Origin of the sequence: Streptomyces sp. NPDC087440 (assembly GCF_044744005.1) — a bacterium.
Classification (GTDB): Bacteria; Actinomycetota; Actinomycetes; order Streptomycetales; family Streptomycetaceae; genus Streptomyces.
On record NZ_JBIUXN010000003.1, the window covers coordinates 472655 to 587997 of the forward strand.

Below are 115343 nucleotides of genomic sequence, written 5' to 3' on the forward strand. Positions count from 1 at the left end.
GAGCACACCAGCGGTTCCGCCCCCATCGAGCTGGTGGTGGAGCTGCTGCCGACGGGCTGCCAGGTCGAGGTGCACGACGGGGACCCCGGCCCGCCCGGCAACCTGGAGTCCTCCGAGGCCGACCAGTGCCCGGACCCCTGGCAGGAGCACGGCCGTGGGCTCCTGTTGATCCGTACGCTCAGCTCGGACTGCGGACACCGGCGTACGGATTCGGGCAAGGCGGTGTGGTTCCGCCTTCCCGCACCGCACTGATCCCCGGACCCACCCCCGCCGCGTCAGGCCTCCCGCTGGGCCGACTCCCCCACCGGCGCCTTGCCCTCCGCCGCCCCGAGCCGCGAGTTCCGGCGGCCGTAGAGCGCGTACACCAGTGCTCCGACAACGAGGAACGCGCCGAACTGGAGCCACGTCCGCCAGCCCGTTCCGTAGATCAGGTAGAGGCAGAACAGCACTCCCAGCACCGGCAGGACGGGGAAGAGCGGCACCCGGAAGGACCGCTGGAGGTCCGGGTTGCGGCGGCGCAGCGCGATGACCGCGATGTTGACGACGGCCATGATGGCGAGGGTGCCGATGGTCGTGAGGTTCATGACGACGTCGAGCGGTACGACCGCCGCCGGGATCGCGAACACGGCGGCGACGATCCACGTGTTGGCGACCGGCGTGGAGGTCTTCGGCGAGATGCGTTCGAAGATCCGCGGGATGAGGCCGTCGCGGGACATCGACATCAGGATGCGGGTCTGTCCGTACATCACGGCGAGGACCACCGACGCGATGGCGACGACCGCGCCGAAGGCAATGATGCCGCCGCCGAGGGCGGAGTCGGTGACCTTGTTGACGATCAGGGAGAGCGCGGCGGGCTTGGAGGCGACCTCGTCGGCGGACATGGCGCCGATGGCGGCGATCGCGACCAGGCAGTAGAGCAGGGTGACCACGCCGATGCAGATCATGATCGCGAGGGGGATGTTCTTGCGCGGGTTCTTGACCTCTTCACCGGCGGTGGTGATCGCGTCGAAGCCGATGTACGAGAAGAACGCGACGGAGGCCCCGGACGTGACGCCCATCAGGCCGTGCGCGGCGAAGGGTGAGAGGTTCTCGGAGTTGAACGCGGTGAAGGCGATCGCGCAGAACAGGATGAGCACGGCGATCTTCACGACGGCCATCACGGCGGTGGCGCGGGCGCTCTCGCGGATGCCGCGCACCAGCAGCAGCGCGGCGAGCAGCATCACGACGACGGCCGGGATGTTGACGACGCCGCCGTCGCCGGGCGGACTGGAGAGCGCGGCGGGCAGTTGCCAGCCGACGAGGCTGTTCAGCAGTTCGTTCAGGTACTGGCCCCAGCCGACGGCGACGGCCGACACCGAGATGCCGTACTCCAGGAGCAGGCACCAGCCCACCAGGAACGCGATGCGCTCGCCGAGGGTGGCGTACGCGAAGGAGTAGGAGCTGCCGGAGACCGGGATCGCGCCGCCCAGCTCGGCGAACGAGAACGCGGTGAAGATGCAGGTGATCGCGGCCAGCACGAATGACACGACGACGGCGGGTCCGGCTTCGGCGACGCTGTCGGAGAGGCCGACGAAGATGCCGGTGCCGACGATGGCGCCGACGCCGAAGCACACGAGCTGGAAGAGCCCCATGGTGCGCTTCAGGCCGTGCCCCTCCAGGTCAGCGCCGGATTCGGCGACGAGGAGGTCGGGTGACTTGATGCGTTGCATGGGGGTGGTTCTCATCTCTGGTGCCTGCGTGAACAGCAGAAAGGGGTCCGGGCATGTATGCCCGAACCCCATCAAGCACCGCAATGGTAACCATCGCACCGCATATTCACCCAATCGGGCGTATTGCTATTCAGTGCGCCCCGGGGTCGCGACGTCGGCCATCGTCGCGACCAGGACCGCCTTGATGGTGTGCAGCCGGTTCTCGGCCTCGTCGAAGACGACGGAGTGCGCGGATTCGAAGACCTCGTCGGTGACTTCCAGGGAGGTCAGGCCGTACTGCTCGTGGATCTCGCGGCCGACCTTGGTGCCGAGGTCGTGGAAGGCGGGCAGGCAGTGCAGGAACTTCACGTCCGGGTTGCCGGTGGCGCGCAGGACGTCCATGGTCACGGCGTAGGGGGTAAGGGATGCGATGCGCTCGGCCCAGACCTCCTTGGGCTCCCCCATGGACACCCAGACGTCGGTGGCGACGTAGTCGGCACCGCGCACGCCCTCCTCCACCTCCTCGGTGAGGGTGATGCGGGCCCCGCTCTCCTCGGCCAGCTTGCGGGCCTGCGTGACGATCCCCTCGGCGGGCCAGTAGGCGCGCGGGGCGACGATCCGTACGTCCATGCCGAGGAGGGCACCGGTGACCAGGTAGGAGTTGCCCATGTTGAAGCGGGCGTCGCCGAGGTAGGCGAAGGCGATGCGCTCCAGCGGCTTGTCGCTGTGCTCGGTCATGGTGAGCACGTCGGCGAGCATCTGGGTGGGGTGCCAGTCGTCCGTGAGGCCGTTGAAGACCGGCACTCCGGCGTACGCGGCGAGTTCCTCGACCGTCGTCTGGGCGTCGCCGCGGTACTCGATGCCGTCGAACATCCGGCCGAGCACGCGGGCGGTGTCCTTGGCCGACTCCTTGTGCCCGATCTGCGAGCCCGCAGGGTCGAGGTACGTGGTCGACGCGCCCTGGTCGGCGGCGGCGACCTCGAAGGCGCAGCGGGTGCGGGTGGACGTCTTCTCGAAGATCAGCGCGATGTTGCGACCGCGCAGCCACTGCACTTCGGTGCCGTTCTTCCGGGCCGCCTTGAGTTCGGCGGCGAGGTCGATCAGCCCGCGGAACTCCGCGGCGCTGAAGTCGACCTCCTTGAGGAAGTGACGGCCCTTCAGGGAGTGGCGGCCTTCGAGAAATGACGTCATGGGGACGCTCCAGGGGGCGACGGGCGGACCGCGCGGGCAGGATCGACCGCACGAACACTGAAACTATATACGTTGAAGCGCATCACTATACGGCCTCACGTTCGATCGGACAGCTCATGCAGCGCGGTCCGCCACGTCCCCTGCCCAGCTCGCTGCCCCGGATCTCGATCACTTCGATGCCCTGTTTCCGCAGGTGGGTATTGGTGGTCACATTCCTTTCGTACGCGACGACCACACCCGGCTCCACCGCGAGGACGTTGCAGCCGTCGTCCCACTGTTCGCGCTCGGCCGCATGCACATCCTGGGTGGCGGTCAGCACGCGGACGGAGTCCAGGCCGAGGGCGGCGGCGATCGCCCGGTGCATGTGCTCCGGCGGGTGATCGGTGACCTTGAGTTCACGCTCGCCGACGCCGGGTTCGATCGTGTACGAGCGGAGCATGCCGAGCCCCGCGTACTGGGTGAAGGTGTCGCCGTCGACCATGGTCATGACGGTGTCGAGGTGCATGAAGGCCCGGCGCTTGGGCATGTCGAGCGCCACGATCGTCTGCGCCGACCCGGCCGCGAACAGCCCCCTGGCCAGCATTTCCACGGCCTGCGGAGTGGTCCGCTCGCTCATCCCGATCAGGACGGCCCCGTTGCCGATGACCAGGACGTCGCCGCCCTCGATGGTGGAGGGGTAGTCGCTCTGCCCCTGCGACCAGGTGTGGAAGCCGCCCGCCTCGGGACCGGTGAACAGGGGATGGTGCTTGTAGATCGCCTCGAAGTGCACGGTCTCGCGCTGCCGGGCGGGCCAGCGCATCGCGTTGATGGACACCCCGTCGTAGATCCAGGCGGAGGTGTCACGGGTGAAGAGGTGGTTGGGCAGCGGGCCGAGGAGGAAGTCGTCCAGGTCCATGACGTGGAAGCGCACCGAGGTCGGCTCCGGGTGCCGTTCCAGGTATTCCCGCTTGGTCATCCCGCCGACCAGCGCCTCGCAGAGTTCGGCGGCGGGCAGTTCGTCGAACGCGGCCCGCAGGTGGTCGGTGGCGAGCGGCCCGTACTCCTTCTCGTCGAAGACCCGGTCCAGTACGAGTCGTCTCGCCTCCGGCAGTTCCAGGGCGTCGGTGAGGAGGTCGCCGAAGAGGTGCACCTCCACTCCCCGGTCGCGCAGCACGTCCGCGAACCCGTCGTGCTCCTGCCGCGCCCGGCGCACCCAGAGCACGTCGTCGAAGAGGAGTGCGTCCTTGTTGCTGGGGGTGAGGCGCTTCAGTTCGAGGTCGGGGCGGTGGAGGATGACGCGGCGCAGCCGCCCGGTCTCGGAGTCGACGTGGAATCCCATGGCTCAATCCTGACCGCCCGGGCCCCGCTTCACCCGTCGAACACCGCCTCGTCGTCGAACACGTCACGCTCCCGCCCGTCACGCCTCCGGGACCCGCGCCGGTATGCGCAGGCTCCGCTGCCACACCTCGCAGGCGATCACCGAGGTCAGCGCCCCGGTGAACCGCTGGCGGCACCAGGTGTCGGTCAGTCCGGGCAGGTGCTCGACGGTCAGGGAGTCGAGCAGTTCCGCCAGGCGCGGCTCGTCCAGCTTGAGGTAGCGCCCCTGGCGCTGTGCCGGTTTCTTGTCGAAGTCCGAGGCGCACAGCGCCCGCAGTTCGTCCCCGACCGAGGCCAGCAGCTTCCCGGCCCGCTCGGCGGTGAGCTCCCGCACGGGACACGGCTCCGCCGCGGCCGCCGATGTCTCCGGAACCGGTGCGTCGTCCGCTTCCCGTTGTGCCGTGTGCGTGTCCCGCTGTGCCGTGTGCGTGGTGTCCGCACACCGGGTGGCGACGGTCTGCGCCAGCACGTCCGCCAGGTCGGCGTCCAGGGCGGTACGCACCGCTGCCGCGAACGTCTCCCCCACTCCGGCCAGGACGAACGGCTCCACGTGCTGCATCAGTTCCTGGAACGCCAGGAGCGTGTCCGCGCCGCCCTCCCGGAGCCGCCGTGCCTGTTCCCCCATCAGGTCCTCGGCCCATTCCCTCAGCGGCGCGCTCTCCACCAGCCGGGCGGCCGCCTCCGGGAACGCCGTCAGCTCGTGCCGACCGCCCGCGAAGCGGAGTTCCGAACGGGCCGGCAGCGTCAGTTCGTGCAGGATCCGCTCGCGGAAGACGGGGGCGTCGAGGAGCGCGACGACGTCGTCCGTGCCGTGCTCGGCCATCCACGCCACCAGGTGCATGCGGCGCCATCCGGTCCCTTCCGGCTCGGCGAGCGGCATGCCGGCCCTGACCAACGCGACGGCCAGGTCCAGCCGCAGGCCCAGGTGCCCCGGGGTCGTGTACCGCTGTTTGGTCCCCAGCCACGGGTCGCGCGTCTCGCCCGCCGCGCGGGTCCGGTCGGCGATCGCGGCGAGGACGGGTTCCAGTCCGGTCACGGGCAGGCTCATGCCCTCGTAGCCGGTCAGGAAGCGGGTCAGCCAGCGGTGTGTGTCGGTGAGGGGCAGCAGGTCGCCCTGGTCACCCGGCTCCCCGGCGCCTCCGTCGCCGGTCAGCCGGCGCAGGACGCCCAGGTCTGCGAGGTAGGTCAGCCAGGAGGCGGCCGTATCGGCGATCTTCGCTGCGGTCCGGGCGCGCGGCGCGGACACGGTCCGCAGCAGTACGGGCACCACCGCGTCCGGGTCCTCGGCCAGCAGTCGGCGCAGTACCGGCTGCCAGGCGTTCCACACCGCCGGGGCGCAGGTGTCCATGGCTCCGCCGCCCAGCAGGGTGGCGAGGATCTCGGTGTGCGTGTCGTCGGCGGGCAGTTTCCTTCCCGCGCCCCGGGTCAGCTCGGCGGCGAACGTGTCCGGGATCTCGCGGCTGCTGCGGCACCAGGTGTGCACCAGGCTGCGGTAGCTGTCCGCGCCCTGTTCGGCGGAGGTGCGGGCCGCGACCTCTTTGCGGTGCGTGGTCAGTTCCTTGACGGTGACGGCGCCGAGTCCCACGAACTCGTCGAACAGGGCGTGGCGTGCCTCCTCGTCCACCGGTCCGCCCAGCTTCCGCTCGGCCGCCCGTGCCGCGGTGAACAGCGGCCGGGCCATCGCCGAGCTGCCCGCCCCGGCGACCACGCGGGCGGCTTCGTCCAGTGCGTACGGCAGGAGTGCGGGGCAGTGCGCGGTGGCCCTGGCCGCCGTCTTGGCGAACTGGTCGGCGGCACGGCCCGGTTTGGCAGGGGCCAGTTCGGCGCACTTCCGCAGCGGAGTGAGCAGGACCATCGCCTCGCGTGCCAGCTCGGGGTGCGCGGTGCACACCCGGGGGAGGAAGCCGAGCGGCTCCGTGCGCACCCGGCCCACGGTGGTCCCGTCGCCGCCTTCGGGGGTCAGCCCGAGGGCGGCCGCGACGACGTCTTCCGCGGCTCCCGCTCGGGCGGGGACGAGGCGTACGAGGCGGTGTCCGGCGTCGAACGGGCCGGCGTCGTAGTGGCGTGCCGTCAACGGCTCCTGGGAGCCTGCGCTCACGGGCTCCTGGGAACCTGCGCTCACGTCTCCGGCGAGGACCGCGCCTTGCTGGAGCAGGCGCCCGTCGGCGGCGGGTTCCCCAGGTGGGGTGGGCGGGACGGGCGGTTCGGCGGGAGCCGGTCCGGTGGCCGCGTACTCGGCACAGGCCACCAGGAACTCCTGGTAGGCGGCGGTGGAGTCGGCGGGCCGCGGGGTGGGGGCCGGCGGGCTGTCGAAGGGGTTGTCGGCCCTGTCGTGGACCTCGGCGAGGACCCGCATGCCCTCGGACCACGCGACGCGCGGCACCGGGTCGTACGCGCCGAGGCCCGTGCGTCCGTCGATGCCGTCCCAGAAAAAGGAGTTGAGGGAGACGGGTGACTCGGGGCCCTGGTAGCGCAGGTCGAGTTGCATGCCGTAGCGGTGTCCGGCGACGAGGACCGAGAAGTGGGCGGTCTCGCCGTTGATGCGTCCGCCGTGCGGGGTGATGACCCGTTCGAAGTGGGCGCCGCTGGAGTAGTCGCCGTCACGGAAGGGCCGGATGCCGTACCGCTTGGGTTCCTTCGGTCCCGGGGTGGCGTCGGGGCGCACCCACACGGTGCGGTGCAGTTGCTCGATGTGCTGCTTGCCGCCGAAGGTGTCGAGCAGGTCGAGCCAGGCGTCCAGGCGGCCGGTGCCGCGCGGGTCGAGCAGTACGGGGTGCGGGACGGCCAGCACCTCGTCGGTGAGGGTGAACTCGCCCTCGGGTGACGTCACATGGAGACAGCGGTCGGGCCCGAGGCCGGTGAGCAGGCCCGCACGCGTGAGGTCGGGCCCGGTGCCGTACGGGGCCACGACCGCGTAGCGCAGGGCGCGCCGCCAGTACGGGTCGCTCCACACCGCACGGATCAGCGCGGCGGGGACGGGCAGGGAGCGGGCCATCCAGGTCTCGACCCGGGTGCGGGCGTCGGCGGCGTGGTCGGCCAGCCAGTCGCCCAGCGCGGCCAGTTCGAGGACCGCGTCCTGTTTCTTCAGCGCGGGCGGCAGCTTCTTCAGCTCGCGCCCCGCGGCGTTGCGGCAGCGGATCTGCGGGGCGGGTTCCGCGTACACGTCGAGCGTGACCTCGTAACCGCCGACCGCCGTCCAGCCCTCCCGCTCCCCCACGACGTGCTCCCCCGCGACGTGCTCCCCCACGACCTGCTTCCCCATGACGTGCACCCCCGTGCGTCGTTGTGCTGCCCCGGGCGGTCCCGCACGGAACCAAACGAGGTGTGACCACCCGCCCGGTTCGAGCGAGTGATCACACCTTACGAGTCAGCACTGACAACGCCCCGCCCACAGCCTGTTTCCGCAGGTGGGGGCGGCTCATGGGGCAGGTCTCACAGACGCGGGTCCACCGGTTCCGACTCCAGCGCCAGCACCGCGAACACCGCCTCGTGGACCCGCCACAGCGGCTCGCCCTCGGCCAGCCTCTCCAGCGCCTCCAGGCCGAGCGCGTACTCGCGCAGGGCCAGCGACCGCTTGTGCCCGAGGAACCGTTCCCGCAGCTTGGCGAGCTGCTCGGGCCGCGTGTACTCGGGACCGTAGATGATCCGCAGGTACTCGCGTCCGCGCACCTTGATGCCCGGCTGCACGAGCCGCCCCTTGCCGTCGCGCACCAGCGCGTCGAGCGGCTTGACGACCATGCCCTCGCCGCCCCGCCCGGTCATCTCCAGCCACCAGTCGATTCCGGCCCGCACGGACGCCTCGTCGCCGGTCTCGACGACGAGCCGACGGGTGGTGTGCAGCAGCCCGGTCGGGTCGTGCTCCACCAGCCTGTCCAGCCACGCCAGTTGACGGTCGTGCGGTACGCCCGCCAGCGAGCGGCCCTGCACGGCCAGCAGCTGGAACGGAGCGAGTCGCACCCCGTCCAGACCCTGCGTCGGCCAGCAGTACCGCCGGTACGCCTCGGTGAACAGCCCGGCGTCGGCGGCCCGTTCCCGCTGCTTGGCCAGCAGTTCGTCCGCCCCCTCGACCCCGCGTGCCGCGGCGGCCTCCAGGGCGGCGACCGCACCGGGGAACACCGCGCCGGACGCGGCGCCCACGGCGGCGTACTGCTGGCGCAGCAGCCCGGACGCCTTCAGCGACCACGGCATCAGCTCGGCGTCCAGCAGCAGCCAGTCGGTGTCGAGCTCCTCCCACAGGCCCGCCTCGTCGACGGCGGTCCGCAGCCTGGCCAGGACCAGTTCGCCGACCGTCTGGTCGTCGAAGAACGGCCGCCCGGTGCGGGTGTGCACGACCCCCGTGGGGCCGTCCGTACCGAATCGCTCCCTGGCCACGTCCGCGTCGCGGCACACCAGGACCACGGCCCGCGAGCCCATGTGCTTCTCCTCGCACACGACCTTCTGGACGCCGTCCGCCTTGTACTGCGCGAACGCCTCCGCGGGGTGTTCCAGATAGCCGTCGACCTTCGACGTGCCCGTCGGGGCCATCGTCGGCGGCAGGTAGACCAGCAGCTGCGGGTCCACGGCGAACCGGCTCATGACTTCGAGTGCCGCCGCCGCGTTCTCCTCGCGGACCGCGACCCGGGCGTGCTCGCGGGTTTCCACGACCCGGCGTCCCGCGACGTCGGCGAGGTCCAGCGGACGTCCGTCGTGCCCGCCGGGTGCCTCGGTGAGCAGCGGCTTGACCGGCTCGTACCAGACCTTCTCGGCCGGTACGTCGACCAGTTCGCGCTCCGGCCAGCGCAGCGCGGTCATCTTGCCGCCGAACACCGCGCCGGTGTCCAGGCAGATGGTGTTGTTGATCCAGGAGGTGTTCGGGACGGGCGTGTGCCCGTACACGACGGCCGCGCGGCCCCGGTAGTCCTCGGCCCACGGGTAGCGCACCGGCAGCCCGAACTCGTCGGTCTCACCGGTGGTGTCCCCGTACAGCGCGTGGGAGCGCACGCGCCCCGAGGTGCGCCCGTGGTACTTCTCGGGCAGCCCGGCGTGGCAGACGACGAGGTTGCCGCCGTCCAGGACGTAGTGGCTGACGAGGCCGTCGATGAAGTCCCTGACCTGTCCCTTGAAGCTGTCGTCCTCCTTCTCCAACTGCTCGATGGTTTCGGCGAGTCCGTGGGTGTGCTGGACGTTCCTCCCCTTGAGCCAACGTCCGAGCTTGTTCTCGTGGTTCCCGGGGACGCACAGCGCGTTTCCGGAAGCCACCATTCCCATGACGCGGCGCAGCACGCCGGGGCTGTCGGGGCCGCGGTCGACGAGGTCGCCGACGAAGACGGCGGTGCGCCCCTCGGGGTGCGCCCCGTCCTCGTACCCCAGCTTCTCCAGCAGGGTCTCCAGCTCGGAGCGGCAGCCGTGGATGTCGCCGATGATGTCGAAGGGGCCGGTGAGGTGGGTGAGGTCGTTGTAGCGCTTCTCCAGGACGATCTCGGCGGCGTCGACCTCTTCGACGCTGCGCAGGATGTGCACCTTGCGGAAGCCCTCGCGTTCCAGTCCGCGCAGCGAGCGGCGCAGTTCGCGTTTGTGCCGCTGGATGACGTGGCGGGGCATTCCGGCCCGGTCGGGGCGCTCGGCGTTGCGGGCCGCGCAGACCTCTTCGGGCAGGTCGAGGACGATGGCGATGGGCAGCACGTCGTACTTCCTGGCCAGCTGCACCAACTGCTTGCGGCTCTCGGACTGCACGCTGGTGGCGTCGACGACGGTCAGCCGTCCGGCCTCCAGGCGCTTGCCCGCGATGTAGTGCAGGACGTCGAAGGCGTCGCGGCTGGCGCTCTGGTCGTTCTCGTCGTCGGCGACCAGGCCCCGGCAGAAGTCGGAGGAGATGACCTCGGTCGGCTTGAAGTGCTTGCGCGCGAAGGTCGACTTGCCGGAACCGGTGGCTCCGACGAGGACGACGAGCGACAGGTCGGTGACCGGCAGCCTGCGCGGTGCGGTGGTGCTCGGTGCTGCTTCGGCGGCGGTGCTCATGCGACCTTCGCCTCCTTCACGTTCTCGGTGTTCTTCTCTTCCGGTGCGACCATCGTGAAGACGGCCATCTGGGTGGGCGGCCCCACCTCCGGGTCGTCCGGTCCGACGGGCTCGAACTCGACGCCGTATCCGTGCCGTTCGGCGACCTTGGCCGCCCAGTCGCGGAACTGCTCCCGCGTCCACTCGAAGCGGTGGTCGCCGTGCCGCACGTGGCCGGCGGGCAGCGTCTCCCAGCGGACGTTGTACTCGACGTTCGGCGTCGTCACGATCACCGTGCGCGGCCGCGCGGACCCGAACACCGCGTACTCCAGCGCGGGCAGCCTCGGCAGGTCGAGGTGCTCGATGACCTCACTGAGCACGGCCGCGTCGTAACCGGTCAGCCGCTTGTCGGTGTACGTCAGCGAGCCCTGCAGCAGCGAGACGCGCTCGGCCTGCCGCTCGCCCATCCGGTCCAGCTTGAGCCGCCGGGAGGCGATGGTGAGCGCGCGCACGGACACGTCGACGCCGACGATCTCGGTGAACTTCGCGTCCTTGAGCAGCGCCTGCACCAACTGCCCCTGCCCGCAGCCGAGGTCGAGCACCCGTCCGGCCCCGGCCGCCCGCAGCGCGCCGAGGATCGCCTCGCGGCGCTGTTCGGCGAGCGGCGTCGGCCGTTCCTCCGTCTCGGTCTCCTGCGCGACCGCGTTGTCGATCTCCTCGACGGCGATGTCGTCGGCGTCGGCGAGCCGCGCCAGGTTGTGAAGGGACACGGCCAGCCGCTCGGTCGCCTGCCGGGTGAGTCCCCAACGGCGCGACAGATAGCGGGTGGTGATCAGCTTCTGCCCGGGGTGCGCCGCCAGCCAGCCCTCACCGGCCCGCAGCAGCTTGTCGACCTCGTCGGGCGAGACCCAGTAGTGCTTGGAGTCGTCGAGCACCGGCAGCAGTACGTACAGGTGCCGCAGCGCGTCGGACAGCCGCAGCTCTCCCTCCAGCGTCAGCTGTACGTAGCGGGAGTCGCCCCATTCCGGGAACTGTGCGTCCAGCGGTACGGGCACCGCTTCGACGGTGCTCCAGCCCAGCGGGGCGAACAGCTCGCGCACCAGTTCCGCTCCGCCGCGCGCGGGCAGCGCGGGCACCTCGATGCGCAGCGGCATCGGCTGCTCGGCGCGCTCCGGGCGGGCGTTGCACACTCCGTGCAGGGCGCTCTTGAACACGGTGCTCAGCGCCACCGCGAGCAAGGAGGAGGCGGCATAGGGGCGGTCGTTGACGTACTGCGCGAGCGCCAGGTCGGGCGAGCCGCCGCGGCCCTTGCCCTTGCCGCGCCGCACCAGCGCCACCGGATCGACCTCCAGGAGCAGCGCGGCCGTGCAGCGCTCGGCGCTCGCCTCGGGGTAGAGGACGTGCGCCGTGCCGTGGGAGGTGGAGAACGACTGCTTCCGGTCGGGATGCTTGTGCAGCAGAAAACCGAGGTCGGTTGCCGGGCGTTCCTGGGTTCCGGTGGTACTGATCGTCATGAACACGCGTCCGAGTATCGCCCGGTTCGCCTGCTCCGACCACGGGTTTTACGAGACGGCGGATGCTGCGGGCAGCACTCCCCCTCCGTCGGTCCCGTACGTCATTCCCGCACGCCCACGTCCGCCGCCAGCCCGGCGATCTGCTCGGGCCCGACCCGGCAGCAGCCGCCGACCAGGCGCGCCCCGCGCGCCTGCCAGCCCCGCACCCGGGCTGCGTCGAAGGTGCCGTCGCCGCGCCAGCCGCGCGCGGTGGCGTCCCACTCCTCGCCGCTGTTGGGGTAGACGACGACCGGCTTGCCGGTCTGCCGGGCGGCGACCTCCACCGCCCGGTCGACGTCCTCGGGCCGACAGCAGTTCACGCCGACCGCGACGACCTGGTCGTTCCCCGCCGCCAGGGCGAACGCCTCGGCCAGTGACTGGCCGGCCCGGGTCCGCTCCCCCTCGATGCTGTACGACAGCCACACCGGCACCCCGCACCCGTCGACCGCGCGCAGCAGTGTCCGGGCCTCGTCGGTGTCCGGCACCGTCTCCAGCGCCAGGACGTCGGGCTCCGCTGCGGCCAGCGTCTCGATCCTCGGCCGGTGGAACCGCTCCAGCTCCGCGACCGACAGCCCGTACCGCCCGCGGTACTCGCTGCCGTCCGCGAGCATCGCCCCGTACGGCCCGACGGAGGCGGCCACCCACACGGGGTGTTCCGTGCCCTGCGCCGCCGCACGGGCCAGGTCGACGCTGCGTCGCAGCAGCCCGGACGCTTCCTCGCGGCCGATGCCCCGCTGGGCGAATCCCTCGTAGGTCGCCTGGTAGCTGGAGGTGATCAGCACCCGGGCGCCCGCCCGCACATAGGCCGCGTGCGCCGCCTCGACCTGCTCGGGGGCGTCCGCGAGCAGCCGGGCCGACCAGAGCGCGTCGGAGAGGTCGCAGCCCTGGTCCCGCAGCTGGTTGGACAGCCCTCCGTCGAGGACGAGGGTCTCCTCGGCGAGCGCGGCGGCGAGGGGGCGGGTGGGCTTCACGGTGACTCCTGGGCGTGGTGCGCGGGACCGGCGGCGGGCGGACGACCGCCCGCCGGGCGTCAGTTCAACTGGGACAGCACCTGCGAGGAGATCAGATCCAGGTGGTCGAGGTCGTCCAGGTCCAGCATCTGGAGGTACACCCGCGACGAGCCGATCTCCGCGAACCGTCCGATGCGGTCCACCACTTCGGCGGGCGAGCCCGCGAGTCCGTTGGCCTTGAGTTCGTCCACCTCCCGTCCGATGGCCGCCGCCCGGCGCGCCACCTCGGCGTCGTCCTTGCCCACGCACGCCACCAGCGCGTTGGAGTACACCAGGTCGCCCGACTTCCGTCCGGCCTGCTCGGCCGCCGCCCTGACCCGGCCGAACTGCCGGGCGGTGTCGTCGAGCGAGGCGAAGGGGATGTTGAACTCGTCGGCATACTGCGCGGCCAGCCGGGGCGTGCGCACCGCCCCGTGTCCCCCGATCAGGACCGGCACCTTGGCCTGGGCGGGCTTGGGCAGCGCGGGCGAGTCGGTGAGCTGGTAGTAGGTCCCGTCGTAGGTGAAGGTCCTGCCCACCTCCGTCTCCCACAGTCCCGTCACGATGGCCAGTTGTTCCTCCAGCCTGGCGAACTTCTCCTTGGGGAAGGGAATCCCGTACGCCTTGTGCTCCTCCTCGAACCAGCCGGCGCCCAGCCCCAGTTCGATGCGGCCGCCCGACATCTGGTCGACCTGCGCGACCTGGATGGCCAGCACTCCCGGAAGCCGGAACGTGCCCGCGGTCATGAGGGTCCCGAGCCGAATCCGCCGGGTCTCCCGCGCCAGCCCGGCCAGCGTGATCCAGGCGTCGGTGGGTCCGGGGAGTCCGTCCGCGGAGCCCATGGCCAGATAGTGGTCGGAGCGGAAGAAGGCGTCGAACCCGAGGTCCTCGGTGGCCTTGGCGACCGTCAGCAGTTTCTCGTAGCTCGCCCCCTGCTGGGGCTCGGTGAAGATGCGAAGATCCATGACTTCATCCTGCACCTTCGAACTGCCGTCAACCCCGTTGGCCCCATCTGTCCCCCATCTGCCCGGTCGAGTGAAAATTCGCCCTCGTGGGGGTCCTCGCACTGCCGTGTCAGTGACCGGTGATCCCCGTACTCGTTTGCTCGGGCGGAGCCGGACAGCCCGGCCCGCGCGCCGACGACCGTTGCCGGGGCGTTGATAGCAACACCGCCCTCCCCGCGTGGGAGGGCCTGGGCCGAGGAGGCCGCCATGTCCCAGGAAGCCGTGCCCGAACAGGCCGCGTCCGCGAATCCGGTACCGCAGTCCGTACCGGGCCAGCAGGCCGCCCCGAAGGGCCTGTTGCAGCAGATGGAGGAACTGATGGCGGCGCTCACCGCCGACCTCTCGCAGCTCGACGCCGATCTGCAGACCACGGGCGACCGCCCGTCGACCACCGGTTCCTCCGCCGAGAGCCACCGGGAGGAACGCAACGTGGGCCGCCACGACGAGGGCCGGTACGGCGAAAGCCAGCACGGAGACAGCCAGTACGGGAACAGTCAGTACGAGAGCGAGCAGTACGGAAGCGGCCAGTACGTGAGCGACCGCCCCGTGGAAGGCCGCTACGGCGAGCGTCGCCCCGGCGACCTCGGCCGGTCCTACTGACCGAACCAGGGTCATGACGGCCCCGCCGCCGAGTCATGGGCCGCGCCCTGCAGTCTGCCGTTCTCCCACACCGTGAGCCGGCGCAGCAGTCCGCGCACCCGGTCGTTCGACTCGTCGGCGGCGTCGATCGCCTCGATCGTCTGCCAGTAGAACCCGCCCTCGTCGGTGGCGCAGGCGACCCCGACCAGTGCGATGCCCACCTCTCCCAGCAGCCCACCGAGCTCGTCCAACGCGCCCCGCGCGTCGGGGACTTCGGTGAGGCGCGCGGCCCTCGGCCCGGGATCGGGGGGTTGCCCGACGACTAAACCGAACCTCTCCTGGCCACCGGTGCTCAGCGTCGGCCAGTCGATCGTCCCGCACCCACGGCCGCCCGCCTCGCTGAGGCCCTGCGCCTCCCCCCGAAGCTCCGGCGGACCCTTGACGGCCAGCATCCCGCCGATCGCCTGGGTCAGCGCCTGCGCCTGCCACGCCTCCATCAGGATCTCCAGCGACGCCCGGCTCTGCGCCAGCGCGTGTCTGCTGACCCTGACGAGTCTCACCGCATCCATCACAGCCACCCCCGTTGCCGTCCCGCTATCGTCCGACTCACTCCTCAGTTCACTACCCAGAGTGAGGGGAAAGGGCCCGGAAAGCCAGGGCTATGCGGAAATCTGTGGACACTCAAGGGGTTGTGGACATCGTCGTCACTCCGAAGAGTGACGAACTCCGCTTTCCGGGACGGGAAACCGCGTCTCGTTCCGCTCGATCTTGGCGGCGAGCGCCGCCAGCGGATCGATCCCCAGCACGTCGCAGAACTGCAGCAGATAGGCCAGCACGTCCGCCACCTCGTCGGCGACCCGGTGCGCGGACTCCGGCCGTTCCATCACGCGGGCGGACTGCTCGGGCGTCAACCACTGGAAGATCTCGACGAGTTCCGAAGCCTCCACGCTCAGGGCGGCGGCCAGGTTCTTGGGCGTGTGGTAAGGCCCCCAGTCGCGTGCCGCGGCGAACGCGGCGAGCCGCTGCTGCAAAACGGCCACATCGGGCACCGCCCCGAAGGCCGCCTCGCCCGCCTCGCCCGCAACACTCATCGCGCCCGCAACACCCGTCGCACCCGACTCACCGCGCACGCCCGACTCACCGTCCGTGCGCGCCTCACCGTCCACGCCCGCCCCGCCGTTCACGCCCGCCATCGTCCTCGCCTCGTCGTTCACACCCCCAGGTCTACCACCGCCGCCCCGTCCACCCCGCGCACACCCGCCCCGTCCGACACCGTGCCGATGAGCCTGATGTGCCCCCGCGCACACATCCTCCCGGCCAGCTCCCCGAGCGCCCGCGCCTGCCGGGCGTCCAGCCCCCGGTCGAAGCCGTCCGCCAGCACCGCCAGCGCCTGGAAGGCGTCCGGCACCTCGGCCACGTACGCCATGTCCAGCACCTCGGGCCCGGTCAGCAGGACGAGCGCGAGCGCCAGGTACCGCAGTTCGCCGTCGCCGAGCCGCCCCACGGGTGTCACCCCCCGGGCGCCCCGGTCCAGCACCGCACGCACCGTCCGCCCCACCGCGTCCTCCGTGGTCAGGCCCTCGACCCGGCCCGCGCATCCCTCCTTGGCGGCCGCGACGAGCAGCCCGTACCGGATCGGGCACTCCTTGCCGGTACGTCGCAGGACCGCGGCCAGGTTGTCGCAACCCCGGCGCAGCAGGGCCTCCTCCACCGGCACCGGTGCCCGCATCCGCTGGGGCTGCGGGTCGCACACGTACACCGAGCGCAGTGCCACGAGCACCTGCTCGGCGGCGGCCAGCACCTGTCGTTCGCCCTCGGTGCGTCCGGCCACCCGCAGGGGCAGGAGCGCCGTCGCCAGCCGGTCGTCGGGCAGCGGCGCGCGCGTCACGGACACCGCGCCCGCCGTGTGCCAGGCCGCCTGGACCGTGCGTTGCCGCGGGTCGCGCAGCACAGTCGTCAGGAATTCCTTCCCCTCGCACGTCAAACGTTCGCTGACGATGCGGAGTTCCGGCTCCGCCTGAACGGCCAGATCGAGCCGTACGGGTCCGGCCGGGCCGTCCACGGTGCAGCCGATCCGGAAGCCGCGTCTGCCCTGTTCGTCGGGGAGCGCGGTCTCCGGGACGCGGGCGGACGGGTCGGGGAACACCTCGTCGAGGACGTCGCCCGCGCCGAGGCGGGCCAGTGCGTCGTACATCTCCAGGACGGTCGTCTTGCCGCTCCCGCTCGGCCCCGCGAAGAAGGTGAGCGGGCCGAGGGCGAAGACCGCGCCCCGGTGCGGGCCGAAGGCGGAGAGCCGGAGTTCGGTGACCGTGGGGCGGTGCGGACGGACGGGAACGGGCGGGCGTAAGGACAAAGGCGCAGTCATGATGCGGACGCTATGCATCCGTATCCCTGCCGAACCGTTACGCCTGCCCCGCCTTCCTACGAACGGGGGACCCTCCGCACGGGGAACCCGCGCGCGGAGGGACCCTCCGCACCGGAACCCGCGCAGGGAAGGAACCTACGCACGGGGGACGGCGGCGGCCTCGACGCCCTCGACCTCCATGCCCACGGGCGCCAGCAGGAACACGTTCCGGTCCACCCGGTGCATGCCGCTGCCGAGCCCGAAGACCACACCACTGCTGAAGTCCAGAATCCGCTTGGCCACATCGGTCTCCGCGCTCGTCAGGTCGAGGAGTACCGGAATCTGCGCGATCAGGTACTCGGCGACCTCCCGGGCGTCCGAGAACACCTGCACGCGCAGCACGACCATGCGCCGCTGCTCGACCTCCTCGTACCCCTGGGGCACCGTGCGGTGGTCGGTTCTGGACGGCCATTCGTTGCGGCTGCGCAGCGGTACGACCTGGGCGAGCCCTTCCCACTGCTCGTCGGTGACGTCATACCTGCTCACCGGACCACCCCACCCGCGCGCTGTATCTGCATCCGGCAATTCTGACGCCCCTCACCCGTACGGCCTACCAGCGACACGGTACGGAAAGGGATCTGTCGCACCTTCCCGCGGGCGACCGACAGCACAGTGGCCCGGCACCGTGACGCTCGGTGCCGGACCACTGTGGTGTACGCCTCCAGGAAGCCCCGGAGGCTGTCATACGCGCTGCCACAAGGCGGGCACGTTCGGGGGCTCCCACCCCGACTGCGCCTGGTGCCCCTGGAGGCAGCGGTACGTGGCTCCGCCGTACGTCACCTGTGCACCGGTGGCGTAGACGGTGCCCGCGGCCCAGGTCCCACCGGGCTCACCCGGGCCCGGGCCGGGACCTGGACCGGGGTCCGTGGTGGTCTTGAGGGTCAGACCGTACCCCTGGAGCAGGGGGTTGATCGGCTGGTAGAAGGTGGTGCCGCCGCTGCTGCAGTTGCCGGAGCCGCCGGAGGTGACGCCCTGCGCCTGACTGCCGGAGATGAAGGAGCCGCCGGAGTCACCGGGTTCCGCACACACTGTCGTACGCGTGACACCACTGATGGTGCCTTCGGGGTACGTCACGCTGGTGTTGTGCTGCTGGATGGTGCCGCAGTGCCACCCGGTGGTGGAACCGGACCGGCAGACGGAGGCGCCGACGGCGGCCTGCGTGGAGCCCGCGACCTGCACGCTGCTGCCCGCCACGTTCGGCGTCGCGGTCCAGTTGGCGTTGGTGGCGACCCACGCGGTGTCGCGCCCGGGGAAGGTGGAGGCCTGGAAGGAGCCCTGGGCGGCCTGGTTGTAGCCGGTGGTGGTGGTTCCGGCCTGGCCGCAGTGGCCCGCCGTGGCGAAGCCCTGTTGCGTACCCCTGGTGATGGCGAAGCCGACGGAGCAGCGTCCGCTGCCGTTCATGTAGTACGCGTCGCCGCCGCGTATGTCGTACAGCGGACGCGGCTGTTGCGCGGACTTCTCGATCCGTACGGCGGACGCGTCCACACCCGCTGCGGTCACCAGTGCCTGCGCGTCGCCCTGTCGTACCGCCTGAAGCGTGACCTTGTTCGCCCTGACGTCGACGAAACGTACGGGTACGGCGATCGCGGTCTTCCCGACAGCGGCCTTGTCGATCTTCGCAAGGGTGGCATCGAGCTGCTTCAGGGTGTGCGGTACGACGAGGGCACGAGCCCCTTGGGCCCGGATGCCGGGGACGTCGGCGGCGTCGGTGGTCGCGACGGTCAGCGTCCCGGAGTCGGCACCCTGCACCCAGGCGCCGGCGAAGTCCCGGCCGAGCGCGTTCTGCAGGCGGCCCGCGACGGCACCGGCCTCGGCCTCGTTGACGAGCCGCGCCGTGGCCTGCCCCGCGGTGACACCGAGGTCGCGCTGCATGGCGCGAAGCAGTTCGGGGGACGCCTTCCCGACGCCCAGGGTGTCCGCCGCCGAGGCGGGAGCGGCGTTCGCGGAACCCGGCAGTCCGGCCAGCACGAGCGCACCGACCGCGGCGAAGGCGGCACAGGCCGCCTTGGCGTGTCTGTGGAGCATGGGGGATCTCCTCGGTCTCGGGTGGGTACGGAGACCATAGGACTAGACAACTTCGCTGCGGGAGCTGCCAGTTGCCCCCTCGGTCGGTGTTATGGGGCGGGAATGCGCCACGTGTTCAAGCCCTCGTACCCCCGCAGGCCCTCGCACCCCCACAGGCACCGCAAGTGCGCCCGCGGGGACGCACAGCGGCCGCCGGCAGCCCCTGCTCCCGGAGCTTCGCGTGCCGCCCGCCTTCCCGACCGCCCCTCGACGGGCCCACCCCCCTCGCGACGGGCGCGAGGGGGTGGTGGGGTACCTGGGGTACCAACTGCCGTACTGCCGAGGCTCGGGGAATCAGACGGACACGGGGGTGCCGAGCATCGCGGAAGCCTGCTGGAAGGTCTGGAGCGGGCCGAGAGGGCCTGCGGGCATCGGCGCGGGCACCGTGCGGCAGGTGAAGCCGAGTTGGGCCATGGCCCGGAGGACCTCGGCGGCGCTGAAGTCCCGGCGGTCCTGGCGGGTGACGACCTGGCCGACCTGCTTGGCCGGGTAGTGACGGCGGCCGATGATCACGGACTCGCCGGCGCACGGCTCGGGCTTGACGCCCTTCATGGACTCCAGCACGCCGTTCTTGGTGAGCTCGAAGGGGAAGCGGGCGATGACGCAGCGCATGAGACCTCACAGGGAGAGGGACGAGAGCGGTCCCGCCGGGGGCGGCGGCCCGTAATCCTGATGACGGTGTTGCTAGGCCGCCGCCCCCGAGGCGGGAACGGTCCGGCTCCCCGGTGTGCGCCGCGTCGTCGACGAGGGCCTGCGGCGGCCCCGCGTGGAGGGGCCGCGCCGGGGCCGTTCGGCCTCCGGGGCGGTGATGACGACCGGGATGCCGGACGGCGCCTGGGCCCCGGTGATCCGGTTCAGCGCCTCGTCGCCCGAGCGCACCTGGGTGGTCTGCGGCCGGATCCCGGCGTCCGCCATGAGGCGGTCCATGCCGCGCCGCTGGCCGGGCGTGACGAGGGTGACGACACGGCCGGACTCTCCGGCGCGGGCGGTGCGGCCGCCGCGGTGGAGGTAGTCCTTGTGGTCGGTCGGCGGGTCGACGTTGACGACGAGGTCGAGGTTGTCGACGTGGATGCCGCGTGCCGCGACGTTGGTCGCCACCAGCACGCTGACGTGCCCGGTCTTGAACTGGGCGAGGGTGCGGGTGCGTTGCGGCTGCGACTTGCCGCCGTGCAGGGCGGCCGCCCTCACCCCGTTGTCGAGCAGGGTCTGGGTGAGTCGGTCGACGGCGTGCTTGGTGTCCAAGAACATGATCACGCGCCCGTCGCGGGCCGCGATCCGCGTCGTGGCGGCGTGCTTGTCGGCACCGTGGACGTGCAGCACGTGGTGCTCCATCGTCGTGACCGCCCCGGCCGACGGGTCGACCGAGTGCACGACGGGGTCGGTGAGGTAACGGCGCACCAGCAGGTCGACATTGCGGTCCAGCGTGGCGGAGAACAGCATCCGCTGCCCCTCCGGGCGCACCTGGTCGAGCAGGGCGGTGACCTGCGGCATGAAGCCCATGTCGGCCATCTGGTCGGCCTCGTCCAGCACGCAGACGCCCACCTGGTTCAGCCGGCAGTCGCCCCGGTCGATGAGGTCCTTGAGCCGCCCGGGGGTCGCGACGACGATCTCGACGCCGCCGCGCAGCGCTCCGGCCTGCTTGCCGATCGACATGCCGCCCACCACCGTGGCCAGCCGCAGCTTCAGGGAACGGGCGTACGGAGCGAGCGCGTCGGTGACCTGCTGCGCGAGTTCCCGCGTCGGTACGAGGACCAGCCCCAGCGGCTGGCGGGGCTCGGCCCGCTGTCCGACGGTACGGGCGAGCAGCGCGAGCCCGAAGGCGAGGGTCTTGCCGGAGCCGGTGCGCCCGCGGCCCAGGACGTCCCGGCCGGCCAGGGAGTTCGGCAGCGTCGCCCCCTGGATCGGGAACGGCACCGTCACCCCCTGCCTGCCGAGCTCCGCCAGCAACTGCTCGGGCATGTCGAGCGCGGCGAAGGTCTCGACGGCGGGCAGCGCGGGAGTGATCGTCTCCGGGAGCGCGAACTCCCCCTGCACCGCGGCGGGCCGACGCCCGTATCCCCCGGAACGAACCGGTCCCCCGGAACGGCGCGGCGGCTGCGCGCCGAAGCGGTTGCCGCCGCTGCGCCCGGTGTCACCACCGCTCCGCCCGGCAGCAGCGAATCGGTCGTTCGTACGGCCACGACTCATACGTGTGCGGTTCATGCGGAACCCTCCTTGATGCGGCGCATATCAAGGAATTCCCGCAGTCGATTACCGCGCCGGGAATTACGAGTATGGACCGTTGAAAAAGCGAATCCGGCCGGTCGAAATTCACACGGCCACGGACACTGAAAACACGGGACGCCAAGGGAACGGAATCCCGAACCCGAGCACCTCGCGGAAATTGATCCGGAATACGCATGCAGCTGGGGCCCGCACCCCGAAGGATGCGGGCCCCAGCTGCGAAAAACGTGTCAGCGTCAGGCGGGAACGATGTTCTCGGCCGTCGGGCCCTTCTGGCCCTGCGCGATGTCGAAGGTGACCTTCTGGCCCTCCTGCAGCTCGCGGAAACCCTGGGCGGCAATGTTCGAGTAGTGGGCGAAGACGTCGGGGCCGCCGCCGTCCTGCTCGATGAAGCCGAAGCCCTTTTCCGCGTTGAACCACTTCACGGTACCAGCAGCCATGTCAATCTCCTTTGGGGCAGTACAACGGAACCCGCACTGTGCGGATTCCGTGTCGCCGCGATGATGCCCCACCCGGAAATGACCGGAAATACACAAGCACGCGCACCGGCCGAAACCAGTTGGCGGAAACTTGACGTTTTGGGAACCACAACTGCAACTGAAAATGACAGTAGCACGGCGCGACACCCGACGGAGGATCGAAAAAATCTTCCCGCGATTTCCGGTGGAAATCCTGCCCGCGCGATTCGCCAAACTCTCACGCGGCCGGAACAGATATGAGCGGGCGGAGGCTGATGATACGAATGCCGTCAGCACGGGCAGCGGGTCCGGCCGGACCGTACGCCTGCCACCGCCAGAGCAGGCGCCTGCTCAGCGCCTGCTCTACCTATGCGCGGCACGACCAGGTGTCCACTAGGGCAATTCACACCTGCGACGGGGCCTCGACTCCGACCAAGACGACCCGGCAAACAACGACGACACTCGGACACCCGCCAACCAGGACCAGAGCCGCGGTGTCGCTCGATGGGTACGGAGCGGCACCACGGCGATGGCTGCGCGTGCGGCCTGGCGGGTCGAGCCACGGAAGCCCTCGGCAGCTACGCCCCGGCACCCAAGTTCATGATCACACCACGATTTCTCCAGAAACCCAGCCCGCCGTGAAAGGCGTCGATCACGGCGTCGGGTGCCTGTGAGGTGAGCGCGCCCCCGAAGCCCGGGGCGTGCGGAGGCGCGGGACTCTTCGACACCCCGGACGAACAGCAGGCAGGCAACTACTGCCCCGCAGAACCGCCCCGACCTGTCGCCGCTTCGCGGACACAAGAGGCCGAAAGTCCCGCCCCATTCGGGACCTTCGCAGGAAACCAGTCACACATTCCCTACATACGCTTTGCCCGTCCTTTGACATCCCTTTACCGACATCGGCATGTTCATGCTGGCTACGAAATAAGGCCCATGACGGAATTCATTCCGCCCAGACCTGTCCGTACGTTCCACCACCGAGGCCGCATCGCCCTCGGACTGGCCGGCGCCCTCCCCCTGGAGGCAGACTGTCGCGGGGCTCGCCTCCGCACCCCGACCGGAGGGAAAGCCCACCCCGAAGCAGGAAACCGCGGCGGCAGGATGCAGCAGCGCAAGGGCGGCCGTACGGATCCGTCCCGTTGGTTCCAGAACAAGATCGGCCCGAAGCGCTTCGACAGCTTCACCTGGGCGGGTGCCAACAACCTGCGCGACCACCTCAAGGCCCACCGGAGCGGCCGGGAGATCTCCCGGTACGACGTCCGTCCGGGTAAGCGCTCATGAGGCTCGCGCGGCGCGGCGGAGGCTGGCTGGTCGGCGGGGGCACCGTGGCGGCGCTGCTGGTCGCCTGGGTCCTGGCGTTCTCGGTGTTCGACGTCTTCGACACGGACAGGACTCCGTCCCGGTTCACGGACGGCACCGGGGACCTGGATCTCTCTGTCACCGGCCGCCCCTCGCCCGGAACGCTGTCCACCGCCGAGCACGTCATCGCCCGGCTGAAGGCACGGGACGCGGACGGGCTGGCAGCCCTGGCCCTGCCCGGTGACGGGACGAAGGCCGACGCCGAACGATGGGTGAAGAAGTGGGGGAAGGCTGCCCAGCAGCCGGTGACCCTCGAATTCCTCGAAGGCGGGGCCAAGCAGTACGTGGTCACAGCCCGGTTCCGCGGGGTGGCCGAAGAGCTGGACCTGATCCTGGAGTGGGACACGGAGGTGCACGAGGACACCTACGGAATCCTCCTCCTGAAGGTGGACTAGCCGCACGCCGGCACCTCAATGCACGCGGGCCGCACGGGAGTTCTCCCCTCCCGTGCGGCCCGCGCCGCCGTACTCCTCACCACCGTGAGCGCGGGCAAGTGTCCTCACCTCCGCCGCGGCGGTCGCGGACGAGTCACTGCCCGGCCCCAACAGCCCGCAGGCGCAGCCACGCGGCAACGGCATGAAGAACCTCCCCATCCACCCGCGCGGCCACGGACCCGCCGACAAGGGGGGATGCCCAGGCCGCTCCGCCGGCGGTCGGTGAACACCCCGGCGTCCCCGCCACCGCGCTCGATGGCAGAACTTCGCACTGATGCGCGACACGGACAAGGGCCGCTGTGACGGCGACACCGAATACGACCGGGCCATCGGCCCCATGCAGTTCATTGCCTCGACCTGGGCCCAGTGGAAGGCCGCGCCTGGTGCACATGATGCACATCGGGTAAAACCGCAGGTCAGTCGTCCTTCTTCACCGGCTCCAGGATCGCCACGCACTCCACGTGATGCGTCATCGGGAAGAGGTCGAAGACGCGCAGCGTGCGGACCTTGTAGCCGCCCTCGGCGAAGTAGGCCAGGTCGCGGGCCAGGGCCGCCGGGTCGCAGGCGACGTAGGCGATGCGGCGGGCGCCCAGGGTGGAGAGGTGCTTCACGGTCTGCTTGCCCGCGCCCGCGCGGGGCGGGTCCAGGACGATCAGGTCGGTCTCGGTGATGCCCGTGCGCGGGAGGACGGATTCGACCTTGCCCTGTTCGATGCGGACGTTGGGCATGGAGGCGAGGTTGTGGCGGGCGTCCTCCACCGCGCGCTTGCCGGACTCGATGCCCAGGACCGCGCCCTGGTCGCCGACGCGTTCGGCGACGGAGCCCGCGAAGAGGCCGACGCCGCAGTAGAGGTCGAGGGCGGTTTCGCCCTTGCGGGGCATCAGGCCCTGCATGACCGCGCGCATCAGGGTGTCGGCGGCCTGCGGGTGGATCTGCCAGAAGCCGCCCATGCCGACGCGGTAGGTGCGGCCGTCGGCGCGCTCGCGGACGAAGGCGCGGCCGTGGACCTTGTGGACGCTGCCGTCCTTCTCGTGGACGCGCAGGACGGAGGTCGGCCTGTCGAGTTCGACGAGCGGGAGGCGGCCGCCGGGGGTCGGGGTGAGGATGACCTGGCGGTCGCTGGAGCCGGTGGCGGCGATGGCTTCGACGGAGGCCATGCCGGGCCACTCGCGCTTCTCGATGCCGAGTTCGGAGACGCCGGGGGACGCGATCATGCAGTGGTCGACGGGCTGGATGTCGTGGGAGCGGTGCTTGCGCAGGCCGACGGTTCCCTCGGCGTCGATCGCGTACTGGACGCGCGTGCGCCACTGCGGGACCTCGCCGGCCGGGAGCTTGTCGCCCTCGGCGGGCATGACGGTGCCGTCCCAGCCCGCGTCCTCGGGGGTGAGGCCCGCGAGGCGCAGCAGCTGCTCCGCGACGACGTCGCCCTTGAGGCGGCGCTGGGCGCCGGGCTTGGCGTGCTGCCAGTCGCAGCCGCCGCACTTGCCGGGGCCGGAGAAGGGGCAGGGGGCCTCGATGCGGTCCTTGGAGGGGTCCAGGATCGTCACCGCGTCGGCGCGCAGGAAGCGGGCACCCACTTCGCCGTCGGTGACGCGGGCGATCACCTTCTCGCCGGGGAGGGTGTGGCGTACGAAGAGGACCTGGCCCTCGGAGGTGCGGGCGATGCAGTGGCCGCCGTGGGCGACCGGGCCGACCTCGACCTCGTACTCGGTACCGACGAGGGAGGCACGGGGAGCGTCGGCCGGAGCGTTGGTCGGGGCGTTCGTCGGAGCGTCGGCCGGGGCGTTGGTCGGGCCGTTGGTGCCCTTTGATGCCTTGGATTCGGACTGCATGGTGGGGTGGCTCCAGGGGATCAAAGGGGTGGGACGGGTCCGGAAGACAAAACGGCCGGACAACAGCCCACCAGTCTACGTGGGTGTCGTCCGGCCGCACGACCAAGGCAAGCCTCAGTGGGTCAGGGCCTCAGCTCTTGGAGGACTCTCTCGGCCGCCGGTCCACCGGGCCCCGCCGCACCGCTCCCGGTGCGTTCCAGTCGGCCCGCTTCTTGGCGCGCTTCTTGGCCGCCTCGGAGGATTCGAGCTGGTAGGGGACGGAGGTCACCATCACGCCGGGGGTGAAGAGCAGGCGGCCCTTCAGGCGCAGGGCGGACTGGTTGTGGAGCAGGTGCTCGTACCAGTGGCCGACGACGTACTCCGGGATGTAGATGGAGACCACGTCGCGCGGGCTCTCGCGGCGCAGGCCCTTCACGTACTCGATGATCGGGCGGGTGATCTCGCGGTACGGGGAGTCGAGGATCTTGAGGGGGACGTTGATGCCGCGGCGTTCCCACTCGTCGCGCAGGGCCTTGGTCTCGGCGGGGTCCACGCTGATGGAGAGGGCCTCCAGGCGGTCGCTGCGCATCAGCTTGGCGTAGGCCAGGGCGCGGAGCGTGGGCTTGTGGACCTTGGAGACCAGGACGATGGAGTGGACGCGGGAGGGGCGCAGGCTGTCGTCGGAGGGGCCCTCGGCGGCGGCGATCTCCTCCGCGACCCGGTCGTAGTGCTTGCGGATCGCGGTCATCGTTCCGTAGAAGATCACCATGCCCAGGAGGGCCACCCAGGCGCCGTGGGTGAACTTGGTGGCGAGGACGACGACCAGGACCAGGCCGGTGAAGGACGCGCCGAAGGCGTTGATCGCGCGGGAGCGGATCATGCGGCGGCGCTCGGCGGGCTTGCGCTCGGTCTTCAGGTGCCGGTTCCAGTGCCGGACCATGCCGATCTGGCTCAGCGTGAAGGACACGAAGACGCCGACGATGTAGAGCTGGATCAGCTTGGTGGAGTCGGCCCCGTAGAGGACGACCAGCAGGATCGCGGCGCCCGCGAGGAGCACGATGCCGTTGGAGAACGCGAGGCGGTCGCCCCGGGTGTGCAGCTGGCGGGGCAGCCAGCGGTCCTGGGCGAGGATCGAGCCGAGGAGCGGGAAGCCGTTGTACGCCGTGTTGGCGGCCAGGAAGAGGACCAGCGCGGTGGCGGCGGCCAGCAGGATGAAGAAGAAGGTGCCCTCGCCGAAGACGGCGGCGGCGACCTGGGAGATCACCGGGTTCTGGACGTAGGAGTCGCCGACCGGGACGCCGTCGCGGACCAGGTCGTGGGCCGGGTTCTCGGCCATGCGCACGCCGGTGTTCATGGCGAGCGCGATGATGCCGCAGAACATGACGACGGCCAGGCCGCCCATCAGGGCGAGCGTGGTGGCGGCGTTCTTCGACTTCGGCTTGCGGAAGGCGGGGACGCCGTTGGAGATCGCCTCGACGCCGGTGAGGGCGGCGCAGCCGGAGGAGAAGGCGCGGAGCAGCAGGAACACGAGCGCGAAGCCGGCCAGGCCCGGGTGTTCGGGCTTGATCTGGAGGTCGGCGGTGGGGGCGGACATGTCGTCGCCGGTGAGGGCGCGGTAGGCGCCCCAGGCCAGCATGATGAAGACGCCGACCACGAAGACGTAGGTGGGGATCGCGAAGAGCTTCCCGGATTCCTTCATGCCGCGCAGGTTGAGCACGGTCAGCAGGACGATGACCGCGACCGCGCAGAGCACCTTGTGCTCGACGACGAACGGGATGGCCGAGCCCAGGTTCTCGATGCCCGAGGAGATCGACACCGCGACGGTCAGGACGTAGTCGACCAGCAGGGCGCTGGCGACGGTGAGACCGGCCTTGGGACCGAGGTTGGTGTTGGCGACCTCGTAGTCGCCGCCGCCGCTCGGGTACGCGTGGACGTTCTGCCGGTAGGAGGCGACGACCGTGAACATCAGGACGACGACCGCGAGTGCGATCCACGGGCTGAAGTGGTACGCCGAGACACCCGCGATGGAGAGCACGAGCAGGACTTCGCCGGGCGCGTAGGCCACGGAGGAGAGGGGGTCTGAGGCGAAGACGGGAAGTGCGATGCGCTTGGGGAGGAGCGTTTCTCCCAGCTTGTCGCTGCGCAGGGCCCGGCCGATCAGGATCCGTTTGGGCACGTCGGTCAGTTTGGACACGTCGAGGATCGTAAGCGGTCGAACGGGCGTGGCCCACCCGCCCCCGCCGGGCTCCACGGATTCTCCGAAAGCTCCTTTGCCGGCCCTTGAACTTCTTCGACCGGCCTCTGACCGGGGGTCCCCGCGGCACACCGCGCGTGTGTAGCTTTGGCGGCGGTCTGCGACTCTTGTGAGCCGGACGAAAAACACACGAAACAATTGATGGACTCTTAACGGGCGGAAGGACGGACGTGCACGTCGTCATCATGGGCTGCGGGCGAGTGGGAGCCGCTCTCGCGCAGACTCTGGAGCAGCAGGGGCACACGGTCGCCGTGATCGACCAGGACCCCACGGCCTTCCGCCGTCTGGGTTCCGGGTTCGGCGGCCGCAGGGTCACCGGGGTCGGTTTCGACCAGGACACCCTCCGCGAGGCGGGCATCGAGGACGCCGGTGCGTTCGCCGCCGTCAGCAGCGGCGACAACTCGAACATCATCGCGGCCCGGGTGGCCCGCGAGATGTTCGGCATCGAGAACGTCGCGGCGCGCATCTACGACCCGCGCCGGGCGGAGGTCTACCAGCGCCTGGGCATCCCCACGGTCGCCACGGTCCGCTGGACCGCCGACCAGATGCTGCGGCGGCTGCTGCCCTCGGGCGCGGAGCCGCTGTGGCGGGACCCGAGCGGCGGTGTGCAGCTCGCGGAGGTGCACACCTCGCCGGCCTGGATCGGGCACAAGATCAGCAAGTTGCAGGAGGAGACCGGCGTGCGTGTCGCGTTCCTCACCCGACTGGGCGAAGCGGTGCTGCCGACCTCCCAGACGGTGCTGCAGGAGGGCGACCTCGTGCACGTGATGATGCGCACGGACGAGATCGAGAAGGTCGAGGCGGCCTGCTCGCTCGGCCCCGAGGAAGGTCACTGATGAGGGTCGCGATTGCCGGGGCCGGTGCGGTGGGGCGTTCCATCGCGGGCGAGCTGCTGGAGAACGGGCACGAGGTGCTCCTGATCGACAAGGCGCCGACCGCCATCTCGGTGGAGCGGGTGCCGATGGCGGAGTGGCTGCTGGCCGACGCCTGTGAGATCACCTCGCTGGACGAGGCGGCGCTCCAGCGCTGCAACGTCGTGATCGCCGCGACCGGCGACGACAAGGTCAACCTGGTCGTCTCCCTGCTCGCCAAGACCGAGTACGGGGTGCCGCGCGTGGTGGCCCGGGTGAACAACCCCAAGAACGAGTGGCTGTTCAACGAGTCCTGGGGTGTCGATGTCGCCGTGTCCACGCCGCGTCTGATGTCGGCGCTGGTCGAGGAGGCGGTGAGCGTCGGCGATCTCGTCCGCCTCATGCGCTTCAGCCACGGCGACGCCAACCTGGTCGAGCTGACGCTGCCGCCGGAGTCGGCGATCGCGGGCACGCAGATCTCCGAGGTGGAGTGGCCGATCGACACCTCGCTGGTGACGATCATCCGTGGCACGCGGGTGCTCACGCCGACGCCGGAGGAGACGCTGGAGCCGGGCGACGAGCTTTTGTTCGTGGCGGCCCAGGCGCGCGAGGAGCAGTTGGAGGACCTGCTGTCGGTGCGCCGGGAGGATGCGCCGAAGGGCTGAGGTCCGGTCGTACGGGAGGTTCTTCCGGTACGTGAAAGGGGGCGCCCCGCACTGATCAGTGCGGGGCGCCCCCTTCGCGCGGTGGTCCTCGGGCCCCTTCACGCGGTGGTCCTCGGGCCCCTTCACGCGGTGGTCCTCGGGCCCCTTCACGCGGTGGTCCTCGGGCCCCTTCACGCGGTGGTGCTCGGGCCCCTTCGCGCGGTGGTGCTCAGGCCTCGCGGCGCTGGGCCGCGGCGGCGGCCTTGCGGGCCTCCTCGGCCTTCTCCTCCGCCTCCATCTCGGCGAACACGTCGATGGGCGCGGGAGCCTTCGCCAGGAAGACCCAGGTCAGCCAGACCGCCAGCAGGAACGGCGGGATCTTGAGCGCGATGGCCACCCAGCCGAACTTGGTGGTGTCGGCCCACCAGTACAGCGGGAAGAGGATCGCGCACTTGGTGAGCAGGATCAGGCCCCAGGCGTAACTGGACTTCGTGTACGCCTTCTTGCGGCCGGGGTTGCGGGTGCGCCAGGAGAGGTTCTCCTTGAACACCGGGCCCAGCATCACGCCGATCAGCGGGAAGCCCACGGCCGCCGAGATCAGGTACGCGAGCGAGAGGCCCAGCGTGTAGAGCATGCCGGGCAGCATGAAGTCCTTGGCGTTGCCCGTGATCAGCGCGAAGGCGATGCCGAAGGCGACCCCGAAGACGCCGCTGAAGGCGTGCTTCACGGTGTCCTTGCGGATCAGCCGGACGGCGACCAGCAGCAGCGACACCGCGGCGGCCGCGATCGCCGAGACCTGGAGATTCTTGTTGATCGTGAAGATGGTCACGAAGAGCAGGCCCGGCAGGACCGTCTCCACCATGCCGCGCACGCCGCCGAAGGCGTCGAAGAGGGCCGCCTCGGTGACGGCCTTGTCCGCGGCGTTCTGCGGGGGCGCGTCCTCGGGGACCACGTACGGCTGTGCGGGGTCGGCGGGATGGTGGGGTGTGGTCGGCTTGTCGAAAGACGTCACCGGCTACTCCTGTCCGAGCGGTCGGAGTTCGTATTTGGGGTTGAAGAGCACCCGGCGGCCGTGGCTCATGGAGATCCGGCCGGAGGCGATGAGCTTGCGGCCGGGCTCTATGCCCACGATGGAGCGGCGGCCCAGCCAGACGACGTCCAGGGGCGCGGTGCCGTCGAACAGCTCGGCCTCCAGGGCGGGCACACCGGCGCGCGGGCGCAGGGTGACCGTGCGCAACGTACCGGTCACCTTGACGATCTGGCGGTCGTCGCAGGCCGATATGGGGGTGCAGCCGACGGCGTGGGTGTCCTCCTGGAGCTCCGTGCAGTGCAGGTCCTCCTGGGAGCTGGACAGTCGGTCGAGCATCCTGCGGAACCGCCCGGTCGGCTTCTCGGGGCGAGGTACGGCACTCATACCGGAAGCGTACCGGGGAGTGGACCGGTGGGGTCACCCGCCGTAGTCACGATCTTCCGCGACCGGCCCCGGGAGGGATCACCGCTCGAAGCGGTACCCCATCCCCGGCTCCGTGATGCTGTGTCCCCCGGGGGCAACCCCCGGACCCCCGGCCGCGTGCCTACCGCTCGAAGCGGTACCCCATCCCCGGCTCCGTGATGAAGTGCCGAGGGTGTGCCGGGTCCGCCTCCAGCTTGCGGCGGAGCTGGGCCATGTAGACCCGCAGGTAGTTGGTCTCGGTGCCGTACGAGGGGCCCCAGACCTCCTGGAGGAGCTGCTTCTGGCTGACCAGGCGGCCGGTGTTGCGCACCAGCACCTCCAGCAGGTGCCACTCGGTGGGGGTGAGGCGTACGTCGCGGCCCTCCCGGTGCACCTTCTTCGCGGCGAGGTCGACGGCGAAGCCCTCGGTCTCGATGAGTACGTCGCCCTCCTCGGCGGTGCCGACGGGTTCCGCCCTGCGGACGGCGGCGCGCAGGCGGGCCAGGAGTTCGTCCATGCCGAAGGGCTTGGTGACGTAGTCGTCGGCGCCCGCGTCGAGCGCCTCGACCTTCTCGTCGGAGGTGTGCCGGGCGGAGAGCACCAGGATCGGCACCCGGGTCCAGCCGCGCAGGCCCTTGATGACCTCGACGCCGTCCATGTCGGGCAGGCCGAGGTCGAGCACCACCACGTCGGGGTGGCGGGCGGCGGCCAGCTGGAGGGCGGTGGCGCCGTCGGGGGCGGCGTCCACCTCGTACTTGCGCGCCTTCAGGTTGATCACGAGCGCGCGGACGATCTGCGGCTCGTCGTCGACCACGAGCACCCGGGTCATGGGGGTCTTCCTCACTGCTGTCGGGGCATTCGAAGAGTTCGTGCGTACGGTCATGACAGGACCTGCGCCGGGAAGTCGGGCTGGACCGGGGCCTGGCCGGGGGCGACCTTGAGGGTGAGCACCATGGTCATGCCGCCGCCGGGGGTGTCCTCGGCGGTGAGGGTGCCGCCCATGGCCTCCACGAAGCCCCGGGCGACCGCGAGGCCGAGGCCGACTCCGGCGCCGCGGGGGGCGTCCCCGTACCGCTGGAAGGGTTCGAAGATGCGGCCCTTGCTGTCGTCGGGGACGCCGGGGCCGCGGTCGGTGACGCGGACCTCGACGCGGTCGCCGAGCGCACTGGCGGCCACCGCGACGGGGATGCCCGGCGGGCTGTATTTGACGGCGTTCTCCACGATGTTCGCGGCGGCCCGCTCCAGGAGGCCGCGGTCGACGTCGACCATGGGGAGGGTTTCGGGGATGTCGAGCTGCACGCTGTCGTCGGGGACGCCGACGAGCGCCATGGGGATGACCTCGTCCAGGTCGGTGACCCGGATGAGGGGGGTGACGGTGCCGGTCTGGAGGCGGGACATGTCCAGGAGGTTGCCGACGAGGTGGTCGAGGCGGTCGGCGCCCTCCTCGATACCGGCGAGGAGTTCCGCCTCGTCGGCCTCGGACCAGGAGACGTCGTCGCTGCGCAGGGAGGTGACGGCGGCCTTGATGGAGGCGAGCGGGGTGCGCAGGTCGTGGCTGACGGCGGCGAGCAGCGCGGTGCGTATCCGGTTGCCCTCGGCGAGGCGGCGGGCCTCCTCGGCCTCGCCGACCAGGCGCTGGCGGTCCAGTACGACGGCGGCCTGGGCGGCGAACGCGGCCAGCACGCGGCGGTCCTCGGCGGGCAGCGGGCGGCCGGACAGGGCGAGCGCCATGTGGTCGCCGACGGGCATGTCGACGTCGGCGTCCTCGGGTCGTTCGGCCGGGTTGGGGCCGAGGCTGCCCGCGCAGGTCCACGGCTCGACGTCGTTGGCCCGCTCCAGCAGGGCCACGGACTCCATGGAGAAGGTCTCGCGGACCCGTTCCAGGAGGGCGTCGAGGGTGGTCTCGCCGCGCAGGACGCTGCCCGCGAGGAAGGACAGGATCTCGGACTCGGCGCGCAGCCTGGCGGCCTGGTGGGTGCGGCGGGCGGCGAGGTCCACGACGGAGGCCACCGAGACGCCGACCGCGAAGAAGATCGCGATGGCGACGATGTTCTTCGGGTCGTCGATGGTGAGGGTGCGGGTGGGCGGGGTGAAGAAGTAGTTGAGCAGCAGCGAGCCCGCGGCGGCGGCGGCCAGGGCGGGCAGCAGCCCGCCGAGGAGGGCGGCGACGACGGTGAGGAAGAGGTAGAGCAGGACGTCGTTGGCGAGACCGGGGCCGTTGTTGATGCTGGTCAGCAGCAGGGTCATCAGGACCGGGCCGAGGACGCCGACCAGCCAGCCCGCGAGGATGCGGGTGGCGCCGAGCCGGGCGCCCCGGGCGACGGGCAGTCCGCGCCCCTTGGCGACCTCCTCGTGGGTGACGATGTGGACGTCGAGGTCGGGGCCGGAGTCGCGGGCGACGGTCTGGCCGACGCCGGGGCCCAGGATGTACTGCCAGGTCTTGCGGCGGCTGGAGCCCAGCACGATCTGGGTGGCGTTGACGCCCCGGGCGAACTCCAGCAGGGAGCTGGGTACGTCGTCCCCTATGACGTGGTGGAAGCTGCCGCCCAGGTCCTCGACCAGGGTGCGCTGGACGGCCAGCTCCTTGGGGGAGGCGGCGGTGAGGCCGTCGCTGCGGGCGACGTAGACGGCGAGGATCTCGCTGCCGGAGCCCTTGGCGGCCATGCGCGAGGCGCGGCGTATGAGGGTGCGGCCCTCGGGGCCGCCGGTGAGGCCGATGACGATGCGTTCGCGGGCCTGCCAGGTGGAGCGGATGTTGTGCTCGCCCCGGTACTGCTGGAGGTACTCGTCGACCCGGTCGGCGACCCACAGCAGGGCCAGCTCGCGCAGGGCGGTGAGGTTGCCGGGGCGGAAGTAGTTGGAGAGGGAGGCGTCGATCTTGTCGGGCTGGTAGATGTTGCCGTGCGCCATGCGGCGGCGCAGCGCCTGGGGCGACATGTCGACCAGTTCGATCTGGTCGGCCCTGCGGACCACCTCGTCGGGGACGGTCTCGCGCTGGCGCACGCCGGTTATCGACTCGACCACGTCGCCCAGCGATTCCAGGTGCTGGATGTTGACCGTGGAGATGACGTCGATGCCCGCCTGGAGGAGGGCTTCGACGTCCTGCCAGCGCTTGGCGTGGCGGGAGCCGGGGACGTTGGTGTGGGGCAGTTCGTCGACGAGGGCGACGGCGGGGGCCCGCTCCAGGACGGCGTCGACGTCCATCTCGGTGAAGGTGGCGCCCCGGTATTCGAGGGTGCGCCGGGGCACCTCTTCGAGGCCGTGCAGCATGACCTCGGTGCGCGGGCGGCCGTGGTGCTCCACGAAGGCGACGACGCAGTCGGTGCCGCGCTCCACCCGTCGGTGGGCCTCGGAGAGCATGGCGTAGGTCTTGCCGACGCCCGGTGCCGCACCGAGGTAGATCCGGAGTGTCCCGCGTCCCATGGCCCCATTGTCTTTCGAAAGCAGCAGCGTGCACTGCTGTCGACCTTAAGGCCAGCGAAGGGGACGTTTCGGACAGGGTGCAGGCGGGAGGGGTGCCTTGACGCGATTCTGATGCGTCCGTACGCGGCGGGGGTGCGGCCCCTCGCCGGGGCCGCACGTCCCTCCCGTACGGCTGGCGCCCCGGTCCTCCCGCAGGTCGGGCGCCCCGGTCAGTCGGCGTCGACGATGTGCCCGTCGCGCAGTTCCATGACCCGGTCCGCGAGGCCCAGCAGCTGGGCGTCGTGCGTGGCGACCAGCGCCGTCACGTTCTCGCTGCGGACCACCGCGCGGAGCAGTTCCATGACCGCGAGGCCGGTCTCCGCGTCGAGCTGTCCGGTGGGCTCGTCGGCGATCAGCAGGGAGGGCCGGTTGGCGAGCGCGCGGGCGATGGCGACGCGCTGCTGCTGGCCGCCGGAGAGCTCGGTGGGGCGCTGGGCGGCGTGGTCGGCGAGGCCGACCAGGGAGAGCAGCAGGGCGACCCGCTCCTCGCGCTCCTTGGGGTCGGTCTTGCGCAGCCGCAGCGGCACCCCGACGTTCTCGGCGGCGCTGAGGATGGGGATCAGGCCGAAGGACTGGAAGACGAAGCCGATGCGGTCGCGGCGCATTTCCAGCAGGCCGTTCTCGCCGAGGGCGCCCACGTCGGTGCCGTCGACGACGATGCTGCCGCCGTCCGCCTTGTCGAGGCCGCCGACGAGGTTGAGCAGGGTGGTCTTGCCGGAGCCCGAGCGGCCCTTGAGGGCGACCAGTTCACCGCGCGGCACGTCGAAGGAGACACCGCGCAGGGCGTGCACGGCGGCAGCTCCGGAGCCGAAGGAGCGGTGCAGGTCCCGGACGCGGACCATGGGGTCCTCCGCCAGTGCCGTGCCCGTGCCCGTGCCGGTGGTGGTCTCCGTGCTGTCGGTCATCGCCCGCTCCCCCGCTCGTACCGCTGACGTTCGTACTGCTGTCCGTGCGCTCATTGTTGCCCATGGGTCCGACATTCGGCCCGCCGCCGGTCAATCTCCTTGATCGGGTGCGGGATTCGGCCCCTCTCCGGGATCCGCCGGGCGCCGCGTCCCGTCCGCCCACACGCCGACGTGGTCGCTCTCGGCGCTCAGGCGGACCCGGCCGCGCAGCCCGTACCGCTCGATGTGCTCGCGCGGCAGTTGCAGCCGCCCCACCCGGTCGAGCACGGCGAACTCCTCGCCTGCCGCCGCCCCGTGGGCCCGCAGCGTCTCGGTGGCGGTCCGGCCGTCCCGGATCCGCACGGTGCGCCGGACCTGGTCGGAGACCAGGGGGTCGTGGGTGACCACCAGGACGGTCATGCCGAGTTCCTCGTTGGCGCGGCGCAGCGCGGCGAAGACCTCCTCGCCGCTGGCGGTGTCGAGTTCGCCGGTGGGTTCGTCGGCGAACAGCACCCGCGGGCTGTTGGCGCTCGCCACGGCGACGGCGACGCGCTGCTGTTCGCCGCCGGACATCTGCTGCGGGCGGCGGTCGCGGCAGTATCCGACGCCGAGCGCGTCCAGCAGTTCCTGTGCCTGCGGGGCGCGCTTGCGGCGCGGCACGCGCGCGTACTTCATCGGCAGGGTGACGTTCTCCAGGGCGGTGAGGTACGGCAGCAGGTTGCGGCCGGTCTGCTGCCAGACGAAGCCGACGGTGCTGCGCCGGTAGCCGAGGCGCTCGGTGCGGCCCATGGACAGCAGGTCGTGGCCGGCCACCCGGGCACGTCCGGCGGTGGGCAGGTCGAGGCCGGAGAGGATCGACAGGAGCGTGGACTTGCCGGAGCCGGACGCGCCGACCAGGGCCACGCACTCGCCGTCGTCGACGACGAGGTCGAGGCCCTGGAGGGCCTGCACTTCGACGTCCTCGGTGCGGTAGACCCGGACGACGTTGTCGCAGACGATCAGTCCTTCGTCGGTGACGGGTTCCGCACCCGAGCGGGCGCGCTCCTCCAGGGCGCTCAGGTCGGCCACGGTGCCGGTCATGTCTGTTCTCCCAGTCGCAGTACGGTGCCCAGCCTGCGGCGTCTGGCCAGGGCGGTCTCCACGGCCACGGCCGCCGCCACCAGCAGCAGGAACCCGCCGCCCAGGACGGCGAAGGCCGCGTAGTCGGTGCGCGGTACGGGGTCGAGCGGGCCGCCGGTGAAGCCGCGCAGGTCCAGGGCGTCGCCCAGCAGTCCGGGCAGCAGGAGCCCCAGCGCGCTGCCGCCGAGCGCGGCGGCGGCCACCACCGGCAGCAGTTGCACCAGGTTGAGCGCCCCGGTGGCGCGGTCGCCGAGCCCCATGGTGCGCAGCCGGGCGGCGGTGCGCCCGCGTTCGGGTGCGGACAGCAGCAGGTCGAGGACGAGCGCGACCAGTGCGAGGAGCACTGTGAGTACGGTGCACAGCCGGTACGCCGTCGTCAGCGCGGCCAGCACCTGGTCGTCGGCGATCGCGGCCTGTTCGTCGGCGAGGATGCTCAGGGTGCCGACGTTGGAGCTCTTCCCGCCGCGCGGCACCAGGGTGCGCAGTGCCGCGGCGTCGATGTCGGTCCCGTACAGCAGCAGCGCCGACCTGGTCACGGTGGACGGGTCGAGGTTCTGGACGGCGGAGGCGTCCGCCAGCACCACGGGGGTGTCCGAGGTGCTGTGCAGCGGGCCCAGGACGTCGTCGCGGGCGACGTCGTCCGGCAGGGGGCCGACCACCTTGACCCGGGTGTCGGTGCCGCGCACCTGTGCCTGGTAGACGCCGCCCTGGCGCAGCGGCGGGGCGGCCAGCACCGGTATCTCCTTGCCCGGTCCCGGCCGGACGCCCGTCAGTGCGCGGGCGACGGCGGAGTGCGGGGCGGCCCTGCGCAGGGCGGCGGCGTCCAGGGACTGCAGGGCGACGTTGCCGACGGTGGTGCCGTTGCGGCCGTCCCGCAGGTCGGCCGAGCGCTGGGTGATGACGATGTGGTGCCGCACTCCGGGTGCGGTCGAGAGGCTGCGGACGGCTCCCGGGTCGAGGGTGTCGACGACGTAGGAGGCGTCCGCCCCGGTCTGCCACCGGACGGCGTCGCGGCGCCCCTCGGCGAGGGTCTGCGCGACGAGGCCGCCGAAGACGGCGGTGCCCAGGGTGGTGACCAGGACCAGCAGTGCCAGGGCGCGCGAGGGGGCGTCCTGGGCGGCCCTCGACAGTGCGAGCATCGGCACGGTGCCCCTGCGGCGGGCCGACCAGCGGGCCGCCGCGCGCACCGGGGCCGGATAGCAGCGCACCAGCACGATGACCGCGGCGACGCCCAGCAGTGCGGGGACGACGGCGAGCTGGAGGTCGGGTTCGGCGGCGGGGGTGCGCGAGCGCAGGAGGAACACACCGGTGCCGGTGAGCAGCAGCAGCCCGCCCTCCAGCGTGAGGCGGCGCAGGGCGGCGCTGCGGGTGCGCCGGGACCGGGTGCGGATCGGGGCGTGCAGGGCGCCGTCGCGCAGGGCGTGCCAGGTGAGCAGGGGCAGCAGCAGCCAGACGGCGACGGCGAGGTACAGCGGGGTCGCGATGCCGGGGGGCGGCGCCCCGGCGGGGGCGTACCGGTGCGCGAGCAGCACTCCCGCCGCACAGCCGGCCAGCACCAGGGGTGCGGTGCCCGCCCCGGCGGCGCACGCGAGGCGCAGCGCGGAGGCGCCGCGGGCCCGGCGCAGCCGCAGTTCGGGCAGGCGGCGCCGGAGCGCGAGCAGGCTGGCGACGGCGCAGGCGGCGAGGCCCACGCAGAACAGCGAGGCGGGGGCGAAGGCGATGAGCACCCGGACGCGGGCCCAGTCCTTCTCGAAGGTGTCGACGGCCTTCAGGAGCGGGCCGACGCTCAGCAGCCTGGTGCTGCCGTGCCGGCCCAGCGCGCATTCGTAGCCGCCGGACCCGAAGCTGGGCTCGCCGCAGAACTGTGTCGCCGCGTTGTCCGTGTACGCCGTGAAGCTCTGCCGCAGGCTGATGAGTCCCTGCTGGGTCGCCAGGGGGGTGGCGTCGGCGGCGTCGAGGTTCAGCCGCAGCCGCCAGACGGCCATCAGGTCGAAGCCCTGCTCCTCCTGGATGCGCTCGGCGCCCGAGACGCCGATGATCGCGTACGTCTGCCAGGCCGGGGCCGCGTTGGGGGCGGAGGTCCGCAACGGGGTGGCCAGCGGCGGCACTTCGCGCTGGAGCCTGGTGTCCTTCGGGGTGAAGAACCCGACGACGCGCACGGGACCGCCCGCCTGTTTGAACAGGGGGCGGGGCGTCATGACCAGTCGCTGGCCGAGGCGCAGTTTGAGCGTGTCGCGCGCACGGGTGGAGACCGCGACCTCCAGTTCCCTGCCGGTGGAGACGGGGGCGGGAGGGCGGCCTTCGGCGTACGTCTGTGCGCTCGGCGCGTCGTCGGGCAGGACCAGTGTGAAGCCGGTCTCGCCCCCGGGCGTCGGGGTGTAGCCGCCGCGGATCTCGATGCGGGTGGAGTCGTGGACCACCTTGCCGGCCAGCTGTCGGGGCACCGATCCGGTGATCAGGTTGCGGGTCGCCTCCAGGTCGCCCGCCATCGCCCCGGTGGGCGTCTCCTTCGTGCCGAGCGGGGCGAAGACGGTGAAGAACTCCAGCCCGGGCGCGGCGCGTTGGGCCTCGGTCAGCCGGCCGGCCAGTGCCTTCCCGGCGAGGCTGTCGACGACGCCGGGGCCCGCCGAGGCGACGAGCGCGAGCAGCGCGGTGAGCAGGGTGAGGCACAGCAGCAGCGGCGCCTGCGCGCGGGCCCGGCGCAGACCGGAGTGCCGCAGCAGCCGGCCGACGCCACCCGGCCGCGCCCCGCCGGACGCCCCGCTGACCGCACCGCCGGACGCCCCGGACCTCTTCCTCGCCGCGCCGGAATCCGTACCGGACCCGTCCGATGTCGTACGCGTACGGTCCTCGGGCCCGCGGCCCTCGTCCGGGCCGTCCGGTGTCCTGCGGTCGCCGCTCATCGGTCCTCCCCCGCGCGCAGCACCCGGGCCAGGTCGGTGCGCGCCAGGAAGCGCGCCGCCAGGGTGACCACCCCGCAGATCAGGGCGGTGGTCGCCCCGACGGTCAGCCCGACCTTCCCCCAGGGGATCTCGGTGCGCAGCCACGGGAAGACGGGGCTGCCTCCCGCGTCGACGGTGACCAGCGGCATGATCGCCGAGGCGAGCACCGTACCGAGGCAGGTGCCGAGCACCGCCGCGACGGCGGCGATGACCAGCTGCTCGGTCCACAGGTAGGCGGCGAGCTGTCCGCGCCGCACCCCCAGCGCCCGCAGCAGCGCGAACTCCCGCTGCCTGGCCCGCGCGGAGAGCGCGGTGTGCAGGGTGAAGGCGACGACCGCGAAGGCCGGGGCGAGCATCAGGCACAGGGTGAGCGCACCGCGGGACCCTTCCCGCAGCGGGTCGTCGGCCAGTGCGCGCTGCACCTGCGGCACGTCGACGACGGTGCCGTACTGCTTCTGCCGGGCGGTGCGCAGGGCGGCCGCCGAGTCGCCGTCGCGCACCGACACCCACCACGTCCGCTCGTCCTCGCTCAGCCCACCGGCCAGGACGAGTTGGGCGGTGAAGGCCCGGGAGTCGGCCAGCAGCCGTGGCTCGGCGCGTTCGGTGCCCGGGACGGCGGCGATCCGGCCGACGATCCGAAAACGCAGCAGGCGCCCGGAGACGGTGGCCTTGAGGACGCTGCCCTCGCGGAGGTTCTGGGAGTCGAACAGGGCGTCGGTGGCGAGCGCGGGCATCGGCGCGGCCGCCTCCTGCGCGGGGGTCGGCACCAGGGAGACGCCCCACTTGGGGAATTCGGCGGGCAGCACGGGCCCCCGTACCACCGAGTCCAGCAGCGTTCCCGGTTTCCCGGTGTCGGTGCACAGCACCGGGCCGGACGGTGTCGGCGATCCGGGCAGCGGCGGCCCGGCGCCGGGGCAGCCCGCCGCCGCGCGCGGAACGCGGTTCCCCAGCTCGTAGTCCAGCCACAGCGGGCGCTCGCCGAGCCCCGGCAGCCCGTCGACCGTCAGCCGGTAGGTGCGCTGCACCGTCTCGCCCTGCATGCTCAGGGCCACCCGGACGATGCGTACGGGCGCGGTGTCGTCGGCGTGGACGGGCAGCGGCAGCCGTACGGTCCGGGCTCGTCCCGCGTCGACCGGCAGGAGGACCGCGCTCTGGCTGACGAGGCCGTCGCCGTCCGCGAAGTCCACGGCGAGCCGTACGGGCGCCGGCTTGCCGGGTCCGTCCGCCGACAGACGCACCCGCAGCGGCAGCCGGTCCCGGCCGCCCCGGTGGGCCTGCGGGCCCAGGACGATGCCGTGGTCGGGGATGTTCTTGCCCAGCGGGGCGAGCAGTTCGGCCACCGGCCGCCGCACGAGGTCGGGGCGGACGGCGGGGGCAGGACCGGTGCTGGTGTTCAGGGCGGTGATCCCCACCGACGCCTGGTCCAGGGTGCCCCGGGTGTCGAAGACGGGCGTGACGGAGCGCACGCCGGGCAGCGCCTGGAAGGCGGCGCGCCGCTCCCCCGACGGCACTCCCCCGGTGGGGCTGGGGCTGATCGTCAGATCGGCGCCGACCTGGAACACCGCCTGGTCGTGGTCGCCCCGGTCGAGCATGGCCAGCGAGGTGCTGCTCAGCGCCCCGACCGCGAGGGCGAGCGCCACCACCAGGGTGGGGCCCGCGTGCCCGGTGGCCCGGCGGCCGACCTGCCAGCCGCCCAGCGGCAGGACGAGCCCGCGGCCGCGTCCGGCGAGGGGTTCGGTGATCCGGGCGACGAGCGGCAGCAGCCGCAGGACGAGCAGCGCGGACGCGCAGGTCATGGTGACGGGCGCGAGGACGAGGACGGGGTCGACGCCCGCGTCGCCGACCGGGGTGCGGTACTGCTGGAGCTGGAGCCAGCCCAGGACGGCGACGACGGCCAGCGCCAGGTCGGTGCCCGCCCGCTGCGCACCCGCCCAACGCCCCATCCGGCGGCGGAGTTTGGCGACGGCCTCCCCGTCGCCCGCGGCGCGGACGGCGGGCGCGAGCATCGCCGCCCCGTGCACCAGCACGGCCAGCAGCGCCATCGCCCAGCCGACGGCGAGCAGCGCCGACTGCGGTACGTCGCCGGGGAGGAACCCGGCCCGGCCGAGCACCCCGAGCAGCGGCCCCGCCAGGAAGGGCGCGGCGAGTCCGGCGGGCACCGCGACGGCGATCCAGTGTGCGACGGCCGACCCGGCGATGCGGGGCGTGCCCGCTCCGCGCGCGGCGAGCAGGGCGAGTTCGGGTCTGCGGTGTTCGGCGAGCTGGCGGGCGGTGAGGACGAGCGCTGCGGCGGCCAGGGCGGCCAGCAGGCTGGCCGGGATGTAGAGACCGGCCCGGCTGACGGCGATGGGCGTGGTGAGCTGGTCGAGGGCGGAGGCCAGCGATCCGTCCACGGTGATCTTCGGCCCGGGGGGCGGTTCGGCGCCCCGGAAGACGGAGAGGTTGGTGTCGCTCCCGGTGAATCCGAGGAGCCGGTCGCGGAGCGGTTCGATGTCGCCGAGCCGTATCCGCTCGGCCCGGGGCAGACCGACCCACAGGTCCCGGGTGTCGCGGACCAACCGGGGTTCGGCGACGAACGCCTCGTGCGCCACGAGGACCAGGCTCGTGCTGACGCCGAAGGAACCGGCCGCCGCACGCCACAGCGCCGGGTTGCCGCCGCCGGTGTCGAAGCTGCCGGTCATCCGGGCCCGTACCCGGCTTCCGTCGGCCAGCACGACGGTGAAGGCGTCACCGGGGCGCAGCGCCAGCCGGGCGGCGAGCGCCACGGGCAGTGCGGCCTCCATCCGTCCTCCGGCCGCGCCCGCACGCGGCCACGCGCCCGCGACCAGCCGGGCGTCCTGGTCCTTGGCCGGTCGTGCGGCGGCCCCCGGGCCGCCGACGGCGACCACGCTGACGGTGAGGTCGTCCAGTTCGCGCCCGCCCGTGTCGGTCACGCCGAACCCGCCGGCGAACGACGACGGCGACCGCAGGACCGGCACGGTGCGGTGCGGGACGTCGCCGAAGGCCCGGGTGAACGCGGCCCGCACCCCGGCGTCCGTACGGGCGTAGTCGGCGGCGACGGCACTGCCCTTGGGGTGGTCGCCCAGGACCCGCAGCGACGCGGCCTGGTCGGCGGCCAGGCGGCGCTGGATGCCTCCCTCGACGGCCTTCTCGGTGAGGGCGGCGAGCGCGGCGAGCACGGTCGCGGCCAGCAGCACGGCGAGCGCCGCCGCACAGAGCACCAGGGCGTGGTGCCGCCCCCAGCGCAGCAGAACGGGCGTCCTGGCGCGCCCGGTCCGCGGCTTCTTGTCCCCCACAGCCGCATTCCTCCCCCGTGTGACCGCCACAGTATGAGAGGCCCACCGGGCGGCGGGCAATGCTTCCGACACCCCAACTGCCGCTCTCGGAAAAGGAGTTGCGGTGAAACGGCCGGTGGCCCGCACCCCTTGCGGGAGTGCGGGCCACCGGCCGTACGAACGAAAGCGGGCTCAGCCGAGCCGGGCGATCCCCTCCGTGGGGACTCAGCGCACCTCGGTGATCTCCGGGCCGCGCTGCAACTGCCCCATGCCGCCGGAGAAGCGGGACTCCGCCTGCTCCTCCTGCTGGACGCCCTCGGCGACCATCTGCGCGTCGTCGGGCAGCTTCAGGACGATCGGGTCGCGGGGAGCCATCGGCCCCTCGCCCCGGACGACCACGGTGTCCAGGAAGATCTGCTCCAGCACGCCCGCGGCCTCGGGCTGCACCGCGCCCTGCCCGGAGATCACTCCGCGCAGGAACCAGCGGGGGCCGTCGACACCGACGAAACGCACCAGCTGCACACCGCTGTTGCCGTCCGGCAGCTGTACGGGGACCTGCGCGCGCAGCTCCCAGCCGAGCGGGCCCTCGACCTCGTCGATGTGGCCGCCCTGGGAGGTGATGCCGGTGGCGATCTCCTCGCGGACCTCGCCCCAGATGCCCTCCTTCTTGGGCGCGGCGAAGGCCTGCAACTGCACCGCGCTGTCGCGCAGGACGACCGTCGCGGCCACGATCGCGTCGCCCGCGACCTCCACGCGCAGCTCCATGCCCTCGACCCCGGGCACGAAGATGCCGCCCAGGTCGACCCGGCCCTCGCCGGGCGAGGAGACCTCGGAGACGTCCCACGGGCCGTCGGGGCGGGGGGCCGGCGGCAGGTTGACCCGCTGCCCCTCGCCGTCCCCGGCCTCGACCTCTTCGGCGACCTGCTCGGTCACGCCCGCCTCGTCCTCGGCGGATTCGCTCTTCTTGCGACGTCCGAACACGTCACTTTCCTTCCCGGTCGGCAACGACCGAAGCGTAGGAGTTCCGACCCACTGAATCACTCGTGTCGTCCGCCGGGCCACCCTCCGGTGCACCCACCGCGGCGTGGCCGCCGGTGGACCCGAAGCCCCCTTCGGCCCGCGCCGAGCCGGGGAGTTCCGCGACCTCGTGGAAGCGGACCTTCTCGACCTGCTGGACGACCAGTTGGGCAATCCGGTCGAAACGCTCGAACCGCACGCTCTCGCGCGGGTCCAGGTTGACCACGATCACCTTGATCTCCCCACGGTACCCGGCGTCCACCGTCCCCGGGGCATTCACGAGCGCCAGACCGCAGCGGGCGGCGAGCCCGGAGCGCGGGTGCACGAACGCGGCGTACCCGTCGGGCAGCGCGATGGAGATGCCGGTGGGCAGCACGGTCCGCTCGCCGGGGGCCAGTTCGCAGGCCTCGGTGGTGACCAGGTCGGCCCCGGCGTCCCCGGGGTGTCCGTACGACGGAAGCGGTACGTCCGGGTCCACGCGCCGAATCAGCACATCTACAGGGTTACGGCTCATGGGTTCACCTCGAAGGCGCGGGCGCGCCTGACCTGATCGGGGTCGGCCATGGCCGCCTGGATCTCCTCCGGGCGGCCGTTGTCGATGAAGTGGTCGACCTTGACTTCGATGAAGAGGGCGTCCGCGCGGACCGCGACGGGCCCGGTGGGGCCGCCGATCCGTCCGGTCGCCGTGGAGTAGATCTTGCGGCCGTGCACGGCGGTCACCTCGGCGTCGAGGTGCAGCACCGTGCCGACGGGCACGGGACGGACAAAATCCGTCTCCAGCCGTCCCGTCACCGCGATGACCCGCAGCAGCCACTGCAACGACCCGAGCGTCTCGTCCAGCGCGGTGGCCAGGACGCCGCCGTGCGCGAGGCCGGGGGCACCCTGGTGGGCGGGCTTGACGGTGAACTCCGCGCTGACCCGCACGCCGGGCCCCTCGCCCGCCCGCGCCGCCAGGTGCAGCCCGTGCGGCTGTCCCTCGCCGCACCCGAAACAGTGCTCGTAGTGCGCGCCGAGCAGCTCCCCGGGGGCCGGGGCTTCGGGGTGCCGGAGGGGGGCTATGGCGTCGGCCGGGGGCGTCAGGGCCGCGGACGCGGCCGGGCGTCCGGGAGTGGCCTCCCGGGGGTTGTCAGTACTCACAGGCGCAGACCTTACCCGCGTACGGATACGCAGGTCGCGCCGTGCCAAGCTAAGCGGTATGCAGTCCTACGAAGAACGCCTGACCGCGCCCCGCTCCTGGTGGCTCATCACCGTGGGGGTGGGCATCGCGTGCGGGTTGATGCTGCTGCCGCTGGGCACGCTGCCGATGCTGGGCGCGGTGGTCGTCGGCATCCTGCTGACGGGTGCGCTGGTCAGCAGTTACGGATCGGTGCGGATCAGGGTGGTCGCGGACTCGCTGGTCGCCGGTGACGCCCGGATTCCGGTGTCCGCGCTGGGCGACGTCGAGGTGCTGGACGCCGAGGAGGCGCGCGCCTGGCGCACGTACAAGGCGGATCTGCGCGCCTTCATGCTGCTGCGCAGCTACATCCCGACGGCGGTCCGCATTCCGGTCACGGACCCGGACGACCCGACTCCGTACGTCTACCTCTCCACGAGGCACCCCCAGGCCCTGGCCGACTTCCTGAAGTCCGTACGGGCGGCGGGCTAGCCCTCCGACTCCTTGCCGCCCGCCTCCAGCTCCCTGAGCTCGCGGGCGTGGTCCAGGGGCGGCAGCTCGGGGAGCGCGTCCCAGGGGACCTGCCGGGTGCGCAGGTCACGGCGGATGTGTTCGGCGAGCTTCTGGGTGTCGCGGCGGTTCATGACCGCGCCCACGGCCGCGCCGACCATGAACGGCATCAGGTTCGGCAGGTTGCGGACCATGCGCTTCATGATCTGCTGGCGCAGCTCGCGCTTCATCTGTCCGCCGAGCGCCGCGTTCAGCGTGGTGGGCTTGGTGATGTCGACGCCGCGTTCCTCGGCCCAGGAGCCCAGGTAGGCGATGGTGCGCTGCTTGAGGTTGCCGGGCGGGCGCTGACCGTAGACCTCGTGGAGTTCCGCGATGAGCTTGAGCTCGATCGCGGCGACGCCGGTGATCTCGGCGGCCAGCTCGGCCGGCATGGCGGGCGGTACGGGCATCATGGCGGCCGCGCCGATGCCCGCGCCCACGGTGGAGGTGCCGTTGGCGGCGCCCGCGACCAGCTTGTCGGCGAGCTCCTCGGGGGTGAGCCCGGGGAACTGCTTGCGCAGGGTCGCCAGGTCGCGCACGGGCACGCGGGGGGCGTTGTCGATGACGCGGTCGGTGAGGTGGGCGAGGGCGGCCTTCGCTCCTTCGCCGCCCTTGCGGACGCCCTGCCGGAGGGCGGGGACGCTGTTCTTGAGGGCGGGAACGCCCTTCTTGAGGGCGGGGACGCCCTTTTTGAGAGCCGCCAGGCGCCGGGTCCCGGTCACGGACCCCTTCGAACCGTCGGACGGGACCGCGAGGTCCTGCCCGCCGCTCTGTACGCCGGCGGCTTCTCCGGGTGTGCCGTCCGCGTCGGGAGATTCCCCGGCGGAGGACGGCACGAGGGCGGAGGACTCGGCGGACGCCTCCGTGGCGTCCGTCGGGCCGTTCCCGCCCGGTTGTTGTGCCTCCGACGCGTTCTTGCGCCGGAAAGGCCGCTTCCTGAACGGTGTCGCGCCAGTCACGGCCGACCCCGTCCTAGTCGCAGTCGCGGCAGATCGGCTGGCCGTTCTTCTCGCGGGCCAGCTGGCTGCGGTGGTGGACCAGGAAGCAGCTCATGCAGGTGAACTCGTCGGCCTGACGGGGCAGCACGCGGACGGACAGTTCCTCGTTGGAAAGGTCCGCGCCGGGCAGCTCCAGGCCTTCAGCCTGCTCGAACTCGTCGACGTCGACGGTCGTGTTCGACTTGTCGTTCCGCCGTGCCTTGAGTTCTTCGATGCTGTCCTCGTTGAGGTCGTCATCGGTCTTACGTGGGGTGTCGTAATCCGTTGCCATGTCGCTCTCCCCCTCTGGGTGGTTGCGGTGTCTCCAGCGCAGTAACGCGTGAGAGGCCGGACTTGTGCCCGACCTGAGGCGGAGATTTTGCCTCACATCAAGGTCTGTTACTCAATCGACACCTCAGACGCACTCCGCGGAGTGATCGTCTTGGATGGCGATCGGGACCGTACACGGTCCGAATGTCGCACCGCCCGTGCACCACCCCGTGTACTTCCCGTGATCCCACCCCCCGGAAACCCGGACTTTTCCGGGTTTTGAGGAGGGTTGGTGATCACGGAGAGTAGGTGGCCGGGAAATGCGACCTGTGATCGATCACACACGGAGCTCCCGGGTTTCCGTCCCGAAAATTCCGCTTAAAGCGAACACATTGACGGCTTCACCAGACGTCACACTGCCGTGTCCGAAGGAACTCAGACCGGAAGCATCACGCGCATGACGAGGCCGCCGCCCTCGCGAGGCTCCGCGATGATACGGCCTCCGTGAGCCCTCGCGACGCTGCGCGCGATGGACAGCCCCAGGCCTACGCCCTTGTCGCTGCCCGTTCGCTCCGTACGCAGCCGTCTGAACGGCTCGAAGAGGTTGTCGATCTCGTACGCGGGAACCACTGGACCCGTGTTCGAAACCACCAGCACCGCCTGTCCGTGCTGGATCTCGGTGGTGACCTCGACCCAGCCATTGTCGGCCACGTTGTACCGGACCGCGTTCTGAACGAGGTTCAGCGCGATCCGCTCCAGCAGCACGCCGTTGCCCTGGACCACCGCGGGCTTCTGCTCCCCGCGCAGCTCCACGCCCTTGTCCTGGGCCTCGCCACGGGCCTGGTCGAGGGCCCGGGTGGCGACCTCGGCGATGTCGACGGGCTTGCGCTCGACGATCTGGTTGTCGCTGCGGGCCAGCAGCAGCAGACCCTCCACCAGCTGCTCGCTGCGCTCGTTGGTGGCCAGCAGGGTCTTGCCGAGCTGCTGGAGCTCCACCGGGGCCCCGGGATCGGAGAGGTGGACCTCCAGGAGGGTCCGGTTGATCGCGAGCGGCGTGCGCAGCTCGTGGGAGGCGTTGGCGACGAAGCGCTGCTGGGCGGTGAAGGCACGCTCCAGCCGGTCCAGCATCTCGTCGAAGGTGTCCGCCAGCTCCTTCAGCTCGTCGTCCGGGCCGTCCATCTCGATGCGCCGGGTCAGGTCCGTACCGGCGACGCGTCGGGCGGTGCGGGTGATCCGGCCCAGCGGCGACAGGACGCGGCCCGCCATCGCGTACCCGAAGGCGAAGGCGATGACGCTGAGGCCGACCAGGGCGAGCAGGGAGCGGTTCAGCAGGTCGTTGAGGGCGTCCTGCCGCTGGCCGCTCATGCACTCGCGCAGCATCGTGTTCAGCTGGCCGTTGTTCTGCGCGTCGACGATGGAGGGACAGCTGTGGCTGGAGAGCCTGGCCGGGCCCGAGATCTGGAAGTCGGGGTAGGCCGTGCCGTCCCGCAGCGCCTGCGCGGTCAGCAGGTAGATGATCGACAGCAGCAGGATGCCCGCGATCAGGAACATGCCGCCGTAGAGCAGGGTGAGCCGTATCCGGATCGTGGAGCGGATCCAGGGGAAGGCCGGTTCCGGCTGGCGGGGGTCCCAGGAGGGCTTGGGCGGTGTTGCTGGTGGGGCGGGGGCCGTCTTCACCGCCGCCTCAGATCCGGTAGCCCGAGCCGGGCACCGTGACGATGACGGGCGGCTCGCCCAGCTTGCGGCGCAGGGTCATGACGGTCACCCGTACGACGTTGGTGAAGGGGTCGGTGTTCTCGTCCCACGCCTTCTCCAGGAGCTGTTCCGCCGACACCACGGCGCCCTCGCTGCGCATCAGCACCTCCAGCACCGCGAACTCCTTCGGCGCGAGCTGGATCTCCCGGCCGTCGCGGAAGACCTCGCGCCGGTTGGGGTCGAGCTTGATGCCGGAGCGCTCCAGTACGGGCGGCAGCGCGACGGTGGTGCGACGGCCCAGCGCACGCACGCGGGCGGTCAGCTCGGTGAACGCGAAGGGCTTGGGCAGGTAGTCGTCCGCGCCGATCTCCAGGCCCTCCACGCGGTCGCTGACGTCGCCGGAGGCGGTGAGCATCAGGACCCGGGTGGGCATGCCCAGCTCGACGATCTTGCGGCAGACGTCGTCGCCGTGCACGAGCGGGAGGTCGCGGTCCAGGACCACGACGTCGTAGTCGTTGACGCCGATCCGTTCCAGGGCGGCGGCGCCGTCGTACACGACGTCGACGGCCATGGCCTCCCGGCGCAGTCCGGTGGCCACCGCATCGGCGAGCAGCTGCTCGTCCTCGACGACGAGTACGCGCACGTCGGGTCCTTCCCTCGGGCACCGTGAGACGGCTCACGGTGCATGGTGTGTGGACCCCCATCCTGCCCGTTTCGGCCGTAAACCGGCTGTAAGGCGGCTTGCGGGGCGCTCCCGGCGGGGCACGGACGGCCGGGCGCAGCGACGACTTCCATGATTCTTGGGGCAGTTGAGGTTTCTCCCCGGCACCTGGCGGGGAGGACATTCAAACACCCGCGATCACGCCCCGTATGTGGCGCGCCACAGCCCGCTCTGTCCCCCCGGGACGGTCCAGAGGGCATGCGCCGACGCTGCCGGGGGTGCGTGTGATCGAACCACCCTCGGCACACCCCCGTGCCACCGACCCATGACGAGGGGGCGCACCCATGGACGCTTTCACCACCAGTCTCCTGAAGCGCATAAAGGACACCGAGTCGGACCTCTCCCGTGCCCGGGAGGCCGGCGACGACTTCCTCGTGGACGTCGAGCAGGAAGAGCTCAACGACCTGCACCAGCTCGCCGCCGAACACGGCGTGGAGATCGACGTGGCCGCGTAAGCGGTACGCCCACGAGCGGAGGGGCTCGATCCGGTACGTCGCCGGGTCGAGCCCCTCCGTCATGTCCGGGCGGCGCGTCAGTCGTGCCAGGCGCCCAAGTCCTCCAGCAGCCCCTGGAGCGGGGGGAAGACGCCCGGGGAGGCGGCGACCGTCAGCTCGGGCGAGGCCGGGCTGCCGGGCCTGCCGCCGGTCAGGGCGCCCGCCTCGCGGGCGATCAGGTCACCGGCCGCGTAGTCCCAGGGGTTGAGCCCGCGCTCGTAGTAGCCGTCGAGCCGCCCGGCGGCGACGTCGCACAGGTCGACGGCCGCCGAGCCGCCGCGCCGGATGTCCCTGAAGCCCGGGATCAGTTGCCCGGCGATCTCCGCCTGCCGCCTGCGGCGCTCGGCGAGGTAGCCGAAGCCGGTGCCGATCAGCGCCTGGTCGAGGGAGGGAGAAGAACGGACGGCGAGCCTGCGCTCCGGCCCCGCCGGACCGTCCACGTACGCGCCGCCGCCGAGCACCGCGCGGTACGTCTCCCGGCGCATCGGCGCCTCGACGACGCCGACGAGGGTCTCGCCCCGGTACTCGGCGGCGACGGAGACGGCCCAGGTGGGCAGCCCGTACAGGTAGTTGACGGTCCCGTCGAGCGGATCGACCACCCACCGCACCCCGCTGCTGCCCTCGGTCGCGGCGCCCTCCTCCCCGAGCACGCCGTCCTCGGGCCGCCGCTCGGCGAGGATCTGGGTGATCAGCTTCTCGGCCGCGAGATCCATCTCGGTGACGACATCCACCGAACTGGACTTGGTCGCCGCCACTGCGAGGTCGTCGGGCCGCCCGTCCCGGAGCAGCTCACCGGCCCGCCGGGCCACTTCGAGGGCGACACGGAGCAGTTCGGCCTTCAGATTCTCGTCGTTCACGGTTCTCCCATGGGTGGTGGTGTGTGGCGCCGGGGGCCTGCTGCGGCGGGTTGCTGTTCCTGATGGGGCTACGCCCCTTGCCCCCTGCACGGGCTCCGCCCGCGCGTCCTCAAACGCCGGACGGGCTGATATGCCGCCCGAAGGGCAGGCATTCAGGGGCGCGGGGCTCTGCCGATGTGCGGCTCCGCCGCGTGGGCGCGACCAGCCACAACGAACCCGCACGGAACCGGTCCCCGCCCCGCAGGGTTACGGGAAGGGGCGGGGCGGGGAGGAGAACACCTCACCACCCCGCACACCCCCTCACCCGAAGGGACTGTCCGCCCCCGCCGCCGCAGGCTTCGGCGCCCGCGACGGGCAGCACCCCACCGGGCACACGTCATGACTCGCCCCGAGCGCCCCCAGCGCACAGGGGCGAACCACCACACCCCGCTCGGCAGCAGCCCGCTCCAGCACCAACTCCCGCACCGCAGCCGCGAACCGCGGGTCGGCGCCGACGGTGGCCGACCGCCCCACCGGCAGCCCCAGCTCGGCCGCCTTCGCCGTCGCCTCCGTGTCCAGGTCGTACAGCACCTCCATGTGGTCCGACACGAAACCGATCGGCACCATGACGACGGCCGGAGCCCCCGCCCCGTGCAGCGCCTCCAGGTGGTCGCAGATGTCCGGCTCCAGCCACGGGATGTGCGGCGCGCCGGACCGCGACTGGTACACCAGCTCCCACGGCCGCTCGGCGACCCCGGTCGCCTCCCGCACCTCGTCCACGATCAGCCGCGCCACGTCCAGGTGCTCGGCGACGTACGCACCGCCCTCCCCGTGCGCCTCCACGGGACCGGACGTGTCGGCCGCCGCGTTCGGGATGGAGTGCGTGGTGAAGGCCAGGTGGGCGCCGTCCCGCACCTCCTCGGGCAGCTCGGCCAGGGACATGAGCACGCCGTCCACCATCGGCCGTACAAAACCGGGGTGGTTGAAGTAGTGCCGCAGCTTGTCGACGCGCGGCGGCTGAAGACCCTCCGCCCGCAGTGCCTCGATCGACTCGGCCAGGTTCTCGCGGTACTGGCGGCAGCCCGAGTACGAGGCGTACGCGCTGGTCGCCAGGACCGCGATGCGGCGGTGCCCGTCGCGGGTGATCTCCCGCAGGGTGTCGGTCAGGTACGGGGCCCAGTTGCGGTTGCCCCAGTAGACCGGGAGGTCCGCCAGGCCGTGCTCGGCGAAGTCCTTGCGGAGGGCGTCCAGGAGCTTGCGGTTCTGCTCGTTGATCGGGCTGATGCCGTCGAAGAGGAAGTAGTGCTGCCCCACCTCCTTGAGGCGCTCCTCGGGGATGCCGCGGCCGCGGGTGACGTTCTGGAGGAACGGGACCACGTCGTCGGGGCCCTCGGGGCCGCCGAAGGAGAGCAGCAGCAGGGCGTCGTAGGGGGTCGCGTCGGACGCTGCGAGGAGCGTGTCACCGAGGACCGCATCGGGCTGATCAGGCATACCTCGATCCTGCCACCCGCCTCTGACAGGCCCGCACCCGACACAGATCACACTGCCGGTGCGGCGATCCGGTACGTAATCTGTACGAAAACCTGTACGAACCATTTACACGTGTTAACGGCGCCGGCCCCCAGAGCGCGCCTGATCGGCGGAACCTCAGTTGTCCAGTCCCTACCGCGCCATATTCGCCGCCCCCGGCACCACGAGCTTCTCGGTGGCGGGGCTGCTCGGCCGGATGCCGCTGTCCATGATGGGCATCGGCATCGTCACGATGATTTCCCAGCTCACCGGCCGTTACGGCCTGGCGGGCGCCCTCTCCGCCACCCTCGCGATGTCGGCCGCCGTCTTCGGCCCGCAGATCTCCCGGCTGGTCGACCGGCACGGCCAGAGCAGGGTGCTGCGCCCGGCGACGCTGGTGGCCGCCGTCGCCGTCGCGGGCCTGCTCGTCTGCGCCCAGCAGGGCGCCCCCGACTGGACGCTGTTCGTGTTCGCGGCGGGCGCGGGCACCGTACCCAGCGTCGGGTCGATGATCCGGGCCCGCTGGGCGGCGATCTACCGCGACTCCCCGCGCGAACTGCACACCGCGTACTCCTGGGAGTCGATCGCCGACGAGATCTGCTTCATCTTCGGGCCGATCGCCTCGATCGGCCTGTCCACCGCCTGGTTCCCCGAGGCGGGCCCGCTGATCGCGGGTGTGTTCCTGCTGGTGGGCGTCTTCTGGCTGACCGCGCAGCGTGCCACCGAGCCGGTGCCGCATCCGCGCGCGCCGGGCGCCAGGGGCGGCTCCGCGCTCACGTCCCGGGGCCTTCAGGTGCTGGTGGCCACCTTCGTCGCCACCGGTGCCATCTTCGGGTCGGTCGACGTGGTCACCGTGGCCTTCGCCGAGGAGCAGGGCCACAAGGCCGCCGCCAGCCTCGTGCTGGCGACGTACGCGCTCGGATCGTGCCTGGCGGGCGCGGTGTTCGGGCTGCTGCACCTCAAGGGCTCGCCCACGAAGAGGTGGCTGCTGGGCGTGTGTGCGATGGCCGTGAGTATGATCCCCCTCCAACTGGCCGGGAACCTTCCGTTTCTGGCCGTGGCGCTCTTTGTCGCGGGCCTCTCCGTCGCACCGACGATGGTGACCACGATGGCCCTCGTCGAGCAGCACGTACCCCGCACCAAACTGACCGAGGGCATGACCTGGACCAGTACCGGGCTCGCCGTCGGCGTCTCGCTCGGCTCGTCCGCCGCAGGGTGGGCCGTCGACGGGATGGGCGCGGACGCGGCGTACGTGGTGCCCGTCGTGGCGGGAGCCGTCGCGGCCGCGGTGGCGTTCCTGGGGTACCGCCGGCTGGGCAGGCCGGCACCGACTCGGGGAGGGCACGGCGCCGATGAGCGACACCACGAAGACGAGCACCGCCTGGCGTAACTGGTCGGGCACCGTCACCGCCCGCCCCGCGCGGGCGGTGACCCCCTCGTCCGTCGAGGAGCTGGCCGACGCGGTACGTACTGCCGCAGCCGAGGGTCTGAAGGTCAAGCCGGTGGGCACCGGCCACTCCTTCACCGCCATAGGGGCCACCGACGGCGTGCACGTCCGTCCCGACCTGCTGACCGGCATCCGGGACATCGACCGCGAGGCGGGCACGGTCACCGTGGAGGCGGGCACTCCGCTCAAGCGCCTCAACGTGGCGCTGGCCCGCGAGGGCCTGTCGCTCACGAACATGGGCGACATCATGGAGCAGACGGTCGCGGGCGCCACCAGCACCGGCACCCACGGCACCGGCCGGGAGTCCGCTTCACTGGCCGCCCAGATCAAGGCCCTTGAGCTCATCACGGCCGACGGCCGGGTCCTGACCTGCTCCGAGAAGGAGAACCCCGAGATCTTCTCGGCCGCCCGCATCGGTCTGGGCGCGCTCGGCGTCATCACCGCGATCACCTTCGCCGTGGAGCCGGTCTTCCACCTGACGGCCCGCGAGGAGCCGATGGGCTTCGACCGGGTCACCGCGGACTTCGACGCGCTCGTGGCCGAGAACGAGCACTTCGAGTTCTACTGGTTCCCGCACACCGACAACTGCAACACCAAGCGCAACAACCGCACCCTGGGCCCGGTCGCCCCGCCCGGAAGGCTCGCCGGGTGGATCGAGGACGAGTTCATGTCCAACGGGCTCTTCCAGGTGGTCTGTTCGCTCGGCAGGGCGGTGCCGCGCACCGTCCCGGCCATCGCCAAGGTCTCCAGCCGCGCCCTGTCCGCCCGTACGTACACGGACATTCCGTACAAGGTCTACACGAGCCCGCGCCGGGTGCGCTTCGTGGAGATGGAGTACGCCCTTCCGCGCGAGGCGGCGGTGGAGGCGCTGCGCGCGGTGAAGGCGATGGTCGAGCGCTCGCCGCTCAAGGTCAGCTTCCCGGTGGAGGTGCGCACCGCCCCCGCCGACGACATCCCGCTGTCCACCGCGTCCGGCCGGGAGACCGCCTACATCGCGGTCCACATGTACAAGGGCACGCCCTACCAGGCGTACTTCACCGCCGTCGAACGCATCATGACGGCGCATGGCGGACGGCCGCACTGGGGCAAGATGCACACCCGCGACGCCGAGTACCTGGCGGCGGCCTACCCCCGTTTCGCCGAGTTCACCGCCCTCCGCGACCGTCTCGACCCCGACCGCCTCTTCGGCAACGACTACCTGCGGCGCGTGCTGGGCGACTGAGGCCCCTTCGGCGGCCGCTGACGAGGCGTTACGGAGCCGGGCACGCCCCGCATGGGCTGCCGGGCGGGGCGTGCCGGGGCCCGGGACGGGGACCCGGGCGCGACGGGTCCGGGGCCGGCCCGCCGAGGCCCCGGGACGCCCGCAGGGGCCCTCAGGACTCCGGGGTGTCCGCACCCGCCCCGGCGGGCGGTGCGGGTGCCTGCTGGCGCCCCTGAGTGCCCTCCGCGGCGCCCTGGTCGGTCTTGGCGCCCTGGTCGGCCCCGGTCTCCGGGTCCTTGGTGGGCGGCGGGGTCTGGCCACCGGTGGTGCCGCCGGTGCCCGTGGTGCCACCGGTGCCGGTGGTGGGGTCGGGGGTCGGAGTGGGGTCCGGGTCGGGGGTCTCGTTGCCGCCGGTGGTGCTGGTGCCGGGGTCGGGGGTCTGCTTGCCGCCGGTTCCCTTGTCGGGGGTCTCGCCGGTGGTGCCGGTGGTGCCCTTGTCCGGGTCCTGGGAGGCGGGGGGCTGTTCGGCGGGCGGGGTCCGCTTCTCCTGGTTGCCGGTGAAGACGCTCTCGATCGCGGGCCTGCTGTTGCCGCTGAGGGGCGATGCGACCAGTTCGTACACCGTGATCCCGCCCATCGCGACCGCGAACACCACCGCGGCCCCGATCGCCGAGCGCTTCCAGCCCCGTACGCGCGTGCCGTGCACGGTCGCCTCGCTGAACTCGCCGTCGCCCGGAACCTGGCCGTCGCCCAGTCCCGTCGGCACCTCCACCTGGCGCAGCACGCGCGTCGCGCCGTCCACGTACGGCTGCCGGTTCTTCGGCTTCGCGTGGACGGTGACCTCGCGCAACTGCTCGCCGGTGCGCTTGAAGAAGTGCTGGAAAATCGTTCCGCCACTGGTGGCGACGACGCTGACCACGCCCGCGCCGATGACCGTTCCGTACACGCCCAGCTTGGACGCCAGCACGGCCGCGACCACCGCGGCCACGGCACTGCCCGCGACCTGCGCCACGCTCAGATCGATGCGGCGCTTTGCCGGTTCTTCACCGGTATCCGGCTTCTTGTCCATCCCCAACCTCTGTTTGCCCTTCCGTTCCACCTTGCTACAGGAAGGGACATTTGGGCGAAGTGAAAAGTTCCGCTTCTGATCTTTCTGTGAATCAGGACACTCAAGGGCGTCAGCCCGTCACTCACGGGGCAGGAGCGCGCTCGTGAACGTTGACGGGGGACGACCCCTTCGGGGGTGTGACAACTCCCGTACCGGGGGAGAACTTCGACGGCGCGCCGGTCCACCCATGTGGCCCGAATGGAGTAGTGTGGCGAGCCCTGGAACCGGTCTCCCCCTGGGCGTCCGGACCCTTCGGGAGGGGGCCGAACGGCACTCGTAACCGGCGGCGCCGCGGCATCGAACGGGTACCTGCTACACAGGGTGACCAATGGTTACTTTGCGTCGACAACAGGTCACCGTGCCATAACGGCGAGCGAGGGCGCAACGCCCGACACGCCGGGCAACACGGCAAGGTAGTGGCAGGCTGCACCCGGGCAGGCCACACTCGACTAGCGGAAGCAGCGACGCACGTGACGTCGGCAGGCACCACCCGGGAGGTCCCCATGCCCGAACTGCGTGTCGTGGCCGTCAGCAACGACGGCACACGGCTGGTTTTGAAGGCTGCGGACAGCACGGAGTACACGCTTCCGATCGACGAGCGACTGCGTGCCGCCGTCCGCAACGACCGCGCCCGACTCGGCCAGATCGAGATCGAGGTGGAGAGTCACCTCCGCCCTCGCGACATCCAGGCGCGGATACGAGCAGGAGCCTCTGCCGAAGAGGTCGCCCAGATGGCCGGTATTCCGGTCGACCGGGTGCGCCGCTTCGAGGGGCCCGTGCTCGCCGAGCGCGCCTTCATGGCCGAGCGCGCCCGCAAGACCCCCGTCCGCAGGCCCGGTGAGAACGCCGGTCCGCAGCTGGGCGAGGCGGTGCAGGAGCGACTGCTGCTGCGCGGCGCCGACAAGGAGACCGTCCTCTGGGACTCCTGGCGTCGCGACGACGGCACCTGGGAGGTCCTGCTCGTCTACCGGGTCGCGGGCGAACCGCACTCGGCGAGCTGGACGTACGACCCGCCGCGCCGGCTGGTCGCGGCCGTGGACGACGAGGCGCGCTCGCTGATCGGCGAGAGCGACGACCTGCCCGCGGCTCCCGAGCCCAGCTTCCCGTTCGTGCCCCGGATCGCCCGCCTGCCGCGCGACCGGCCGCTGGACCGGGCCCTCGACCGTTCCCTGGAGCGGCCGCTGGACCGGGCCCTGGACCGGCAGTTGGATCGGCCCGCGCCGCCGCCCGCCATGGAGGCGGACGACGGTGGGTCCGAGCGCGACTCGCTGACCAGCCTGCTGGAGGCCGTGCCCAGCTTCCGCGGCGACATGGTGGTGCCGGAGCGTCAGGTTCCGCCGCCTCCGCCGGAGCCGCCGAACGCGCTCGACGCGGACGAGAGCGAATCCGTACCGGAGGAGCCGCCCGCGGCCGCCGGGGCGGGAGCGGCGTACGCGGACGTGCTGATGCCGCGTGCCGTGGCGGGTCACCGCGACCGGCTGGTCGGTACGACGGACCGGCAGGCGGAGGCGGACGGCGTACGTCCGGGCCGCCGGGCCGCGGTGCCGAGCTGGGACGAGATCGTCTTCGGCACGCGCCGCAAGAAGCAGGAGTAGCGGGAGCGGCAGTACGAGCAGGAGTGGACGGCAGTACGTCGTCGTGAGGAGGGGCCCGTACGTTCTGCGTACGGGCCCCTCCTCGTCGGTGTGCCTACTGCGGGTCCGCGCCCGTGGCGACCGGGCGGGACTCGTCGCAGGACCACTCGGACCAGGACCCCACGTACAGCGCCGCCTCGACGCCCGCGAGCTCCAGGGCCAGCACCTGGTGCGCCCCGGACACCCCGGAGCCGCAGTACACGCCGACGGCACTCGCCTCGCCCGTCCCGAGTCCGGCGAACCGCCCGGCCAGCTCGGCGGCGGGCCGGAAGCGGCCGTCGGCGGCGGCGTTCTCGCTGGTCGGGGCCGAGACGGCGCCCGGGATGTGGCCGCCGACACGGTCGATGGGCTCGACGTCGCCCCGGTAGCGCTCGGCGGCGCGGGCGTCGAGAAGCAGGCCGGTGCGTGCGAGGTCGGCGGCGGCGTCCGCGTCCAGCAGGCCGATGCCGCCGGGCTTCGGCCGGAAATCGCCCTCGGCGGGCGCCGGGGTCTCGGTGCTCAGCTCCCCCGCCCAGGCCGCGAGGCCGCCGTCCAGGACCCGTACGTCCTGGTGGCCCGTCCAGCGCAGCAGCCACCAGGCGCGGGCCGCGGCCCAGCCGAGCCCGCCGTCGTACACGACGACGGGAGTGTGCGCCGAGACGCCCGCGCGGCGCATGACCGCACCGAAGGCCTCCGGGTCCGGCAGCGGGTGGCGGCCGCCGGTGCCGGGCGGTCCGGCCAGCTCCGCGTCGAGGTCGACGAAGACGGCGCCGGGCAGGTGCCCGGCCTCGTACTCGGGGCGCAGGTTCGGGCCGCCGAGCTGCCAGCGGACGTCGAGGAGGACGGGCGGACGGGGGCCTGCCGACTCGCTCGCGAGGTCGGCTGCGGAGATGATGGCGTTCATGGGGGCCATCCTCGCGCAGCGCAGCGCCGGGCCGTCACTCCCCCGCCACTCCCCCGTCCCGGGGCCCTCTCGTAACGAGGTGGAAACGAGACGCGCGGCGCGGCCGGGGCGCGCTCCGCGCCGGGTGGTGCAAGCATCTGCACGGGGCACGAATCCGTACCGCGACGCGCGGGGCACGAATCCGTACCGCACAACGGCGTGCACGCCCCGATCCTGTACGGCCACCACGAATGGTCCGAGGAGAAGTGAATGACCGAGGCTGCCGCACGGCACACGCCCGGCACCCCCTGCTGGGTGAGTCTGATGGTGCACCAACTGCCCACCACCCAGGAGTTCTACGGAGCACTGTTCGGCTGGGAGTTCCGGCCGGGCCCCCAGCAGCTCGGCCCGTACGTCAGGGCCCTGCTGGACGGACGGGAGGTCGCGGGCCTCGGCCAGCTGCCGCCCGACCGGCACCTGCCCACCGCGTGGACGCCGTACCTGGCGACCGACGACGCGGGGGCGACCGCACAGGCGGTCAACAGCAGCGGCGGCACGGTCGCGGTCGGCCCGCTGGACGCGGGCGACGCGGGCCGGATGGCGATCGCCTCCGACCCTGCGGGCGCGGTGTTCGGCCTCTGGCAGGCGGCGGACCACCGGGGCGCGGCGCTCGCCGGGGCGCCGGGGACGCCGGTCTGGAACGAGCTGGTGACGCGGGAGACGTCCAGCATCGTGAAGTTCTACCAGGCGGTGTTCGGCTACGACGCGGAGGCGGTCGTCTCGGCCGACTTCGACTTCACGACGCTGCTCCTGGACAAGAAGCCGGTGGCCTCCCTGCACGGGGTGGGCAACGCGCTGCCGCGCGACCGGGGCGCGCACTGGATGACGTACTTCGAGGTCGAGGACACGGACGCGGCGGCACTGCTGGTGCGCGACCTGGGCGGCCACGTCCTCCAGCAGCCCCGCGAGACGACAAACGGCCGGGCGGCGGTGGTCGCGGACCCCGAGGGGGCGGTGTTCACGATCGTGAAGTCGAACGGCGGGTGAGGCGCACACCGCCGTGGCGGTGAGCGCACCGGGTGGGTACGGGGTGCCGCCCTGCTGGCGGGCGGCGCTCAACCACCGGTCACCGCAAGGCCCCGGTCCGGGGTTCGTCGGCTCAGCTCGCGCTGACCGGCAGCACGTCCGGGGACAGCGCGCCCGCGTGGGCCGACGCGCTGGTCATGTGCCTGCGGTGATGACGGCGGCACAGCACCTCGTACCCGATGTCCTCGGCGGGCTGGTTCACGTCGCCCACGACGACCTGCTCGCCGCCGACCGTGCGCGCGTTGTGCGTCGCCCGCGCCCCGCACCAGCACATCGCCTCGACCTGCAAGGTCTCCAGCCGGTCCGCCAACTCGATAATCCCCTGCACTGGCAGCCGACCACCGCCTCCCACGTCTCCACCGCCGTCCCTGCCGTCAACATAGATCTACAACTGGTCAGTGAGGTCGGGGCCCCGACCGTCGATGACGTCAGGTTCTCCGATTCCGTAGCCCTGGGCCCGACCGAAGTACGTGGCTTCGCCAGGGTCCAGGACGCACATTCCCTAGGGGCTCTGAGGAGTTTCGACATGATGCCTTCCTTACGGGTAGACCTGGCCGCCGGCCGGGACGATTACGGAGGGGGCCGCGGCGCTGTCCATGCGCCGTCTGGCCCGGGAGCTCAACAGCACGCCGATGGCCCTGTACCACCACGTACAGGACAAGGACGAGCTGCTGATGCTGCTCCTGGACGTGTACGCCGACGCCATTCCGCGCCCCGAGCTGCCGGGGGATCCGCGCGAGAGGCTGTCGTACTGCGCGCACATGTTCCACGACATCCTGGCGGACCGCCCGTGGATCGTGGAGGTGCTGTCCTCCGACGCCTTCGCGAGCGTCTCCGCGCTGTGGATCGTGGAGGGCGTGATCGACTCACTGGTCGAGTGCGGGCTCACCCCGCAGGACGCGGCGCAGGGCTATCGCGTCATCTGGACCTACACCGTGGGCGAGTTGACCCTGCGCCACCGCAGGCGGCCCGAGCGGACCGCGCCCACGCGGCTCGACCTCACCATGGCGTCGCTGGACGCCCGGGAGTACCCGAGGCTCGCCGCCTTCGGGTCCCGGTGGAACGAGGTGACGTCAACGGACGACCACCGGCGCGGCCTGGAGACCGTGATCGACGGGCTGCTCGCCCGGGTCTGAGGGCGGATGCGCATCCGCTAGGCGTCGACCTCGCCCACCCAGCCGAATTCCAGCAGCCCCTTGGGCAGGTACTCGGAATTCACTTCGACGGGGAAGTCATTGTCGTGGGCCATGCAGGCGAGGGCGAGGGGACCGAGGGCCACCAGTCCATCGCTGTCGAGAGAGCGCGCCTCGTCACTCGTCCAATACTGCTTGTGCCACGTGAGCGACTCGGACAGAACGGTGTTGAACTGCTCCGTCTCCCTGCGGTTGAAGAGCTGAAACAATTCCAGCGGCGGATACGCGATCTTCAACAGCAGGTCCGCGTCGGCGTACTGCGCGGTTGCGGGTTCGGTTCCCTCAACTGCCGTGACCAGCTTGCCCCACATTTCATCGGAACGACGGAACCAGTAACTCTGGAGGGCTTCCACCCAGGCATAAATGTACTCGTCGAAAACTGCACCCGAATCCCGGAGGAGTTCCACCGGAACACGCATCAGCCGGTCGAGGCGTTCATTTTCCCGGCAAATGGTGGCCAGGTAGACGGACGTCACCCACGCTCCCGCATGGGTGTAACCCGTCGGTCCGGTGGAAGGAAGAGTCTGCTCCTCCCCGTTGACCCCGATACGGCAGGTGACGGTGCTCTCCGTGGAAACGGCCGCGTCGAACAGCGCGGAGCCGACCTGCATCGCCGTGATCCACGCCTCCCACGTCTCGAACTTCTCCACCTCGGGATCGACGGCGCACCGCAGTTTGGCGACCGTCAACGTGCTGGCCAGCGCCCGGGAGCGCGACATCTCGGACTCGCCGAGCCGGTCGATGATCCGGCGGACGCTCTGCGTGAGCCCAGCGAGGTCCGCGCTCCCGGCTTCCGCAGGAAAGTCGTGACGAGGAACGCTCGTTACCACTGACTGTCTCCCCTAGTAGATCTTGAGATGGTCCAGCACGGCACCATCGTACGATCCGTTCTTTTCCCTGGCCGTGACCAGGACGTACTTCACCTTTTTGTTCTCCAGTGCGTCAAAGAGGTCATCCGCCAGGAGCCTTTCCGCGCCGCCCCGGTCCCACATCTTCTGGAAGATCGTCTGGAGGTAGGGATGGGTGCCCTGTTGCACCATCATGCCAGCCGCCGGACCAGCACCGTGACGAGGAGGATTCAGCGTCGCGGCCGGCCCCTTCTCCTCAACGACCAGATAACTTCCGTCGGATTTCAGTTTGTACAGCGCGTCCAGGGCATCGGCACCGTTGGCCGTCTTGGGGAGGTCAATCCATTCCGCATCCTTGAACAATGTGGGAATGGCATGGAGCCTGGCCGCTCCCTCACCCAGCCTTTCGGCGTGCTGACTGTTGTTCGGAGTGTCCTTGAAATGCTCGACGTAATCCTCGCGCGCGGACACGAGATCACTGTGCGCCGTCGCCGGCGGATTCTCCGACTTGAGGGCAAGCTCGGCATTGGTGAGTTCGAGGCTCAACCGCCGCCCCTTCGCGAGCTCATGGAGCTTGGGGAGGTGGCGGGCATCGGCGGTGCTCGGCGCGAGCGGCTTCCGGTCGTACTTGAATTCGGTGGGTCCGTGCGGAATCTCGGACTTGGCCACGAAGGTTCCATCGTCCAGCTTCCGCAGGATGGGGAGATGGACTCCGTCCACCTTCGCCTGCCTGGACACCCGGTGACCGTCCGTGTGATAGTGCGCCCGCCGCCACGCCGGATCGTTGTTGGCCAGCCACACGTGCTTGTCCTGAAGCGCCTTGAGCTCGGCCGGAGTCAGCCTTCGCTCCGCGGTGCCGCTGCGGTCCCCCGTCGCGGCGCCGTCGTCCGCCCGGTTCTCGCCGTTCCGGGGCAGGTCCGCAGCACCGTCCGATGCGGCGCCCTCCGGTGCGGCGTCGTCCGCGCGCCCCAGATCGTCCGCGTTCCAGCCGCCGGAACCACCGCTGCCCGGGCCGTCGCCGTGCGGCCCGCCGGGAGCGTCGGGGCCGGTGGACCCGCCACGGGGCAGGTCGCCGGCGCCGTTGCCCGGGAGATCGCGGGCACCTCCCCTGATAAGGGTGTCGCCCGGAGAGGTACTTCCCGTGCCTCCCGCGCCGCCGGTGCCGTCATGCCCCATGCGGGGCGAGTGGTCGGGCACGTTGCCGCCCGTACGCGCCGTGTCGCCGAGCTGCCCACTGCCCTCGGGGACGGCGCGCGTCGTGTCCGCGCCGACCGAGACCAGTACGCGCTCGGGGTCGGGCACCTCCGCGCGCGCCTCCGGGGCCTCCGCGCGCGCCGTGTCGCCGGTCGGCTCCGTGCGGGACGTCGCGGCCGGGGTGTCCGTGCGCGCCGCCGCGTTGTCGACGACGTCGACGGGGGCGTTCTTGGCCTCGGAGAGGACCTCGCCCTTGCCGTTGACGACGTCGCCCTTGGGGGTCAGGTAGGCGTCGGATCCGTCGGTGGCCTTGATGGAGCCGGCGGGGACCGCGTCGTCCGTGAGGGCGTACGTGCCGTTGGGCTGTTCGACGGCGCCCGGAGGAGGTGTCGCGTCGGCGGGGAGGGTGACCGTGCCGTCGGCGTTGCGGAGGGCGCCTTCGGGGAGTTCGATGACGCCCGGCGGAAGGGCGGCGTCGGCGCGGCCCAGGCCCTTGAAGCCCGCGAAGAGGTCGCGGATCTTGGTGCCGCCGTAGACCCCCGCCTTGAAGACGTACGTGGCGGGGTCGATGATGCGGCCGGCCTTGCCCGCGACGGAGAGGGCCTTGGCGACCGCGCCCGCCTTGCCCGCCCCGCTCACGCCCGCACCCACGCCGCCGGTGAAGACCGTGGTGACCACGTTGAAGGTGACCGCGCCCGCCGCGCGTCCCGGGTTCGAGCCCCACTGGTCCCAGGCGACCAGGGCCTTGCCGGTCTCCTTCAGCGCGGTCTGCGAGTCGCTCAGCCACTTGCGGGTCTTGTCGCCGCCGACCAGGGCCGGGACGATCGCGCCGCCCGGCACCACGAGCATGGAGATACCGGTGGCGAGCTTGGCCAGGCCGGTCCAGGCCTCCCCCGCCTTGTCCCAGCCGTCCACGCCGACCAGGGTGCCCAGGCCCTTGATGGTGCCCCAGACGCCGTCGACGACGACACCGGTGGCGAAGTCCGCCACGTACTCGTAGGACTGGTACCAGCGGACGGACTCGACGACCGGGTCGCCCCAGGGAAGCCCCTTGGCGCCCTTGAGGTCATCGGCCCGGAAACCGTACAGATGGTCGCTCTTGGAGCCGTCGTTGAGCTTGTACGTCTCGCCGCCGACCAGGTTGACGATCTTGGAGTGACACTCGATCTCGGCGGTCCAGAACGCTTCGAGGGTGCGGGCGATCTCGTCGCGCCGGTCGTTGTTCTCCTCGACCTTGTCGCCGTCCTCGCGCCAGGTGTCGTCGGCCGCCGCCGCATTCGCGAACGCCTGGGCGTCGGCCTTGAGCTCGGCCAGACGCTTGGCCAGCGGCCGTACCTCTGTGGCGTACGTGTCCAGGGCGTCGGCGACGGTGCCCAGGTCGGTGCCGATGTCGTGGGCGGTGGTGGAGACCGGCGCGGTGGTGGCGAACAGCCGGTCCGCCTCGGGGGCCTGGTAGTAGGCGGACAGCCCCTGGAAGGCGGTGTGCGTGCTCTTGCCCTGGGCGGCCAGCTGCGTGCCGTCCTTGCGCAGGGCGGTGACCTGGCGTTCCAGGGTGGCCAGGTTTCCGGTGAACTGCGGGATGCCGGACGCGGAGACGGGAGTGGAGTCGCTCACTTGGCGGCGTCCTTCCTGGCCTTGTCCAGTGCGGCCTGCACGTCCGGGTCGTCGAACGCCTCGCGCTGCTTGGTCGCGGCCATCTGCAACTGCCCGTGGTTGTACGCCTGGGTGGCCTGGAGCGCGCCGGCGATGGAGTCCTGGGAGCGCAGTGCCAGGTAGAAGAAGTCCTTCTGGCGTTTGGCCATGAACTCGTTCAGGGCTGACGCCACCAGACCGCTTGCGGCCTGCTGCCCCGGGGCGGCCTTCTCGCCCGGGAGCGCGTCCTCCCGCACGGTCCCGGCGGCCTGGCCCGCCTCTTCCATCGCCGTACCGATCGCCACGCTCGTCTTGCCCATCGACTCGGCGGCCTTACGGGTGTTCTCCAGCACCGTCCGCACGCCCGAGGGCTTGATGTCCCACGCCGTCATTGCCCCACAACCCCCTGTGGCAGCGGATTCCCGCCGCCCGATCTGCCGATACGTTGATGCGCGCCGCACTCTCCGCGCGGCGGCAGCGAAGGCGGTGGCCGTGGCTGCGGCCCTCCCGTGGTGGCCCAGCCGATGGCGTCAGCCGATGTTGTCGACGGCCGTCTTGGCCCTGGAGAGGGTCTGCTGGGCGGTGCCGTCGTTCTTCTCCAGCGTCGACTTCAGCAGCCGGATGATGGAGCGGACCTCGTTGGAAGCGCGGTTCCAGCGCAGTTCCTTGCCGTGGTACTCGTCCGAGACGCCGTCGGCCTGGAAGTCGGACATCGCCGCCTTCACCTGCCGGTCGCGGTCGCTGATGACCTGTTCCAGGCGGCCGATGACCGCCTGGATGTTGAGCTGCGTGTCGGAGGACGCGGTGGTGTCGTAACTGTTGCGGTCTGCGTTGCCGGCCATGCTGAGTCTCTTCTCCCCGTCGGTGCGTCGGTCAGCGGCCGCCGAAGCGGGCGGCGTCGAAGTTGGCGGCGGCCATGGTGGAGCTCGCGTTGTCCGCGTGCTCGCCCTCGCCCGCGGTGAAGGCTCCGTCCATGCCGGCCTGGCCGCCCAGGATCGAGGAGAGCGCGCTGTTGAGCGCTGCCGTGATCTCGTCCGAGTCGGCCTTGAACCGGTCGAAGGCGGCCTTGCCCGCGCCGTTGAACCTGCCCTCCAGCGGTTCCGCGGCGGCGATCAACTGCTGGATCAGGCCGCCGAGATCACGGCTGGACCCCTGCGACTGGGTCGTCAGACCCGAGAGAACCGTCGATCCCATGTCGAACTTCATCCGGCCAACCCCCGTGCACTCGCTGCTCTTCATCACCGGTGGCACTCAGGACCCACGTACCCCATGCGCCTCTCGCACCACCATCACCGGCGATCACGCTCGCATGCCGTCGCCGCCCGTGCAAGCTCGTACCGACCGCTTGCAGAACGGAAGTTGATGCCCAATACCACGGGATTGTGGATGCTACGTAAAGGTTCCGGGAGGCCGAAGTGAGGTGAAACGTCCTGACTGCATACGGTCTTGCGCGGTCCACCGCACCCGCGTTGTACGGCGTCCTCACGGATGACTTATGTTGCAGAGGCGAAGTGAAGGGATTCTGCGACGGGGCGGAGCAGCTGCATGGCCAGGGATTACGACAGTCAGCTGCTGGAGTCCGTGTCGGTACGCCGGCGCCGGCTGCGGGACGCCCTGCTCTTCGGTGCGCAGCGCGCCCGGCGCAGTGCCGACGAGCGGCTCGGCAAGGTGTTCGCCGGGATCGCCGTCGCGGCCGTGCTCTGCGCGGGCTGCATCGGCTGGTCCTTCCTTCAGCACACCCTCGCCCAGCAGAAGGCCGAGCAGCAGAAGCAACAGCAGCGGCAGGAGCGGCAGTTCAGGTGACGAACACGGCAATGACCTCCCGCGCGCAGCTGAGCCGGGTGACCCTGGTGGGCGGGCGGACACCGTCCTGCCCTCCGACACTCCGATCGGCCAGCTGCTGCCCGACATCCTCCAGCTGCTCGACGACCGGGCCGCCTCCCGGCCGATGACCCGGCAGCTGGTCACCTCCGACGGCGGGGTGCTGCCCTCCGACAGCACCCTGGCCTCGGCCCGGATCTCCGACGGGGCGGTGCTGCGGCTGGTGCGTGCGCATGCCGCGCCGCCGGCGCCGATCGTGCACGACGTCACCGACGAGGTCGCCGACGACCTGGATCTGCGGGCCTGGCGGTGGCGGCCCGCGGCGCGGCGGTTCAGTGCGGGGGTGGCCACGGTCGTCTTCGCGGTGATCACGGCACTGCTCGCCCGGGGCGAGTTCGACCCCGGCCAGGTGGCCCGGGTGCTGGTCGGCGTGGCAGTGGTGTTCGCGGTGGTGGGTGCGGTAGTCGGCCGGACGGGCAGGGGCGGCAAGGGGCTGGTGACCGCGCTGCTCGTCACCTCCGGGGTACTCGGGGTACTGGCGGCCTGGACGGCGGCGGACGCGTACGCCTGGGGCGCCCCGGCCCGGCTCGCGGCGGTCGCCTCCGCGCTGGTCGTGGTGCTGTTGCTGCTCGGGATGTTCTCCCCGCTGGGCCGGGGCGGGCTCGTCGGGGCGGGGGCGGCCGCGGCGCTGACCGGCCTCTGGCAGGCTGTGGCCGCCGTGCAGGACGATCCGGCGAAGACGGGCGCGGTCATGGCCGTGCTGTCGGTGGTGCTGCTCGGGATGCTGCCGCGGCTGGCGCTGATGGGTTCGGGGCTGACCGGTCTGGACGACCGGCGCTCGGCGGGCAGTTCGGTCAGCCGTCACCAGGTGGCCGGTGCGCTGGCCGCCACCCACCGGGGTCTGGCGCTGGCGACCGTGGTGCTGGCGTGTTCGGCCGCCGGGGCCGGCTGGCTGCTCACGCTGGCCACGCCGACGTACTGGACGGTGCTTCTGGCGGTGTGCACCACCGTGGTGCTGCTCTCCAGGGCCCGCGCCTTCCCGCTGGTCGCGGAGGTGGTGGTGCTCTTCGTCGCCGCCGGGGTGCTGGCCGTGCGGCTGGTGATGCTCTGGATGCGGCACACGCAGGGCTTCGCTCCGCTGCTGGTCCTGTGCGCGGGCACGGTGCTGCCGCTGCTCGTACTGACGGTGCAGCCGCCGGAGCACGTACGGGTGCGGCTGCGCAGGGTCGCGGACCTGGTCGAGTCGATCGGGGTGGTGGCGCTCTTCCCGCTGGCCGTCGGCGCCTTCGGGATCTACGGGCAGTTGCTCGACAGGTTCTGACCGGCCTCGTCGGGGCCGGTTTCGTACGACGTCACAGTGGCGGCAGAACACCAGCGGCAGCGGGGAGAGGGACGGACATGCCGAACGGCACCAACTGGCAGGGCGATGTGCTGCGCGACCTGAGAGGTACGCGTACGGACGAGGCCCCGCCCGGCCCGCGCGAAACACCGGGACCGGCTCCCCGGGACCACCCGCACGCGCACCCCGCCACTCCCCCGGCGGGCGCGCGGGCGGCCGGGACGCGGGACGACGAGCCCGCGCGGGATCCCTCGGCCCAGGACCGCGAGCCCGCCCGAGGGCCCGGACCGCTCGGCCCTCCGCCCCGGGACGTCCCCGCCCAGAGCCCCCTGGCGCACGCCCAGAACCAGGCCACCCGTTTCGTACCCCAGCCGCACCCCCCGACCCCCGAGTCCCGGCCCGCCGTGGACCGGGCGCTGGCCGCCGCCGGGCGCAAGCCGCAGCGCGGTGAGCCCCTGTTCGGGCGGGCCCTGCGAGCGGTGCGGCGGACCGTGGCGTCCTCGGCGGCGGCCGAGGTCGCGGCGGCCGGGCGGACGGCACAGGAGTTGCAGCAGCCGGTGATCACCGGGCGGCAGATCATGGTGACCTCGATCCGGGGCGGCGCGGGCAAGACCACCGTCGCGGCGCTGCTGGGCAAGGCGTACGCGCACTACCGGCAGGACCCGGTGCTGCTCCTGGAGGCCGATCCGGCGCTCGGCACGCTGCCGTTGCGGCTCGGGGTGGAGTCGCTGCGCTGGACCGCCGGGGACATGGCGCGGATCGTGCAGCCGCAGATGTCGCTGCTGGACGTGACGGGTTACCTGGTGCAGCTGCCGGACAACGCCTGGCTGCTGCCGGGCAGCCGGGGCCAGGTCGGGGCGATGCTGGACACACCGGCGTACGAGAAGATCATGGTCTCGCTGCGCCGCTACTTCGGGGTCACGGTGGTGGACTGCGAGACGCTGCCCGCCGAGGTGGCCCGTACCGCGCTCTCCGCCGCCCAGGCGCGCGTCGTGGTGGTGCCCGCCACCCTCGAAGGCGTGGCCAGTACCCACGCGGTGCTCCAGTGGATGGCGACGCTGCCCCCGCACGTGGTGGCGGGCACCGTCGTCGTCCTCACCGAGCAGACCCCGCGCTCCGGCGTCGACACCGGCCGGGCCGCCGGGGAACTGGAGCAGCTCGGCGTGCAGGTCCGTCTTCTGCCCCACGACCGGCACCTGGCGGGCGGCGGCGCGATCCGCACCGAGCTGCTCGCCCGCTCCACCCGCGAGGCCGCCACCCGCATCGCCGCCGACGTCCTGCGGCTCTCCCGGAGCCGGCGCTGAGCCGGGACCGGACCGCCCTTCGACGACCACGGCCGGACCGCCCCCGGCACCGACGATGACGACGACGACCAGGACCGGACCACGATGACCACCCGCCTGATCCACCGCCCCGCCAGAACCACCCGCCCGCCCGTCGCGGCCCCCTCCCGCAGCATCGAGGCCCCGCCCAACCTGCCCGAGGGCAAGATGGGCAACATCGCCACCTCACTGCTGCCGGTGGCGGGCGTGATGTCGTCCGTGGTGATGATGACGGTGCTGCGCAACAGCCAGTTCGCGGCGATAGGCGCCCTGATCCTGGTGGTCACCGTGATCGGCTCGGTCGCCCTGGTCTTCTCGCAGAAGGGCAAGGCCCAGCGCACCCGGCGCACCCAGCGCGAGGCGTACCTGGAGTACCTGGAGGACCTCCGCGAGGAGCTGGCGGGCGAGGAGCGCGAGCGCCGGGAGCGGGCCCGGGTGCTGAACCCGCCGCCGGACGCCCTCTACGACCTCCTGCGCGATCCGGCCCGGCTGTGGGAGCGGCGCCGGGTCGACAGCGACTTCCTCCAGGTGCGCCTGGGCACCGGGGAGATGCCGGTACGGGACCTCACGCTGACCGAGCAGGGGTCCTCGGTGCTCACCCCGCCCGACCGTTTCATGCTGAACGAGGCCTCGGCGCTGATGGCCCGCTTCTCCTCCGGCACCGAACTCCCGCTCACCGCCCCGCTGGACCGGGCCGGGAACGTCAGCGTGATCGGCCCGCGCGAGGACTGTCTGCGCGTGGTGCGCACCCTGCTCGTGCAGACCGCCGTCACCCACGCGCCCGACGACGTGGCGCTCGCACTCGCGGTGCCCGACGAGCGGGTGGCGGACTGGGAGTGGGTCAAGTGGCTGCCGCACGTACTGGACGCGGAGAGCTGGGACGGCCCGGTGGCCGCCCGCCGGATCGCGTCCTCCCCGCAGCGGCTGGCCCGGCTGACCGCCCACTGGCTGCGCCGCCGTGCCTCCTACGCGGCCGAGGTGCGCCGGGGGCTGTCCGGCAAGGACGCCCTGGCGATGAGCCCGCGGATGCTGGTGGTGTGCGACGGGTACGGCGAGGACGCCGTCGAACTGCCGCGCCCGGACGAGGCGGTGGGCCTGCGCGAGATGGGCGTGAGCGTGCTGCATCTGCTCGCGGAGCGGGTCCAGGAGCCGGGACAGGTGTCGGTACGGATCACCGTGGACGGCGACCGGGTGAGCATCGAGGACCTGCGCGGCCCGGAGCCGGTCCTCGCGCACGGCACCGCCGACGAGATGCCCCTGCCCGCCGCCGAGGGCCTGGCCCGGATGCTCGCCCCGCTGCGGCTGTCCGCCGAGTCCCTGGCGGACGCCCCGCTGTCGGGCCCGGTGGACTTCGCCGGACTGCTGGGCGTCGACGACGTGGCCGACCTGGACCTGGACCGGCTGTGGGCGCCGCGTGGCGAGCGCGCCTTCCTGCGGGTGCCCATCGGCGTCGGCGACTCCCACGAGCCGGTGCTGCTCGACCTGAAGGAGTCCTCCGAGCTGGGCATGGGCCCGCACGGGCTGTGCGTGGGTGCCACCGGCTCCGGCAAGTCGGAGCTGCTGCGCACCCTGGTGCTCGCGCTGGCCGCCACGCATCCGCCGGAGGACCTGGCGCTGGTCCTGATCGACTACAAGGGCGGTGCCACCTTCGCCCCGTTCGCCGAACTCCCGCACGTGGCCGGGGTGATCACCAACCTGGAGAACCAGGCCGGCCTGGTCGAGCGGGTGCACGCCTCGCTCGCCGGCGAGGTCAAGCGCCGTCAGCAGGTCCTCAAGGACGCGGGCAACGTCGCCGACATCGGTGACTACGCGGCGCTGCGCGCGGGCGGGCGCCCGGACCTCGATCCGCTGCCGCACCTGTTCGTGGTGATCGACGAGTTCGGCGAACTCCTCACCGCCAAGCCGGACTTCATCGACCTCTTCCTCTCCATCGGGCGGATCGGCCGCTCCATCGGCGTCCATCTGCTGCTCTCCAGCCAGCGCATCGAGGGCGGCAGGCTCAAGGGCCTGGACACCTACCTCTCCTACCGCCTGGGCCTGCGCACCTTCTCCGCGGAGGAGTCGCGCACCGTACTGGACACCACCGACGCCTTCCACCTGCCGCCGCTGCCCGGATTCGGCTACCTCAAGGTCGACACCTCGGCGTACGAACGCTTCAAGGCGGGTTACGTCTCGGGCGCCTACCGGGGCCCGGTGCTGCGGGAGAGCGAGGAGACGGGGCCGCTCGCGCTGGGGTACGGGGCCTTCAACACGCTCGACGGGCCCGGCGCCGGCTCGGACGCCACGCCGCAGGAGCCCCCGGCGCGCCGCCGGGAGAGCGGTCCCACCGAACTGGCGGTGATGGTCGGCCAGTTGACGGGCGCCGCCGCTCCGGTACGACGTATCTGGCTGCCCCCGCTGCCCGAGGCGGTCGCCCTCGACACGATCGCGGGCCCGCTCGAAACCGGCGCCGACGGCACCCGGCTCGCGCAGCGCCGCGGACCGCTCCGGGTCCCGATGGGGCTGCTGGACGACCCGGCCAGGCAGTGGCAGGGCCCGTGGTACGTGGACCTGACCGTCGCGGGCGGCCATGCCGCGCTCATCGGCGGCCCCCAGTCCGGCAAGACCACCTGGCTGCGCACCCTGGCCCTGTCCCTGGCGCTGACGCACACCCCGCAGGAGGTCGGCGTCTACGGCCTCGACCTGGTCGGCGGCGGGCTGACGGCGCTGGGCGGGCTGCCGCACGTCGGCGGCATCGCGGGCCGCGCCGACCGCGAGCGGGCCGCCCGCACGGTCGAGGAGGTCCGCACCATGCTGGCCGAGCGCGAGGAGCTCTTCCGGGAGCACGGCATCGACTCCGTGGAGCAGTTGCGCGACCTGCGCGCGGCCGGCCGCCACCCGGAGCTGCCCTGCACCGACGTGGTGCTGCTCATCGACGGCTTCGGCGCGCTGCGCGACGACTTCGAGGCGCTCGACGATGCGGTCACCGACCTCCTCAAGCGGGGCAGCGGGTACGGCATCCACGTGGTGGCCGGAATGCTGCGCTGGAACGACGTGCGGATCGCCACCCAGTCGACCTTCGGCACCCGTCTGGAGCTGCGGCTCAACGACCCCTCCGAGTCGAGCGTCGACCGCAAGCTCGCCGAGACCCTCTCCCCCGAGGAGCCGGGCCGCGTCCTCACCGACGGCAAGCTCTTCGCCCAGACCGCCCTGCCCCGCGCGGACGCCGTCGCCGACACCGCCGGGCTGGGCGCCGTACTGGAACGCACCGCGCACACCCTGCGGGCCACCTGGCCGGGTGAAGTCGCCCGTCCGGTGAGGGTGTTGCCGCACCTGCTGGAGCCGCAGCTGCTGCCGGGGCCGGCCGCCGAGCCGCGGCGGGTGCCGTTCGCCCTGGACCAGAGCTCGCTCTCGCCCGTGCACCTGGACCTGTTCGGCCGCGACCAGCACCTGCTGGTCATGGGCGACAGCGAGTGCGGCAAGACCAACCTGCTGCGCGCCGTCGCCCAGGGGCTGATCGAGCGGCACGGCGAGGACGACCTGGTGTTCGCCGTGATGGACCCGCGGCGCTCGCTGCGCGGGGCGATCCCGGAGGAGTACCGGGGCGGCTACGCGTACAACACCAAGCTCTGCACAGCCCTGTCCGCCGGCATCGCCACCGAGCTCGCCAAGCGGATGCCCGACGATGCGGCCGGCGACGAGGAGACGGAGCCGGGCAGTTGGGGCTCGGGCCCGCGCATCGTCGTCCTCGTGGACGACTACGACATCCTCACCACGGCCGGCCAGCAGCCGTTGGCCCCCTTCCTCCCCTACCTGCCCTCCGCAGCCGACATCGGCCTGCACTTCGTCCTGACCCGCCGGGTCGCGGGCGCCTCCCGGGGCCTGTACGAACCGGTGGTGCAGAGCCTGCGCGAGAGCGGCGCCGCCGCCCTGGTGATGTCCGGCGACCGCGCCGAGGGCCAGCTGTTCTCCGGCGTGTACGCGTCGCAGCAGCCGGCGGGGCGCGGGGTGCTGGTGCGGCGGGGAGAGCCGCAGCGGCTGATCCAGACGGTGTGGACGGGCGGGTGAGCGGGTGACGGGTGGGTGAGCGGGTGTACGGGGCGGCTGCCGGTGTACGCCCCCGCCGCCCCGTACACCGGCAGCCGCCACTCCTGCCCGCACCCGCACCCGTACTCGCACACCCCCGCACCCGCACGACAAGGAACTTCGCCCCCATGACCACGGACGTCGTCGCCCTCACCCCGAAGATGCCCGACCCCTGGAGCGTGCTCGCGGGGCTGCTCTCCGGCGGCCCGGACCGAGAGGTGCGGCCCCGTGCGGACGGGGCCGTCGTCCAGCTCTGCGACGAGCGGGGCCGGCCCCTCCTGTCCGTCGAGGCGCCCCTGCTCATCCAGGTCGAGGGCGAGGCGGAACGGCTGCTGGGCGCCGACGCGCCGCCGGTGCCGTTCTGGTGGACGGAGGCCCGCGCCACCACCGGGGTCCCGGAGGCTGAGGACCTCGCCGGAACCTTCGCCTCGCGCATCGCCGCCCTCAACCGGGGCAGCGTGTGGCCCCCGGAGGCCGCCCGCTCCCTCGACGTGGTCGAACCCGACGGGGCCTCGAACGCGGACTCGGGACCGGCGCTGGCTCCTGCCGACGCGCAGCCCGCCGTGGACGTGCTGACCGATCAGGTGGCCGTGGTCATCCAGGACCGCCCGGTGATCGCCATGACCGCGTGGCTCTCCGGCGCCCTGACCGCCACCGCCGCCCAGGGGCTCGGTCTGCAGATCGTCACCCCGCCGGGCACCGCCCTCTCCCCGACGGTCCGCCCTTCGGTGAGCCGCGCACCGTCGCGCTGGGTGGTCCAGGACGAGGAGTGCGGGTACTACGACGGGCTGACCGGGGCGGTACTGAGCTGGCGGAAGGGCATGTTCCGGCCGGTGCCCGGCGTGGAGGGGCCCGAGGCCCCGCAGGACACGCACGAGGCCCCCGGGACCGCAGGGTCGGCCCCCGTCGCGAACGCCTTCCGGCAGGTCGCCGAAACCGGCGAACGACAGCTCACACTCTCCTTCCGGACGGTCCACCCCGCCGACGACCGGCTCGTCCTCGGCGGTCCTCTGGAGGCGGTCTTCCACGCACTCACCGGCCGGCCCCCGGCGGGCTGGGGAACCGCGGAACCCGCCAACTCTCCCTGGTCGCTGCGGCAGTTGACGGACCTGGCTCGCAGCCGGGCGCCCGAGCCGACCTGGTTCGTGGTGACCGGCGCTCCCGACCGGCCCGCCCTGGCCACGCTGCGCGTCCACCGCACCACCGCGGGCGTCGAGCAGGACATGACGGTCACCTTCGGCTACGGCGCCGACGAGCACCCGCCGCTGGGCGCCCTGCCCACTGCCGCCGAGACCCTGGCCACCCGCCACCACCTGGTCTCGCTGCTGGCCCAGATCCGCAAGGCCCCCCGCGACCTGGCCGTCCGCCCCCGCTTCGAGCCGCCCGGCGCCCCGGCCGGCTTCGCCGTCGGCCCCGACGAGGTCCGCGCGATGCCCGGCGACCGAGCCCGCCGCACACCGCTCGCCACCACCCCCCTCACCCTGGGACCGGCGACCCGCCCCGGCCTCTACTACCCCTTCCGGGGCGACCCCGCCGACCTGTCCGACTGGCAGGACCTCGCCCGGCTACTGACCCACCTCAAGGGCGAGTAACCCTGCCCCACCCCACCAAAACCATCACGGCACTCATCCCGCACCGACCGGAAGCACATCCGGCGACAGCACCCCGGCCTGCGCCGACGCGCTCGTCATGTGCCTGCGATGGTGACGGCGGCACAGCACCTCGTACCCGATGTCCTCGGCGGGCTGGTTCACGTCGCCCACGACGACCTGCTCGCCCTCGACGACCATCGCGCCGCCCACAGTGCGCGCGTTGTGCGTCGCCCGCGCCCCGCACCAGCACATCGCCTCGACCTGCAAGGTCTCCAGCCGGTCCGCCAACTCGATCAACCGCTGCGAACCCGGGAACAACCGCGTCCGGAAATCCGTCGTGATCCCGAACGCGAACACGTCCAGGTCCAGGTCGTCCACGATCCGCGCCAACTGGTCGATCTGCTCCGGCGCCAGGAACTGCGCCTCGTCCACGATCACGTAGTCCACCTTGCCGCCGCGCGACACCTGGTCCACCACGTACCCGTACAGATCCAGCCCGGGCCCCGCCTCGACGGCATCCGTCACCAACCCCAGCCGCGACGACAGCTTGCCCTCGCCCGCCCGGTCGTCCCGCGTGAAGATGACGCCCTGGAGCCCGCGCGCGGAACGGTTGTGGCCGATCTGGAGTGCCAGGGTGCTCTTCCCGCAATCCATCGTTCCAGAGAAGAACACCAGCTCGGACATGAGGAGTTGAGCCTTTCGGGCAGTAAGAGGAGGGAGAAGTGGGATTAGACGCGGACTTCGAGGAGCGGGACGTGCTGCTCCACCGGGGTCATCGAGCCGTGCATGCCGACCATCGAGGACTCGCCGGGCTCGTTGCGCGAGGCGGTGATCACCACGTCGTCGTGGGCGGCGGCGACCACGTCGCCGATCCGGCCGTGGACGCGCTCGTCGACGTCACGTCCGAACCAGCCGAGGGCGATCGCCTCGTCGCGGCTCGCCACCCAGAACTGCTCGCCGAGCACCTCGCGCCACACGGCGAGCACGTCGCCGGTCGCGCCGGGGACCGCGTACACGTGGCGGGCGCGACCCTCGCCGCCGAGCAGGGCGACGCCCGCGCTCAGTTCCCAGTCCTCGTCGAAGTCGATGCGCGACTGCTCGTCGAAGGGGATGTCGATCATGCCGTGGTCGGCGGTGACGTACAGGGCGCTGCGCGGCGGAAGTTGCTCCGCCAGGCGCTGGGCGAGCCGGTCGACGTGCATCAGCTGGCCGCGCCAGGCGTCGGAGTCGACGCCGAAGCGGTGGCCCGCGCCGTCGACCTCGCTGTAGTACGTGTAGACGAGGGAGCGGTCCCCCGCCGCCAGGTGCCGCGCGGCGAGGTCCATCCGGTCCTCGCCGGTGAGGCGGCCCTGGAAGGTGCCGCCGCTCAGCGCGATCTTGGTGAGGGGGGTGTGCTGGAAGTCCGGGGAGGAGACCTGCGCGGTGTGCACGCCCGCCGCGTCCGCGAGCTGGAAGACCGTGGGGTACGGCTGCCAGACGTGCGGGTCGGTCCAGGGGCGCCAGCGCAGCTGGTTCATCAGCGCGTTCGTGTCCGGGTCGCGGACCGTGTAGCCCGCCAGGCCGTGCACGCCGGGGGTCAGGCCCGTGCCGACCGAGGCGAGCGAGGTCGCGGTGGTGGCGGGGAAGCCCGCGGTGATCGGCCGTCCGGTGCCGCCGCGCGAGGAGGACAGCAAGGAGTGCAGGTACGGGGCCTCGTCCGGGTGTGCCTTGATCTGCTCCCAGCCGAGGCCGTCGATCAGGAAGACGCAGTTGCGGTCGGCGGGCGTCAACTCGCCGATGGCGGCGGTCATTCCGGGTACGTCCATGCCTGCCGCCAGCGTCGGCAGCAGGTCCGCGAGGGAGCCGGAGCCGTACTCCGGGACCGGTGCGGTGTCGAGCGCGAGCGGGACGGGGTCCTGCCAGGCGGCGGGCAGCGCCATCAGCGGGCGGCGGAGCCGGTCGCGGCCGTCGCCTCGGACAGGGCCTGCGCGAAGACGAGGGTCTGCTTGACCGTGTCCGGGCCGTCCCCGGCCTCGCTGACGCGCAGGCTCAGGTCGTCGGCGGTGGAGCTGCCGGTGTAGCCGTGGTCGGCGTCGCAGTTGGGGTCGCCGCAGGCGGCGGGCTCCAGGTCCAGGCGGGCGACGGCGCCCCAGCCGATGGTGAGGACAACCTCGCGGGGCAGCGTCCCCGGAACGTACTTCTCCGGATTGGCCACGACCCGGCTGACCACGACCGAGGAGATCCGGCCGATCTTCACGGACTCGGTGGAGGTGGTGGCGTACGGCGTCGGGGAGCTGGTGTCCGCGTTCTGCTCGTCGGTGTGGCTGACGATGAAGCGGGTGCCGGTGAGGACCAGGACAGTGACGTGACGGCGGACCTCGTTCGAGTCGAACGTGGTCTCCTGGTGCACCAGGTACGACGAGATGGGCTCCGCGCCGACGGCGGCCTCCACCGCCTCGGCCACCAGAGCCGGGTAGTAGCCGCTGCGCTCGATCGCTGCCCGCAGCCCCTGGGTCGTCGTACCGGTCTTCGCCATGCCTTCCATCCTACGGGGCCCGGGAGGGCGGATGTCCCTTGCGCCGGGGGTGGGACCTGGGGGCTCAGTAGCTCGGGAGGCTGCGCGGGCCGAGGTCGTCCCGTACCGCCGGAGGGGCCAGTCGTACGGTCGCGCTCAGCACGGACAGTCCGTCGGGGGCCACGACCACGGGTTCGAGGGCGACGCCGACCACCTCGGGGTGGTCGTCGACCAGCCGCGAGACGCGCAGCAGCAGTTCCTCCAGGGCGGCGGTGTCCACGGGCGCGGAGCCCCGCCAGCCGAAGAGGAGGGGGGCGGTCCGGATGGACCGGATCAGTTCGGCGGCGTCCCGGTCGGTGGCCGGGACGAGCCGGTGCGCGGTGTCCCCGAGCAGTTCGGACGCGGCTCCGGCGAGCCCGAAGGACAGCACCGCGCCGACCGCAGGGTCGATGGCGGCCCGCACCACGGTGTCCACCCCGCGCGGGGCCATGGCCTGCACGACCAGGAGCAGTTCCTCGGGCTTGCCGAGGGCGTCCGTCAGCTCGGTGTACGCCCGTCGCAGGTCGTCCTCGTCCGCCAGGTCCAGGCGTACGCCGCCGAGGTCGGGGCGGTGGCGCAGGTGCGGGGCGGTGGTCTTCAGGGCGACGGGGTAGCCGAGCCGCTCCGCCGCCGCGACGGCGGCGTCCGGGCCGGGCGCGGGCAGGGCGTCCCGTACGTCGATCCCGTACCGGCCGAGCAGCTCGCGGGCGGCGTCGGGCTTGAGCGGCAGCCCGCGCGGGTCGCCGTCGGCGGCGAGCAGGGCGTCGATCTGGGCGGCGGCCCCGCCCTCGTCGATGTCCTCGTACGCGGGCACCTTCCCCGGCTCGGCGGCATCCCGCCGCCACTGCGCGTACCGAACGGCTTCGGCCAGCGCCCGCACGGCCCGTTCGGCGGCGGGGTAGGCGGGGATGCGGCGGGGGGCGGGGGTCCAATCGGGGGGCAGGGCGGCTCCCGGACCGGCCCCCGGACCGGCGTCCGGACCCGCTTCCGGACCGGCTTGCCCGGCGGGCGTGGCGGGGCTCGGGGCGGAGGCTCCGCCGGAGCCGGGCGGCGGGGGCGGAGGCGTTGCGCCGGGCGCCGGGGTGGCAGGACCGGCACCTGTGGCGGGCGGGGTGGCGGAGCCCGCACCCGGTGCCCCCAAGCCCACGCCCGACGCCCCCGCCGCAACGGCACCGGCTGAGCCCGCACCCGACGACCCCGCCGCAGCGGCACCGGCTGAACCCGTACCCGAGTCCGTCCTGCCCGGTGCCGTGCTCGTCGCCGCCGCCAGGGCCTCCGCGAGTTCGCCCATCTCCACGTGGACCACCGCGACCGGCTTCGCCGGGGCCGTCGAGGCCGCCTCGCGCAGGGCCGCGGCCAGGACCTCGCCGTCGCCGGACTCCGTGGTTCCGGACTCCCCCACCCAGGGGATGGCCGTGACGATCACCGCGTCGCAGGCCGAGTCGGCCAGGGCGCCGGCCAGGGCCCGGCGGAAGTCGGCCGGGGTGGCGGCCGTGGTCAGGTCGCGCGGCGGGAGCGGACGCAGCCCTTCCGCCAGGCAGGCGTCGTACGTGAGGAGGCCGAGGGACTCGGAGTTGCCGAGGATGGCGGTGCGCGGACCGCGCGGGAGGGGCTGGCCGGTCAGCATGAGCCCCGCGTCGACGAGTTCGGTGACGGTGTCCACGCGGACGACCCCCGCCTGGCGGAAGAGCGCCGAGACCGTGGCATCCGGAATGCGCGCCACCGGTACCGCGTGCCCGGGCGGCGTACTCCCGCTGTGGCGCGCCCCCTTGACGACCACGACCGGCTTCGAGGCGGCGGTGCGGCGGGCCAGGCGGGTGAACTTGCGGGGGTTGCCGATGGATTCGAGGTAGAGGAGGACCGCGTCGGTGTCCGGGTCCTCGTGACAGTACTGGAGGAAGTCGTTGCCGGAGACGTCGGCGCGGTTGCCCGCGGAGATGAAGGCGGAGACGCCCGCGCCGCGCCGGTGCAGCCCGGACAGCAGCGCGATGCCGATCGCACCGGACTGGGCGAACAGGCCGATCCGCCCCCGGTCCGGCGAGCGGGGCGCCAGGGAGGCGTTGAGGCGTACGGACTCCGAGGTGTTGATGATGCCGAAGGCGTTGGGCCCGATGATCCGCATCCCGTACGAACGGGCCCGGCGCACCAACTCCCGCTGCCGCTCCCGCCCTTCGGCCCCGCTCTCGGCGTACCCGGCGGCCAGCACGACCAGCCCCTGCACCCCGCTCGCGCCGCAGTCGGCGACGACGTCGAGGACCTTGTCCGCCGGGACGACGACGACCGCGAGGTCCACCGGGACGCCGATCTCCGCGACGGAGCGGTACGCCGGGACGCCTTCGAGTTCGCTCACGCCCGCGTCCAGGGCCGCGTTGACCGCGTACGTACGACCCGTGAAGCCCGCTCCGAGGAGGTTGCGCAGGACCGTGCGCCCCACGGACTGCGGGGAGCGGCCCGCGCCGACGACCACGACGGAGCCGGGCGCGAGGAGCCGCTGCACGGAGCGGGCCTCGGCGCGGTGCTCGCGGGCGCGCTGCACGGCGAGCGAGCGGTCGGTGGGCTCCAGGTCGAATTCGAGGCGGACGACGCCGTCCTCGAAGGAACGCTTCTGCTGGTAGCCCGCGTCCGTGAAGACCTTGATCATCTTGGAGTTGGCGGGGAGCACCTCGGCGACGAAGCGCCGGATGCCGCGCTCGCGGGCGACCGCCCCGATGTGTTCGAGGACGGCGGAGGCGACGCCCCGGCCCTGGTGGGCGTCCTGGACCAGGAAGGCGACCTCGGCCTGGTCGGCGTCGGGGCCGGAGGCGGGCAGGCCCTGGGCGTTGATGCGGTCGTACCGGACCGTGGCGATGAACTCTCCGCCGACGGTGACGGCCAGGCCCACCCGGTCGACGTAGTCGTGGTGGGTGAATCGGTGGACGTCCTTGGCGGACAGCCGGGGGTAGGGCGCGAAGAAGCGGTAGTACTTCGACTCGTCCGAGACCTGCTCGTAGAAGCTGACCAGCCGGTCGGCGTCGTCCGTGGTGATGGGCCGGATGCGCGCCGTGCCGCCGTCGCGGAGCACGACGTCGGCCTCCCAGTGGTCGGGGTACGCGTGCTCCGGCCGGTGGGGGTGCGAGCGCTCCGCCTGGTCGGAGTGCGCGTGCCGGCGCGCACCGTTCACCTGATCCGCATCGTCCGCAGCCTTGGCCATGGGTGCAGCCTACGACTCGCGGGCACCCGGAGAGCGGGGCAGTCTGGTCCTGTCCGGCCCGTCCTGTTCGGGACTTTCGCCGGGCAGAGCAGCCCGCACCACGTGAGAGACTGGTCTAGACAACCAATAAGCACATGAAGGGCAACACCATGGTTGAGCGCCGCGTCACCGTCGGCTGGGCCGAGGGCCTGCACGCCCGCCCCGCCTCCATCTTCGTCCGCGCCGTCACGGCCACCGGCGTCCCCGTCACCATCGCCAAGGCGGGCGGCAACCCGGTCAACGCCGCGTCGATGCTGGCGCTGCTGGGCCTGGGCGCGCAGGGCGGCGAGGAGATCGTGCTGGCGTCCGAGGCCGAGGGCGCGGACGCCGCCCTGGACCGTCTCGCGAAGCTGGTCGCCGAGGGCCTGGACGAGCTCCCCGAGACCGTCTGAACCCCTGCGGCCCCCGTGAGGTCCGCTTGAGGTCTGCTGAAGACCTCCGAAGGTCGCGCCCGTACGGGCGAATTCTTCGCGCAGAAGCCGCGGCATCCCGAATTCGGGGGCTGCGGCTTCTGCCGTTGCCGGGGAATTCCAGGAGTACGTGAATTGCCGTGCTCCCCTTTATAGGGCCCGCATGTTAATTCCGGCCGCCTGCAACGTTGACGGCATGTTGCGGAATCCTCATGCGGTGCGCGGCCACCGCCCGCTCCGCGTGCCGCGCGGTCAGCGCCCTCGCCCGTTCGGCGTCGCGGCGGGCCACCGCGTCCACGATCGCCCCCCGTTCGGCCCAGAGCTCCACGGGCCGCTCCGGACGCTCGACGACGTATATCCAGGCGATCTTATGCTTGAGCTGGGTGAGCAGGGCGATCAGCCCGGGGCTGCCGGACGCCTGGGCGAGCGTCTCCTGGAACCAGCCGCCGAGCGCCCCCAGATCCGCGGTCTCGGGCCGCCTGACCCGCTCCTGCCCCAGCCTGACCAGGCCCCGGAGCACCTTGAGGTGGGCGTCGGTGCGCCGGGCGGCCGCCCGTGCCGCACCCAGTGGCTCCAGCAGCGCCCGCATCTCCAGCAGGTCGGCGGCCTCCTGTGCGCTCGGCTCGGCCACACAGGCGCCCGCGTGCCGCCGGGTGACGACGAAGCCCTCGGCCTGGAGCGTGCGCAGCGCCTCGCGGACAGGGACGCGCGAGACGCCGTACCGGCGGGCCAGCACCTCCTCCGTGAGGCGGCTGCCGCGTGGCAGGACGCCGGAGACGATGTCGTCGCGGATCGCCGTACACACCGAATGCGCGGGAATACGCATGCCCGGATCTCCGTCCGCCCGCCGAATTGTTTCCGTCAACTGTATTGCAGTGGCGGGGAATTACGGAAGGAAATCCGCGACCGATGGCCTCCGGGCACGAAAAATGCCCCGGCTCGCGGGGAGCCGGGGCATTTTCACGAAGGCCTCAAGCGGGGCGCTCGCTGCGGGGTGTGCGGGTCAGACGCTGACGCCGTGCTCGCGCAGGTACGCGACCGGGTCGATGTCCGAGCCGTACTCGGGCGAGGTGCGGGCCTCGAAGTGCAGGTGCGGGCCGGTGGAGTTGCCGGTCGAGCCGGACAGGCCGATCTGGTCGCCGGAGCCGACGGACTGGCCGACCGAGACGCCGATCGAGGAGAGGTGGCCGTACTGGGTGTACGAGCCGTCGTTCATCCTGATCACGATGTTGTTGCCGTACGCGCCGCCCCAGCCGGCCTCGACGACCGTGCCGGAACCGACGGCGACGACGGAGGAGCCGGAGGAGGCGTGGAAGTCGACGCCGGAGTGGCTGCCGGAGGACCACAGGGAGCCGCCGGACTTGTAGCTGGTGGAGACGTACGAACCGGCCACCGGCAGGCGGAAGGTGTTGAGGCGCTTGCGCTCGGCCTCGCGGGCGGCGCGCTCGCGCTCCTCGCGCTCCTTCTTGGCCCTGGCCTCGGCCTTGCGCTTGATCTCGGCCTTGCGCTCGGCCTCCGCCTTGCGGGCGGCCTCGGCCTCGTCCAGCGCCTTCTGCTGCGCGTGGGCCTGCTCCTCGATCCGCTGGGCCACGGTCGCGGCGGAGTGGTCCAGGGCGACGGCGCGGATGGTGCCGGTGTCCTCCGCGGCCAGGTCCTGCTCGGCGGCGATGGCCTGCGGGGCCAGGGTTCCGATGACACCGGTCGTGGTGAGGGCGGCGACTCCGGCGATGTTGGCGCTCTTGCGCGACAGCACGGAGGGACGCCGGTGCTTCCCGGCGGCACGGGTGAACGCCATGGAGTGGCTGTGTCCTTTCCTTCCTTCTCGCCTACCGGGTTAGCTGACGGGTTCGGAGCAGGAAGGTCTCCTACGGACTCCACCCACCCGTGAAGGGCGATGGCGTCCGATTCACCCCAGGGACTTCGTATGGGTCCCCGGCTCCCCAGGCTCGCGCCTGACGGGGACTCGGCGATGACTGCCCGGTGCCGCGGTTGCGGCGCACTCTGACGGACAGCCGGGTCGACGCTAAACGGCCGTACTTTCAATCTCCAAACAGACGGCCGTTTTTGTGAAGGAGCCCACACGGCAGACAGGCAACCTCCGCAATAATTCGGACATAAGGGAGGACCCCGACGACTCGGAAGTCGTCGGGGTCCTTCTTGTCATGCTTTGTGGTGCTCCTGCGGATGACCTTTGATCGGTCAGCCAGCCGGTCGGCAGACCGGTCAGCTGACCACCGTGACCTCGCCGATGTTCAGCGCGCGCACCGGATCGGCGATCCGCGAGGCGTCGCCGACCAGGACCGTGACCAGCTTGTCCACCGGGAAGGCGTTCACCACGGCGGCGGTGGCCTCCACGGTGCCGGTCGCGGCGAGCCGTGCGTACAACTGGGCCTGGAAGTCGTCCGGCAGCTGCTGCTCGACCTGGTCGGCCAGCGTGCCCGCGACGGCCGAAGCCGTCTCGTACTTGAGCGGGGCGACCCCGACCAGGTTCTGCACGGCGACGTCGCGCTCGGCGTCGGTGAGGCCCTCGGCCGCGAGCGTCCGCAGGACCTTCCAGAGGTCGTCCAGGGCGGGCCCGGTCGACTCGGTGTCCACGGAGCCGCTGATGGCCAGCATGGCCGCTCCCGTGCCGTCCTCGGCGGAGCGCAGCACCTGGCCGAAGGCGCGCACGCCGTAGGTGTAGCCCTTCTCCTCGCGCAGGACGCGGTCCAGGCGGGAGGTGAGGGTGCCGCCGAGGCAGTACGTGCCGAGCACCTGGGCGGGCCAGACGCGGTCGTGCCGGTCGGCGCCGATGCGGCCGATCAACAGCTGCGTCTGGACGGCGCCGGGCCGGTCCACGACGACCACCCGGCCCGAGTCGTCGGCGGTGATCGGCGCGAGGGGGCGCGGGGCCGCCGTGTTGCCCGTCCAGGCGCCCAGGGTGTCGGCCAGGACGGCGTCCAGGTCGATGCCGGTGAGGTCGCCGACGACGACCGCGGTGGCGGTGGCCGGGCGGACGTGCGCCTCGTAGAAGGCGCGCACGGCCGCGGAGTCGATGTTCCGAACCGTCTCCTCGGTGCCCTGGCGCGGGCGCGACATGCGCAGGTCGGCCGGGAAGAGCTCGTGGGAGAGCTGCTTGGCGGCCCGCCGCTGCGGGTTGGCCGCCTCGTGCGGCAGCTCGTCGAGCCGGTTGCGGACGAGACGCTCGATCTCGCCGTCGGCGAACGCCGGTGCGCGCAGAGCGTCGGCGAGCAGTCCGAGCGCCTTCGGCAGCCGGGAGACCGGGACTTCGAGGGAGACCCGCACGCCCGGGTGGTCGGCGAACGCGTCGAGGGTGGCACCGCAGCGCTCCAGCTCGGCGGCGAACTCCTCGGCGGAGTGCTTGTCGGTGCCCTCGGTGAAGGCGCGCGACATGATCGTGGCGACGCCGTCGAGACCCTGGGGCTCGGCCTCCAGGGGCGCGGCGAGGAAGACCTCGACGGCCACCAGCTGCTGGCCGGGGCGGTCGCAGCGCAGCACGGTCAGGCCGTTGGGCAGGGCGCCGCGCTCGGGGGCCGGGAAGGCCCACGGGGTGGCGGGACCCGGCTGCGGCTGCGGGTGGAACTGCATCTCGCTGGTCACGGCTGCGCTCTCGCCGGTGGTGGCTGCGGTCTCCGTCACTTGTCCGCCCCTTCCTGCTCGTCTTCGTCCTGCACGCCTTCCTGTACGTCGTCGGAGGCGGCCAGCGGTTCGTACACCAGGACCGCGCGGTTGTCCGGGCGCAGCCGGGCCTCGGCGACGACCCGGACCTCTTCGGCGGTGACCTCCAGCACGCGGTTCACCGCGGTGAGCGCGAGCTGCGGGTCGCCGAACAGGACGGCGTACCGGCACAGTTCGTCGGCGCGGCCGGCGACCGTGCCGAGGCGGTCCAGCCATTCGCGCTCCAGCTGGGCCTGGGCGCGCTCCATCTCCTCGGCCGTGGGGCCCTCCGCGGCGAACCGGGCGAGCTCCTCGTCGACGGCGGCCTCGATGGCCACAACCTCCACGCCGCCCGAGGTCTTGACGTCCAGCCAGCCCAGCGAGGGGGCACCGGCCAGGCGCAGCAGGCCGAAGCCCGCCGCCACGGCCGTCTGGTCGCGACGTACGAGACGGTTGTGCAGCCGGGAGGACTCGCCGCCGCCGAGGACGGTGAGCGCCAGGTCGGCGGCGTCGGCCTCGCGGGTGCCGTCGCTGGGCAGCCGGTAGGCGGCCATCAGCGCACGCGCCGGGACCTCCTCCTCGACGACCTCGCGCAGTTCGCCGCCGATGACGTCGGGCAGCGAGCCGTCGCGGGGCGGCTGCTTGCCGTCGTGGCCGGGGATGGAGCCGAAGTACTTCTCCACCCAGGCGAGCGTCTGCTCGGGGTCGATGTCGCCGACGATCGACAGCACCGCGTTGTTGGGTGCGTAGTACGTACGGAAGAAGGCGCGGGCGTCTTCGAGGGTGGCCGCGTCCAGGTCGGCCATGGAGCCGATCGGGGTGTGGTGGTACGGGTGGCCCTCGGGGTACATCAGCGCGGTCAGCTTCTCGAACGCGGTGCCGTAGGGCACGTTGTCGTAGCGCTGGCGGCGCTCGTTCTTGACGACGTCGCGCTGGTTCTCCATCGACTCGTCGTCGAGCGCGGTGAGCAGCGAGCCCATCCGGTCGGCTTCCAGCCACAGCGCCAGCTCCAGCTGGTGCGCGGGCATGGTCTCGAAGTAGTTGGTGCGCTCGAAGCTGGTGGTGCCGTTGAGCGAACCGCCCGCACCCTGCACCAGTTCGAAGTGGCCGTTGCCCTTGACCTGGGCGGAACCCTGGAACATGAGGTGCTCGAAGAGGTGCGCCAGGCCGGTGCGGCCCTTGACCTCGTGGCGCGAGCCGACGTCGTACCAGAGGCAGACCGCGGCGACCGGGGTCAGGTGGTCCTCGGAGAGGATCACCCTCAGACCGTTGGCAAGCCGGTGCTCGGTCGCGCTCAGGCCGCCGGAGCCGGCCTGCGCTGTGGCCGTGTGACCCATGGGCATGTACGTCCCTTCGATCGCGTATGAGACAAGTCCTGCAATTAAGTCCTGCCACTGTATGCAAGCGCACTGACAGTCCGCGAAGTTCCCGTTTCCCGGAGTCTTCGTTCTTCTCCTGCCGAGTCTTCGTTGTTCTCCTGCCGACTCCGCTCCCGTACGGCCGCACGGCCGCTACGGACGGGTCGAGGTCGGCGTTGTCAGTGGGGCGGTCCACAATGGTCCGCGTCAGGAACCCCCGCGTCCGCACGAATCAGTCCAGCAACCGCCCGTTGAACAGTGAGAAGGAGCCGCGCCCGCGATGGCCCGCCGCAGCACGAAGACCCCGCAGCCTGACGAGGCGTTCGAGGAGAAGATCCTCGACGTCGACGTCGTCGACGAGATGCAGGGCTCCTTCCTTGAGTACGCCTACTCGGTGATCTACTCGCGCGCCCTGCCGGACGCGCGGGACGGCCTCAAGCCCGTACACCGGCGCATCGTCTACCAGATGAACGAGATGGGCCTGCGCCCCGACCGGGGGTACGTGAAGTGCGCCCGCGTCGTCGGCGAGGTGATGGGAAAGCTGCACCCGCACGGCGACGCGTCCATCTACGACGCGCTGGTGCGCATGGCGCAGCCGTTCTCGATGCGGCTGCCGCTGGTCGACGGGCACGGCAACTTCGGCTCGCTGGGCAACGACGACCCGCCGGCCGCCATGCGGTACACCGAGTGCAAGATGGCCGACGCCACGTCGCTGATGACGGAGTCGATCGACGAGAACACGGTCGACTTCAACCCGAACTACGACGGCAAGGAGCGCGAGCCCGTCGCGCTCCCGGCCGCGTACCCGAACCTGCTGGTCAACGGCGCCACCGGCATCGCGGTCGGCATGGCCACCAACATGCCGCCGCACAACCTGGGCGAGGTCGTGGCGGCCGCCCGCCACCTGATCAAGCACCCGGGCGCCGACCTGGAGACGCTGATGCGTTTCGTACCGGGCCCCGACCTGCCGACCGGCGGCCGGATCGTCGGTCTCGCGGGCATCAAGGACGCGTACGAGAAGGGCCGCGGCACCTTCAAGATCCGCGCCACGGCCGCCGTGGAGAACGTGACGGCGCGCCGCAAGGGCCTGGTCGTCACGGAACTGCCCTTCACGGTCGGCCCGGAGAAGGTCATCGCGAAGATCAAGGACCTGGTCGGCGCGAAGAAGATCCAGGGCATCGCGGACGTCAAGGACCTCACCGACCGCTCGCACGGCCTGCGCCTGGTCATCGAGATCAAGAACGGCTTCGTCCCGGAGGCCGTCCTGGAACAGCTCTACAAGCTGACGCCGATGGAGGAGTCCTTCGGCATCAACAACGTCGCCCTGGTCGACGGCCAGCCCCTGACCCTCGGCCTCAAGGAACTCCTTGAGGTCTACCTCGACCACCGCTTCGAGGTCGTACGACGGCGCAGCGAGTTCCGCCGCACCAAGCGCCGGGACCGGCTGCACCTGGTCGAGGGCCTGCTGGTCGCGCTCATCGACATCGACGAGGTCATCCGCCTCATCCGCTCCAGCGAGAACTCGGCGCAGGCCAAGGAGCGCCTGATCGAGCGCTTCGGTCTCTCCGAGGTCCAGACCCAGTACATCCTGGACACCCCGCTGCGCCGCCTGACCAAGTTCGACCGGATCGAGCTGGAGTCGGAGCGCGACCGCCTCAACGGCGAGATCGACGAGCTGACCGGCATCCTGGAGTCCGACGCGGAGCTGCGCAAGCTGGTCTCGGCCGAACTGGCCGCCGTGGCGAAGAAGTTCGGCACCGAGCGCCGTACGGTGCTGCTGGAGTCGGGCGCCTCGGCCGTCGCCACCGTGCCGCTGGAGGTCCCGGACGACCCGTGCCGCGTCCTGCTCTCCTCCACCGGTCTTCTGGCCCGTACGCCCAACGGCGAGCCCCTCGCCCTGGACGACGCCCGCCGCACCAAGCACGACGTGATCGTCTCCGCGGTCCCCGCGACCGCGCGCGGCACCGTCGGCGCGGTGACCTCGTCGGGCCGCCTGCTGCGGCTGGCCGTCATCGACCTGCCCCAGCTCCCGGACACGGCCTCCGCGCCGAACCTCTCGGGCGGGGCCCCGGTCGCCGAGTTCCTCTCCCTGGAGGGCGACGAGACGCTGATCTGCCTGACCACCCTCGACGAGTCCTCCCCCGGCCTCGCGATCGGTACGGAGCAGGGCGTCGTGAAGCGGGTGGTCCCCGACTACCCGTCCAACAAGGACGAGTTGGAGGTCATCACCCTCAAGGACGGCGACCGCATCGTGGGCGCCCAGGAGCTGCGCACCGGCGAGGAGGACCTGGTCTTCATCACCGACGACGCCCAACTCCTGCGCTACCAGGCCGCGCAGGTACGCCCGCAGGGCCGTCCGGCGGGCGGCATGGCGGGCATCAAGCTCGCCGCGGGCGCCAAGGTGATCTCCTTCAGCGCCGTCGACCCGGCAGCCGACGCGGTGGTCTTCACGGTGGCGGGCTCCCAGGGCACCCTCCTGGGCGACGCGGAGTCCTCCGCCAAGCTCACCCCGTTCGACCAGTACCCGCGCAAGGGCCGCGCCACGGGCGGCGTCCGCTGCCAGCGCTTCCTGCGCGGGGAGGACGTCCTGATGCTGGCGTGGGCGGGGGCCGCCCCGGCCCGTGCCGCCCAGAAGAACGGCACCCCGGCCGACCTCCCCGACCTCGACCCGCGCCGCGACGGCTCGGGCACCCCGCTGGAGAAGCCGGTGGCGGCGCTGGCAGGGTCGGTGTAGACGCACTGTCCGGTACGGGTCGGGGGTGCGGGGCGGTCGTGCCCCGCACCCCCGCCCCGTACCCGCCCCTAAAACTCCTCGGAGGCCCCCTCTGCGGACCCCTCTGCAGACCCTTCTGCGGACCCCTCGCCAGACTCTTCCGCCTGTACGTACCTCAGCACACCCCACATGGCGCGCTCCGCCGGAGTGTCCTCACCGGGCGCCACATCCCGTGCGCTCGGCTCCCCCACGCACCCGGCGAGCCGCTCCCGCAGCACCTGGCTGTCCGTCCCGGACCCGATCAGCACCAGCTGCGTGAGCCGCTCCTCGCCAGGCGCCCAGGGCTCCGGGTAGAACCGCAGGAACCGCCCCACTGCGTGCACGGCATACCGGTTCCGCGCGTCGGCGGCACCGAAGTCGACGTACCCCTTGATCCGGTACAGCCCCTCGGGCCGCGCATCCAGAAATCCCATGAGCCGCCCCGGGTCCATGGGCACGTCCGACACGAAGTCCACGCTCTCGTACGCGGCGTGCAGATGCCCACCGTGATCCTCCTCCCGGCCGCCCTCGATCTCCGCGCGCAGGTCCTCGAAGCTCAACTGCCAGCCGTCTTCGCGGTGCTGAGCATCGGTCCGCCGGTTGAAGAGCACGTCCGGGTCGATCCGCCCGTACGCGGAGCAGATCACCGCCCCGCTCCCGATCCCGCCCAGTTCCTCCCGGAGCGCGGCCAGCTCCGTCTCCCCCACCCGGTCCGTCTTGTTCAGCACGACCAGATCGGCGATCGCCAGATGCCGCACGATCTCCGGGTGCCGCACCTTGGTCGCCGCGAACTCGGCCGCGTCCACCACCTCGACGAGCCCCCCGTACACGGCGTGCGGGTTCTCGCTCGCCAGCAGCATCCGCACCAGCTCCTGCGGCTCCGCCAGCCCGCTCGCCTCGATGACGATGACGTCCATCCCGGCCGCGGGATCGGTCAGTTTCTCCAGGTACAGATCAAGCTCACTGGCATCCACCGCACAGCACAGACACCCGTCCCCGAGCGAAACCGTCGAGTCGCCCAGCTGCCCCGCCACCGCCATGGCATCGATCTCGATCGCCCCGAAATCATTGACGATCGCCCCGATCCGGGTCCCACGACTCCGCTTGAGCAGATGATTGAGCAGGGTCGTCTTCCCCGATCCCAGGAATCCGGCGAGGACGACGACGGGAATCTGTTGCCTGGACATCCCTCGATCGTAAAGGAGCCCGGTCAAGGCCCTGCCGGGCGGTGAGCGGTTGTCGGCGGCGCACACCGGGCACACATTCGATATGGCGCGCTTTTGTTCGAGGGATCGTTCCTTCTGTGCGCCGTCTCTCCGCCTCCCACTGGACGGGACCGCCCGCCACCCTGGAAGCCGGAGTTCGGGGGTGGGGTGGGTCATGCACGTGCACGGATGCCGTCGGCACAGGGTGCCGGTAACCGGAATCGCATACGCCGCGACGTCGGCCGCAGCATTCGCGGCCCTTGTCGCACAAATTGCCCAGCATAGATATATGCAACGCCGTAAGGAACTCGCCGACAAGCACCGGCTCCAATTCGACCTTCTCTGCAAGGCGATGGACGATCCGGAACTCGCCGCCGTACTCGACACGTACGACGAGGACATATCGGTCGACAAACAACGTCAGTTCCTGTTCGCCAACGCGCTCTACGGCAACCTCCTGCACGCCTATCGCCTCGGCACCATCAGTACGGCCGAAACCCTCGCGCACCTCAGGGGCATCTCCCAGAGTGCCCTCTTCCGTGATTACTGGGACGCCACCCGCCATCACCGGGAAACGCTGCCCGCCGATTCGACGGAGCGACAGCTCGCACGGATGGCGGACACGGTCGTCGCTCGAGCGAGTGACGAACGGGACCGCTGGTGGGTCACCTGAAAACCGTGGCACGAAATAGGTTCATTTTCTGTCATTTGCGAACGTTGCGGAACTTTCCACCAACTCGTTCGTTTTTGTGGGGGGTTGAACACTTCCGTCGCAAATAAAGAGATGAGCCCCACCAATGATCAAGCGCAGGATCGGTGCATCCCCTCGTGAACGAGGCAGTATGTCCGGCCAGACGTGCCCGGACATCTTCGAATTGAACGACGGAAACTTCGCCGTCATCGGCACCGATGCCACCGCCACCCTCGACGGGGCCCTCCCTTCCGACGCAGGCCGCGCGGACTACGAGCGGATCGTCGTGATCACCCGCGAAACCCTCATCAGAGCGAAGGCCGACATCCCGGACGCGTGACACCCATTCGGTACGGAGGCCGTGGGAACCTCCGTACCGGATGCGCCGCAGCCAATGCTGCGTCCTGCGTCTACGGTGCGTACTCATGCGCATCACCTGGCCCCAGCGCGTCGTCTCCCAGTTCCTGCTGCTGCAGCTGGCGATCGCCGCCGGCATCACCGTTCTCGCCACCGGGCTCTTCCTCGCCCCCCTCGGCGCCCAGCTCGACGATCAGGCCATGCGGCGGGCGCTCGCCATCGCGCAGACCACCGCCTCGCCCCAGGTCGCGCAGACCCTCCTCCGCTCGCCGGCCGCCCCCGGCGGGCCCGTGCAGGCCGAGGCCGAGCGGATTCGGCGGGCGACCGGTGCCGAGTACGTCGTGATCATGGATCGGCGGGGGGTGCGGTGGTCGCACACCGCAGCAGCGCGCATCGGGCAGACGGTGTCGACCGACCCCAGCGGCGCCCTCGCCGGACGCGAGGTCATGGAGATCGACAGCGGCACGCTGGGCCCCTCCGCCCGGGGCAAGGTCCCGCTGCGCGACGCGGCCGGACGGATCGTCGGCGCGGTCTCGGTCGGCATCGAGTACGACAGCGTCCGCGCCCGTCTCCTCGCCGCGATCCCCGGGCTGCTGGCCTACGCGGGCGGCGCGCTCGCGGTCGGCGCCCTGGCCGCGTACCTCATCTCGCGCAGGCTGCAACGGCAGGTCCACGACCTGGCCTTCTCCGACATCGCCGCCCTCCTCGACGAGCGCGAGGCCATGCTGCACGGCATCCGGGAGGGGGTGGTGGCCCTGGACCCGGCGGGCCGGGTGCGGCTGGTCAACGACGAGGCGCGGCGGCTGCTGGGCATCGGCGACGAGGCCACCGGGCGGCCCCTGGACGAGGTGCTGGGAGAGGGACGTACCGCGGACGTGCTCGCGGGGCGGGTGTCGGGCGAGGACCTGTTGACCGTACGAGGACCCAGGGTGCTGGTCGCCAACCGCATGCCCACCGACGACGGCGGCGCCGTGGCCACCCTGCGCGACCGGACCGAACTGGAGCAGTTGGGCCGCGAACTGGACTCCACCCGGGGCCTGATCGACGCCCTGCGCGCCCAGGACCACGAGCACGCCAACCGCATGCACACCCTCCTCGGCCTCCTCGAACTGGGCATGCACGAGGAGGCGATGGACTTCGTGACGGAAGTTGCGGGAGTGCACCGTGCGACGGCGGAGGAATTCACCGAGCGCGTCCATGACCCGCTCCTCGCCGCCCTGCTGGTCGGCAAGGCGACGGTCGCGGCGGAGCGCGCGGTGGTGCTGCGCCCGGCGGCGGAGACGATGCTGCCGGACCGGCTGGTGGACCCGCGCGGGCTCGTCACGGTGGTCGGCAATCTGGTGGACAACGCCCTGGACGCGGCGGCCGGTTCACCCGGTGCCTTCGTGGAGGTGGCGCTGTACGCCCGGGGCCGGGAGGTGGTGCTGCGGGTGACGGACAGCGGGCCCGGAGTACCGGCCGAGGAGCGTGAGTCGATCTTCACGGAGGGCTGGACGACCAAGGAACTCCCGTCGCACGGGAAGCGGGGGCTGGGTCTCGCTCTCGTACGACGTCTGGCCGAGCGGCACGGCGGCAGCGCGCGGGTGGGTCAGGCCCCGTGCGGCGGCGCGGAGTTCACGGTCGTCCTCCCGGAGGCGCTGTCCGCTCCCGCCTGAGGGCCCCTCAGGCCGCCCCCGCCCCCGTGAGCGACCGCACCTCCGTCTCCGCGTGCTTCGCCGCGTCCGGCACCTCGTGCGAGGTGATCGTCCCCAGCCACCCCGCCAGGAAGCCCAGCGGGATCGACACCAGCCCCGGGTTCTGCAGCGGGAAGAACTGGAAGTCGGCACCGGGGAACAGTGACTCCGGACTGCCCGAGACCACCGGCGAAACGATCACCAGCAGCACCGCAGGCACGAGTCCCCCGTACACCGACCAGACCGCCCCGCGCGTGGTGAACCCGCGCCAGAACAGCGAGAACAGCAGCACCGGCAGGTTCGCGGAGGCGGCCACCGCGAAGGCGAGACCGACCAGGAACGCCACGTTCAGGTCCTTCGCCAGCAGCCCCAGCGCGATGGCCGCCACACCGATCCCGCCCGCCGCCACCCGGGCGACGGCCACCTCGCTGTACGGCTTGCCGCGCTTGCTGCGGCTGCGCAGCGACGCGTACAGGTCGTGCGCGACGGAGGCCGAGGAAGCGAGGGTGATACCGGCGACGACGGCGAGGATCGTGGCGAAGGCGATGGCAGCGACGACCGCGAACAGAACCGTTCCGCCTGCGGAACCCGCACCTCCGCCCACCTCGTGGGCCAGCAGCGGAACCGCCGTGTTGCCCGCGGCGTTCGACGCCCGCACCGTGTCGGAGCCGAGCAGCGCCGCAGCCCCGAAGCCGAGGACGATCGTCATCAGGTAGAAGCTGCCGATGAGCCCGATCGACCAGACCACGGAACGCCGGGCGGCCCGCGCGGTGGGCACGGTGTAGAAGCGCGACAGGATGTGCGGCAGGCCCGCCGTGCCGAGGACGAGGGCGAGCCCGAGGCTGATGAAGTCGAGCCGCGCGGTCCAGTCCCCGCCGTACTTGAGGCCGGGCGCGAGGAAGTCCGACCCGTGCCCGCTGCGTGCGGCGGCGGCGGTCAGCAACGCGTTGAAGTCGCCCCCGAAGCGCACCAGGACGAGCACGGTGAGCGCCAGCGCGCCCGCCATGAGCAGGACGGCCTTGACGATCTGGATCCAGGTGGTGGCCCGCATCCCGCCCAGCGTCACGTAGACGACCATCAGCGCGCCGACCCCGACGACCGTCCAGGTCTGCGCGGCCCCGCTGCTGCCGCCGAGCAGCAGCCCGACGAGGGAACCCGCGCCGACCATCTGCGCGACGAGGTACAGCACGGACACCGTCACCGAGGACGTGCCCGCCGCGATCCGCACCGGACGCTCGCTCATCCGGGAGGCGACCACGTCGGCGAGGGTGAACCGGCCGCAGTTGCGGACCAGTTCGGCGACGAGGAGGAGCACGACGAGCCAGGCCACCAGGAAGCCGACGGAGTAGAGCATCCCGTCGTACCCGTAGAGGGCGATGAGGCCGGAGATGCCGAGGAAGGAGGCGGCGGACATGTAGTCGCCCGCGATGGCGAAACCGTTCTCCATGGGGCTGAAGAGGCGTCCGCCGACGTAGAACTCCTCGGCCGAGCCGTGCCGGTTGCGGCTGACCCAGGTGGTGATGGCGAGCGTCGTCGCGACGAAGGCGCTGAACAGCAGCAGTGCCAGGGTCTCGTGGCCGTGGTTCACCGAGCAGCTCCCCGAGCGTCGGCCTGCGCCTCGGTCAGCCGGGTCAGCTCCTGGGTGTCCCAGCGCAGTTCGAGCGCGGCCCGGTCCCGACGCAGCCTGGCGTGCCGGGCGTACGCCCAGGTCAGCAGGAAGGTGGAGAGGAACTGGCCGAGGCCCGCGACCATGGCGACGTTGACCGCGCCGGCCACCGGCCTGGCCATCAGGCCGGGTGCGGCGGTGGCGGCGACGACGTACGCGACGTACCAGGCGAGGAAGGCGAGGGTCGCGGGGACGACGAACCGCCGGTAGCGGCTGCGCACTTGCTGGAAGGCGGGGCTGGCCTGCACTTCCAGGTAGATCTCGGCGGCGCTGGGGCCCGGCTCGGGGGCGGCGGGCCGGTGCGGCTCGGCGGGGGACCGGGCTCCCGTGCCGTCGAGTTCCCCCCAGCCGGAGGCGAGCGCGTCGTACCACGGGTCGTCGAACCGCATCGCTGCGGCGTCGCGCCCTTCGTGCTTCTCCACCGAACAACTCTCCTTGTCCGCGGCCTGTATGGGCCCGCGCGCCCCGGGATGGTCCGCGCGCCCCAGGATGGGCAGACCGGAGAGATCCCCGGCTCGGCAATCCCCTTCCTTCACCCCATTAGGTGACGTCTGCACCCGGCAGGTCCGTGCGGGGCGGCCGGGCGATGCCCTGGCGGTAGGCGTACCGGACGGCCTGTGCGCGGTCGCGCACGCCGGTCTTCGCGAAGAGGTTGTTGATGTGGGTCTTCACGGTCGCCGACCCGATCCGCAGCCGCCGGGCGATCTCGGCGTTGGGCAGGCCGTCGGCGATCAGCTCCAGCACCTCGGCCTCGCGCGGGGTGAGCCCGTCCGGGAGTCCGCCGTGGCCGGGTGCCGGGGGCGCGGGGGCGGTGACCTGCTCCAGGAGCCTGCGCTGCACCGCGGGCGAGAGCCTGGCCTGCCCGGACATCACGTCCCGCACCGCGCGGACGATCTCCTCGCCGTCCGCGTCCTTGGTGAGGTAGCCGCGCGCCCCGGCCCGCAGCGCGGGGAAGAGCCAGTCGTCGTCGGCGTACGTGGTGAGCACGACCACCTGCGTCGCGGGGTGCCGGGCCCGGATGCGCCGGGTCGCCTCCACCCCGTCGCAGCGGGGCATCCGCAGGTCCATCAGGACGACGTCCGGGGCGTGCGCGGCGACCAGGTCGACGGCCTCCTCGCCGTCCCCCGCCGAACCGACGACCTCGATGCCGGGCAGCAGCCCCAGCAGCAGCACGATGCCCTCGCGCACCATCGCCTGGTCGTCGACGACCAGCACCCGCACGGCGCGCCCCTCGGCCGCGTCCCCGCTCCGGCCGGAATCCGCCGTGCTCATACCGGCATCCGCAGTCTCACCACGAACCCCTCCCCCGCGGGCCCCGCCTCCAGCGTGCCCCCGAGCAGTTCCGCCCGCTCCCGCATTCCGAGCAGACCGTACCCGCCTCCGGTGGCGGCCAACTCCCGCCGTACGTCCGGCTTCCGGAGCCCCGGGTCCTCGTCCCGCCGCGCCACCACCACGGGGCCCGCCCGTCCACCCGGCCCCTTCCCGTCCCGCCGCCCCCGGTCCCGTACCTCCAGGGTGATGTCGTCCTTCCCGTACTCCAGCAGGATGCTCGGCACGGCCCCGGGCGCGTGTTTGCGTACGTTGGTCAGGGCCTCCTGGGCGACTCTGCGCAGCGCCTGGCAGGCGTCGGCGGTCAACTCCCGCCGGGCGCCGACGACCTGGACGTCGGCCCGGTCCATGGCCGCCATCTCCCGCAGGTAGTCCTCGACGGGCGCCCTGTCCCCGCGCAGCGCCGAGAGCGCCTGGCGGGTCTCGGCCAGACCCTCGCGGGCCATCCTGCGGGCGGCGACGACCCGTTCCAGCACGCCGTCCCGGAACGGCCCCGGCGGCTCCCGCTCGACGAGCAGGCGGGCCGCCTCCAGGTGGACCACCTGCGCGGAGAGGCTGTGGGCGAGGACGTCGTGCATCTCCCGGGCGATCCTGGCCCGTTCGGCGAGCGCGGCGGTCTCGGCCTCGGCCACCCGGGCCGCCCGTTCCTGCGCCAGCAGCAGGAACCCGGAGCCCCGCGCCTGCGCGTCCAGCCGCAGCATGTACCCGGTGACCAGGACGCCGAAGCTGACCACCAGCTGCTCCCGCAGGCTCACGTCCCCCAGCCGTGCCATGCCGGTCACGAGCACCGCGCCCATGGGGATGCCGACCGCCAGCGGCAGCCGGACCATGGCCTGCACCACGCAGACCACCAGCAGGATCGCCCCGGACGTCTGCGCGTCCACCGCGTACGCCCCCACGCCCAGCAGCGCGACGGTGGCGAGCACGGCCAGCGACGGCAGCAGCCGGTGCCGCAGGGTCAGCCGGTCGTAGAGCTCGGCGGCGCCGACGGTCACGGCCAGCGCGAGCGGCGGCACCACGACGCCGAGACCGCCGAAGGCCTTCGACGCGTATGCCTCCAGGAGAATCCAGACGCCGATGCCCAGCCACATGGCCAGATCGATGGCCATCCGCACCCGGGGCACCCCGATCCGCGTCATGGCCTCCCTGGCGGGCCAGGCGGCGAAGGCGCCGCCCCACCGTGCCGACGGCGTCGTCTGCGTGTCCATGCCTCGACGGTACGGAGCGGACGGGTGCCGCGAATCGGAGCGTGGGTGGAGCTTTCGGCTCCACCCACGGGTCGACCCGGCCTTCACCACGGCCGGTCGGGCACCTTCACCACAGCCGGTCAGGCGTCGATGCGCGACCTGTCCAGCGTCGCCGCCGCGCTGGTGATGAACTCCTTGCGCGGCGCCACCTCGTTGCCCATGAGCAGGTCGAACACGCCCTCGGCGGACTCCAGGTCGCCGATGTTGATCCGGCGCAGCGTGCGGAAGCGCGGGTCGAGCGTGGTCTCCGCGAGCTGGTCGGCGTCCATCTCGCCGAGGCCCTTGTAGCGCTGGATGTCGTCCTTGTACCGGACGTTCTTGCGCTGGAACTCCAGGAGGGTCTGGCGCAGTTCGTTGTCCGAGTACGTGTAGACGTACTTGTCCTGGCCCTTCTTGGGCTGGACCAGCTCGATCCGGTGCAGCGGCGGAACCGCCGCGAACACGCGCCCCGCCTCCACCATCGGACGCATGTACCGCTGGAACAGCGTCAGCAGCAGGATGCGGATGTGCGCGCCGTCGACGTCGGCGTCGACAAGGAGCACGATCTTGCCGTAGCGGGCGGCGTCGATGTCGAAGGTCCGGCCGGACCCCGCTCCTATGACCTGGATGATCGCGCCGCACTCGGCGTTCTTCAGCATGTCCGAGACGGACGCCTTCTGAACGTTGAGGATCTTGCCGCGGATCGGCAGGAGCGCCTGGAACTCGGAGTTCCGGGCGAGCTTCGCCGTACCGAGCGCGGAGTCTCCCTCGACGATGAAGAGCTCGCTGCGCTCCACGTCGTCGCTGCGGCAGTCCGCGAGCTTCGCCGGCAGCGAGGAGGACTCCAGGGCCGTCTTCCGGCGCTGGGCGTCCTTGTGCTGGCGGGCGGCGATACGGGTCCGGGCGGCGGCGACGACCTTGTCCATCACCGAGCGGGCCTGCGCCTTGGCGTCGCGCTTGGTGGAGGTCAGGAAGCCCTTGAGCTCCTTGGCGACCACGGCCGCGACGATGCGGTTGGCGGCAGAGGTGCCCAGCACTTCCTTGGTCTGGCCCTCGAACTGCGGCTCGGCCAGGCGCACGGTGACGACCGCGGTGAGCCCCTCCATGGCGTCGTCCTTGACGACGTCGTCCTCGGCGACGCGCAGCAGCTTGGCGGAGCGGAGCGCCTCGTTCACCGTCTTGGTGAGGGAGCGCTCGAAGCCGGAGACGTGGGTACCGCCCTTGGGGGTGGCGATGATGTTCACGAAGGACTTGAGCGTGGTGTCGTACCCGGTGCCCCAGCGCAGCGCGATGTCCACGGCCAGTTCGCGGGTGACCTCGGTGGGCGTCATGTGGCCGCGGTCGTCGAGGACCGGGACGGTCTCCTTGAAGGTGCCCGTGCCGCTGAGCCGCAGGACGTCGCAGATCGCCTTGTCCTGCGCGAGGTACTCGCAGAACTCGCTGATGCCGCCGTCGAAGCGGAACGTCTCCTCGCTCTTGCCCACACCCTCCAGGTCCCGCTCGTCGCGGACCACGATGGTCAGGCCGGGCACCAGGAAGGCCGTCTGCCGGGCGCGCTGGTAGAGCGTGTCCAGGGAGAGCTTGGCGTCCTTGAGGAAGATCTGCCGGTCCGCCCAGTACCGCACGCGGGTGCCGGTGCGGCCCTTGGGGACCCGCTTGCCCTTGCGCAGCCCGTTGCCCGGGTCGAAGGGGGCGTCGGGGCCGGACTCGGTGAAGATGCCGGGCACGCCGCGGCGGAAGCTGATCGAGTGCGTGACGCTGCGGTCGACCTCGATGTCCAGGCGGGCGGAGAGCGCGTTCACCACGGAGGCGCCGACGCCGTGCAGGCCGCCGGAGGCGGCGTAGGAGCCGCCGCCGAACTTGCCGCCGGCGTGCAGCTTGGTCATGACGACCTCGACGCCGGACAGGCCGGTCTTGGGCTCGACGTCGACCGGGATGCCCCGGCCGTTGTCCTGGACCTCGACGGAGCCGTCCTCGTGGAGGATCACCTCGATGCGGTCGCAGTAGCCGCCGAGGGCCTCGTCGACGGAGTTGTCGATGATCTCCCAGAGGCAGTGCATCAGGCCGCGGCTGTCGGTGGACCCGATGTACATGCCGGGGCGCTTGCGGACCGCCTCAAGACCTTCGAGGACGAGCAGGTGCCGCGCGGTGTAGTTGGAACCGTCACGGTCCGCGCCGCTCAGCAGTGCGGTGGACGGGACGGTCGTATCGGCGGTCACGCGGTTCGCTCCTCGCTGAATTTCAAATGGGCCCCGATGGGGTACGGGGTCGGCGTCGGTCGCCGCTCAGAGGGTAACGGGGCCTGGTAGAGCGGGTGTAACGCCACCCTCGGGAAAACTCATGCTAGTCCAGGGGCGTACACATGTTCGATCCCTCGATGGAGTGAAGCACATGTCACGTTCCCTTCCGGGCATGAACCATTTAGGCTCCGGGCACGTCCTCATGAACAACCCGGCAATCCAGCCGGTGGGACGTCCCACCAAGACAAGCCAGCAACGCGAAACCGTAAAGCGACGCAATACGGCTCATTCGCCGCCAACCGGCAACAGACAACCACTCCGGAAGACCTTCGGAAGAAGTTTCAAGAAAAAGCCACGAGCGGGAACGTTTTCGGCCTGGTTGGATGTTGACCCTGGTACGACAGCTCGTCGAGCTAGAGAAGAGGCGACGTGACTACTGTTCTGACCCCCGCGAGCCCCCTGACGGCCGCTGACCGATGCGACCGCTGCGGCGCCCAGGCATACCTGCGCGTTCTCCTGGCCAGCGGCGGCGAACTGCTCTTCTGCGCCCACCACGGTCGCAAGTTCGAGCCCGAGCTCAAGAAGATCGCAGCGGAAATACAGGACGAGACGGACCGGCTGACGGTCACGCCTCCGTCGTCCGAGGACGACGAACGCTGACGCCCTGAGAGCGTCCACGACGAGCCAAGGACCGGGTTCCCACCGGTCGACGGGCGGCTTCCCCCGGGTGTGCGGGGGAAGCCGCCCGTTCTCGTACGTACGGACCTCGTCCGGCGGCCGCCCGCCCGGGCCGCGCATCGTGCCGCAGGGCGTTCAGGGGCCCCTCTCGCGCCCGCGCACGCCCTCCCGGCGCCCGGGGTCCGGCGGGCCCCTGGCCACTGCTCAGACGGACGGCCCCGGCGCGGGGAGCGCCGGGGCCGTCCGCCGTGCGGGCGACGACCGCCCGTTCGGCTCTGCCCGGTCCTTCCGGACCCGTACCGGACCCGATCGGCCCTCTGCCCGCCCCACGGTCCCCGTGGCGTCGGACCTCGTCGGCGTCACACCCGCACGGCGATCAGACGTGCACGGCGATCAGACCTGCCCCTCCAGCGCCCGCACCAGCGCCGAGATCCGCGTGTACACCCCCGGGCTGCCCGCCTGCCCGCAGCCGCTCCCCCAGGACACCAGCCCGATCAGCCGTCCCCGCGCCACCAGCGGCCCCCCGCTGTCGCCCTGGCAGGCGTCGTGGCCGCCCTCCGGGTCGCCCGCGCACAGCATCGTCGCCGGGAGATACGTTCCGTCGAGATTGCCGGGGTACGCCCGGGTGCACTCCGCGTCGGGCAGCACCCGCACCTTGGCCGAGCGCAGGGAGCTGGCGTACGCGCCGCCGCCCGTGGTGTCGCCCCAGCCGTAGACCGTCGCCCCGGTCCCCGGGTCGGTCAGGCCGCCGGCCGCCGGGGCCAGCCGGATGACGTACTCCTCGGGGAGTGCGGCCGCCAGGGTCAGCACCGCCATGTCCCCGGAGTTCGACAGCGGGTCGTACGACGGGTTCACCCAGGTCCCGCGGACGGCGATCTCCCGACCGCCGGTGCCGCGCAGCTCCCCGCGCCCAGCGATGACCTTCAGGTCGCGCACCTCGTTCAGCGGTACGCCCAGCACGTCCCGGCCCAGGCAGTGCGCCGCCGTCACCACCTTGGTCGGGGCCACCACCACTCCCCCGCAGAACTGTCCGGCCCGCATACCTCCGAATCGGTCACGGCTGGCCACCGCCACCGCCCACGGGCTGTCCGCCGCCTTCACGGTCTGGCCCCCTATGACCACGCCGTCGGCGGCCGCCGGGCCGGGCGCCGCGAGCGGCAGCACGGCCACGGCGGCGGTCAGGGCGAGGGCCCCGGTCAGCGATCTGGTGAAGGGTCGACGCATAGGTCCTCCTGACTCAGGGGTGAACACCGCACACCCAGAGTCATCCAGCGCCCCCTCCCGCGCACCCGCGCGGGCATGCCTCGGGCCCGGGTCCTCCCGTACGACAGGTAAGGGGTGGAACCCGGGCCCGACGGCCGACTCGAACAGCTCAGCCGAACTCGAACAGCTCAGTCGAGGTAGTCGCGCAGGACCTGCGAGCGCGACGGGTGACGCAGCTTGGACATGGTCTTGGACTCGATCTGGCGGATGCGCTCACGCGTCACGCCGTAGACCTTGCCGATCTCGTCAAGGGTCTTGGGCTGGCCGTCGGTGAGACCGAAGCGCATGGACACGACACCGGCCTCGCGCTCGGAGAGGGTGTCCAGGACCGAGTGCAGCTGCTCCTGGAGGAGCGTGAAGCTCACCGCGTCGGCCGGAACGACCGCTTCCGAGTCCTCGATGAGGTCGCCGAACTCGCTGTCGCCGTCCTCGCCGAGCGGGGTGTGCAGGGAGATGGGCTCGCGGCCGTACTTCTGGACCTCGATGACCTTCTCGGGGGTCATGTCGAGTTCCTTGGCCAGCTCCTCCGGGGTGGGCTCGCGGCCCAGGTCCTGGAGCATCTGGCGCTGGACGCGGGCCAGCTTGTTGATGACCTCGACCATGTGCACCGGGATGCGGATGGTGCGGGCCTGGTCGGCCATCGCGCGGGTGATCGCCTGGCGGATCCACCAGGTCGCGTACGTCGAGAACTTGTAGCCCTTGGTGTAGTCGAACTTCTCGACCGCACGGATCAGACCGAGGTTGCCCTCCTGGATGAGGTCCAGGAACAGCATGCCGCGGCCGGTGTAGCGCTTGGCGAGGGAGACGACCAGGCGGAGGTTGGCCTCCAGGAGGTGGTTCTTGGCGCGGCCGCCGTCCTGGGCGATGATCTCCAGCTCGCGCTTGAGCTTGGGGGCCAGCTTGTCGGAGTTGGCGAGCTTGTCCTCGGCGAAGAGACCGGCCTCGATGCGCTTGGCGAGCTCGACCTCCTGCTCGGCGTTGAGGAGGGGGACCTTGCCGATCTGCTTCAGGTAGTCCTTGACCGGGTCGGCGGTGGCGCCCGCGACCGCGACCTGCTGTGCGGGGGCGTCGTCCTCGTCGTCGTCGGAGAGGACGAAGCCCTTCGACTCGCCGCCCTCCGCTCCCTCGCCGCCCTCCTCGTCCTCGCCCTTGGCCCGGGTCTCCTCGACCGGCTCGTCGCCGTCCGCGGCGTCGTCCTTCTTCGCGGCGGTCTTCTTCGCCGCCGTCTTCCTGGCGGTGGTCTTCTTCGCCACGGCCTTCTTGGCGGTGGCCTTCTTCGCCGCCGTCTTCTTCGCGGGGGCGGCGGCCGCCGTCTCGTCGGCGGCGACGTCCACGGAGTCCGCCACGGGAGCGGCGGCGGCAACTGTCTTGGGTGCGGCGGTACTTGCCGCGAAGGTCCGGGGGACGGTCCGCTGGACCGGACTCCTGGGCACCGGGTTCTTCGCGGCAACGGTCTTGCGGGCGCGCTTGGGCGGCTCCGCGGCAGTGACCATCAGCATCACACCCTCTTCCTCAAGGATCTGGTTGAGGCTGCGCAGGACGTTCTTCCACTGGGTCGGCGGAATCCGGTCAGCCTCGAATGCCCGACGCACGTCGTCGCCGGCGATCTGCCCCTCAGCCTTTCCCCGCTCGATGAGCGCCAACACAGACTCGGACTCGACGATCTCCGGCGGGAGCGTACGGGATGTGCTGGCCGACACGAACAACCTCTCGGAACGATGGAAATGGCGTCCGGCCCCGCCCGCTGAAGGGCCTGAGCCGACGACCACCGGCTGGGGATGGTGCACCGGCGGACCGGGCGAGAACCGGGGACCGTCTGCGCTGCCGCGAGCGGCCTCCGCATTCACTCCTCGGCTGTCACCTCTTAGGTCATCGCGGGATTCGACGGAGCGTTACGCCTCAATCTTCGTGGCCCGAGTCACAGGCGGCATGCGGCGCACGGGCGTTGCGCACCCGCGACTGCGGCTGCCCACAACCGTGTCGCCGAACCCGAGGGGTCCGGCGACACGGAGGGTGTACGGCCGCGAGGGGCACGGCGGGGGGAACTGCTGTCGGTGGTACCGGGTATGACGGTGGTACGGGTAAGAACCGACCGGTGGCGGTGGTCCTCAGTGCTCGCGCGGAGCCGGAACGACGCGCTCCACCTCCGGGTGAACGGTGAGGAGTTGACGCATCGCGGCCTCGGCCCCCGAACCGTCGCCCGCGGCAAGGGCGTCGGCGATCCGGGCGTGGTGGGAGAGGGAGGCGTCGGTGGGGCGGTCGCAGCCGACGATCGGTCCGCCGGACACCTGAAGGGCGGCCGAGACGATGCCGGAGAGGTGCTCCAGCATGCGGTTGCCGGCGAGCTGGATGAGCAGGGAGTGGTATTCGGCATCGGCCCGGGAGAAGGTCAGGGAGTCGCCCTGGGCGAGGGCGTGCCCCATGATCTCGACCATGTCGCCCAGGCGCTGCTGCACGTCGTCGCGCCCGTGTCCGGCGGCGAGCCGGGCTGCGAGGGGTTCGATGGTCCAGCGCAGTTCGGCCAGTTCGCGCCGCTGGTCGTCGCGCTGCGGGCCGAAGGCGCGCCATTCGATGATGTCGGGGTCGAGCAGGTTCCAGTCGCTGACCGGGCGGACCCGGGTACCCACGTTGGGACGGGCGCTGACCAGGCCCTTGGCCTCAAGGACGCGGAGGGACTCGCGGACGACGGTGCGGGACACCTCGAATCGCTGGCCGATCTCCTCGGGCACGAGCGGGCGGTCGGCGCCGAGGTCGCCGGAGACGATCATCTGGCCGAGCTGCTGGACGAGTTGGCCGTGCAGTCCGCGGCCGCGGTTTCCGGCCGCGCGGCGGCCGACCCGGCCCAGGTCGGATTCGGGACTGTCCCAGCCGAGGGGACCGACGCGATCGGCGCCGGACACCTCCGCATAGGGGTAGCGGTCGAGGTCGCCGGAACCGGCGAGACCTGAGTCGACGGAGCGGGCGGCGGTCATCATGGTGTGCGCAAGGGTACTCACGGATGAGTTGTCGGCGTCCGGCTCCTGCCCCTTGAGGTCTTTGGTGAAAAGCACACGAAAGGGTGATCACCGCCCTCTCTCCAATTGACGCCTTATCGGAAAGAAATGGGCGTCCTAGGGGGAGTTGTGGGCGATGCGACGCATCGACGTCAGGATGCGGTCACCAACGGGCCTTGCGGCGAAGGCCCGTGAGCAGATACGTGCACAGGAGCACAGGGATCGACAACACCAGGGCGGCGCCGACGGGTTGGGCGAGGATGCGCATCGCGGCCCGCAGCCACTGGTCCGCCTCCGCCGGAATCCCGATCCACAACAGCTCCCGCAACCTGCTCGGGAGTCCGACCATCGAACGCGCTGCCGGACCGCTGAGCAGGTGCTGCACGGCGGGGGCGACGGCCACCGGCACCGCGAGCACGGCCGCCAGCCCTGCCGCGGCCACCCGGAACACCCCGGCCCCCAGCAGCCCCGCCCAGGCGCACCCGACGCTGAGCGCCGCCCAACTCGCCGCCTTGGCGGGCAGACCCGCGGCGGGCAGCGGCGTCGCCCCGGTTCCGTACAGAAGGCGTACAAGAAGCAGGTTCACCGCGACCGTCAGGGCGGCGAGGAGCAGGGCGAGGCCCGCGGAGACGGTGAGTTTGGCGAGGAGGAGCCCCAGGCGACGGGGCGAGGTGCCGCGGGATGCGGCGAGCGCCGGGTAGCGGAACTCGTCGCCGAAGGAGAGCGCCCCGAGCAGTCCCGCCGCGAAGGCCGCGGGCGGCAGGGGCAGCAGCACGGGCCAGGCGGCGAGCGCGGCGGGGAGCGGGGTGCCGCCCCGGTGCACGAGGAGGGCCGCGAGGGCGGCGGAGACGACGACGGCCGTGAGGGCGACGAGAGCGGTGCTGCGGGTGCTGAAGGTGCGGCGCACTTCGTAGCGGAAGGGGCGCAGGGGACTGCGGAGAGGGCGGAGGGGGATGGTGCCGCCGGGTTTCGCCGCAACGGGGCCGGCAGGAGCGGGAGTTGCGGCTTCCGAAGTGAGCGGCGCACGGCTCTCGCCGGGGGGTGTGGGCGGCGGGGTCTGCGCGGGGGTACGCCGGGGGCCCATGTCGCCGACCTCGTCGGCGAGTTGGTGCAGGAGGACCTGGTGCCGGAAGGCGGTGTCGCCGACCTCCGCGCAGGTGCTGCCGTACACGGAGAGGCGGTTGCCCTCTTCGGGGACCACTTCCACGGAGCGGCGCGCCACCCGGGCCTCCTTGTTGAGGAGGGCGCCGAGCCGGACGGCCTGCGGGGTGCGGACGGCGACGCGGGGGCGCAGGCGGGTGCGGGCGAAGTCGGCGGCGGCCTGGTCGGCGACGAGTCGGCCCTCGTCCAGGGTGACGACCCGGTCGGCGGTGCGGGCGGCCTCCTTGGCGTCGTCGGTGGTGTAGAGCACGGTGCCGCCGTGGGCGGCGTGGGCGCGCAGGAGTCCGTACAGCCAGCTGCTGTCCCGGGGCGAGAGCCCGGCGGCGGGTTCGTCGAGGAGGAGGGTGTGCGGGTCGGCGAGGAGAGCGGAGGCCAGGCCGAGGCGGCGGTCCATGCCGAGGGAGAGGCTGCCGAGGCGCTGACCGCCGAGCCCTGTCAGGCCGACGACGTCCAGCAGGGAGTCGGCGCGGGATGCGGGCACTCCGGCGGCGGCGCAGAGCATCCGGAGCTGGCCGCGCGCGGTGCGGGAGGGGTTGCCGGGTACGTCGCCGAGGAGGGCGCCCACTTCGCGGGCCGGGTGGGCGACGCGGTGCAGGGGACGGCCGCGGAAGTAGGTGATGCCACGGCCCTGTTCGAGGCCGAGCATGAGGCGCAGGGCGGTGGTCTTTCCCGAACCGGGGGCGCCGAGGAGGGCGGTGACGGTGCCTGGGCGGGCCTCGAAGGTCAGGTCGTCCACGGCGGGCGGGCGGGCCCGGCGCGGCGTGCTGGTGAGTCCGATGGCCTGGAGCATCGCTTCCCTCGCGTCTCGTGCGTCTCCCGCGACGCCCGCGGCTCCCCGCGGTGGAGGGAACGCTCGGCGGCCGAGGCGGGTACCGCAGCAAGATAACGCGACATTTCGGACTTTTTGTGGAAGCCCAGGCCCGGGGAGGCGTGGACCGGCCCAGGGGCTGCGGTCCGCGCCCCGGTGTCCGTCAGACCTCGGGGCGCAGCATCGGCGGATTGAGTACGGTCGCACCGCCCGCCCTGAACAGCTGTGCGGGGCGGCCTCCCTGACGGGTCGTCGTCCCGCCGGAGGGGACGAGGAAGCCGGGGGTGCCGGTCACCTTGCGGTGGAAGTTGCGGGGGTCCAGGACCACTCCCCACACCGCCTCGTACACCCGGCGCAGCTCGCCGACGGTGAACTCGGGCGGGCAGAAGGCCGTGGCCAGCGAGGAGTACTCGATCTTCGAGCGGGCGCGCTCGACGCCGTCGGCGAGGATCTGTGCGTGGTCGAAGGCGAGCGGAACCGCCTCCTCGTCCCGGCCGAACGCGTCCTCGTGGCCGAGCAGCGCGTCGACCGGGGCCCAGCGGGCGCTGTGGGCGTCGCCGCCCGCGCGGGGCGCGGGGAGGTCGGGGGCGAGGGCGAGATGGGCGACGCTGACGACCCGCATGCGGGGATCACGCGTGGGGGCGCCGTAGGTGGCGAGCTGTTCCAGGTGGGCGCCCTTGCCGAGGGCGGCCGGGGGGTCCTGGGCGGGCGGCCCGGCGGGGGCGGTCGCGGAGGATGCGGGCCCGGCCGACGCGGTCGCGGACGAAGCGGACGGTGCGGGCTTGGACGACGCGGTCACCGACGGCGTGGTGGGGGCGTGCGTCGCGGTTCCGGCCGTCGCGGCGGGATGCCCCGCGGGGGCGGAGGGGGCCGTCCGGGTGGACAGGGCGATCAGGCCGGTCTCCTCGACCAGTTCGCGGGCCGCCGCCGTCGCGAGGTCCTCGTCCTCGCGGACGAAGCCGCCGGGCAGCGCCCACCGGCCCTGGAACGGCGGCTCGCCACGACGGACGACCAGCGCGCAGAGCGCGTGTCGGCGCACGGTGAGCACGGCCAGATCCACGGTGACGGCGAAGGGCGGGAAGGCCGACGGATCGTAGGGCGACATGCGGCGATCATAGTCGTCTGCCTGACGATAAACAGTCCCTTCGCCGGTCGTCCCGTCCCGGGGCGTCGCTCCGTTCTGGGGCTTCGCCTCGTCCTGCGGCTTCGCCTCGCCTCGGGTCGTCGCCTCGTCCCAGCTCCTCGCCTCGTCCGCCCCTCGCGCGGTGGCTCGCGCTGCGTCGGTCACGGTCACACCCCGAGCTGGAGGCCGTCGGCGGCCTCCTCGACCATGCCGAGGCCCAGCCTGCTGACCCTGGCGGCGAACGGTTCGCCCGCGACCCGCAGCCCGGAGAGCTGGAGGGCACCCAGCGGGGCGCTGTTGAGCGGGGTCAGCCGGACCGTTCCGGCGGGCGCGTCGGGGCGGATGCCCACGAGGGTGGCGAGCAGGTGGACCACGGCGGCCGCGGACACCGCCGCCGGACGGCACGCCGCCGGGTGCGGCAGGGGGGAGCTGTCGGCGGTGCGCTGCTCCCCCGCGTACATCTCCGGCAGCCGGTAGCCGAAGGTCTGGGCCGCGTCGAGCAGTCCGCGCAGCAGGGAACCCGCTTCCTTCTCGTATCCGGCGGCGGCCAGTCCGGAGACCGCGACCGCCGTCTCGTGCACCCGCACCGCGCCGCTGCGGTGGCCGAACGGGTTGTGCCCGGCCTCCTTCGCGCCGAGTCCGCGCAGCCCCCAGCCCGAGTCCATGGAGGGGCTGCCGAGCAGGCGGGCCAGCTGCTCGGTCTGCACCTTGTCGAGCAGGCCCGGGGCCGTGCGGCCCGCGCCCAGCAGACCGGTGTCCAGGAGGTGCGCGGTGCCTGCCCCCAGGTGCGGAACGGGGCGGCCGTCGGGGGCCAGGGCGGCGGCGGGGCGGCCGCCCGCGCGGTCCTCGATCCAGAAGTCCTCCCGGAAGGAACGCCGCAGCGCGGTGGCCCAGTCCCGCCAGTGGGCGGCCCCGGGGCGGCCGCAGGCCTCCAGGAGGTCGGCGCCGAGCAGTGCCGCCCGGTGGGCGTGGGCCTGGGTCTCGGCCCGGCGCAGGCCCACGGGGCCGGGATCGCGGAGGTGCACGTCGTCGCCCAGCGTGGTGCGCAGCCAGTCGAGGCAGCGTTCGGCGGCGGGCAGCAGCTCCGCCAGGTCCGGTTCCGGCAGGCCCCAGCGCCGGGCCTCCGCGAGCACCGCGGGGAAGGCGAGCGTGGCCTCCAGGCCGGTGCAGCCCGGCGGCAGGTGGGGTCCCGCGTCGCGGAAGGGGCCGGGGATGCGGCCGTTGCCGCCCGCCTGGGTGTGGGCGAGGGTGCGCAGGGTGGCCGCGGCCAGCCGGGTGCCCAGCGGGAGCGCCATCCGGACCGCCCACAGGGCGTCGGCGGGGGCGAGCCCGCAGCGCCAGGGGATGCCCGCCGCCGGGTAGACGTCGGAAGGGTGGGCGGGGTCGCGCATCAGGAGGGACCTGAGGTCGTCGACGCCGGTGCGCAGCAGATCCCGAACCCGGGGGTCGTCGCCCTCCGCGCTCACCTCGGGCAGCGGGCAGCCTCCGGTCTTGCCCGCCGAGCGGACCGGCCGCTCGCTGCGCACGCGCAGCTCGACGGTGCGGGAGCCGCCCGGCGGCAGTTCCATCTCCCAGCGCAGCAGTCCGGCCGAGGCGAGGGCGTCACCGGGCGGCGGCTCGGCCGTCACCACGGAGTGCACGGGGCCCGCCGTCCAGCGCATGCCCGAGTCGTGGACGCTGGCGGGCAGTTCGGGCCCGGGGCGGCCCGCCCCGATGGCGCCCAGGTCGGCGAGGTCGGTGCCGAGGGTGATCTCCACCGGGATGCGCAACGGGCGGGGGGCGGAGCTGCGCAGGGTGATCCGCTCGCAGCCGTCGGCGGTCCGCACCCGCTCCACCATGATCCCGGGGTCGGGTCCGCCGTCGCCCTGGGTGCGGACCACGGCCACGAACCTGGCCCGGTCCGCCGCGACCGACCGCCCCTGCACGGCGACCGGTTCGCGGCCCGCGACCCGCAGCACGCAGCGGGAGAGCAGCCGGCGGCCCGACTGGTAGAAGCCGTCGAGTCCGTGCCCGGTGAGCTGCCCGTGGTCGGCGGAGAGCGCCAGCGAGGGCAGGTCGGCGCAGACGATCATCCCGTGCGCGGCGGGCAGTGCGGCGGGCGGCCCGGCGGCGGGCGCGCCGCCGGGGGCCGGAACGGTGCGCCGGGGCGCGGGGGGCGTGCCTCGGGCGGCGGAGGACGGCGGGACGGTGAGGGCCATGCGGTGCCTTCTCTGCGCTCCGGGAGGTGGCGAGGGATGTGGCGACGCGGTGAGAGCGGTGCCGCCACTCAGGTGAACGGCGCTGCGGGCGGCGGGGTCACGGCCGACCGGGCACCGGCCCGTCATCGCCCGCTCCGCGTACCGCGCCGCATGCGGTGCGCGGTCCCGCGCCGTCCCGCCCCGGTGGACCCGGTGGAACGGCCGGGCGGGCCTGCGACCTGCCGGTCTGCGGTGCGTGCGCCTCCCATGCGGGACGGCAGTCCGCCGCCCGGGACGGACGCGGGACGCGGGAGGGACGTACGGCGCGTGAGGGACGTACGACGAGCGGTGGTTGCGCGACGCGTGACGGAGGCACGATCCGTGCCGGCCGTACGCCGTGTGGTGGATGTACGACGCATACGCCTGCCGGTGCCGCTGTGGGCGCCCTGTGGGGAGCCGGGTGCCGGTCCGCCGCGGCGTCCCGCGCGTTCCCGGCGCAGGCAGGCGCGCAGTTTCTCCGGGTCGAAGCCGTCGTTGCAGGCCTGGTGGAGGAGTTGGGCGAAGGTGTAGTTCCGGTCGACCTCCAGGGCGAGGCCGAGCGCGACCCGGGCCTCTGGTTCGTCGCCGGTGGACCAGGCGACCCAGCCCGCGAGGGTGAGCGGCGGGGCCGCGTACGTGGCGTACGGGCCGACGCACCGGCGGGCGAGCAGTCGCCACAGCCTCAGCGCGTGGGCCGCTTCGGGGCCCTCCATCCACTCCGCCAGCAGGTCGCGGGTCTCGCGGTCCTGGAGTCCGTGGAGGACGGTGCCCGCTTCGGCGTCGTCGATCAGGGCGTCGTCGGCGCTGTCGGCGTCCTCCCAGGACCCCCTGGACGGCGCGGCCCGTCCCAGGCGGCGCAGCAGGGTCCTGGCCAGGGCGAGGGTCTCCTTGCCGACCTGTTCGCGGGAGGCCTGGGTGATCATGCGGGGCATCACCGCGCTGCCCGCGTCGTCGAGGGCGCCGACCGTCTTGCGGATACACGCCGGGGACTTCGTGCGGGAGGCGAACCTGGCCTTCATCTCGTGCAGCGTCCCGCGGACCTGGATTCCCGCGTAGGCGGCGGCCGCGGCCATCACCGAGGTGCCGGGCAGGGCGAGGACCGCTCCCTCGGGCGGGCAGCAGCGGCGGTCGGGGCAGCAGTACGACCAGAAGCGGCCGTCGGAGATGCAGAGTGCCTCGAGGACGGGCACGTCCAGGGCCCCGCAGGCCAGGCGCAGGCGTTGGGCGAAGGCGCGCAGCCGTTCCATGACCTGTCGGCCGGTCTGCCCCTCCCCAGGGTCCTGGCAGAGGAAGACGACGATGCCGTCGGGCCTCTCGCCGCGCCGTTCGCTGTTGGTCACCAGGCATTCGGCGAGGTGGGCGGCGACCGGCGCCCATTCCTGGGGCGACTTCGGGATGCCCACCCGCAGGCGGCCGCCGAACCGGCCGCGCGGGCCGTGCAGGGCCACCAGGACCACGGAGTCGGAGGGGTGGAAGCCGAGCAAGTAGGGCAGGGAGTCGGCGAGTTGGGCGGGACCGCGGAGCGTGACCTGCTGCTCCGCGACACCGTCCTCGGCAGGGCCCGCCCGCAGAGAGCCCTTCGCCGCATTCGTGGACAGGTCCGCGGTGGGGCCGTGGGAGAGATCGCGATTGCCGCTTGCGTCACTGTTCGTGTTCATGGCGTTACTTTCCGACGGTGGGTCCGATCTCGACAACCCCTGTGGATAACTCCCCGCCGGCAAGCTTTTCCACAGGCCCGGGCGGAGCGTTCGCGCTTTGTCGGTCCCATCGGGTTGCATGGGCCCATGACCCATCCAGACGCCACGGACTCCCCCGACGCCACCTCGCACCTCACCGCCCCCACCGACCGCGCCGACCTGAGGGCCGCCGCCGATTCCGTGCTCGCCCGCCTCGTCGGGGACCCGAGCGGCACGGCCCGGTTGCGCGAGGACCAGTGGCGGGCCATCGAGGCGCTCGTCGCGGACAAGCGCAGGGCGCTGGTGGTGCAGCGGACGGGCTGGGGCAAGTCCGCGGTGTACTTCGTGGCGACCTCGCTGCTGCGCGCGCAGGGCAGCGGGCCGACCGTGATCGTCTCGCCGCTGCTGGCCCTGATGCGCAACCAGGTCGAGGCCGCCGCCCGTGCGGGCGTCCGGGCGCGCACGATCAACTCCTCCAACCCCGAGGAGTGGGACACCGTCCAGGCCGAGATCGCCGACGGCACCGTCGACGTTCTCCTGGTGTCTCCCGAACGCCTGAACAATCCGGATTTCCGCGACCACGTCCTGCCCAAGCTGTCCGCCGCCACGGGCCTCCTGGTGGTCGACGAGGCGCACTGCATCTCCGACTGGGGCCACGACTTCCGCCCCGACTACCGGCGGCTGCGCACCATGCTGGCCGAACTGCCGCCGGGCGTCCCGGTGCTGGCCACCACCGCCACCGCCAACTCCCGGGTGACCGCCGACGTCGCCGAGCAGCTCGGTACGGGTGCGGGCACGGACGCGCTGGTGCTGCGCGGCCCGCTCGACCGGGAGAGCCTGAGTCTCGCCGTCCTCCAACTCCCGGACGCGGCGAGCCGGTTGGCCTGGCTCGCCGACCACCTGCACGAGCTTCCGGGCTCCGGGATCATCTACACGCTGACCGTCGCCGCCGCCGAGGAGGTCACCGCCTACCTGCGCCAGCGCGGGCACACGGTCGCCTCGTACACCGGACGCACGGAGAACGCCGACCGGATGCAGGCCGAGGAGGACCTGCTCGCCAACCGGGTCAAGGCGCTGGTGGCGACCTCCGCGCTGGGCATGGGCTTCGACAAGCCCGACCTCGGGTTCGTGGTGCACCTGGGCTCCCCGTCGTCCCCGATCGCCTACTACCAGCAGGTCGGCCGCGCGGGCCGCGGCGTGGAGCACGCGGAGGTGCTGCTGCTCCCGGGCAAGGAGGACGAGGCGATCTGGAAGTACTTCGCCTCGGTGTCCTTCCCTCCCGAGGAGCTGGTGCGGCGCACGCTCGACGCCCTCGCGCACTCCCCCAAACCGCTGTCCCTGCCCGCCCTGGAGCCCATGGTGGACCTGCGGCGCACCCGGCTGGAGGCGATGCTCAAGGTCCTCGACGTGGACGGTGCGGTGCACCGCACCAAGGGAGGCTGGACCTCCACCGGAGCGCCGTGGGTGTACGACGCCGAGCGCTACGCGTGGGTCGCCCGCCAGCGCCAGGCCGAGCAGCAGGCGATGCGCGAGTACGCGGCGACGACGGGCTGCCGCATGGAGTTCCTGCGCCGCCAGCTGGACGACGAGCAGGCCGCCCCGTGCGGCCGGTGCGACAACTGCGCGGGCACCCGATTCGCGGCGGAGGTCTCCGAAGCGGCCCTGGACGCGGCGCGCGGCGAGCTGGGCCGCCCCGGCGTGGAGGTGGAGCCCCGCAAGATGTGGCCGACCGGTCTCCCGGCGGTCGGCGTCGACCTGAAGGGCCGCATCCCGCAGAACGAAATCGCCTTCCCCGGGCGGGCGTTGGGCCGTCTTTCGGACATCGGCTGGGGCAACCGGCTGCGGCCGATGCTGGCCGCGCAGGCCCCGGACGGGCCGGTTCCGGACGATGTGCTCAACGCGGTGGTGACGGTCCTCGCCGACTGGGCGAAGGGTCCCGGCGGCTGGGCGTCGGGAGCCGCGGACGCGCCGCCGCGACCGGTGGGGGTGGTCACGGTCCCGTCGTACCGCAGGCCCGCTCTCGTACGGTCGCTGGGCGGCCGGATCGCCGAAGTGGGCCGGATGCCCTTCCTCGGTTCGCTGGAGTACGCCCCGGAGTCGGCCGGAGCGCCGCTGCCGCAGGCCAACAGCGCCCAGCGGGTGCGGTCGCTGCACCAGGCGCTGGTGGTTCCGCCGGAGTTGGCCCGGGCGTTGAGCGCGGCCGGGGGCCCGGTGCTGCTGGTGGACGACGCGTCGGACACCGGGTGGACGCTCGCCGTGGCGGCGCGGATGCTGCGCCGGTCCGGAGCGGAGGGGGTGTTTCCGCTGGTCCTCGCCGTTCAGGGGTGACCGAGGAGTCGGGAGCGGCCGCGCTGGGCAGGGATATCAGTGCCATATCCATAGAATCCGGTCGGCCGTCCCAATTGCTCGTTGCCGCATCCCCTCGCGCCAGGAAGAATTGGAAGCGCTCCCGCACGGCTTCGATGTGGTCCGCAAGGGCTGTGCCGTGGTGCGCCCCCACCCGCCCTTGCCCGCAGTCGTGGGCGCGTACGCGAAGGGAGGACCGTGACCTTCGGATTCGCTCCGTCCCCGAGTTCGCTCAGCCCGTCGTCCGCCGATCCGGCCGGTCGCCTGGGCCGCACACTGGAGCCGGCCGAGTGGGCCTCGGCGGGAATCCCCCTGCTGCGCAACCCCCGTGAGGTCGTGAGCGGTCTGCACGCCCGCCACCTCCCGGGCCCGTCCACCGCCGTCGTCGCCGTGCTGGACACGGAGGAACGTCTCACCGCCAGCGCCTCGTTCGCCCGCCGCTCCACCCCGGCGGACGGCTGGGAACTGCGCAACGCGCTCCTCGCCCACCTGCGCCGCGTCGTCCCGCACGACCTGCGCCGCCGCACCCCGGTCCGTACGGCCGTACTGCTCTACTGCCGTGACGGCGACGAGCGGTGGACGGAGGAGGACGGGGCCTGGATGTGGGGACTGCGGGACGCCTGCACCCTGCACGGGCTGCGCTGCGGGGCGTACATCACGCTGACCCGCGGCGGCTGGCAGGTGCTGGGCGAGGGCCGCGGCGGCCGCCGGCCCTTCGCGGGGTCCCGGCCCTCGGGCCTCGCGGAGTCGCTGGCCGAACCCGATCCCACGCCGCAGAGCACCGGCGGCGGCGCCGCGGCCGCCCTGCGCCGGGCCGCGGCCCGCTAGAGCCGGAGCCCGGAACCGTACGACGCGAAGGTCCCGCCCGTGGGCTCACGGGCGGGACCTTTCACGTTCGCAGGCGTCAGACGCCCGCGCCCAGCGCGGAGTTGACGCGCTGCGGGTCGCCGCAGACGATCAGCAGCGCGACCGCGCGCTCGCGGGCCACGGCCAGCGTGCGGCCCAGGTCGTCGCCGGACGCGTCATTGACCGCCACGACGACCACGGGCCGCCGCGCGGCCCGCTCGGCGGACTTGGCGTCCGCGTAGAAGACGTCGTCCCCGGCGTCGTGCTGCGCCCAGTAGGACGCCTCACCGAAGGACAACTCGTGGGCGGCCCAGGGGTGTTGGTCACCGGTGGTGAGCACCAGCACCTCGCCCGGCGCACGGCCGGAGTCGAGCAGCAGGTCCACCGCCTCCCCCGCGGCGTCGAGCGCGCCGTTCACGGGGGAAGGGATCAGCTGGATCTGGGTTCCGGCGGCCGCCTGCGGAGCAGTGGGCGGGGCCGGGGGTCGGGGGGTGTGCGTCCGCTGCGCCGGAGGGCCGGGACGGACGGCGGGACCGGGGCGCGGCACCGCCGCGGGACGCGGGCCGGGTACGGGGCGAGGGGTCGGCGCGGTACGGCTGGCAGCCGGGGTGGCGCGGGGACCCTGGGCGCTCTCGTGAATCTGGGGCTCCTGGGGGATGAGAGGCATGAGTGGGACATCTATCAAACGCCGGTGCGAGAAGACATCGGCGGGTAGTACATCAGTGCGACGCGCGGGGCGGACGGAGCCTGGGCGGCTGCCTGCCCGGCGGCGCAGGCAATCAGAAGTCGAAGCCGAGTTGGCCCCCGCTTTCCAGTGCTGCGGCCTCTGCCGAGGGCCGGTGCTTCTTGAGGTGCCGCCACTGCGGGAGTCCGTCGAGATAGGACCAGGAGAGGCGGTGGTGCGCGGTCGGCCCGAGTTCGGCCAGGGCCGCCTGGTGCACGGGGGACGGATAGCCCGCGTTGGCCGCGAATCCGTACGGCGCGCAGCCGCCGGCCTCCGATTCCAGCTCGGCCATCATGGCGTCCCGGCTGACCTTGGCGATCACGGAGGCCGCCGCCACCGCGATGCAGGACTGGTCGCCCTTGATCACCGTACGAACCTTCCAGGGAGCCCCGAGATAGTCGTGTTTCCCGTCGAGGATGACCGCATCCGGCCGTACCGGCAAGGCATTTAGCGCACGTTCGGCGGCGAGCCGCAGTGCCGCCGTCATGCCGAGGGCGTCGATCTCCTCGGGCGTGGCATGGCCGAGGCCGTACGCGGTGACCCAGTCCTGGAGCACCGGCAGGAGTTCGTCACGGCGCTTGGCGCTCAGGAGTTTGGAGTCGGTGAGCCCGGCGGGCGGGCGGCGCAGGCCGGTGACGGCGGCGCACACGGTGACCGGTCCGGCCCACGCTCCGCGCCCGACCTCGTCGACTCCGGCGACGGTGCGGGCACCGGTGGTGGCGCGCAGCGAGCGCTCGACGGTGTGTGTGGGTGGTTCGTACGGCATGGCGCCAGCCAGAGTACGCCGCCGGACCCGGCCCGCGACACCCCGGTCCCGGCGTGCTGCGGGCCGGGGCGGAGGGCGGGAGGGGCTGCCTCCGCCACCGCACCGACCCGCGTCTTCCCGATTCGCTCGCGCACACTTTCCGGAGAGTGTCAGCGGTACGTCCCGGGGAGTGGTCAGCAGTACGTCCCGGGAGAGGTCAGCGGTAGTCGTCGCCGTTGTCGTCCGGGGGAAGGTGGCGGCACTGCGCCGCCTGTTCGTCGAGCGGCCGCCGCTTCAGCAGGTCGAGCGCGCGCTGTTCGCCGCGGCTGGTGGCGTACCAGGGGTCGTCCTCGTCGAGCCCCTCCCTGACGGCGTCGAGCGCACAGCTGCGCAGGGGTTCGGGCAGCGTGTCCAGGGCGGGCACGGCGTCCGCCGACAGGTCCTGGAGGTATTCGACGTCGATGGTCCCGTGCTTCTCGTACCGGGCGACGTTGCGCTCCGCCACCAGGGCGTCCGGGGAAGCGAGCCCGAAGGCGAGCACGGCGGCACCGGCGCTCGCGGCCACCGCGCGGGGCAGCCAGCGCGCCCCGAAGACACCGGCGACCATGATCAGGGCGACCACCACGCCGAGCCACAGTTCCATCGCGGCCACCGAGATGCGCAGCCGGGTGAGCCCGTACTCGTCGACGTACATGTTCATCCGGCCGAGCGCCGACGCGACGACCACCAGCGTCAGCAGGCACAGCACACCGAGCACGCAGCGCACCAGCAGCTGGTCGCGCGCACCGCCGCGCGGGGCCCAGCGCTTCGCGAAGGCAATCACGACGATGGTCAGCAGGGTGGCCCAAAGGAGCTGCCAGAAGCCCTGCCGGGCGTACTCGGCGATCGGCAGGTCCGTCTCGTCGAGCACCGCTGCGTAGC

Annotated in this window: 91 protein-coding genes, 2 pseudogenes and 1 riboswitch (2 of these 94 running past the window's edge); of the genes and pseudogenes, 26 read left to right on the forward strand and 67 right to left on the reverse strand. The window is 72.1% G+C overall.

Annotated features, from left to right (window positions below; genetic code table 11):
* Nucleotides 1-252: the 3' portion of an ATP-binding protein gene (locus ACIO3O_RS10280; protein WP_401744234.1), read on the forward strand. Its footprint begins 195 nt before the window's first position; the window shows 252 of its 447 coding nt (coding positions 196-447); its start codon lies off the left edge, out of view; it ends in the stop codon at nucleotides 250-252.
* Between the two features lie 23 nt (nucleotides 253-275).
* Here ACIO3O_RS10280 and ACIO3O_RS10285 read toward each other — a convergent pair whose 3' ends face one another.
* From ACIO3O_RS10285 to ACIO3O_RS10320, 8 genes are all read right to left on the reverse strand, one after another.
* On the reverse strand, nucleotides 276-1724 hold the full coding sequence (locus ACIO3O_RS10285; RefSeq protein ID WP_401744235.1) for an amino acid permease: 1449 nt from the start codon (nucleotides 1722-1724) through the stop codon (nucleotides 276-278).
* A gap of 111 nt (nucleotides 1725-1835) precedes the next feature.
* Nucleotides 1836-2879 carry an ornithine carbamoyltransferase gene (gene argF / locus ACIO3O_RS10290; RefSeq protein ID WP_401744236.1) on the reverse strand — a complete coding sequence of 348 codons (1044 nt, stop codon included), beginning with the start codon at nucleotides 2877-2879 and terminating at the stop codon, nucleotides 1836-1838.
* 85 nt (nucleotides 2880-2964) lie between these two features.
* On the reverse strand, nucleotides 2965-4197 hold the full coding sequence (locus ACIO3O_RS10295; RefSeq protein ID WP_401744238.1) for an arginine deiminase: 1233 nt from the start codon (nucleotides 4195-4197) through the stop codon (nucleotides 2965-2967).
* Nucleotides 4198-4275: 78 nt separating this feature from the next.
* Entirely contained in the window at nucleotides 4276-7497 is a 3222-nt protein-coding gene (locus ACIO3O_RS10300) for a DUF4132 domain-containing protein (protein WP_401744239.1), read from the reverse strand.
* A 170-nt stretch (nucleotides 7498-7667) separates the two neighbouring features.
* Nucleotides 7668-10232, reverse strand: coding sequence for a polynucleotide kinase-phosphatase (locus ACIO3O_RS10305; protein WP_401744241.1), 2565 nt, complete (start codon nucleotides 10230-10232; stop codon nucleotides 7668-7670).
* Nucleotides 10229-11731 (reverse strand): 3' terminal RNA ribose 2'-O-methyltransferase Hen1, encoded by a 1503-nt coding sequence (locus ACIO3O_RS10310; RefSeq protein WP_401744243.1) that lies wholly within the window; start codon nucleotides 11729-11731, stop codon nucleotides 10229-10231. Before ACIO3O_RS10310 ends, ACIO3O_RS10305 begins: the two co-directional genes overlap by 4 nt.
* A gap of 95 nt (nucleotides 11732-11826) precedes the next feature.
* Nucleotides 11827-12735 carry a homocysteine S-methyltransferase gene (gene mmuM, locus ACIO3O_RS10315; RefSeq protein WP_401744245.1) on the reverse strand — a complete coding sequence of 303 codons (909 nt, stop codon included), beginning with the start codon at nucleotides 12733-12735 and terminating at the stop codon, nucleotides 11827-11829.
* A 59-nt stretch (nucleotides 12736-12794) separates the two neighbouring features.
* Nucleotides 12795-13718, reverse strand: coding sequence for an LLM class F420-dependent oxidoreductase (locus ACIO3O_RS10320; RefSeq protein WP_401744247.1), 924 nt, complete (start codon nucleotides 13716-13718; stop codon nucleotides 12795-12797).
* A 246-nt stretch (nucleotides 13719-13964) separates the two neighbouring features.
* On the opposite strand from ACIO3O_RS10320, the gene ACIO3O_RS10325 reads away from it, so the two are divergent.
* Nucleotides 13965-14357 carry a hypothetical protein gene (locus ACIO3O_RS10325; RefSeq protein ID WP_401744505.1) on the forward strand — a complete coding sequence of 131 codons (393 nt, stop codon included), beginning with the start codon at nucleotides 13965-13967 and terminating at the stop codon, nucleotides 14355-14357.
* An 11-nt stretch (nucleotides 14358-14368) separates the two neighbouring features.
* Here ACIO3O_RS10325 and ACIO3O_RS10330 read toward each other — a convergent pair whose 3' ends face one another.
* The 8 genes from ACIO3O_RS10330 to ACIO3O_RS10365 all read right to left on the reverse strand — a co-directional run bounded on the left by ACIO3O_RS10330 (nucleotide 14369) and on the right by ACIO3O_RS10365 (nucleotide 21467).
* Nucleotides 14369-14905, reverse strand: coding sequence for a DUF6099 family protein (locus tag ACIO3O_RS10330; RefSeq protein WP_401744249.1), 537 nt, complete (start codon nucleotides 14903-14905; stop codon nucleotides 14369-14371).
* A 135-nt stretch (nucleotides 14906-15040) separates the two neighbouring features.
* A complete protein-coding gene (locus ACIO3O_RS10335; protein ID WP_401744489.1) occupies nucleotides 15041-15427 on the reverse strand; it encodes a nucleotide pyrophosphohydrolase in 387 nt (128 codons plus the stop codon).
* A gap of 119 nt (nucleotides 15428-15546) precedes the next feature.
* Complete coding sequence (locus ACIO3O_RS10340) at nucleotides 15547-16701, reverse strand: AAA family ATPase (RefSeq protein WP_401744251.1); 1155 nt, start codon at nucleotides 16699-16701, stop codon at nucleotides 15547-15549.
* Between the two features lie 135 nt (nucleotides 16702-16836).
* On the reverse strand, nucleotides 16837-17226 hold the full coding sequence (locus ACIO3O_RS10345; RefSeq protein WP_401744253.1) for a cell division protein SepF: 390 nt from the start codon (nucleotides 17224-17226) through the stop codon (nucleotides 16837-16839).
* A gap of 195 nt (nucleotides 17227-17421) precedes the next feature.
* Nucleotides 17422-18765 (reverse strand): carbohydrate-binding protein, encoded by a 1344-nt coding sequence (locus ACIO3O_RS10350; RefSeq protein ID WP_401744255.1) that lies wholly within the window; start codon nucleotides 18763-18765, stop codon nucleotides 17422-17424.
* 333 nt (nucleotides 18766-19098) lie between these two features.
* Nucleotides 19099-19416 carry an SCO5918 family protein gene (locus ACIO3O_RS10355; RefSeq protein WP_401744256.1) on the reverse strand — a complete coding sequence of 106 codons (318 nt, stop codon included), beginning with the start codon at nucleotides 19414-19416 and terminating at the stop codon, nucleotides 19099-19101.
* Nucleotides 19417-19488: 72 nt separating this feature from the next.
* Nucleotides 19489-20991 carry a DEAD/DEAH box helicase gene (locus tag ACIO3O_RS10360; RefSeq protein ID WP_401744490.1) on the reverse strand — a complete coding sequence of 501 codons (1503 nt, stop codon included), beginning with the start codon at nucleotides 20989-20991 and terminating at the stop codon, nucleotides 19489-19491.
* A 272-nt stretch (nucleotides 20992-21263) separates the two neighbouring features.
* Nucleotides 21264-21467 carry a cold-shock protein gene (locus ACIO3O_RS10365; protein ID WP_020133169.1) on the reverse strand — a complete coding sequence of 68 codons (204 nt, stop codon included), beginning with the start codon at nucleotides 21465-21467 and terminating at the stop codon, nucleotides 21264-21266.
* A gap of 1119 nt (nucleotides 21468-22586) precedes the next feature.
* Between ACIO3O_RS10365 and ACIO3O_RS10370 the strand changes: the two genes are divergently transcribed.
* Together ACIO3O_RS10370 and ACIO3O_RS10375 are read left to right on the forward strand one after the other, a co-directional pair.
* On the forward strand, nucleotides 22587-22766 hold the full coding sequence (locus ACIO3O_RS10370) for a hypothetical protein (protein ID WP_401744258.1): 180 nt from the start codon (nucleotides 22587-22589) through the stop codon (nucleotides 22764-22766).
* The gene (locus ACIO3O_RS10375; protein WP_401744259.1) at nucleotides 22763-23239 is read left to right on the forward strand and encodes a hypothetical protein; all 477 of its coding nucleotides are present in this window, start codon (nucleotides 22763-22765) and stop codon (nucleotides 23237-23239) included. Before ACIO3O_RS10370 ends, ACIO3O_RS10375 begins: the two co-directional genes overlap by 4 nt.
* A 455-nt stretch (nucleotides 23240-23694) precedes the next feature.
* Here ACIO3O_RS10375 and ACIO3O_RS10380 read toward each other — a convergent pair whose 3' ends face one another.
* Both ACIO3O_RS10380 and ACIO3O_RS10385 read right to left on the reverse strand, forming a co-directional pair.
* On the reverse strand, nucleotides 23695-25110 hold the full coding sequence (locus ACIO3O_RS10380) for a TRAM domain-containing protein (protein ID WP_401744260.1): 1416 nt from the start codon (nucleotides 25108-25110) through the stop codon (nucleotides 23695-23697).
* A gap of 130 nt (nucleotides 25111-25240) precedes the next feature.
* Complete coding sequence (locus ACIO3O_RS10385) at nucleotides 25241-27283, reverse strand: APC family permease (RefSeq protein WP_401744262.1); 2043 nt, start codon at nucleotides 27281-27283, stop codon at nucleotides 25241-25243.
* A 230-nt stretch (nucleotides 27284-27513) separates the two neighbouring features.
* Here ACIO3O_RS10385 and ACIO3O_RS10390 point away from each other — a divergent pair, with 230 nt between their 5' ends.
* Together ACIO3O_RS10390 and ACIO3O_RS10395 are read left to right on the forward strand one after the other, a co-directional pair.
* Nucleotides 27514-28179, forward strand: a complete 666-nt coding sequence (locus tag ACIO3O_RS10390) for a TrkA family potassium uptake protein (RefSeq protein WP_189823155.1) — start codon at nucleotides 27514-27516, stop codon at nucleotides 28177-28179.
* Nucleotides 28179-28859, forward strand: a complete 681-nt coding sequence (locus tag ACIO3O_RS10395; RefSeq protein WP_189823156.1) for a TrkA family potassium uptake protein — start codon at nucleotides 28179-28181, stop codon at nucleotides 28857-28859. The genes ACIO3O_RS10390 and ACIO3O_RS10395 overlap by 1 nt, the downstream gene beginning before the upstream one ends.
* Nucleotides 28860-29067: 208 nt before the next feature.
* Here the strand turns inward: ACIO3O_RS10395 and ACIO3O_RS10400 are convergent, their stop codons facing one another.
* From ACIO3O_RS10400 to ACIO3O_RS10450, 11 genes are all read right to left on the reverse strand, one after another.
* Nucleotides 29068-29790 carry a DUF3159 domain-containing protein gene (locus ACIO3O_RS10400; RefSeq protein ID WP_401744492.1) on the reverse strand — a complete coding sequence of 241 codons (723 nt, stop codon included), beginning with the start codon at nucleotides 29788-29790 and terminating at the stop codon, nucleotides 29068-29070.
* Between the two features lie 63 nt (nucleotides 29791-29853).
* Complete coding sequence (locus ACIO3O_RS10405; RefSeq protein WP_189823158.1) at nucleotides 29854-30252, reverse strand: OB-fold nucleic acid binding domain-containing protein; 399 nt, start codon at nucleotides 30250-30252, stop codon at nucleotides 29854-29856.
* Nucleotides 30253-30412: 160 nt separating this feature from the next.
* On the reverse strand, nucleotides 30413-31099 hold the full coding sequence (locus tag ACIO3O_RS10410) for a response regulator (protein ID WP_401744264.1): 687 nt from the start codon (nucleotides 31097-31099) through the stop codon (nucleotides 30413-30415).
* A 50-nt stretch (nucleotides 31100-31149) separates the two neighbouring features.
* Nucleotides 31150-33693 (reverse strand): DUF4118 domain-containing protein, encoded by a 2544-nt coding sequence (locus ACIO3O_RS10415; RefSeq protein WP_401744265.1) that lies wholly within the window; start codon nucleotides 33691-33693, stop codon nucleotides 31150-31152.
* 209 nt (nucleotides 33694-33902) lie between these two features.
* Nucleotides 33903-34637, reverse strand: a complete 735-nt coding sequence (locus ACIO3O_RS10420) for an ABC transporter ATP-binding protein (protein WP_401744267.1) — start codon at nucleotides 34635-34637, stop codon at nucleotides 33903-33905.
* 90 nt (nucleotides 34638-34727) lie between these two features.
* Nucleotides 34728-35696, reverse strand: a complete 969-nt coding sequence (locus ACIO3O_RS10425) for an ABC transporter ATP-binding protein (protein ID WP_401744268.1) — start codon at nucleotides 35694-35696, stop codon at nucleotides 34728-34730.
* Nucleotides 35693-38638 carry a hypothetical protein gene (locus tag ACIO3O_RS10430; RefSeq protein WP_401744270.1) on the reverse strand — a complete coding sequence of 982 codons (2946 nt, stop codon included), beginning with the start codon at nucleotides 38636-38638 and terminating at the stop codon, nucleotides 35693-35695. Before ACIO3O_RS10430 ends, ACIO3O_RS10425 begins: the two co-directional genes overlap by 4 nt.
* The gene (locus ACIO3O_RS10435; RefSeq protein WP_401744272.1) at nucleotides 38635-41973 is read right to left on the reverse strand and encodes an ABC transporter permease; all 3339 of its coding nucleotides are present in this window, start codon (nucleotides 41971-41973) and stop codon (nucleotides 38635-38637) included. The genes ACIO3O_RS10430 and ACIO3O_RS10435 overlap by 4 nt, the downstream gene beginning before the upstream one ends.
* 204 nt (nucleotides 41974-42177) lie before the next feature.
* Complete coding sequence (locus ACIO3O_RS10440; protein ID WP_401744273.1) at nucleotides 42178-42933, reverse strand: DUF3710 domain-containing protein; 756 nt, start codon at nucleotides 42931-42933, stop codon at nucleotides 42178-42180.
* A gap of 1 nt (nucleotide 42934) precedes the next feature.
* On the reverse strand, nucleotides 42935-43483 hold the full coding sequence (dut, locus tag ACIO3O_RS10445; protein WP_401744275.1) for a dUTP diphosphatase: 549 nt from the start codon (nucleotides 43481-43483) through the stop codon (nucleotides 42935-42937).
* Complete coding sequence (locus ACIO3O_RS10450) at nucleotides 43480-44106, reverse strand: PaaI family thioesterase (protein ID WP_401744277.1); 627 nt, start codon at nucleotides 44104-44106, stop codon at nucleotides 43480-43482. Before ACIO3O_RS10450 ends, dut begins: the two co-directional genes overlap by 4 nt.
* A gap of 58 nt (nucleotides 44107-44164) precedes the next feature.
* Here ACIO3O_RS10450 and ACIO3O_RS10455 point away from each other — a divergent pair, with 58 nt between their 5' ends.
* Nucleotides 44165-44614 carry a DUF3093 domain-containing protein gene (locus tag ACIO3O_RS10455; protein WP_401744278.1) on the forward strand — a complete coding sequence of 150 codons (450 nt, stop codon included), beginning with the start codon at nucleotides 44165-44167 and terminating at the stop codon, nucleotides 44612-44614.
* On the opposite strand, the gene ACIO3O_RS10460 is transcribed toward ACIO3O_RS10455, so the two are convergent.
* From ACIO3O_RS10460 to ACIO3O_RS10475, 4 genes are all read right to left on the reverse strand, one after another.
* Entirely contained in the window at nucleotides 44611-45630 is a 1020-nt protein-coding gene (locus tag ACIO3O_RS10460; protein WP_401744279.1) for a hypothetical protein, read from the reverse strand. The genes ACIO3O_RS10455 and ACIO3O_RS10460 overlap by 4 nt on opposite strands.
* A 13-nt stretch (nucleotides 45631-45643) precedes the next feature.
* The gene (locus ACIO3O_RS10465; RefSeq protein ID WP_185026814.1) at nucleotides 45644-45940 is read right to left on the reverse strand and encodes a DUF4193 domain-containing protein; all 297 of its coding nucleotides are present in this window, start codon (nucleotides 45938-45940) and stop codon (nucleotides 45644-45646) included.
* Between the two features lie 413 nt (nucleotides 45941-46353).
* Entirely contained in the window at nucleotides 46354-47595 is a 1242-nt protein-coding gene (locus ACIO3O_RS10470) for a sensor histidine kinase (RefSeq protein ID WP_401744280.1), read from the reverse strand.
* Nucleotides 47596-47602: 7 nt separating this feature from the next.
* Nucleotides 47603-48256 (reverse strand): response regulator transcription factor, encoded by a 654-nt coding sequence (locus ACIO3O_RS10475; protein ID WP_185026810.1) that lies wholly within the window; start codon nucleotides 48254-48256, stop codon nucleotides 47603-47605.
* 362 nt (nucleotides 48257-48618) lie between these two features.
* Between ACIO3O_RS10475 and ACIO3O_RS10480 the strand changes: the two genes are divergently transcribed.
* Nucleotides 48619-48789 (forward strand): hypothetical protein, encoded by a 171-nt coding sequence (locus ACIO3O_RS10480; protein WP_401744281.1) that lies wholly within the window; start codon nucleotides 48619-48621, stop codon nucleotides 48787-48789.
* Between the two features lie 77 nt (nucleotides 48790-48866).
* On the opposite strand, the gene ACIO3O_RS10485 is transcribed toward ACIO3O_RS10480, so the two are convergent.
* Together ACIO3O_RS10485 and ACIO3O_RS10490 are read right to left on the reverse strand one after the other, a co-directional pair.
* On the reverse strand, nucleotides 48867-49685 hold the full coding sequence (locus tag ACIO3O_RS10485) for an inositol monophosphatase family protein (protein ID WP_401744282.1): 819 nt from the start codon (nucleotides 49683-49685) through the stop codon (nucleotides 48867-48869).
* Between the two features lie 300 nt (nucleotides 49686-49985).
* Nucleotides 49986-51155, reverse strand: a complete 1170-nt coding sequence (locus ACIO3O_RS10490) for a ferrochelatase (protein WP_401744284.1) — start codon at nucleotides 51153-51155, stop codon at nucleotides 49986-49988.
* Nucleotides 51156-51315: 160 nt separating this feature from the next.
* Between ACIO3O_RS10490 and ACIO3O_RS10495 the strand changes: the two genes are divergently transcribed.
* Nucleotides 51316-52563, forward strand: coding sequence for an MFS transporter (locus ACIO3O_RS10495; RefSeq protein ID WP_401744285.1), 1248 nt, complete (start codon nucleotides 51316-51318; stop codon nucleotides 52561-52563).
* Entirely contained in the window at nucleotides 52526-53842 is a 1317-nt protein-coding gene (locus ACIO3O_RS10500; protein ID WP_401744286.1) for a D-arabinono-1,4-lactone oxidase, read from the forward strand. The genes ACIO3O_RS10495 and ACIO3O_RS10500 overlap by 38 nt, the downstream gene beginning before the upstream one ends.
* A gap of 151 nt (nucleotides 53843-53993) precedes the next feature.
* Here the strand turns inward: ACIO3O_RS10500 and ACIO3O_RS10505 are convergent, their stop codons facing one another.
* Nucleotides 53994-54890, reverse strand: a complete 897-nt coding sequence (locus tag ACIO3O_RS10505; RefSeq protein WP_401744288.1) for a hypothetical protein — start codon at nucleotides 54888-54890, stop codon at nucleotides 53994-53996.
* Between the two features lie 542 nt (nucleotides 54891-55432).
* Here ACIO3O_RS10505 and sepH point away from each other — a divergent pair.
* Complete coding sequence (gene sepH / locus ACIO3O_RS10510) at nucleotides 55433-56524, forward strand: septation protein SepH (protein ID WP_401744289.1); 1092 nt, start codon at nucleotides 55433-55435, stop codon at nucleotides 56522-56524.
* A gap of 94 nt (nucleotides 56525-56618) precedes the next feature.
* Here sepH and ACIO3O_RS10515 read toward each other — a convergent pair whose 3' ends face one another.
* On the reverse strand, nucleotides 56619-57446 hold the full coding sequence (locus tag ACIO3O_RS10515; RefSeq protein WP_401744290.1) for a sulfurtransferase: 828 nt from the start codon (nucleotides 57444-57446) through the stop codon (nucleotides 56619-56621).
* 249 nt (nucleotides 57447-57695) lie between these two features.
* On the opposite strand from ACIO3O_RS10515, the gene ACIO3O_RS10520 reads away from it, so the two are divergent.
* Complete coding sequence (locus ACIO3O_RS10520) at nucleotides 57696-58472, forward strand: VOC family protein (protein WP_401744291.1); 777 nt, start codon at nucleotides 57696-57698, stop codon at nucleotides 58470-58472.
* Nucleotides 58473-58584: 112 nt separating this feature from the next.
* On the opposite strand, the pseudogene ACIO3O_RS10525 reads toward ACIO3O_RS10520, so the two are convergent.
* Nucleotides 58585-58836, reverse strand: a pseudogene (locus ACIO3O_RS10525) (thymidine kinase); the annotation flags it as partial.
* A gap of 271 nt (nucleotides 58837-59107) precedes the next feature.
* Between ACIO3O_RS10525 and ACIO3O_RS10530 the strand changes: the two are divergent.
* Nucleotides 59108-59647: a TetR/AcrR family transcriptional regulator gene (locus tag ACIO3O_RS10530; protein WP_401744292.1), complete on the forward strand. Its 540-nt coding sequence runs from the start codon at nucleotides 59108-59110 to the stop codon at nucleotides 59645-59647.
* Between the two features lie 17 nt (nucleotides 59648-59664).
* Here the strand turns inward: ACIO3O_RS10530 and ACIO3O_RS10535 are convergent, their stop codons facing one another.
* The 5 genes from ACIO3O_RS10535 to ACIO3O_RS10555 all read right to left on the reverse strand — a co-directional run bounded on the left by ACIO3O_RS10535 (nucleotide 59665) and on the right by ACIO3O_RS10555 (nucleotide 64584).
* Nucleotides 59665-60534 carry an immunity 49 family protein gene (locus tag ACIO3O_RS10535; RefSeq protein ID WP_401744293.1) on the reverse strand — a complete coding sequence of 290 codons (870 nt, stop codon included), beginning with the start codon at nucleotides 60532-60534 and terminating at the stop codon, nucleotides 59665-59667.
* Nucleotides 60535-60546: 12 nt separating this feature from the next.
* Entirely contained in the window at nucleotides 60547-63360 is a 2814-nt protein-coding gene (locus ACIO3O_RS10540; RefSeq protein WP_401744295.1) for a hypothetical protein, read from the reverse strand.
* The gene (locus ACIO3O_RS10545) at nucleotides 63357-63770 is read right to left on the reverse strand and encodes a DUF6507 family protein (RefSeq protein ID WP_401744296.1); all 414 of its coding nucleotides are present in this window, start codon (nucleotides 63768-63770) and stop codon (nucleotides 63357-63359) included. Before ACIO3O_RS10545 ends, ACIO3O_RS10540 begins: the two co-directional genes overlap by 4 nt.
* Nucleotides 63771-63908: 138 nt before the next feature.
* A complete protein-coding gene (locus ACIO3O_RS10550; protein WP_401744297.1) occupies nucleotides 63909-64220 on the reverse strand; it encodes a pore-forming ESAT-6 family protein in 312 nt (103 codons plus the stop codon).
* A 31-nt stretch (nucleotides 64221-64251) separates the two neighbouring features.
* Nucleotides 64252-64584, reverse strand: a complete 333-nt coding sequence (locus tag ACIO3O_RS10555) for a hypothetical protein (protein ID WP_401744299.1) — start codon at nucleotides 64582-64584, stop codon at nucleotides 64252-64254.
* Nucleotides 64585-64923: 339 nt separating this feature from the next.
* Between ACIO3O_RS10555 and ACIO3O_RS10560 the strand changes: the two genes are divergently transcribed.
* From ACIO3O_RS10560 to ACIO3O_RS10580, 5 genes and pseudogenes are all read left to right on the forward strand, one after another.
* Nucleotides 64924-65181: a hypothetical protein gene (locus ACIO3O_RS10560; RefSeq protein ID WP_189823195.1), complete on the forward strand. Its 258-nt coding sequence runs from the start codon at nucleotides 64924-64926 to the stop codon at nucleotides 65179-65181.
* An 11-nt stretch (nucleotides 65182-65192) separates the two neighbouring features.
* Nucleotides 65193-66520: pseudogene (eccD, locus tag ACIO3O_RS10565) on the forward strand (type VII secretion integral membrane protein EccD).
* A 77-nt stretch (nucleotides 66521-66597) separates the two neighbouring features.
* Complete coding sequence (locus ACIO3O_RS10570) at nucleotides 66598-67842, forward strand: MinD/ParA family protein (protein WP_401744301.1); 1245 nt, start codon at nucleotides 66598-66600, stop codon at nucleotides 67840-67842.
* 84 nt (nucleotides 67843-67926) lie between these two features.
* Nucleotides 67927-71907, forward strand: a complete 3981-nt coding sequence (gene eccCb, locus ACIO3O_RS10575; RefSeq protein WP_401744303.1) for a type VII secretion protein EccCb — start codon at nucleotides 67927-67929, stop codon at nucleotides 71905-71907.
* A gap of 146 nt (nucleotides 71908-72053) precedes the next feature.
* Entirely contained in the window at nucleotides 72054-73517 is a 1464-nt protein-coding gene (locus ACIO3O_RS10580) for a DUF6177 family protein (RefSeq protein ID WP_401744305.1), read from the forward strand.
* Nucleotides 73518-73550: 33 nt separating this feature from the next.
* Here ACIO3O_RS10580 and ACIO3O_RS10585 read toward each other — a convergent pair whose 3' ends face one another.
* The 4 genes from ACIO3O_RS10585 to ACIO3O_RS10600 form a co-directional block, all read right to left on the reverse strand.
* Nucleotides 73551-74201 carry a thymidine kinase gene (locus tag ACIO3O_RS10585; RefSeq protein ID WP_401744307.1) on the reverse strand — a complete coding sequence of 217 codons (651 nt, stop codon included), beginning with the start codon at nucleotides 74199-74201 and terminating at the stop codon, nucleotides 73551-73553.
* Nucleotides 74202-74245: 44 nt separating this feature from the next.
* Nucleotides 74246-75436, reverse strand: a complete 1191-nt coding sequence (locus ACIO3O_RS10590; protein WP_401744309.1) for an alkaline phosphatase family protein — start codon at nucleotides 75434-75436, stop codon at nucleotides 74246-74248.
* Nucleotides 75436-76032, reverse strand: a complete 597-nt coding sequence (locus ACIO3O_RS10595; RefSeq protein ID WP_401744310.1) for a DUF5998 family protein — start codon at nucleotides 76030-76032, stop codon at nucleotides 75436-75438. The genes ACIO3O_RS10590 and ACIO3O_RS10595 overlap by 1 nt, the downstream gene beginning before the upstream one ends.
* A gap of 64 nt (nucleotides 76033-76096) precedes the next feature.
* Nucleotides 76097-79240 (reverse strand): GNAT family N-acetyltransferase, encoded by a 3144-nt coding sequence (locus tag ACIO3O_RS10600; RefSeq protein ID WP_401744312.1) that lies wholly within the window; start codon nucleotides 79238-79240, stop codon nucleotides 76097-76099.
* Between the two features lie 149 nt (nucleotides 79241-79389).
* Here ACIO3O_RS10600 and ACIO3O_RS10605 point away from each other — a divergent pair, with 149 nt between their 5' ends.
* On the forward strand, nucleotides 79390-79671 hold the full coding sequence (locus tag ACIO3O_RS10605) for an HPr family phosphocarrier protein (RefSeq protein WP_189823340.1): 282 nt from the start codon (nucleotides 79390-79392) through the stop codon (nucleotides 79669-79671).
* A 184-nt stretch (nucleotides 79672-79855) separates the two neighbouring features.
* Here the strand turns inward: ACIO3O_RS10605 and ACIO3O_RS10610 are convergent, their stop codons facing one another.
* The 4 genes from ACIO3O_RS10610 to ACIO3O_RS10625 all read right to left on the reverse strand — a co-directional run bounded on the left by ACIO3O_RS10610 (nucleotide 79856) and on the right by ACIO3O_RS10625 (nucleotide 84689).
* A complete protein-coding gene (locus ACIO3O_RS10610; RefSeq protein ID WP_401744314.1) occupies nucleotides 79856-80515 on the reverse strand; it encodes a GntR family transcriptional regulator in 660 nt (219 codons plus the stop codon).
* 177 nt (nucleotides 80516-80692) lie between these two features.
* Nucleotides 80693-81484 (reverse strand): M23 family metallopeptidase, encoded by a 792-nt coding sequence (locus ACIO3O_RS10615; protein ID WP_401744316.1) that lies wholly within the window; start codon nucleotides 81482-81484, stop codon nucleotides 80693-80695.
* Nucleotides 81485-81497: 13 nt separating this feature from the next.
* Nucleotides 81498-81668, reverse strand: a riboswitch (cyclic di-AMP (ydaO/yuaA leader).
* A 244-nt stretch (nucleotides 81669-81912) separates the two neighbouring features.
* Nucleotides 81913-83277 (reverse strand): M16 family metallopeptidase, encoded by a 1365-nt coding sequence (locus tag ACIO3O_RS10620; RefSeq protein ID WP_401744494.1) that lies wholly within the window; start codon nucleotides 83275-83277, stop codon nucleotides 81913-81915.
* A 47-nt stretch (nucleotides 83278-83324) separates the two neighbouring features.
* The gene (locus ACIO3O_RS10625; RefSeq protein ID WP_401744317.1) at nucleotides 83325-84689 is read right to left on the reverse strand and encodes a M16 family metallopeptidase; all 1365 of its coding nucleotides are present in this window, start codon (nucleotides 84687-84689) and stop codon (nucleotides 83325-83327) included.
* A gap of 295 nt (nucleotides 84690-84984) precedes the next feature.
* Between ACIO3O_RS10625 and ACIO3O_RS10630 the strand changes: the two genes are divergently transcribed.
* Nucleotides 84985-87438 carry a DNA topoisomerase (ATP-hydrolyzing) subunit A gene (locus tag ACIO3O_RS10630; RefSeq protein WP_401744319.1) on the forward strand — a complete coding sequence of 818 codons (2454 nt, stop codon included), beginning with the start codon at nucleotides 84985-84987 and terminating at the stop codon, nucleotides 87436-87438.
* A 68-nt stretch (nucleotides 87439-87506) separates the two neighbouring features.
* Here ACIO3O_RS10630 and ACIO3O_RS10635 read toward each other — a convergent pair whose 3' ends face one another.
* Entirely contained in the window at nucleotides 87507-88643 is a 1137-nt protein-coding gene (locus ACIO3O_RS10635; RefSeq protein WP_401744320.1) for a CobW family GTP-binding protein, read from the reverse strand.
* Nucleotides 88644-88836: 193 nt separating this feature from the next.
* Between ACIO3O_RS10635 and ACIO3O_RS10640 the strand changes: the two genes are divergently transcribed.
* From ACIO3O_RS10640 to ACIO3O_RS10650, 3 genes are all read left to right on the forward strand, one after another.
* Entirely contained in the window at nucleotides 88837-89334 is a 498-nt protein-coding gene (locus ACIO3O_RS10640; RefSeq protein ID WP_401744323.1) for a DUF6082 family protein, read from the forward strand.
* A 124-nt stretch (nucleotides 89335-89458) separates the two neighbouring features.
* Nucleotides 89459-89692, forward strand: a complete 234-nt coding sequence (locus ACIO3O_RS10645; protein ID WP_401744324.1) for a hypothetical protein — start codon at nucleotides 89459-89461, stop codon at nucleotides 89690-89692.
* A gap of 85 nt (nucleotides 89693-89777) precedes the next feature.
* Nucleotides 89778-91364 (forward strand): ATP-binding protein, encoded by a 1587-nt coding sequence (locus ACIO3O_RS10650; protein WP_401744325.1) that lies wholly within the window; start codon nucleotides 89778-89780, stop codon nucleotides 91362-91364.
* Between the two features lie 7 nt (nucleotides 91365-91371).
* On the opposite strand, the gene ACIO3O_RS10655 is transcribed toward ACIO3O_RS10650, so the two are convergent.
* The 5 genes from ACIO3O_RS10655 to ACIO3O_RS10675 all read right to left on the reverse strand — a co-directional run bounded on the left by ACIO3O_RS10655 (nucleotide 91372) and on the right by ACIO3O_RS10675 (nucleotide 97822).
* Complete coding sequence (locus ACIO3O_RS10655; RefSeq protein WP_401744326.1) at nucleotides 91372-92970, reverse strand: cation acetate symporter; 1599 nt, start codon at nucleotides 92968-92970, stop codon at nucleotides 91372-91374.
* Nucleotides 92967-93470 (reverse strand): DUF485 domain-containing protein, encoded by a 504-nt coding sequence (locus ACIO3O_RS10660; RefSeq protein ID WP_401744327.1) that lies wholly within the window; start codon nucleotides 93468-93470, stop codon nucleotides 92967-92969. The genes ACIO3O_RS10655 and ACIO3O_RS10660 overlap by 4 nt, the downstream gene beginning before the upstream one ends.
* A 118-nt stretch (nucleotides 93471-93588) precedes the next feature.
* A complete protein-coding gene (locus ACIO3O_RS10665) occupies nucleotides 93589-94320 on the reverse strand; it encodes a response regulator (RefSeq protein ID WP_401744329.1) in 732 nt (243 codons plus the stop codon).
* Nucleotides 94317-95585, reverse strand: a complete 1269-nt coding sequence (locus ACIO3O_RS10670) for a sensor histidine kinase (RefSeq protein ID WP_401744331.1) — start codon at nucleotides 95583-95585, stop codon at nucleotides 94317-94319. The genes ACIO3O_RS10665 and ACIO3O_RS10670 overlap by 4 nt, the downstream gene beginning before the upstream one ends.
* A 119-nt stretch (nucleotides 95586-95704) precedes the next feature.
* Nucleotides 95705-97822, reverse strand: a complete 2118-nt coding sequence (locus ACIO3O_RS10675) for a type IIA DNA topoisomerase subunit B (RefSeq protein ID WP_401744332.1) — start codon at nucleotides 97820-97822, stop codon at nucleotides 95705-95707.
* 450 nt (nucleotides 97823-98272) lie between these two features.
* Between ACIO3O_RS10675 and ACIO3O_RS10680 the strand changes: the two genes are divergently transcribed.
* Nucleotides 98273-98503, forward strand: coding sequence for a hypothetical protein (locus ACIO3O_RS10680; protein ID WP_189823213.1), 231 nt, complete (start codon nucleotides 98273-98275; stop codon nucleotides 98501-98503).
* 411 nt (nucleotides 98504-98914) lie between these two features.
* On the opposite strand, the gene ACIO3O_RS10685 is transcribed toward ACIO3O_RS10680, so the two are convergent.
* The 7 genes from ACIO3O_RS10685 to ACIO3O_RS10715 all read right to left on the reverse strand — a co-directional run bounded on the left by ACIO3O_RS10685 (nucleotide 98915) and on the right by ACIO3O_RS10715 (nucleotide 109743).
* Nucleotides 98915-99745, reverse strand: a complete 831-nt coding sequence (locus ACIO3O_RS10685; protein ID WP_401744334.1) for a S1 family serine peptidase — start codon at nucleotides 99743-99745, stop codon at nucleotides 98915-98917.
* Between the two features lie 167 nt (nucleotides 99746-99912).
* Nucleotides 99913-101484 carry an RNA polymerase sigma factor gene (locus tag ACIO3O_RS10690; RefSeq protein WP_401744336.1) on the reverse strand — a complete coding sequence of 524 codons (1572 nt, stop codon included), beginning with the start codon at nucleotides 101482-101484 and terminating at the stop codon, nucleotides 99913-99915.
* A gap of 408 nt (nucleotides 101485-101892) precedes the next feature.
* Nucleotides 101893-102780 (reverse strand): FadR/GntR family transcriptional regulator, encoded by an 888-nt coding sequence (locus tag ACIO3O_RS10695; protein ID WP_401744338.1) that lies wholly within the window; start codon nucleotides 102778-102780, stop codon nucleotides 101893-101895.
* A gap of 160 nt (nucleotides 102781-102940) precedes the next feature.
* Entirely contained in the window at nucleotides 102941-104728 is a 1788-nt protein-coding gene (locus tag ACIO3O_RS10700; protein ID WP_401744339.1) for an ATP-binding cassette domain-containing protein, read from the reverse strand.
* A gap of 181 nt (nucleotides 104729-104909) precedes the next feature.
* Nucleotides 104910-105851 carry an NUDIX domain-containing protein gene (locus ACIO3O_RS10705; RefSeq protein ID WP_401744341.1) on the reverse strand — a complete coding sequence of 314 codons (942 nt, stop codon included), beginning with the start codon at nucleotides 105849-105851 and terminating at the stop codon, nucleotides 104910-104912.
* Nucleotides 105852-106036: 185 nt separating this feature from the next.
* Nucleotides 106037-108067 carry a glycogen debranching N-terminal domain-containing protein gene (locus ACIO3O_RS10710; RefSeq protein ID WP_401744343.1) on the reverse strand — a complete coding sequence of 677 codons (2031 nt, stop codon included), beginning with the start codon at nucleotides 108065-108067 and terminating at the stop codon, nucleotides 106037-106039.
* A gap of 122 nt (nucleotides 108068-108189) precedes the next feature.
* Nucleotides 108190-109743, reverse strand: coding sequence for a DUF4192 domain-containing protein (locus ACIO3O_RS10715; RefSeq protein WP_401744345.1), 1554 nt, complete (start codon nucleotides 109741-109743; stop codon nucleotides 108190-108192).
* A 126-nt stretch (nucleotides 109744-109869) separates the two neighbouring features.
* Between ACIO3O_RS10715 and ACIO3O_RS10720 the strand changes: the two genes are divergently transcribed.
* Entirely contained in the window at nucleotides 109870-112089 is a 2220-nt protein-coding gene (locus ACIO3O_RS10720; RefSeq protein ID WP_401744346.1) for a RecQ family ATP-dependent DNA helicase, read from the forward strand.
* A gap of 216 nt (nucleotides 112090-112305) precedes the next feature.
* A complete protein-coding gene (locus ACIO3O_RS10725; RefSeq protein ID WP_401744348.1) occupies nucleotides 112306-112935 on the forward strand; it encodes a hypothetical protein in 630 nt (209 codons plus the stop codon).
* Between the two features lie 76 nt (nucleotides 112936-113011).
* Here ACIO3O_RS10725 and ACIO3O_RS10730 read toward each other — a convergent pair whose 3' ends face one another.
* The 3 genes from ACIO3O_RS10730 to ACIO3O_RS10740 form a co-directional block, all read right to left on the reverse strand.
* Nucleotides 113012-113620, reverse strand: a complete 609-nt coding sequence (locus tag ACIO3O_RS10730; RefSeq protein WP_401744350.1) for a hypothetical protein — start codon at nucleotides 113618-113620, stop codon at nucleotides 113012-113014.
* Between the two features lie 112 nt (nucleotides 113621-113732).
* Nucleotides 113733-114443, reverse strand: coding sequence for a ribonuclease HII (locus ACIO3O_RS10735; protein WP_401744352.1), 711 nt, complete (start codon nucleotides 114441-114443; stop codon nucleotides 113733-113735).
* 196 nt (nucleotides 114444-114639) lie between these two features.
* Nucleotides 114640-115343, reverse strand: partial view of a DUF4153 domain-containing protein gene (locus ACIO3O_RS10740; protein ID WP_401744496.1) — the 3' end only. It continues 1069 nt past the right edge of the window; only the last 704 of its 1773 coding nucleotides appear in the window; its start codon lies off the right edge, out of view; the stop codon is at nucleotides 114640-114642.

Coding starts and splice junctions, on each gene's coding strand:
- ACIO3O_RS10640 (WP_401744323.1), top strand. CDS start 88,837: ATGCACGTGCACGGATGCCGTCGGCACAGGGTGCCGGTAACCGGAATC.
- ACIO3O_RS10425 (WP_401744268.1), bottom strand. CDS start 35,696: ATGACCGGCACCGTGGCCGACCTGAGCGCCCTGGAGGAGCGCGCCCGC.
- ACIO3O_RS10430 (WP_401744270.1), bottom strand. CDS start 38,638: ATGAGCGGCGACCGCAGGACACCGGACGGCCCGGACGAGGGCCGCGGG.
- ACIO3O_RS10615 (WP_401744316.1), bottom strand. CDS start 81,484: ATGGCGTTCACCCGTGCCGCCGGGAAGCACCGGCGTCCCTCCGTGCTG.
- ACIO3O_RS10610 (WP_401744314.1), bottom strand. CDS start 80,515: ATGCGTATTCCCGCGCATTCGGTGTGTACGGCGATCCGCGACGACATC.
- argF (WP_401744236.1), bottom strand. CDS start 2,879: ATGACGTCATTTCTCGAAGGCCGCCACTCCCTGAAGGGCCGTCACTTC.
- ACIO3O_RS10585 (WP_401744307.1), bottom strand. CDS start 74,201: ATGTCCGAGCTGGTGTTCTTCTCTGGAACGATGGATTGCGGGAAGAGC.
- ACIO3O_RS10590 (WP_401744309.1), bottom strand. CDS start 75,436: ATGGCGCTGCCCGCCGCCTGGCAGGACCCCGTCCCGCTCGCGCTCGAC.
- ACIO3O_RS10570 (WP_401744301.1), top strand. CDS start 66,598: ATGCCGAACGGCACCAACTGGCAGGGCGATGTGCTGCGCGACCTGAGA.
- ACIO3O_RS10370 (WP_401744258.1), top strand. CDS start 22,587: ATGCAGCAGCGCAAGGGCGGCCGTACGGATCCGTCCCGTTGGTTCCAG.
- ACIO3O_RS10580 (WP_401744305.1), top strand. CDS start 72,054: ATGACCACGGACGTCGTCGCCCTCACCCCGAAGATGCCCGACCCCTGG.
- ACIO3O_RS10650 (WP_401744325.1), top strand. CDS start 89,778: ATGCGCATCACCTGGCCCCAGCGCGTCGTCTCCCAGTTCCTGCTGCTG.
- ACIO3O_RS10705 (WP_401744341.1), bottom strand. CDS start 105,851: ATGTCGCCCTACGATCCGTCGGCCTTCCCGCCCTTCGCCGTCACCGTG.
- ACIO3O_RS10500 (WP_401744286.1), top strand. CDS start 52,526: ATGAGCGACACCACGAAGACGAGCACCGCCTGGCGTAACTGGTCGGGC.
- ACIO3O_RS10700 (WP_401744339.1), bottom strand. CDS start 104,728: ATGCTCCAGGCCATCGGACTCACCAGCACGCCGCGCCGGGCCCGCCCG.
- ACIO3O_RS10415 (WP_401744265.1), bottom strand. CDS start 33,693: ATGGGACGCGGGACACTCCGGATCTACCTCGGTGCGGCACCGGGCGTC.
- ACIO3O_RS10555 (WP_401744299.1), bottom strand. CDS start 64,584: ATGAAGTTCGACATGGGATCGACGGTTCTCTCGGGTCTGACGACCCAG.
- ACIO3O_RS10665 (WP_401744329.1), bottom strand. CDS start 94,320: ATGAGCACGGCGGATTCCGGCCGGAGCGGGGACGCGGCCGAGGGGCGC.
- ACIO3O_RS10300 (WP_401744239.1), bottom strand. CDS start 7,497: ATGGGGAAGCAGGTCGTGGGGGAGCACGTCGCGGGGGAGCACGTCGTG.
- ACIO3O_RS10320 (WP_401744247.1), bottom strand. CDS start 13,718: ATGGATCTTCGCATCTTCACCGAGCCCCAGCAGGGGGCGAGCTACGAG.
- ACIO3O_RS10490 (WP_401744284.1), bottom strand. CDS start 51,155: ATGCCTGATCAGCCCGATGCGGTCCTCGGTGACACGCTCCTCGCAGCG.
- ACIO3O_RS10455 (WP_401744278.1), top strand. CDS start 44,165: ATGCAGTCCTACGAAGAACGCCTGACCGCGCCCCGCTCCTGGTGGCTC.
- ACIO3O_RS10515 (WP_401744290.1), bottom strand. CDS start 57,446: ATGAACGCCATCATCTCCGCAGCCGACCTCGCGAGCGAGTCGGCAGGC.
- ACIO3O_RS10520 (WP_401744291.1), top strand. CDS start 57,696: ATGACCGAGGCTGCCGCACGGCACACGCCCGGCACCCCCTGCTGGGTG.
- ACIO3O_RS10350 (WP_401744255.1), bottom strand. CDS start 18,765: ATGCTCCACAGACACGCCAAGGCGGCCTGTGCCGCCTTCGCCGCGGTC.
- ACIO3O_RS10620 (WP_401744494.1), bottom strand. CDS start 83,277: ATGCAGTTCCACCCGCAGCCGCAGCCGGGTCCCGCCACCCCGTGGGCC.
- ACIO3O_RS10355 (WP_401744256.1), bottom strand. CDS start 19,416: ATGCGCTGCGTCATCGCCCGCTTCCCCTTCGAGCTCACCAAGAACGGC.
- ACIO3O_RS10285 (WP_401744235.1), bottom strand. CDS start 1,724: ATGAGAACCACCCCCATGCAACGCATCAAGTCACCCGACCTCCTCGTC.
- ACIO3O_RS10730 (WP_401744350.1), bottom strand. CDS start 113,620: ATGCCTCTCATCCCCCAGGAGCCCCAGATTCACGAGAGCGCCCAGGGT.
- ACIO3O_RS10635 (WP_401744320.1), bottom strand. CDS start 88,643: ATGTCCAGGCAACAGATTCCCGTCGTCGTCCTCGCCGGATTCCTGGGA.
- ACIO3O_RS10395 (WP_189823156.1), top strand. CDS start 28,179: ATGAGGGTCGCGATTGCCGGGGCCGGTGCGGTGGGGCGTTCCATCGCG.
- ACIO3O_RS10600 (WP_401744312.1), bottom strand. CDS start 79,240: ATGGCCAAGGCTGCGGACGATGCGGATCAGGTGAACGGTGCGCGCCGG.
- ACIO3O_RS10685 (WP_401744334.1), bottom strand. CDS start 99,745: ATGCGTCGACCCTTCACCAGATCGCTGACCGGGGCCCTCGCCCTGACC.
- ACIO3O_RS10505 (WP_401744288.1), bottom strand. CDS start 54,890: ATGGACAAGAAGCCGGATACCGGTGAAGAACCGGCAAAGCGCCGCATC.
- dut (WP_401744275.1), bottom strand. CDS start 43,483: ATGAGCCGTAACCCTGTAGATGTGCTGATTCGGCGCGTGGACCCGGAC.
- ACIO3O_RS10410 (WP_401744264.1), bottom strand. CDS start 31,099: ATGACCCGGGTGCTCGTGGTCGACGACGAGCCGCAGATCGTCCGCGCG.
- ACIO3O_RS10545 (WP_401744296.1), bottom strand. CDS start 63,770: ATGACGGCGTGGGACATCAAGCCCTCGGGCGTGCGGACGGTGCTGGAG.
- ACIO3O_RS10530 (WP_401744292.1), top strand. CDS start 59,108: ATGCGCCGTCTGGCCCGGGAGCTCAACAGCACGCCGATGGCCCTGTAC.
- ACIO3O_RS10605 (WP_189823340.1), top strand. CDS start 79,390: ATGGTTGAGCGCCGCGTCACCGTCGGCTGGGCCGAGGGCCTGCACGCC.
- eccCb (WP_401744303.1), top strand. CDS start 67,927: ATGACCACCCGCCTGATCCACCGCCCCGCCAGAACCACCCGCCCGCCC.
- ACIO3O_RS10645 (WP_401744324.1), top strand. CDS start 89,459: ATGATCAAGCGCAGGATCGGTGCATCCCCTCGTGAACGAGGCAGTATG.
- ACIO3O_RS10560 (WP_189823195.1), top strand. CDS start 64,924: ATGGCCAGGGATTACGACAGTCAGCTGCTGGAGTCCGTGTCGGTACGC.
- ACIO3O_RS10480 (WP_401744281.1), top strand. CDS start 48,619: ATGGACGCTTTCACCACCAGTCTCCTGAAGCGCATAAAGGACACCGAG.
- ACIO3O_RS10625 (WP_401744317.1), bottom strand. CDS start 84,689: ATGCCCATGGGTCACACGGCCACAGCGCAGGCCGGCTCCGGCGGCCTG.
- ACIO3O_RS10295 (WP_401744238.1), bottom strand. CDS start 4,197: ATGGGATTCCACGTCGACTCCGAGACCGGGCGGCTGCGCCGCGTCATC.
- ACIO3O_RS10710 (WP_401744343.1), bottom strand. CDS start 108,067: ATGGCCCTCACCGTCCCGCCGTCCTCCGCCGCCCGAGGCACGCCCCCC.
- ACIO3O_RS10305 (WP_401744241.1), bottom strand. CDS start 10,232: ATGAGCACCGCCGCCGAAGCAGCACCGAGCACCACCGCACCGCGCAGG.
- ACIO3O_RS10365 (WP_020133169.1), bottom strand. CDS start 21,467: ATGGCTGCTGGTACCGTGAAGTGGTTCAACGCGGAAAAGGGCTTCGGC.
- ACIO3O_RS10670 (WP_401744331.1), bottom strand. CDS start 95,585: ATGGACACGCAGACGACGCCGTCGGCACGGTGGGGCGGCGCCTTCGCC.
- sepH (WP_401744289.1), top strand. CDS start 55,433: ATGCCCGAACTGCGTGTCGTGGCCGTCAGCAACGACGGCACACGGCTG.
- ACIO3O_RS10465 (WP_185026814.1), bottom strand. CDS start 45,940: ATGGCAACGGATTACGACACCCCACGTAAGACCGATGACGACCTCAAC.
- ACIO3O_RS10550 (WP_401744297.1), bottom strand. CDS start 64,220: ATGGCCGGCAACGCAGACCGCAACAGTTACGACACCACCGCGTCCTCC.
- ACIO3O_RS10325 (WP_401744505.1), top strand. CDS start 13,965: ATGTCCCAGGAAGCCGTGCCCGAACAGGCCGCGTCCGCGAATCCGGTA.
- ACIO3O_RS10630 (WP_401744319.1), top strand. CDS start 84,985: ATGGCCCGCCGCAGCACGAAGACCCCGCAGCCTGACGAGGCGTTCGAG.
- ACIO3O_RS10595 (WP_401744310.1), bottom strand. CDS start 76,032: ATGGCGAAGACCGGTACGACGACCCAGGGGCTGCGGGCAGCGATCGAG.
- ACIO3O_RS10360 (WP_401744490.1), bottom strand. CDS start 20,991: ATGAGTCGTGGCCGTACGAACGACCGATTCGCTGCTGCCGGGCGGAGC.
- ACIO3O_RS10380 (WP_401744260.1), bottom strand. CDS start 25,110: ATGCAGTCCGAATCCAAGGCATCAAAGGGCACCAACGGCCCGACCAAC.
- ACIO3O_RS10720 (WP_401744346.1), top strand. CDS start 109,870: ATGACCCATCCAGACGCCACGGACTCCCCCGACGCCACCTCGCACCTC.
- ACIO3O_RS10405 (WP_189823158.1), bottom strand. CDS start 30,252: ATGAGTGCCGTACCTCGCCCCGAGAAGCCGACCGGGCGGTTCCGCAGG.
- ACIO3O_RS10420 (WP_401744267.1), bottom strand. CDS start 34,637: ATGACCGACAGCACGGAGACCACCACCGGCACGGGCACGGGCACGGCA.
- ACIO3O_RS10715 (WP_401744345.1), bottom strand. CDS start 109,743: ATGAACACGAACAGTGACGCAAGCGGCAATCGCGATCTCTCCCACGGC.
- ACIO3O_RS10330 (WP_401744249.1), bottom strand. CDS start 14,905: ATGGATGCGGTGAGACTCGTCAGGGTCAGCAGACACGCGCTGGCGCAG.
- ACIO3O_RS10735 (WP_401744352.1), bottom strand. CDS start 114,443: ATGCCGTACGAACCACCCACACACACCGTCGAGCGCTCGCTGCGCGCC.
- ACIO3O_RS10375 (WP_401744259.1), top strand. CDS start 22,763: ATGAGGCTCGCGCGGCGCGGCGGAGGCTGGCTGGTCGGCGGGGGCACC.
- ACIO3O_RS10340 (WP_401744251.1), bottom strand. CDS start 16,701: ATGACTGCGCCTTTGTCCTTACGCCCGCCCGTTCCCGTCCGTCCGCAC.
- ACIO3O_RS10335 (WP_401744489.1), bottom strand. CDS start 15,427: ATGAGTGTTGCGGGCGAGGCGGGCGAGGCGGCCTTCGGGGCGGTGCCC.